At 64.8% G+C, this 115,343-nt stretch carries 95 protein-coding genes (2 of these 95 running past the window's edge); 47 read left to right on the top strand and 48 right to left on the bottom strand.

Translation table 11 applies throughout. From position 1 onward, the window contains the following. The 4 genes from ACEN9T_RS08410 to xylF form a co-directional block, all read right to left on the bottom strand. Positions 1–679, bottom strand: partial view of an SDR family NAD(P)-dependent oxidoreductase gene (locus tag ACEN9T_RS08410; protein ID WP_092972155.1) — the 5' portion only. The gene continues 89 nt to the left of window position 1, outside the view; 679 of the gene's 768 nt are visible here — the first part of the coding sequence; the start codon lies at positions 677–679; its stop codon lies beyond the left edge, outside the window. Between the two features lie 46 nt (positions 680–725). Next, a complete protein-coding gene (locus ACEN9T_RS08405) occupies positions 726–1,928 on the bottom strand; it encodes a sugar ABC transporter permease (RefSeq protein WP_413706089.1) in 1,203 nt (400 codons plus the stop codon). Continuing rightward, positions 1,925–3,484 (bottom strand): D-xylose ABC transporter ATP-binding protein, encoded by a 1,560-nt coding sequence (gene xylG, locus ACEN9T_RS08400; RefSeq protein WP_413706088.1) that lies wholly within the window; start codon positions 3,482–3,484, stop codon positions 1,925–1,927. Before xylG ends, ACEN9T_RS08405 begins: the two co-directional genes overlap by 4 nt. Before the next feature lie 81 nt (positions 3,485–3,565). Further along, complete coding sequence (xylF, locus tag ACEN9T_RS08395) at positions 3,566–4,597, bottom strand: D-xylose ABC transporter substrate-binding protein (protein ID WP_092972158.1); 1,032 nt, start codon at positions 4,595–4,597, stop codon at positions 3,566–3,568. Positions 4,598–4,876: 279 nt separating this feature from the next. On the opposite strand from xylF, the gene ACEN9T_RS08390 reads away from it, so the two are divergent. Then, positions 4,877–6,100 carry a XylR family transcriptional regulator gene (locus ACEN9T_RS08390; protein WP_413706087.1) on the top strand — a complete coding sequence of 408 codons (1,224 nt, stop codon included), beginning with the start codon at positions 4,877–4,879 and terminating at the stop codon, positions 6,098–6,100. Continuing rightward, positions 6,097–7,179: an aldose epimerase family protein gene (locus tag ACEN9T_RS08385; protein ID WP_413706086.1), complete on the top strand. Its 1,083-nt coding sequence runs from the start codon at positions 6,097–6,099 to the stop codon at positions 7,177–7,179. The genes ACEN9T_RS08390 and ACEN9T_RS08385 overlap by 4 nt, the downstream gene beginning before the upstream one ends. 27 nt (positions 7,180–7,206) lie before the next feature. Here ACEN9T_RS08385 and ACEN9T_RS08380 read toward each other — a convergent pair whose 3' ends face one another. Continuing rightward, the gene (locus tag ACEN9T_RS08380) at positions 7,207–8,634 is read right to left on the bottom strand and encodes a nucleobase:cation symporter-2 family protein (protein ID WP_413706085.1); all 1,428 of its coding nucleotides are present in this window, start codon (positions 8,632–8,634) and stop codon (positions 7,207–7,209) included. A 322-nt stretch (positions 8,635–8,956) separates the two neighbouring features. On the opposite strand from ACEN9T_RS08380, the gene ACEN9T_RS08375 reads away from it, so the two are divergent. Together ACEN9T_RS08375 and ACEN9T_RS08370 are read left to right on the top strand one after the other, a co-directional pair. Next, a complete protein-coding gene (locus ACEN9T_RS08375; protein WP_092972162.1) occupies positions 8,957–9,508 on the top strand; it encodes a hypothetical protein in 552 nt (183 codons plus the stop codon). 212 nt (positions 9,509–9,720) lie between these two features. Continuing rightward, the gene (locus tag ACEN9T_RS08370; protein WP_413706084.1) at positions 9,721–10,788 is read left to right on the top strand and encodes a hypothetical protein; all 1,068 of its coding nucleotides are present in this window, start codon (positions 9,721–9,723) and stop codon (positions 10,786–10,788) included. Between the two features lie 111 nt (positions 10,789–10,899). On the opposite strand, the gene ACEN9T_RS08365 is transcribed toward ACEN9T_RS08370, so the two are convergent. After that, positions 10,900–19,065 carry a hypothetical protein gene (locus ACEN9T_RS08365; RefSeq protein WP_413706083.1) on the bottom strand — a complete coding sequence of 2,722 codons (8,166 nt, stop codon included), beginning with the start codon at positions 19,063–19,065 and terminating at the stop codon, positions 10,900–10,902. Positions 19,066–19,086: 21 nt separating this feature from the next. Here ACEN9T_RS08365 and ACEN9T_RS08360 point away from each other — a divergent pair, with 21 nt between their 5' ends. The 3 genes from ACEN9T_RS08360 to ACEN9T_RS08350 are packed head-to-tail and all read left to right on the top strand — an operon-like array spanning position 19,087 to position 21,805. Continuing rightward, positions 19,087–20,877 carry a hypothetical protein gene (locus tag ACEN9T_RS08360; RefSeq protein ID WP_413706082.1) on the top strand — a complete coding sequence of 597 codons (1,791 nt, stop codon included), beginning with the start codon at positions 19,087–19,089 and terminating at the stop codon, positions 20,875–20,877. Continuing rightward, positions 20,805–21,296: an Ivy family c-type lysozyme inhibitor gene (locus tag ACEN9T_RS08355; RefSeq protein WP_092972165.1), complete on the top strand. Its 492-nt coding sequence runs from the start codon at positions 20,805–20,807 to the stop codon at positions 21,294–21,296. The genes ACEN9T_RS08360 and ACEN9T_RS08355 overlap by 73 nt, the downstream gene beginning before the upstream one ends. Continuing rightward, entirely contained in the window at positions 21,293–21,805 is a 513-nt protein-coding gene (locus ACEN9T_RS08350; RefSeq protein ID WP_413706081.1) for a CC0125/CC1285 family lipoprotein, read from the top strand. The genes ACEN9T_RS08355 and ACEN9T_RS08350 overlap by 4 nt, the downstream gene beginning before the upstream one ends. Here the strand turns inward: ACEN9T_RS08350 and ACEN9T_RS08345 are convergent. Then, positions 21,799–22,359, bottom strand: coding sequence for a hypothetical protein (locus ACEN9T_RS08345; RefSeq protein WP_092972167.1), 561 nt, complete (start codon positions 22,357–22,359; stop codon positions 21,799–21,801). The two genes, ACEN9T_RS08350 and ACEN9T_RS08345, sit on opposite strands and share 7 nt — an antisense overlap. 281 nt (positions 22,360–22,640) lie before the next feature. Here ACEN9T_RS08345 and ACEN9T_RS08340 point away from each other — a divergent pair, with 281 nt between their 5' ends. From ACEN9T_RS08340 to ACEN9T_RS08330, 3 genes are read left to right on the top strand one after another with little or no spacing between them, the layout of a single operon-like run. Next, positions 22,641–23,603, top strand: coding sequence for a formyltetrahydrofolate deformylase (locus tag ACEN9T_RS08340; RefSeq protein ID WP_413706080.1), 963 nt, complete (start codon positions 22,641–22,643; stop codon positions 23,601–23,603). Then, the gene (locus ACEN9T_RS08335) at positions 23,600–23,875 is read left to right on the top strand and encodes a hypothetical protein (protein ID WP_413706079.1); all 276 of its coding nucleotides are present in this window, start codon (positions 23,600–23,602) and stop codon (positions 23,873–23,875) included. The genes ACEN9T_RS08340 and ACEN9T_RS08335 overlap by 4 nt, the downstream gene beginning before the upstream one ends. Positions 23,876–23,884: 9 nt before the next feature. After that, complete coding sequence (locus tag ACEN9T_RS08330) at positions 23,885–24,298, top strand: hypothetical protein (RefSeq protein WP_413706078.1); 414 nt, start codon at positions 23,885–23,887, stop codon at positions 24,296–24,298. Between the two features lie 19 nt (positions 24,299–24,317). Here ACEN9T_RS08330 and ACEN9T_RS08325 read toward each other — a convergent pair whose 3' ends face one another. Further along, positions 24,318–25,799 carry a hypothetical protein gene (locus tag ACEN9T_RS08325; protein WP_413706077.1) on the bottom strand — a complete coding sequence of 494 codons (1,482 nt, stop codon included), beginning with the start codon at positions 25,797–25,799 and terminating at the stop codon, positions 24,318–24,320. 438 nt (positions 25,800–26,237) lie between these two features. Here ACEN9T_RS08325 and ACEN9T_RS08320 point away from each other — a divergent pair, with 438 nt between their 5' ends. Next, positions 26,238–27,335 (top strand): LysR family transcriptional regulator, encoded by a 1,098-nt coding sequence (locus ACEN9T_RS08320; protein ID WP_413706076.1) that lies wholly within the window; start codon positions 26,238–26,240, stop codon positions 27,333–27,335. 9 nt (positions 27,336–27,344) lie between these two features. Here ACEN9T_RS08320 and ACEN9T_RS08315 read toward each other — a convergent pair whose 3' ends face one another. From ACEN9T_RS08315 to ACEN9T_RS08300, 4 genes are all read right to left on the bottom strand, one after another. Further along, positions 27,345–28,232 carry a helix-turn-helix transcriptional regulator gene (locus tag ACEN9T_RS08315; RefSeq protein ID WP_175537128.1) on the bottom strand — a complete coding sequence of 296 codons (888 nt, stop codon included), beginning with the start codon at positions 28,230–28,232 and terminating at the stop codon, positions 27,345–27,347. Positions 28,233–28,342: 110 nt separating this feature from the next. After that, complete coding sequence (locus tag ACEN9T_RS08310) at positions 28,343–29,095, bottom strand: lytic transglycosylase domain-containing protein (RefSeq protein ID WP_413706075.1); 753 nt, start codon at positions 29,093–29,095, stop codon at positions 28,343–28,345. Positions 29,096–29,119: 24 nt separating this feature from the next. Continuing rightward, on the bottom strand, positions 29,120–29,779 hold the full coding sequence (gene sctR / locus ACEN9T_RS08305) for a type III secretion system export apparatus subunit SctR (protein ID WP_065854284.1): 660 nt from the start codon (positions 29,777–29,779) through the stop codon (positions 29,120–29,122). After that, the gene (locus ACEN9T_RS08300; protein ID WP_413706074.1) at positions 29,772–30,926 is read right to left on the bottom strand and encodes a FliM/FliN family flagellar motor switch protein; all 1,155 of its coding nucleotides are present in this window, start codon (positions 30,924–30,926) and stop codon (positions 29,772–29,774) included. The genes sctR and ACEN9T_RS08300 overlap by 8 nt, the downstream gene beginning before the upstream one ends. Before the next feature lie 256 nt (positions 30,927–31,182). On the opposite strand from ACEN9T_RS08300, the gene sctV reads away from it, so the two are divergent. The 16 genes from sctV (at position 31,183) to ACEN9T_RS08220 (ending at position 55,985) form a co-directional block, all read left to right on the top strand. Continuing rightward, on the top strand, positions 31,183–33,378 hold the full coding sequence (sctV, locus tag ACEN9T_RS08295) for a type III secretion system export apparatus subunit SctV (protein ID WP_413706073.1): 2,196 nt from the start codon (positions 31,183–31,185) through the stop codon (positions 33,376–33,378). Further along, complete coding sequence (locus ACEN9T_RS08290; protein WP_027679288.1) at positions 33,378–33,656, top strand: EscS/YscS/HrcS family type III secretion system export apparatus protein; 279 nt, start codon at positions 33,378–33,380, stop codon at positions 33,654–33,656. Before sctV ends, ACEN9T_RS08290 begins: the two co-directional genes overlap by 1 nt. Positions 33,657–33,694: 38 nt before the next feature. Beyond that, entirely contained in the window at positions 33,695–35,566 is a 1,872-nt protein-coding gene (gene sctC / locus ACEN9T_RS08285; RefSeq protein WP_413706072.1) for a type III secretion system outer membrane ring subunit SctC, read from the top strand. Then, a complete protein-coding gene (locus tag ACEN9T_RS08280; protein WP_413706071.1) occupies positions 35,541–36,800 on the top strand; it encodes an FHA domain-containing protein in 1,260 nt (419 codons plus the stop codon). The genes sctC and ACEN9T_RS08280 overlap by 26 nt, the downstream gene beginning before the upstream one ends. Before the next feature lie 125 nt (positions 36,801–36,925). Beyond that, positions 36,926–37,150 carry a hypothetical protein gene (locus ACEN9T_RS08275; RefSeq protein WP_413706070.1) on the top strand — a complete coding sequence of 75 codons (225 nt, stop codon included), beginning with the start codon at positions 36,926–36,928 and terminating at the stop codon, positions 37,148–37,150. A gap of 91 nt (positions 37,151–37,241) precedes the next feature. After that, on the top strand, positions 37,242–37,700 hold the full coding sequence (locus ACEN9T_RS08270; protein WP_413706069.1) for a hypothetical protein: 459 nt from the start codon (positions 37,242–37,244) through the stop codon (positions 37,698–37,700). Between the two features lie 6 nt (positions 37,701–37,706). Further along, complete coding sequence (sctJ, locus tag ACEN9T_RS08265) at positions 37,707–38,525, top strand: type III secretion system inner membrane ring lipoprotein SctJ (protein WP_413706068.1); 819 nt, start codon at positions 37,707–37,709, stop codon at positions 38,523–38,525. 8 nt (positions 38,526–38,533) lie between these two features. After that, positions 38,534–39,208, top strand: coding sequence for a bcscK (locus tag ACEN9T_RS08260; RefSeq protein WP_413706067.1), 675 nt, complete (start codon positions 38,534–38,536; stop codon positions 39,206–39,208). Continuing rightward, positions 39,190–39,804 carry a type III secretion system stator protein SctL gene (sctL, locus tag ACEN9T_RS08255; RefSeq protein ID WP_092972183.1) on the top strand — a complete coding sequence of 205 codons (615 nt, stop codon included), beginning with the start codon at positions 39,190–39,192 and terminating at the stop codon, positions 39,802–39,804. The genes ACEN9T_RS08260 and sctL overlap by 19 nt, the downstream gene beginning before the upstream one ends. Beyond that, the gene (sctN, locus tag ACEN9T_RS08250; protein ID WP_092972184.1) at positions 39,801–41,213 is read left to right on the top strand and encodes a type III secretion system ATPase SctN; all 1,413 of its coding nucleotides are present in this window, start codon (positions 39,801–39,803) and stop codon (positions 41,211–41,213) included. The genes sctL and sctN overlap by 4 nt, the downstream gene beginning before the upstream one ends. Further along, the gene (locus ACEN9T_RS08245) at positions 41,176–41,688 is read left to right on the top strand and encodes a hypothetical protein (protein ID WP_092972185.1); all 513 of its coding nucleotides are present in this window, start codon (positions 41,176–41,178) and stop codon (positions 41,686–41,688) included. Before sctN ends, ACEN9T_RS08245 begins: the two co-directional genes overlap by 38 nt. Next, a complete protein-coding gene (gene sctT / locus ACEN9T_RS08240; protein WP_413706066.1) occupies positions 41,685–42,485 on the top strand; it encodes a type III secretion system export apparatus subunit SctT in 801 nt (266 codons plus the stop codon). The genes ACEN9T_RS08245 and sctT overlap by 4 nt, the downstream gene beginning before the upstream one ends. Further along, on the top strand, positions 42,482–43,525 hold the full coding sequence (locus tag ACEN9T_RS08235; protein ID WP_092972187.1) for an EscU/YscU/HrcU family type III secretion system export apparatus switch protein: 1,044 nt from the start codon (positions 42,482–42,484) through the stop codon (positions 43,523–43,525). The genes sctT and ACEN9T_RS08235 overlap by 4 nt, the downstream gene beginning before the upstream one ends. Positions 43,526–43,823: 298 nt before the next feature. Then, positions 43,824–44,726 carry a helix-turn-helix transcriptional regulator gene (locus ACEN9T_RS08230; RefSeq protein ID WP_175537130.1) on the top strand — a complete coding sequence of 301 codons (903 nt, stop codon included), beginning with the start codon at positions 43,824–43,826 and terminating at the stop codon, positions 44,724–44,726. A gap of 211 nt (positions 44,727–44,937) precedes the next feature. Beyond that, positions 44,938–55,368 carry a LysM peptidoglycan-binding domain-containing protein gene (locus ACEN9T_RS08225; RefSeq protein WP_413706065.1) on the top strand — a complete coding sequence of 3,477 codons (10,431 nt, stop codon included), beginning with the start codon at positions 44,938–44,940 and terminating at the stop codon, positions 55,366–55,368. A gap of 101 nt (positions 55,369–55,469) precedes the next feature. After that, on the top strand, positions 55,470–55,985 hold the full coding sequence (locus ACEN9T_RS08220; protein ID WP_092972190.1) for a VirK family protein: 516 nt from the start codon (positions 55,470–55,472) through the stop codon (positions 55,983–55,985). A gap of 21 nt (positions 55,986–56,006) precedes the next feature. Here ACEN9T_RS08220 and ACEN9T_RS08215 read toward each other — a convergent pair whose 3' ends face one another. After that, positions 56,007–56,738 carry a Crp/Fnr family transcriptional regulator gene (locus ACEN9T_RS08215; protein WP_413706064.1) on the bottom strand — a complete coding sequence of 244 codons (732 nt, stop codon included), beginning with the start codon at positions 56,736–56,738 and terminating at the stop codon, positions 56,007–56,009. Positions 56,739–56,977: 239 nt separating this feature from the next. Between ACEN9T_RS08215 and ACEN9T_RS08210 the strand changes: the two genes are divergently transcribed. Further along, on the top strand, positions 56,978–58,060 hold the full coding sequence (locus tag ACEN9T_RS08210; RefSeq protein ID WP_413706063.1) for an MBL fold metallo-hydrolase: 1,083 nt from the start codon (positions 56,978–56,980) through the stop codon (positions 58,058–58,060). A 68-nt stretch (positions 58,061–58,128) separates the two neighbouring features. Here ACEN9T_RS08210 and ACEN9T_RS08205 read toward each other — a convergent pair whose 3' ends face one another. From ACEN9T_RS08205 to flhA, 4 genes are read right to left on the bottom strand one after another with little or no spacing between them, the layout of a single operon-like run. After that, entirely contained in the window at positions 58,129–58,890 is a 762-nt protein-coding gene (locus ACEN9T_RS08205) for an RNA polymerase sigma factor FliA (protein ID WP_045201919.1), read from the bottom strand. Positions 58,891–58,898: 8 nt separating this feature from the next. Beyond that, positions 58,899–59,687 (bottom strand): MinD/ParA family protein, encoded by a 789-nt coding sequence (locus ACEN9T_RS08200; protein WP_092972322.1) that lies wholly within the window; start codon positions 59,685–59,687, stop codon positions 58,899–58,901. Positions 59,688–59,700: 13 nt separating this feature from the next. Next, positions 59,701–61,620, bottom strand: coding sequence for a flagellar biosynthesis protein FlhF (flhF, locus tag ACEN9T_RS08195; protein WP_413706062.1), 1,920 nt, complete (start codon positions 61,618–61,620; stop codon positions 59,701–59,703). Further along, positions 61,617–63,725 carry a flagellar biosynthesis protein FlhA gene (gene flhA, locus ACEN9T_RS08190; RefSeq protein WP_252694455.1) on the bottom strand — a complete coding sequence of 703 codons (2,109 nt, stop codon included), beginning with the start codon at positions 63,723–63,725 and terminating at the stop codon, positions 61,617–61,619. Before flhA ends, flhF begins: the two co-directional genes overlap by 4 nt. A gap of 588 nt (positions 63,726–64,313) precedes the next feature. Here flhA and ACEN9T_RS08185 point away from each other — a divergent pair. Continuing rightward, entirely contained in the window at positions 64,314–64,877 is a 564-nt protein-coding gene (locus tag ACEN9T_RS08185; RefSeq protein ID WP_413706061.1) for a YitT family protein, read from the top strand. Positions 64,878–64,935: 58 nt separating this feature from the next. Here the strand turns inward: ACEN9T_RS08185 and flhB are convergent, their stop codons facing one another. Beyond that, on the bottom strand, positions 64,936–66,111 hold the full coding sequence (flhB, locus tag ACEN9T_RS08180) for a flagellar biosynthesis protein FlhB (protein ID WP_092972195.1): 1,176 nt from the start codon (positions 66,109–66,111) through the stop codon (positions 64,936–64,938). A 369-nt stretch (positions 66,112–66,480) separates the two neighbouring features. On the opposite strand from flhB, the gene ACEN9T_RS08175 reads away from it, so the two are divergent. Beyond that, positions 66,481–68,406, top strand: a complete 1,926-nt coding sequence (locus ACEN9T_RS08175) for an arylsulfatase (RefSeq protein WP_413706609.1) — start codon at positions 66,481–66,483, stop codon at positions 68,404–68,406. Beyond that, positions 68,406–69,509: a formylglycine-generating enzyme family protein gene (locus tag ACEN9T_RS08170; protein ID WP_413706060.1), complete on the top strand. Its 1,104-nt coding sequence runs from the start codon at positions 68,406–68,408 to the stop codon at positions 69,507–69,509. The genes ACEN9T_RS08175 and ACEN9T_RS08170 overlap by 1 nt, the downstream gene beginning before the upstream one ends. 116 nt (positions 69,510–69,625) lie before the next feature. On the opposite strand, the gene cheZ is transcribed toward ACEN9T_RS08170, so the two are convergent. From cheZ to ACEN9T_RS08065, 21 genes are all read right to left on the bottom strand, one after another. Continuing rightward, the gene (gene cheZ / locus ACEN9T_RS08165; RefSeq protein WP_092972198.1) at positions 69,626–70,294 is read right to left on the bottom strand and encodes a protein phosphatase CheZ; all 669 of its coding nucleotides are present in this window, start codon (positions 70,292–70,294) and stop codon (positions 69,626–69,628) included. Continuing rightward, on the bottom strand, positions 70,294–70,695 hold the full coding sequence (cheY, locus tag ACEN9T_RS08160) for a chemotaxis response regulator CheY (protein WP_004627759.1): 402 nt from the start codon (positions 70,693–70,695) through the stop codon (positions 70,294–70,296). Before cheY ends, cheZ begins: the two co-directional genes overlap by 1 nt. A gap of 149 nt (positions 70,696–70,844) precedes the next feature. Continuing rightward, complete coding sequence (locus ACEN9T_RS08155) at positions 70,845–71,978, bottom strand: protein-glutamate methylesterase/protein-glutamine glutaminase (protein WP_092972199.1); 1,134 nt, start codon at positions 71,976–71,978, stop codon at positions 70,845–70,847. Between the two features lie 139 nt (positions 71,979–72,117). Continuing rightward, positions 72,118–72,735: a chemoreceptor glutamine deamidase CheD gene (gene cheD, locus ACEN9T_RS08150; RefSeq protein WP_175537135.1), complete on the bottom strand. Its 618-nt coding sequence runs from the start codon at positions 72,733–72,735 to the stop codon at positions 72,118–72,120. 89 nt (positions 72,736–72,824) lie between these two features. Further along, positions 72,825–73,706: a CheR family methyltransferase gene (locus tag ACEN9T_RS08145; protein WP_413706059.1), complete on the bottom strand. Its 882-nt coding sequence runs from the start codon at positions 73,704–73,706 to the stop codon at positions 72,825–72,827. Positions 73,707–73,809: 103 nt separating this feature from the next. Continuing rightward, complete coding sequence (locus ACEN9T_RS08140) at positions 73,810–75,708, bottom strand: methyl-accepting chemotaxis protein (RefSeq protein ID WP_092972201.1); 1,899 nt, start codon at positions 75,706–75,708, stop codon at positions 73,810–73,812. Between the two features lie 225 nt (positions 75,709–75,933). Continuing rightward, positions 75,934–77,778, bottom strand: a complete 1,845-nt coding sequence (locus ACEN9T_RS08135) for a methyl-accepting chemotaxis protein (RefSeq protein WP_413706058.1) — start codon at positions 77,776–77,778, stop codon at positions 75,934–75,936. A gap of 123 nt (positions 77,779–77,901) precedes the next feature. Continuing rightward, on the bottom strand, positions 77,902–78,393 hold the full coding sequence (locus ACEN9T_RS08130; RefSeq protein WP_092972203.1) for a chemotaxis protein CheW: 492 nt from the start codon (positions 78,391–78,393) through the stop codon (positions 77,902–77,904). A 78-nt stretch (positions 78,394–78,471) separates the two neighbouring features. Then, complete coding sequence (gene cheA, locus ACEN9T_RS08125) at positions 78,472–80,658, bottom strand: chemotaxis protein CheA (RefSeq protein ID WP_413706057.1); 2,187 nt, start codon at positions 80,656–80,658, stop codon at positions 78,472–78,474. Positions 80,659–80,676: 18 nt separating this feature from the next. Beyond that, positions 80,677–81,090, bottom strand: coding sequence for a response regulator (locus ACEN9T_RS08120; protein ID WP_413706056.1), 414 nt, complete (start codon positions 81,088–81,090; stop codon positions 80,677–80,679). 25 nt (positions 81,091–81,115) lie between these two features. Continuing rightward, on the bottom strand, positions 81,116–82,063 hold the full coding sequence (gene motB / locus ACEN9T_RS08115; protein ID WP_413706055.1) for a flagellar motor protein MotB: 948 nt from the start codon (positions 82,061–82,063) through the stop codon (positions 81,116–81,118). 79 nt (positions 82,064–82,142) lie between these two features. Next, positions 82,143–83,003 carry a flagellar motor stator protein MotA gene (gene motA, locus ACEN9T_RS08110; protein WP_021192846.1) on the bottom strand — a complete coding sequence of 287 codons (861 nt, stop codon included), beginning with the start codon at positions 83,001–83,003 and terminating at the stop codon, positions 82,143–82,145. 546 nt (positions 83,004–83,549) lie between these two features. After that, positions 83,550–84,110 carry a flagellar transcriptional regulator FlhC gene (flhC, locus tag ACEN9T_RS08105; protein ID WP_092972206.1) on the bottom strand — a complete coding sequence of 187 codons (561 nt, stop codon included), beginning with the start codon at positions 84,108–84,110 and terminating at the stop codon, positions 83,550–83,552. Positions 84,111–84,186: 76 nt separating this feature from the next. Continuing rightward, positions 84,187–84,504 (bottom strand): flagellar transcriptional regulator FlhD, encoded by a 318-nt coding sequence (gene flhD / locus ACEN9T_RS08100; protein ID WP_004627783.1) that lies wholly within the window; start codon positions 84,502–84,504, stop codon positions 84,187–84,189. 861 nt (positions 84,505–85,365) lie between these two features. Further along, positions 85,366–86,262 carry an SMP-30/gluconolactonase/LRE family protein gene (locus ACEN9T_RS08095; protein ID WP_413706054.1) on the bottom strand — a complete coding sequence of 299 codons (897 nt, stop codon included), beginning with the start codon at positions 86,260–86,262 and terminating at the stop codon, positions 85,366–85,368. Continuing rightward, a complete protein-coding gene (locus ACEN9T_RS08090) occupies positions 86,259–87,125 on the bottom strand; it encodes a citryl-CoA lyase (RefSeq protein ID WP_413706053.1) in 867 nt (288 codons plus the stop codon). Before ACEN9T_RS08090 ends, ACEN9T_RS08095 begins: the two co-directional genes overlap by 4 nt. 2 nt (positions 87,126–87,127) lie before the next feature. Next, positions 87,128–88,315, bottom strand: a complete 1,188-nt coding sequence (locus tag ACEN9T_RS08085; RefSeq protein WP_413706052.1) for a CaiB/BaiF CoA transferase family protein — start codon at positions 88,313–88,315, stop codon at positions 87,128–87,130. A gap of 71 nt (positions 88,316–88,386) precedes the next feature. Next, on the bottom strand, positions 88,387–89,181 hold the full coding sequence (locus ACEN9T_RS08080) for an IclR family transcriptional regulator (RefSeq protein ID WP_009240454.1): 795 nt from the start codon (positions 89,179–89,181) through the stop codon (positions 88,387–88,389). Between the two features lie 20 nt (positions 89,182–89,201). Continuing rightward, entirely contained in the window at positions 89,202–90,206 is a 1,005-nt protein-coding gene (locus ACEN9T_RS08075; RefSeq protein WP_413706051.1) for an ABC transporter substrate-binding protein, read from the bottom strand. A gap of 34 nt (positions 90,207–90,240) precedes the next feature. Then, positions 90,241–91,071, bottom strand: a complete 831-nt coding sequence (locus ACEN9T_RS08070; RefSeq protein ID WP_413706050.1) for an ABC transporter permease — start codon at positions 91,069–91,071, stop codon at positions 90,241–90,243. Further along, the gene (locus tag ACEN9T_RS08065) at positions 91,055–91,876 is read right to left on the bottom strand and encodes an ABC transporter ATP-binding protein (protein WP_413706049.1); all 822 of its coding nucleotides are present in this window, start codon (positions 91,874–91,876) and stop codon (positions 91,055–91,057) included. Before ACEN9T_RS08065 ends, ACEN9T_RS08070 begins: the two co-directional genes overlap by 17 nt. Positions 91,877–92,136: 260 nt before the next feature. Here ACEN9T_RS08065 and ACEN9T_RS08060 point away from each other — a divergent pair, with 260 nt between their 5' ends. Both ACEN9T_RS08060 and ACEN9T_RS08055 read left to right on the top strand, forming a co-directional pair. Continuing rightward, positions 92,137–92,649, top strand: a complete 513-nt coding sequence (locus ACEN9T_RS08060) for a FlxA-like family protein (RefSeq protein WP_092972213.1) — start codon at positions 92,137–92,139, stop codon at positions 92,647–92,649. 157 nt (positions 92,650–92,806) lie between these two features. Next, entirely contained in the window at positions 92,807–94,420 is a 1,614-nt protein-coding gene (locus tag ACEN9T_RS08055) for a hypothetical protein (protein ID WP_092972214.1), read from the top strand. 21 nt (positions 94,421–94,441) lie between these two features. On the opposite strand, the gene ACEN9T_RS08050 is transcribed toward ACEN9T_RS08055, so the two are convergent. Continuing rightward, the gene (locus ACEN9T_RS08050) at positions 94,442–95,149 is read right to left on the bottom strand and encodes a GNAT family N-acetyltransferase (RefSeq protein ID WP_413706048.1); all 708 of its coding nucleotides are present in this window, start codon (positions 95,147–95,149) and stop codon (positions 94,442–94,444) included. Positions 95,150–95,437: 288 nt separating this feature from the next. Between ACEN9T_RS08050 and ACEN9T_RS08045 the strand changes: the two genes are divergently transcribed. Continuing rightward, entirely contained in the window at positions 95,438–96,121 is a 684-nt protein-coding gene (locus ACEN9T_RS08045) for a hypothetical protein (protein ID WP_092972216.1), read from the top strand. A gap of 419 nt (positions 96,122–96,540) precedes the next feature. Here the strand turns inward: ACEN9T_RS08045 and ACEN9T_RS08040 are convergent, their stop codons facing one another. Together ACEN9T_RS08040 and ACEN9T_RS08035 are read right to left on the bottom strand one after the other, a co-directional pair. Further along, complete coding sequence (locus tag ACEN9T_RS08040; RefSeq protein WP_413706047.1) at positions 96,541–97,095, bottom strand: NADPH-dependent FMN reductase; 555 nt, start codon at positions 97,093–97,095, stop codon at positions 96,541–96,543. A 43-nt stretch (positions 97,096–97,138) separates the two neighbouring features. Further along, positions 97,139–98,356, bottom strand: coding sequence for a cation:proton antiporter (locus ACEN9T_RS08035; protein WP_081785357.1), 1,218 nt, complete (start codon positions 98,354–98,356; stop codon positions 97,139–97,141). A gap of 244 nt (positions 98,357–98,600) precedes the next feature. Between ACEN9T_RS08035 and ACEN9T_RS08030 the strand changes: the two genes are divergently transcribed. The 11 genes from ACEN9T_RS08030 (at position 98,601) to ACEN9T_RS07980 (ending at position 108,476) form a co-directional block, all read left to right on the top strand. Beyond that, on the top strand, positions 98,601–99,362 hold the full coding sequence (locus ACEN9T_RS08030) for a CoA transferase subunit A (RefSeq protein WP_413706046.1): 762 nt from the start codon (positions 98,601–98,603) through the stop codon (positions 99,360–99,362). 28 nt (positions 99,363–99,390) lie between these two features. Further along, on the top strand, positions 99,391–100,065 hold the full coding sequence (locus ACEN9T_RS08025) for a 3-oxoacid CoA-transferase subunit B (protein ID WP_413706045.1): 675 nt from the start codon (positions 99,391–99,393) through the stop codon (positions 100,063–100,065). A 9-nt stretch (positions 100,066–100,074) separates the two neighbouring features. Continuing rightward, complete coding sequence (locus tag ACEN9T_RS08020; RefSeq protein WP_413706044.1) at positions 100,075–100,710, top strand: 2-hydroxychromene-2-carboxylate isomerase; 636 nt, start codon at positions 100,075–100,077, stop codon at positions 100,708–100,710. Next, positions 100,703–101,407: a Crp/Fnr family transcriptional regulator gene (locus ACEN9T_RS08015; RefSeq protein ID WP_413706043.1), complete on the top strand. Its 705-nt coding sequence runs from the start codon at positions 100,703–100,705 to the stop codon at positions 101,405–101,407. Before ACEN9T_RS08020 ends, ACEN9T_RS08015 begins: the two co-directional genes overlap by 8 nt. A gap of 147 nt (positions 101,408–101,554) precedes the next feature. Continuing rightward, complete coding sequence (locus ACEN9T_RS08010) at positions 101,555–102,553, top strand: 3-oxoacyl-[acyl-carrier-protein] synthase III C-terminal domain-containing protein (protein ID WP_413706042.1); 999 nt, start codon at positions 101,555–101,557, stop codon at positions 102,551–102,553. Next, entirely contained in the window at positions 102,550–103,563 is a 1,014-nt protein-coding gene (locus ACEN9T_RS08005) for an NAD-dependent epimerase/dehydratase family protein (RefSeq protein ID WP_413706041.1), read from the top strand. Before ACEN9T_RS08010 ends, ACEN9T_RS08005 begins: the two co-directional genes overlap by 4 nt. After that, positions 103,541–104,347, top strand: coding sequence for an MBL fold metallo-hydrolase (locus ACEN9T_RS08000; RefSeq protein WP_413706040.1), 807 nt, complete (start codon positions 103,541–103,543; stop codon positions 104,345–104,347). Before ACEN9T_RS08005 ends, ACEN9T_RS08000 begins: the two co-directional genes overlap by 23 nt. Then, on the top strand, positions 104,344–105,654 hold the full coding sequence (locus ACEN9T_RS07995) for a F390 synthetase-related protein (protein ID WP_413706039.1): 1,311 nt from the start codon (positions 104,344–104,346) through the stop codon (positions 105,652–105,654). Before ACEN9T_RS08000 ends, ACEN9T_RS07995 begins: the two co-directional genes overlap by 4 nt. Then, positions 105,651–106,274 carry a phosphatase PAP2 family protein gene (locus tag ACEN9T_RS07990; RefSeq protein WP_413706038.1) on the top strand — a complete coding sequence of 208 codons (624 nt, stop codon included), beginning with the start codon at positions 105,651–105,653 and terminating at the stop codon, positions 106,272–106,274. The genes ACEN9T_RS07995 and ACEN9T_RS07990 overlap by 4 nt, the downstream gene beginning before the upstream one ends. Further along, positions 106,271–107,401 carry a sterol desaturase family protein gene (locus ACEN9T_RS07985; protein ID WP_413706037.1) on the top strand — a complete coding sequence of 377 codons (1,131 nt, stop codon included), beginning with the start codon at positions 106,271–106,273 and terminating at the stop codon, positions 107,399–107,401. Before ACEN9T_RS07990 ends, ACEN9T_RS07985 begins: the two co-directional genes overlap by 4 nt. Then, positions 107,385–108,476, top strand: coding sequence for an acyl-CoA desaturase (locus ACEN9T_RS07980; protein ID WP_413706036.1), 1,092 nt, complete (start codon positions 107,385–107,387; stop codon positions 108,474–108,476). The genes ACEN9T_RS07985 and ACEN9T_RS07980 overlap by 17 nt, the downstream gene beginning before the upstream one ends. 22 nt (positions 108,477–108,498) lie before the next feature. Here the strand turns inward: ACEN9T_RS07980 and ACEN9T_RS07975 are convergent, their stop codons facing one another. Then, a complete protein-coding gene (locus ACEN9T_RS07975) occupies positions 108,499–109,281 on the bottom strand; it encodes an alpha/beta fold hydrolase (RefSeq protein ID WP_413706035.1) in 783 nt (260 codons plus the stop codon). 59 nt (positions 109,282–109,340) lie between these two features. Then, on the bottom strand, positions 109,341–109,592 hold the full coding sequence (locus ACEN9T_RS07970) for a hypothetical protein (protein ID WP_413706034.1): 252 nt from the start codon (positions 109,590–109,592) through the stop codon (positions 109,341–109,343). 329 nt (positions 109,593–109,921) lie between these two features. Here ACEN9T_RS07970 and ACEN9T_RS07965 point away from each other — a divergent pair, with 329 nt between their 5' ends. Together ACEN9T_RS07965 and ACEN9T_RS07960 are read left to right on the top strand one after the other, a co-directional pair. Further along, positions 109,922–110,320, top strand: coding sequence for a cupin domain-containing protein (locus tag ACEN9T_RS07965; RefSeq protein WP_092972230.1), 399 nt, complete (start codon positions 109,922–109,924; stop codon positions 110,318–110,320). Between the two features lie 35 nt (positions 110,321–110,355). Continuing rightward, complete coding sequence (locus ACEN9T_RS07960; RefSeq protein ID WP_413706033.1) at positions 110,356–111,402, top strand: alpha/beta fold hydrolase; 1,047 nt, start codon at positions 110,356–110,358, stop codon at positions 111,400–111,402. A gap of 29 nt (positions 111,403–111,431) precedes the next feature. Here ACEN9T_RS07960 and ACEN9T_RS07955 read toward each other — a convergent pair whose 3' ends face one another. The 4 genes from ACEN9T_RS07955 to hydA all read right to left on the bottom strand — a co-directional run. Further along, entirely contained in the window at positions 111,432–112,385 is a 954-nt protein-coding gene (locus ACEN9T_RS07955; protein WP_413706032.1) for an AEC family transporter, read from the bottom strand. Positions 112,386–112,531: 146 nt separating this feature from the next. Next, a complete protein-coding gene (locus ACEN9T_RS07950; RefSeq protein WP_232039964.1) occupies positions 112,532–113,416 on the bottom strand; it encodes a LysR family transcriptional regulator in 885 nt (294 codons plus the stop codon). 88 nt (positions 113,417–113,504) lie between these two features. After that, entirely contained in the window at positions 113,505–114,242 is a 738-nt protein-coding gene (locus tag ACEN9T_RS07945; RefSeq protein WP_413706031.1) for an aspartate/glutamate racemase family protein, read from the bottom strand. 30 nt (positions 114,243–114,272) lie between these two features. Beyond that, positions 114,273–115,343, bottom strand: partial view of a dihydropyrimidinase gene (gene hydA, locus ACEN9T_RS07940; RefSeq protein ID WP_092972235.1) — the 3' portion only. The gene runs 345 nt beyond the window's last position; only the last 1,071 of its 1,416 coding nucleotides appear in the window; the start codon falls outside the window, past its right edge — the gene reads right to left on this strand; it ends in the stop codon at positions 114,273–114,275.

The raw sequence follows: 115,343 nt of genomic DNA, 5'->3' as shown, positions 1-115,343 counted from the left end.
CTACGTGTTCCGGCTCGACACGCTCATGCAGGCATTGCTCCGCCAGCAGCTTGGCTTCGCTCTCGGGCGATTGCCAGAGCGCCATCTGCCGCGGCGTGCGCACCGCGCCGGGCACGATGCAATTGACGCGAATGCCGAATCCGCCGAGGTCGCGCGCCAAGCCGCGAGTCAGGCCTTCAATGCCGGCCTTGGCCGTCATGTAGATGGCGAGGTCCGCTTGGGCAAGATGCCACGAGATGGACCCAAGGTTCAGGATCACACCGCGCCCCAGCTTCTTCATGCTGGGCAGCGCGGCTTGCGCGCAGAAGAACTGATGGCGCAGGTTCACCTCGATGCGGTTGTCCCAATAGGTTTGCGTCACCGTTCCGATCTGATGGCGGTCATCATTCGCAGCGTTGTTGATCAGGACCTCGATGGGGCCCGTGTCGGCCTCAATGTCCGAGAACGTGGTGTTCAGCGCGTCGATGTCGCGCAGGTCGCAATAACGGAAGATCGGCGGATGCACGCACTCGCCCAGCGACGCTGCCAGCGCTTCTGCGTCCGCACGCGCAATATCCAGAAACGTAACGCGCGCCCCCTGTTTGGCAAAGCCTTCGACGATGGCAGCACCAATACCGCTACCGCCGCCGGTAATCACAACGTTCTTGTTAACAAGGCTCGGATAAATTGCATAAGACATAAGAGATTCCAGTTACAGCAAAAGAGATAAAGCCCGCAGCGGTGGTTCAGCGACGGCCGGAGCGCGAGATGACATCCACCCAGACGGCGAGAACGAGGATGCCGCCCTTGACGATCATCTGCCAGTAGGCGTCAACGTCGAGCATGGACATGCCGTTGTCGAGGCTGGCCATGACGAGCGCGCCGACCAGCGCACCGTAGACCGTGCCCGCGCCGCCGCGCATTGACGTGCCGCCGATGAAGCAGGCCGCAATGGCATCCAGCTCGCCCATGGTTCCGGCGGAGGGCGAGCCCGCAGCAAGCCGCGCCGTATTGACGATGCCGGCAAACGCACACATCAGGCCCATCAGCCCGAAGATGGCGAGCTTCACGCGATCGGTGTTGATGCCCGACAGGCGCGTGGCCTCCAGGTTTGAACCCACGGAGTAGATACGGCGTCCGAACACGGTCTGGCTGGAGATCCACGAAAAAATACCCAGCAGTGCCAGAACAAGGAGAACCGGCACCGGGATACCGCCATAGCTGTTGAGCGTGGCGACAAACGCAACAATGACCGCGCCCGCTGCAATCAACTTGGCGACGTCCTGCCAGAGCGGTGCGACGTCGAGCTCATAGCGGCTGTGCTCACGGCGCTGCCGGATCACCACGAAGATCAACAGGCAGAAGATCAGCACTGCCATGAGGTCACCCACCCGGCGCGGCAGATAGCCCTGGCCGATCAACACGAAGCTGTCCGACACCGGCGCAATCGTCGAGCCATGTGTGAGGCCGAGCAGAATGCCGCGATACGCGAGCATGCCGCCCAGGCCAACGATGAAGGACGGAAAGCCCCGGTAGGTTGACCACCATCCGTTGAACAGACCCATGGCCACGCCGAGCAGCAGCACCACAGGCACCGTCGCGACAATGGGCCAACCCAGTCCTTGATCCAGGATGGCAGCCACGCCGCCAAGCAAGCCCAACAGCGAACCGACGGAGAGATCGATCTCGCCCGCGATGATGACGAACACCATCCCGCAGGCCAGCATCCCCGTAATGGACATCTGCCGCAGCAGATTGGAGAGATTGCGAGGCGACGTAAACGCGCCGTCGGTCAGCATTGAAAAGAACAGCCAGATCGCGGCCACGGCGATCAGCAACGCCAGGATCTTGTAGCGTGCGAAGAGTTGCCTCAGGCGCTGGGTTGCCTTGAGCGTGCTACGCGAAGGGTCCACCCCGCCGGCGGCTTGTGGGCTCGTCTGAGAAGTCATGCGTGGCCTACCTGATGAAAAGTGGATGCGTGCCGCACCGGTTGAATGGCTGCGGTCAGAATGTGTTCCTGCGTCAGCCCATCGTTCACGAAATCGCCACGCAGCTCGCCCTCGCCGATCACCAGCACGCGATCCGAAATACCGAGCACTTCGGGCAGCTCTGATGAAATGACGATGATGGCCATACCGCGTTTGGCCAGGTCGCCGATCAGCTTGTAGATCTCGTACTTGGCGCCGACATCCACACCACGGGTCGGCTCATCCAGAATCAGGACGCGCGGCTCGGTAAGCAGCATGCGAGTGAGGACTGCCTTTTGCTGATTGCCACCCGACAGGCTGGCAATGGGCAGCATCGGATGCGCGGCACGCACGGCAAGCCGCCGCATCTCCTTGCGGATCGCATCGAGTTCGGCCGCGCCATCGATGCGCCCGAGACGCGAAAAACGCTGGAGCACGGCAAGCGTGATGTTGTGCCCGACGCTCATCAGCGAGACGATGCCGTGACGTTTGCGGTCTTCCGGCACCATCGCGATGCCCGCACGAATGGCGTCAAGCGGCGCGCGGACTTTCAACGGTTTCCCGTCAAGTACAAGCTCCACCTCGCTTGCGCCTTCATACGCGCCAAAAACCGCCTGCATCAGCTCGGTTCGCCCTGCGCCGACCAGCCCGGCCACGCCAAGAATTTCGCCCCGACGCACCGAGAAGGACACATCGTCGACCCGCTTGCGAGTCGGGTTGTTCGCGTCGTAGCACGTCACATTGCGCGCCTCGAAGACAACCTCCCCGATGGGATGGGGTTCGCGCGGGAACAGTTGCGTGATCTCGCGCCCGACCATCTGCGCGATGATGCGGTCGGTGGTCAGATCGTGCATGGGTGCGGTCGACACATGGCGGCCGTCACGGATGACGGTGACCGTGTCGCACACCGCTTCCACCTCGTCGAGCTTGTGCGAGATGTAGACACACGCAATGCCGCGCGCCTTCAGATCGCGCACGATATCGAGCAGGATGCGCGTTTCAGCCGCCGTAAGCGACGACGATGGCTCGTCCAGAATCAGCAGCCTGGCGCGCTTGTTGAGCGCCTTTGCGATTTCAATCAGTTGCTGATGGCCGCCGCCGTAGTGCATCACGGGCAACGCGACGTTGATGCCCTGGATGTTCAGGTCGCGCAGAAGCTTGTCCGCGCCCTGGTACATGGCCGCGTAGTTCATGCGGCCGCCGGGCAGCGTGATCTCGTTGCCAAGATAGATGTTCTCAGCCACCGACAATTCCGGCACCAGCATCAGTTCCTGATGGATGATGACGATGCCCGCCCGCTCGGTGTCGCGAATACCGCTCGCGTGGAGCGGCTGCCCCTCCCAGAGGATTTCGCCATCCCAGGTGCCGCTCGGGTACACACCCGAAAGCACCTTCATGAGCGTCGATTTTCCGGCGCCGTTTTCGCCGCACAGGCCAACACACTCGCCCGGCCTCACGACCAGGTTGATACCGTCGAGCGCCTTCACACCGTCAAACGTCTTGACGATGCCGCGCATCTGCAACAGAGGTTCAGACATGCCTCGTCCTTGAGGTACGAACGCGGCCGGCGACAAAGCGTTGGCTCGTCGCCGGCACGAAGTGGCCCTGGCTGCGCGACCTTACTGGCCGCCGCCGATCTGAGCCTGCGTGTAGAAGCCGTCTTTCACCACCAGGTTGACGTTGTCCTTCGTGAGTTGGGTGGGTTGCAGCAACACCGTGTCGACCTTCTTCTTGCCGTTGTCGTACTGCGCGTTGTACTTGGGCTTATCACCCTTGGCGAGTGCCACCGAAAGCTGCGCGGCTTCAGTGGCAATCAGCTTGAGCGGCTTGTAGACCGTCATCGTCTGCGTGCCGGCAATCACGCGCTTGACGGCGGCAAGGTCGGCATCCTGCCCCGACACCGGCACCTTGCCGGCCAGCTTCTGCGCAGCCAGCGCCTGGATCGCACCACCGGCCGTGCCGTCGTTGGAGGCAACCACGGCATCGATCTTGTTGTTGTTCGCTGTCAGCGCATTTTCAACAATACCCAGCGCAGCAGACGCGCTCCACTCGGGCACCCATTGCGAGCCGACGACCTTGATGTCACCGCGGTCGATGGCCGGCTGCAGCACCTTCATCTGGCCCTGCCGCAGCATCTTCGCGTTGTTGTCGGTGGGGGCGCCACCCAGCAGGAAGTAGTTGCCCTTGGGGCGGACGTTGTAGACGCCCTGCGCTTGCAGTTCGCCCACCTTCTCGTTGTCGAAGGAGATATAGGCATCGACGTCGGCATCGAGAATCAGGCGGTCATACGACACCACCTTGATGCCGGCCTTCTTGGCTTCCGCCACCACATTGGTCAGCGCCTTGGAGTTGAACGGCACGATGACGATCACGTCGACGCCGCGCGAGATCAGGTTCTCGATCTGCGAGATCTGACGTTGCTCGCTGGCATCCGCCGATTGCACCGACACTTTTGCGCCAAGCTTTTCTGCGGCAGCGACAAAGTAATCGCGGTCGCGCGACCAGCGCTCCACGCGCAGGTCGTCAATACAAAAGCCAATCTCCGGATGCGCCTTGCTGGCGTGCGCCAGGGGCGCCGCAATCGACAGGCTGGCGAGCATTGCGCCGCAAAAGGCGGCCCTCAGAACACTACGGCGTTGGTTCGATTTCATGTCTCACTCCATCTTCTATTGTTGGTGGATACCCTTAGGCCGACGGTGCGCGTGGTGCGCCGCAATAGTGATCTCGCCCGGCTCGACGGCCATCGCATGGTGATGCGGCCGCTCGGCACGGGCAATTACGAAATTGCCCAACCGCCCTAACATTTCTTGCCACCCAGCTGCGATCGTCTGACAGCGCCCCATGTAGCCAATAGAATGTGCAAGCGAGCAGCACGCCCCAGCGCTGCAGCCGTTTGGCAACCCCTGCCACCGCGAGCGGCCCGAGCCACCATGCACCGTCAACCGTCCGATCCATCGCAGCACGCGCGCATTCATCGCATTGCGCTGCTGTTCAATGCCAACAAGGTGTATGACCGCGAGATCATCGCGGGCATTGGCGACTACATGCGCTCCACGCGCGTGACGTGGGACCTGTTTCTCGAAGAGGATTTCCGCTGCCGGCTGCCCGGCATCGAGCGCTTTGATGGCGATGGCATCATTGCGGATTTCGACGACCCCGCTGTCGCTGAGGCGCTGTGCGGTTGCCCGCTGCCGGTCGTGGCCGTCGGTTCATCGTATGAAGATGCAGCGCAATACCCGGCAAAGGAGCCCTATGTCGCAACGGACAACGGCAAGCTGGTCTCACTGGCATACCGGCACCTGATCGAAGCCGGCCTGCAGCACTTTGCGTTGTACAGCCTGCCCCAGGCACCGGAGAACCGCTGGGCACAGCAGCGCGAACTGGCCTTTACCCGCTTGCGCCGGCAGGACAATCCCACCGCCCCGATTGAGCAGGAGATTTACCGGGGCCTCTCGACCAGTGCGCCGACCTGGCATCAGGCGATCGGTCAGTTGATTGAATGGCTGCGGGGCTTGCCCAAGCCCATCGGCATCATTGCCGTCACCGATGCACGGGCCCGGCACCTGCTTCAGGCTTGCATGACGGCAGGGTTGGCCGTGCCCGAGGAAGTCGCCATCATCGGCATCGACAACGATCCGCTCACACGCACCTTGAGCCGCATCCCGTTGTCATCGGTCATTCAGGGCACGGTGGAGATGGGGCGCACCGCGGCACATCTGCTGCATCAGATGCTGGGCGGCGCGCGCCTGGCAGGTCGGCAGATTCTCGTGCCACCCGTGGGCATCAATGTGCTGGCGTCGTCCCGCCATCAGCCGCTTGCCAGCCCGTATGTCATGCGGGCGCGGCACTTCATTCGGCAATACGCCTGCCAAGGGATCAAGACCGAGCAGGTCGCGGACTACGTCGGTATTTCGCGCTCATCGCTCGAAGAACACTTTCGTCGTGAATTGCATTGCACCGTGCATCAGGAAATCCTTCGCCATAAGCTCGACGCGGCCAAGCACATGCTGGCCAGCCGTGATGTCGCCACCGCCGAGGTGGCGGTGCGCTGCGGCTTTACCTCCCCGCAATACATGCATGCCGTATTCCGCCGTGAGCTGGATTGCACGCCGCGCGAATACCAGGAACGCGCCATCGCAGAGGGCCAATCATGAGCATCGCGCACGCGCTGTCCGCGCATACGCCGCTCGACGGCGCCATCTCATCGGCAACGTGGGGGCACTTGCCGGACGGTGAACCGGTTCGGCTCTTCACGCTGCGCAATGCCTCAGGCATGCGCGTTTCCATCAGCGATCTGGGGGCGACGCTCGTCTCCTGGCAGGCGCCGGATCGCAGCGGGCGCCTGGGCGAGATTCTTCTCAACCACGCGACGCCTGCCGCCTACCTGGAATCGCCGGGCTATCTGGGCGGCTTGATCGGACGTTGGGCCAACCGGATTGCCGGCGCGCGCTTTACGCTCGACGGCATCGACTACGCGCTCGACCGCAACGAGGGCGGCAACCTGCTGCACGGCGGCGCGAGCGGTTTTCATCGGGCACTATGGGACGCCGAGGATCAAGACGGCGCTCTGGTCATGCGGCTCACGTCTCCGGAAGGCGATGCCGGATTCCCCGGCAATGTCGCCGTGCGGGTTCGCTATGCGCTAGACGACGATGGCACGCTGTCGATCGACTACGAAGCCCGCACCGATGCGCCCACGCCAATCAACCTGACCAGCCATGGGTATTTCAACCTGAGCGGCAGACCCGGCACCGACATCCGGGGCCACATCCTGTCGATCGATGCCGACGCCTTTCTGGAAGTCGATGCCAAGCTGATCCCGACGCGAGCAATGAACGTCGCGGGCACGGCATTCGACTTTCGGCAGGGGGCGCCCATTGGCGCGCGGCTGGACTGGCCCAACGCGCAGTTGGCGCAGGCCGGCGGGTTCGACCACTGCTTCGTCCTGCGCAATACGGCACCGGACGATCGCCCGCATGTGCGTCCGGTCGCGCGGCTGTATGAACCCGGCAGCGGCCGCGAATTGACCGTGCTCACCGATCAGCGCGGGCTTCAGTTCTATTCGGGCCACATGCTGGCAGGCACGCACGCGCAACGCAGCGGCTTGTGTCTGGAAGCGAGCGCGTTTCCGAACCAGGTCAACATGCCCGATGCGGAAGCGGTCATGCTGCGCCCGGGCCAGGTCTACCGGCAGCACACCGCATACCGCGTCTCGGTTGCCGGAGAAACCTGAGCCGCGTTGAAGCGCGGCGTTGGATGTTCAATGCGCGGCTGCGGCCGCACCGTGCATGACTTCATGCGAGCCGCGGATGCCGTTGAACCAGGCGTTCAGCACCACGGCCACCAGCGTGCCCATCACGATGCCGCTGTGGGTGATGGGGCGCGTCCAGTCCGGGAAGTGATGGAAGAAGGCCGGCGCCAGCGTCGGCATCATGCCAAAGCCGACCGACACCGCGATGATCAGGAGGTTATGGCGCTGCTGCTGGAAATCCACCATGCCCAACATGCGGATACCGGCTGCGGCCACCATGCCGAACATCACGATGCCCGCCCCGCCCAGCACGTATTGCGGCACCGATGCCACCACGTACGACAGCTTCGGAAACAGCCCCAGCACGATCAGCAGCACCCCGCCGGACGCCGCCACATAGCGCGAGCGCACGCCCGTGATCGACACCAGCCCGATGTTCTGCGAGAACGACGTATGCGGGAACGTGTTGAACACCCCCGCCACCACCGTCGCCAGACCGTCGGCACGCAGGCCGTTGGTCAGTTCGTTGCGCGAGATCGGCTTGCCCACCACGTGCGCCAGCGCGAGGAACATGCCGGTTGATTCCACCAGCGTGATCACGATCACGATGCACATCGAGATGATGGCCGACAGCTCGAACTTCGGCATGCCGAAGTGGAACGGTGTCACCAGCGTCATCAGCGGCGCCGCGCTCGCATCCGCCAGCGACACCTTGCCGAACGCCGCCGCCACCAGCGTGCCCGTCACGATGCCCAGCAGCACCGCGATATTGCACAGCAGTGCGTTACCGAACTTGGTCAGCAGCAGAATCGTCACCAGCACCAGCGCTGCAATGGCCAGGCCGAACGGATCGCCAAACGCCGGGTTCGGCACCATGTGGCGCGCGCCGTCGACCACCTGCGGAATCATCTGCTGACCGCCCGCGGCCCAGTTGATGCCCACGCTCAGCAGCGAAAACCCGATCAGCATGATGACCGTGCCCGTCACCACGCGCGGGAACAGGCCGAGCAGCCGGCCCATGAGCGGCGCAATGGCAATGCCGAACACACCTGAAACGATGGACGCCCCGAAAATGCCGGGCAGCCCCATGCCGGGCTCCACGCCGATGGCGATCATGGGCGCAACCGCGGCAAACGTGACACCCATCATCACCGGCAGGCGAATGCCGAAGATCAGGAAGCCGAGCGATTGAATCAGCGTGCCGATACCGGCCGCAAACAGGTCGCAATTGACGAGATACGAGAGATCGCTCTTCGGCAGGCCCAGCGCATTGCCGACAATCAGCGGCACGGCAATCGCACCGGCGTACATCACCAGCAGGTGCTGCAGGCCAAGCGCGAACAGGCGGGGCAGCGGCAGAAACTCGTTGACGGGATCGGCAACGGCGTGAGCCATTGTCGACGAAGAAGGCGAGGGTTGGCCGGGGGATTGGCGCATTGTCTGTCTCCTGGGGCCGCCCCCGTGTCAATGCCGGGAGCGTGCTTTAGGCGGATGGGGCGCGTTCCATTCGCCAGCATTCATGTGGCGTGATGCCGCGTATTTGCCGGAATCTTGGAGGGGCGCCATTTTTCTGTCAACAATCCCACGCGTTTTTTGTGTACATATTTTGCGTTCTGAAACGTATGTGCGCTTGGAGCATCGTCGTGGCTGGATGCAAACCCGGGACGAGTGGCCGTCGAAGCGATTCCGCCGTTTTCCGTAGTCGTGAACGGCCATTGCCATCACTAGACTGCGGCCATCCCCCAACTGAGGAATTGCAATGCTGACAGCCCGTTTTCCCGACGCCGATCGCTCGCCCACCCTGGCCCGCCAACCTGCACTGGATGAGCTGGTCCAAGGCGTCAATGCCGACCTGCAGCTCAAGGCCGCCGCCGCACAGCGCGCACCATCGGACAACCAGGCCACGGCGTCCTATCAGGACGCGCTCGGCGCGGCAAAAGCGCAGCTGCTCGATGCGATGTACGCCTCGCAATGCGCCACAACGCAAAAATCCGGCAGCCCCGAATCGCCGCTTCAGCAGGGCATGGATGCGCTCGCGCAGACACTGCGTGCCGATGATCCAAACTGGCTCCTGGAGCAATTGCGGCAGCCCGACATTGCGGCTGGCTGCCGGCCGCACCTTCCCGTCGCGGAATCGGCGGGCGGTGCATACATTCAGGAACGGAGGATGCCGATTGCACCGACACGGTCGACCGCACCTCACACTCCCATCGAGGAACACGCACCCGGCGGTCTTTCCATGCGTATCAGCCGCCGCGAAGAGCCGCATACCGAGACGGCGACGCGGGCGCACCCCGCCCCGAGCTATTGAAGCGCGTCGCTTGTGCTCGCGATGAGCGGGACATCGGGCGCCGAAAAATCTCGCGTACGAGGGATCGAAACGTGCCGACCGCATCGCCAGGCCACTCCGATACCTTGTAGCCAGTGGAGGGCAGCAGGCCGCACAGCCTCGGAATGTTCGTAGGCCTGCTGCCGCCCGAGCGTGACTAGACTGGGTCGGTCATTTTTCTACACGAGCCCATCATGACGATGATCGACGGAGCCAGCATCGGCTACTGGAAAGCGCACGCCCCGGCGCCGGAAACCACGGCCGCGCTGAACACGCTGAGGACCTTCAACGCCTCGCATCCGCTGAACGGCGGGCCATCGCAAGTGCTCACGACTGCAAACCTGCTCGCCACGAAGACGTCCGAGCCCGGTGCCAGCGCGGCCATGGAGGCCGTCAATCGTGAGCGCGAGCAGGTCAGCGCGGCAGAGGATGCGTGCCGCACGCTGGTCGCCCAGGCGCGTGCCGGAAAGCTCGATACCGACATGCTGCGCGAGGTCCACTCGCAGACGCAGCAGTTTCAGGACGTGGTCAGCGCAGAGGCCAACAGCGGCAGCGAAGCCATCAAGGCGAGGGTCCGGAACTACATGGCGGACGGCAAGCCGGCAGACTTTCTGGCCGACTTCCAAGTCGAAACCCAACGCGCGGACGACGTCAGGAACATTGTCGGCGCACAGAACAGCAGCCCCTACACCGTGATGGACACCGACAGCTATGCGCACAACACAGTCGCACCGCTGCTGGACCAGACCCGACAGGACATGCAGGCAGTCGCGCAATACCTGCCCGGCACCCCGGAAAAAAAGGCAGCGTTGGTCAACCTGACGCGTGACCTGGACGAGCTGAAGACCACCCGGCAAACGCTCGAGCAGGATGGCACTGCCGCCGGCAACATGCAAAACCTCGGCGGTGCCCTGCAAACGCAGGCCACGCAGCACATGACGTGGGGATTCAACCAGTTGAATCAACTGGAGCCGCTCATGCGGGACGCTACTCAAGTGCAGCGCCAGGGCGTGATCGACGTGGCGATCACGCATACGCCCAATCTGGCGGGCCTGCGTGACAACGCTCTAGCCGCCGTCAATGACGTCGAGTCGGCACCCAAGAGCGTGATGGACCCATCGAATCCGGTCACCTCGGTCCAGCAGGCCTTGGGAGACGTGATCGACCCGACCACCGGCAAGGCGATGCTGCAAGCGGATCTTTACTCAAGCGGTGGACTGGAAGCGCTTATCAGCGACCCTTCGTTGAGGTGGTCGCGCTGATAGGCCCCCCGATATGAGAAGCACGGTCGCGCAGGCGGGCGGGAACGCCGCAAGCTTGCGCGACCGGCGTTTTCCCGAAGCCCTCTCCTACCGCTGCGCTCCAACATTCCCCTACTGAGTCCCCCCGGTTCCGTCGGTACTCTCCACAAGCGCTGAGCGCAGCCGCTCTTCGCAATGCCGCATCTCCCCCAGCAGTGCGCTCAGCGGGGCATCCAGTGCTTCGATGTCCTGCAGTGAATCGATCTTCATAAGATGGTCGTGCATGAACTGGACCATCCGTTTGTAGGTGGCGACCAGATCCTGCGTGACGGTCGACTCCTTGTTAATGACGACGACATCTTGGTCGCCATCCTTCTCGAAAGCCGAGCGCGATTCCTCGAGACCGCTCGCGCTGGAGGCATCGGCATAGCCCTTGATCGTCTTGCCAAATTCGGCCGTGGCTTCCTCCATCCGCGCCGCCGCGCGCCTGAGCAGTTTGTGGATGGCCGAATCCGACATACCACTCGCATCGGCGTTGAATACTGTCTCAAGTTCCTCGATCATTTGCCCGAGTTTTTCCCAGGCGTTTTCGATGTGGCTGATCACGTCTTCGATGGAATGCGGCTTATCAGATAGGGGTTGGGAAGCCCCCTCGGCAGGCTTGGAGCCGTCGCGTGCATATACCCGCTGAAGCAACGCCAACCTGGAAGACTCCTGATCAGCGCGCTGCGCAAGTTCCTTGCTATACGTTTGTACGGCGGCCGCCAGCTCGTTGCGCGCGCCCTCATAGGCTGCCCGCGCACGTTCGTCTGCCACGCCATCACGGGTTCTAAGCCAGCGGGACAACTGCTTGGCGCGCTGCGCAAGATCACCAAAGCGCAGTTGCTCCTTTGCAGGCAGCGTGGTCAAACTCGGCTCCGAATAGATCTTCAAGGCCGACTGGTCCAGGACTAACTGCGTTGCACTCCGCTGCTCTTCACGGCTGGAGTAAGGCTGAACGTGCTCAAGCCTTTTCTGCACAACGTTGAGCAGATTGCGGGCGGTGTTCGTCTGCGCAAGCGATCGCGCCAGCGACAAATGGGGCGGCAGCGCACACGGCTTACCGGCCGACAGCACGGCACGCTGCAGATAGCCGCTATAAGCATCCAGATATTTGCGTGCGACATCGAGGTCGCGCGTCAGCCTTGCATACCGCTCGTGCGTGTTTTCTCCAGCTTTGTTGGTCAGCGCGGAAGGGGACGCCAGTGCCCGGAGGTCCTGGAGGATCCCCTCCACGAATGCGCGATCCTGCTGTGCGAGCCCGGCAAGGCGACCTCGCCATTGCGCATCGGGCGAAGCAAGCCGCCTCGATAGCGCATCGACAACGCCCGCCGCCCGCTTGATCTGTGCTTTGCTGATCAGTTCCGAGGGCATACGCCGATGCTCAATTCCGGCTCGGATGAAGGTCACCACGGCACGTGCCAGATCACGCTGCTCGGCTTGGCGGTCTTCGGCTTGGGGCGGATTGGCGTCGGGCGCACCGACCCCATCATCGTCAGGACTAGGTTTGCTTGTGAGGTGATCGTCATTGACGCCTGTCGCTGGTGCCGACGGGGCTTCCAATTCAGGCGTACCGGCGCCACCGCCAGGCCCGTTCATTGGTTTGGGATCCGGATCTGTACCGGTGGGGCGGATGCCTGTGGGCGGGTCCGGCGGTTCAGGGTCATCGCCGGATTTGGGACTTCCCGGCGGCACGTCGGGCCCTGCATGCGTGGTCGTCTCGGGTGCGTGATCGGCCGCATACCGCTGCGCCTCGGTCAGTACCGCCGGGATAGAAAAGCCTGGATCCTCTTTCACGCGCGTACCAAGAACCAGCAACTCGTCGCCCATCCGCATCTGCCATTGCGTATCACCTAACACCCACAGGTCAGGATGACGATGATTTCGATAAAAGCCGCTGGACCCGATGAGCGTATCTGCAAAGTCCTCGCGCAGCGTACTGGCGTCGCCATTCATGCGCGTAGTCGGAAAATCGCCATGTTCCTGGATCAGTTCCAGTGCCTGCGCCATGGACGTCACAACCAATGGCGGTGCCTCGGCAGGAAGCTCGCGATTGAGATGTTCGATCAACTGAGCCAAGGGCCGGTCGAAACCAGCGCTTCTGCGGCTGAGGTTTTCCACGCTGTTTGCGATGGATGTAGTCAGCCCGGTGTCGCGCCGTAATGAGGCGAGATCCGTGCCGTGAAACAGCTTCTGCACATGCAGGTGACGCCCGCCCGGCACGATCAGCTGGCCACGCGTCGCTTCATCGAACGTGGTCGACATGATCCCCTCATAAACCGTCTCGAGAAACACGGGATCTGTGTGGCCAGCGGCCTCCAGTTGCCGCACGACCATATCGGCGGATACCCGTTCATCGTGCCCCTCCGGATTCGTCGCCATGCGGCCATGACCGAGTTGCCCATCGTGGCCGGCGTAACCGACGGCGGTGGCAACCCGGTCGTCGGCGGAAAACAGCGGCGGCAACCCCTCACGCACACGGCGGCCGTCGAGCATGTCGATATTGGCCTGCGCATCTCTTACGCCCAGTCCGCTATGGGCCCAGCCGTGTGCGGCGGCGAGCGCGTTGATCTCCGCGCTGCCGCTATAGAACAGAAATTCCTCTTCACCCCTGCCAAACAAGGCATTCACCACATAGAGATTTCTGGCTGCAACCAGCAGTTCGGGGCGTTGACGAAGCTCCGGTTGCATGCACGCTCGAACAAAGTTCAGCTGGGCTGCCAGCAACTCCGGCGGCAACGCTGCCGTGCCATATAGATGCTGTCGAATCAGTTCGAGATCGCGTGCATCGCCAGGCGCCTGCCGCCTGAGCATCTGCGCGTAGGCGAGACCTGGGTCCGCCACGCGAACACCTTGATCCCAATAACCGCTGCCAGCAGCATGAATGTCTGGCAACGCCTGCCCGGCCCAAGATGTGGTTACGTGGAAACCCGGCGCGGTCAAAATGCGGGAACCATCCGGGCGTGCTTGCTCTGTCCAGCCTTCTCCTTCTCGCAGGGCTCGATAGCGTTCCTCGGACACCAGCAGGTGGGTCGGCTCGGCAGGGCGATCCGCCTGATACCCGAGCATGTCGACAACCGAATTGCCCACAACAGCGACATCGCGCTGGGGCAGCCCCAGAGAACGGACGGATCGATGGATGTCTCGGTCGCGATCGAAGGCGGCGGTGAGTGATGACGCAACACCTCTCAGCTCCCGACCGCCTTCACCGCCTTCATCGTCCGGCAAGCTCAATGGAGAGGAATCACTGGGCGGGATCACTGGCGGTGGCATATCGTGAGCGGCTCCTGGCTCGGCCGGCCCTCCCTCGCTGGGCCCATTTGTGTCACCCGTCGCGTCCCGGCTCTCGCTGCCAGCCCCCTCGCCAGCCTGATCGATTGCCACCAGATCCATGCGCAGCGCTTGGTTATCGGCCAAGACAGATTGCTGCTCTTCGCGTCTGGTGTTGAGCCGTTGGATCAGCATGGCATACGTTGCCAGAGCCTCATCATCCAAAAGCCCTGTGACTTCACGGATGTCGAGCAGATTGTCCGTGATGGACTCCGGCACACCACTTTCGGCGAGGTGAGTGCGCAACGCGCCCGCCGCAAGGATGACCGCACGCTCGCTTTCGGCCAACTTCTGATCGTGCATCGCGGTAAGAAAGCGCGAGCGCAGTTCGTCGGAAACGATACCCTCTGCGCGTATCAGCTCCAGTTGGACCTCTCTGAGGCACTTATCGGCATGGTCGAGCAGATCGAGGTTGACGTTGTTGAATGCTGCGTGATCGCGCAGCAACTGCGCGGTCGGAATCTCTTCGGAAAGGATGGTGAAGCGACTGGGGGCAGGAGTCTTTGCCTGACTGACATCTTCTAACGGGACGAAAGCGCCCGCGTCCCGCTGTTGCGCATACGACTCGACAATTTGCAGGAAGGCCTCGCTCAGCACCTGGATGCCGCGCACTGGGCATCCCTGCCCAGTCATTGGCTTATTTGTGTAGGCGTAGTCGTCTGTCAGCGCATTGTTCTGCTGACGGATAGCCGACTTGAGTTTTGGATTCACCACAGGCTTTCCGTCAGTCCAGACAATCAGATCGGTGTATGCGCGTCCCTGCAGCAGCGTTGGCCCAAGCGCTCCGAAACCGAATCGCAAGGCGAGTTCATCGGGAATCTTGTGCTCGATGATCAGGCGCAACGCCTGAATCGGGTCGTCTGGCCCGCCGTTCTTCCTGGCCAGCGATTGAATGGCTGCATTGGCCACCGAGTCGATTCCATCCAGGAAAACGCCCATCGCGGTTCCCAAGTCGGTGTGAGCAATCAGCTCTCCGTCCTTTGTCTGCATTTGCAAAACCTCATGCGCCAGAAGCCGGCGGGCGGCATTCTTCATGACGACTGAGGCTCGCATGATGTCGGCGGAAAGCTGCTCTCCGTATTCCCCGACCGGGATCGCGAGGTTATCGTTGATGGACGCCTGGTGGTCACCGTCCGGGATGGGCAGGAGTGCTTCCTGAAAAGGCATGCTTGCCAACATGTCCTGCTTACCGACGGGCGCCATGGAGGCAAAGCGGCCCCGCAAGGTATCGACGTAACGCATCGCCTGCAACAGGCTGAAGCCCGTGACGCCGTCTGGGAGGACATTGCGAGGAAGCTGATTTTTGTCAAACAGCACATCGGACAGCGGCATCCTCACCATCTTCTGCATATCAAGCGGCGCGAATGGGTTGGCTTGCGAGGCGTTCTCTGCGTGGAAGACCGCGAGCTTCTCGGCCAGAGAAAAGCACAAGGCGGTGAACCCTTTGCCCAGTCGTTTGGCCTGTGCCTTTTTTATCTCTTTGGTTTCAGCCTCCGGCTGGCGCGGCTCGTCATAGCCGCTCCCCGCTTCAAACCAGGCTCGCCGAATACCTTCGGGCAACAGCTTGCCTTCTGCGCGTGTGGCGGCATCCGCCGCATCTGACAGCGCTTTCGAGAACACGTCGTCGTGAGCAAGCCGCCCAGTCCAATCCGGGTCATCGAATCCGACTTCCCGAGCAATGAACGCCAGCGCACGAATGCGCGCCAACCGCATTGCCGTGCGTTCATTGACGCTGAGATTGTCCGAATAGCGAGGCCCATACAGCGCCGTACGGCGAGCGTGGCGCTGCGCATGGACGATCTCTTCACACAACCCAGTGAGTCTCTGCTCAAACGGCGCATCCAGTGCTGCGGCATCCATCTCGATGATCCGCTCTCCCTCGTCCGTCACGTAGAACGCCATCCTTGCGGTATTACCGATCACTTTGCCTCGCTGGCCGGGGCGATGGATCAGGTGTACAGCATCAACGCAGTCACTCAATGCGCCGCCTGACATCGAAGCCTGCGTCGCTTGCCCGATCAACTCGCGCAATGCAGGCTCCCTGTCACGGAGCGAAGCCGGCACATCGATGTCGATGCCGTCTGCACGCAGCGCGCCCGTTCTTCCTGCTTCCAAATGTGGATGAAAAACAGCGAGATCGATCTCCGTATCCGCGCGCCCAGAGGCATCCGCACTGCTTACCGCCTCCTCCGCTTGCATGCTGGCCAGCATGTCCGGCGGCACGTGGATGTTGCTCTCACCGAGTTGCGCATAATCGCCATGGCCCGGCACGGTGCGAACAGCGTCGGTATCGGCCCGCCCCGCATTGACTGCAACACGCCGCTCCCGCACCGCACGCATACCACCCACCAGCGGCGCCATCCCAACCATGACGGCAAAGTTCATCACCTGCATGAACAGCGCGTGATCGCGTTGCTCGGGGTCGTCCCACACGGCAGCCAGTTGCTGCAGCCCCTGCGCCGCCTGCAGCCCGCCGGCCACGCCTGACACCGCGCGCAGCCGTTGAGCGGCCCGTGCAAGAGCAGGACGCGCATCGGCGGTTGTCACGGCTTCGGCCACCCCGTCGACTGCGCCTGCCGCGCGCACACCGGACGCTTCCGACGAAATCACTTCCGCCGCGCTACGCCCGACGGCCAACGAGTTCGCGGCCGCTTCCGACACTTCGGCACCGGAGCGCGCCGCCGCGGGCAGGCTTGCACCCCAGTCGAGCGTGCGCGCGACGGCTGCGCCTCCAGCAGCGGCCACCATCAGCCCTGCGCCAATGGCCTCGCCCGAGGTAAGCGAGCGGTCATGCCCAGCCATGTTCGCAAGATTGGCCAACCCCAGCGTGGCGGTAGGCAGCGCGATCAACAATTCCGCCGCCAAACCCACAGGCCCTGTCGACAGCGCAGCCACCACGCCCAGGGCCACGCCACCGATCAGCATCGGAATGCCCGTCGTGTCGTTGATGTCATCCAGCGTCGAGTTGATGTGGCCGGCCACCGTCTCCATGGCAATCGCGCCATTGGCACCGCTGCGCGCAACGTTGCCACCTTTCGGCATGACCAGGCAGTCCTTGGTCGTCAATGCGGTCTGCGTGCGGAAGTCGTCCAGGCTGCTGGATTTGGCCGTTGGGTCGTCGGCGCTGCCGCCACGGCTGCCGACGTAGAACGTAGTACCCCGGTCGCCCTGCACGCGCACGAGCGCCATCTGCGTCTGCCCGGACTGCTCGCCATAAGCGCGCATGGGCATGACGGTGAGCGACCAATGCTCTCGAGGTGTGCGGTTTCTGAACGCCGTGGCGTCGGCCGCCTGGATGCCATTTGCAATCGCCGTGTCGAACGCACCGATGACGTTGCCCGCGTCTGCCAAGCGGTCGCCGGTAAACCACTCCGTGGCCGCGTCGATCGGCGCTCCTGGCGTGTTGAGCCATTGCTCGACGCGGTTGGCGCGCGCCTGGGCATCGGTCGACGTACCGATGTTCGTCATGCCGAGCGACAAGCCCAGCGCATTGTGGAAAGCGGTCGACCCGGGCGTATAAGGCGTCTCGCTGATACGTCCCACCAGCGTTTGCAATTGCCCTTCCGCAGCATGGTCGGGAAGCGCTTGGTAAGCGGCCCATTGCGTCTTCGCATACGACGTCCGGTCGTCACGGGTCAGGTAGCCTTTGCCCGCAACGAAGGATTGCAACCCGCCCTGGTAATAGTCATCCAGACGCTGTGCCGCCTCGGGGTCGACCGGCTTGAGCGCGGCACGCAGGGCCTCGGGAAGCTGCTGATCGCCGTTGGCTCCCATCTGCTGGGCGCTGGCGAGCAAGGTATCGCGCGTGGTGTTTTCGGAACGCGCCAGCGTCGATTGCGGGCCGGTCAGCCACGTTGCAAACTCGGCGCCGCGATTTTTCTCCGGCAACGCTGCCTGTACAAGCGCGGCAACGCCCTCGTACCAAGATCCCGCATCGGACAGTGCTTCCGGGTTGTTGTCGAACCAGTCTTCCTTGTAGTTCGCCTTGATCCAATCGAGCGCGCGGCTCGCATCTGCGCCAGACATATAGGGCGCCAACTGCTTCATGAACTGGCCGACACGCACCAGCCCAATCGTCTGCAGGCCGGTGTCACGCTCAGAAGGTTTGAGCAGTTGCCCAATCTGATCGGTCCAAAACGCGGGCCCGAACGTTGACGCCGTCATCTGATCGATGACGCCAGCGGCTGCGGGTGTGAGCGCGTTGTTTCGGTTGATGGCTGCGATCTGCATGGCGGTCTGCACGGCACCAATGTGCGACGGATCGCGTGGGTCGCCCGCCGGCGCCTGCGCATTGCAGTGTTCCTGCACCCACAGCACACGGGCATCGTCGGCGGCTGCCACCCAACGGCCCATGATCTGCTTCTGCTCGGGCGTGGCGTGCTGCGCTGCCCACGGAAATGGATCGCGCTGCACGGCCGGGTCGTTCCAGTCGAGCGTCACGCCGGCCAGCTTCAGGATGGCGAGCTGCTGCAGCCGGCCGGCAACCTGCCCGGTGCGACGCGGGTCGGTAAACGCGGCGTCTGCGCTGGAGAGCGAGCCGAGTAACCACACGCGCTCCGCTGCAGGCAATGTCTGCACCTGGGTCAGATCAAACTGGCTTGTGCGCACCAGACCGAGCGTGACGGTGTCGCACCCGGCAAGGGTCTGCTCGAATGCCGTCAGGCCGGGGGTGCTGCGCGTGAGAGGCGCCGCCGCGCCGTCCACCTGCCCGCTCAGCGATGCGCGCGCAATGGCCTCGTCCAAGCCTTGTCCGGCATGGGCGCGCTGGGCAGCGGCAACGCCCTGGTCCCACTCCGCTTGGGGCAGCTGAACGGGCTTGTTTACCGCAGCGGCGTTCTGTTGCGCTTGGGCATCGCGCGCGGTGCGCTGCGCATCGCGAAGGCTGCCGAGGTTGTCCTGCTCTTCCGCCCGGCGCAGGCTTGCAGGCACGGCGTGCGACGCTGAGGCCGCGTGCTGTGCAGCCTGCAGCGTGGCCTGTGCATCATTCGCGTAAGCCTGTGTCGCGTCCTGCGCCACCTCGTTGCCCAGCGCCCGCTTGAAATCGGCCAATGCCCCGCTCGTCGCGCGCTGCAGGTCGGCCAGCGATGCCGCGTAGCCGGAGAGTTCCGGCGTCTTGGCTGGCAAGACGACATCCTTGCCCGCCGCCGCGGCCTGCTGCTGCGCCTGAGCGTCGGCCACCTCGGTATTCGCCTGGGTCAGTTGGTGTTGTGCCTGGTTGAATGCCGCGTTGTTGGAAGGTGCCTCGGCGCGACGCAGGCTGGCGGGCAGGTTGCGATTGCTGTCCAGCACGGCTTGCGCAGAATCCACGCAGGCCTGCGCAGCTTGCTGATGCTTCTGCGCCAATGCGACATAGGCGTCGGCAGCGCTGGCGCTGACATCCGCGGCGGCGCTCTGGTCCGCTCCCAGCAGATAAAGCGCCATGGTGGAGTGACGCGTGGCAGGCGCCTCCGCCAGCACCGCCTGCATGGCTTGATGGCAGGTGTCGCTCAACTGTTGACGCAACTCCGGTGTGGCCGCTGCCACGCATGCCCGACCGAACGCATCGACCAGGCCCGCAGCTGCGGTGCCATCGGGCGCGTTATCGGCAACGCACCGCATGCCGTTGATCATGGCGCGCTGCAGGCGCGTCAACGCAGCGTTGGCGCGCGTCAGCTTGCTGTCTTGCTCGTCGACGGGTGCCCCATTGCCTTCGGCGGCGCGGTAATCGGCAACGGCCTGATTGCAATCCTGTGTGCTGGCGGCAACGTCGGCTTGGGAAAACGCCAGCGTGAGCGTGGCTGCCGGAAAGGCCGCACCCAGGTCGCGCATCGCCAGCGGCAGCGCGTTGGCCACCGCGCCACCATGCTCTGCGGTACCGGCCATGAGCGCGGCCACCGCCAGGTCCAGATCGGTATCCGGCTGTTGCATCGCCTGCTCTGCGCGCAGCACATTGACGGCTTCCGTCGGCGTGGCGCCCGCCTGCATCTGCGCACGCATGCGATCGACCAGCGCTGCATCGGGTGCATGCAGCCGCGTGAGGTCGGGCTTACCGGTTGCCGACTGAACAGGACGCTTCAGCAACTGGCCCGCCTGATCGACCACTTTCGCGTCCAGCACATGCGCGTCGGCAACCTGCCTGGTGGCACGATCGATGAGATCGGTGGGTTGCTTCGTCTTCGTATTTGCGCGGGCGGATTGCTGTGCCTGCTGAGCCGCTTGCGCCGCAATGGCAGCCATCGCCATCTGTTCAGCCGTTGCCAGCGGATTGCTCGCCTGCGTGGCATGCACGGCGTCTTGCAGGCTACTGCCTTGGGCCATTCGGCCTTGCACCTGGGCAGTCAGGGAAGCGGGAGGAGGAGGCGCCGGTTCTGGCGCACGCGGCACGACAAGGCCGTCGGGGCGATAGGGAAACATGGGGACACAAGGCAACGAAAATGGCCACGGCGCGAGACGCATCCCTGGCCCGAAGCATTGTCACAAGCACGGGCACGCAGCTCGCCTACAGCCCTCCGTAAGTTCGGCGTGCGCCGCGCATGCCAGCCCAGAAAACCAGTTGGACGATCCCACTCTTTCGCTGCATGGCGTGCGGCACACGCCTTACGAATCCATGTAGTGCCAACCGGGTGTTCCGACAGCTACGCTAGGCCGTCCTGTCTGACTGCCCGCGCGCTGTGCGATGGGCTACGCCTATGCGCCGCATCGTCGAATTCCTCATCCTGGCCATCGCCATCGTGGCCATTGCACTGGCGGTGCCGACGCTGATCCACGCAAGCGAGTACGGCATCTTCCTGGAGTTGACGCACAAGCCCGGTTTCCAACCCGCGTGGGACGCCATGCTGCGTGGCGAGCCTGCCCTGCCCGCCTGGCTGCGCGGTGGTCAGGGAACGAGCAGCGAGTACACCGCGCGCGCAACTGACGGCCAGACCTACATCACGGGTGACATGTGCAAACCGCATGACTGCCCAGCGCAGCAGCTCTTCGGTGCCTTCCGCATGGATACGTCAGAACACGCCAACGCCGCCTGGGCGGTTCTGGTGGAGGTTCATTACCCGCATCCGATAGACCGGCCGGCCTCCACCTATGCAAAGCTGCGCTGGCTCGGCCATCCGGACGAGCACATCAAGGCATTGCTGATGAAGAACGTTCGCCGCGCCAACCCCGACTGGGACCACGCATCATGATCCGCTGGCCAATTGCTTCGCTCGCTTCTCTCAGCTCAGTCGCGCGATACCTCGTCGTTGCCGCGCCGCTGTGCCTGGCTGCCTGTCAGACGCCGTACCAGCCTGACCTTGGCTACGGCGGCTTCTCTGAACAGCAGATTGGTCCGCGCACGTGGGAAGTGCGCTTCCGCGGCAACGATACAACGACCACGTCGACGGTCTACAACGGCCTGGTGCTGCGTTGCGCCCAGATTGCGGCGGCGCACGGCTACCGCTATTTCATGCTTGAAGGCAATGCCGATGCCAGCGAGTTCCACCCGTTCTACACGCCCGACAAGGTTTATGTTGGGCGGCACGGCCGCGTGGTGGGCTACGAGCCAGGGCAAGACCTGAGCACGGTGGCACCGGGCCAGATCTATCGCATCACGCTTACCAACACGCTCACGAAGCGCAAGCCGATGGGGGATGCACGCGCCATCCTGGCAGCGCATCCCGAATTGGCCGCCGGCCCGGCACGCATCGACTACTGACGACCTGACAACGCTGCGGTGCTCTCATCGGCCTTTTTGCGCGGCCACATCCGGTACACCCAGTTCGACATGAAATAGCACAGCAGGCCGCCAATGAACACGCCCATGGGCGTCGTGCGGCCCAGCCAGAACAAGCCGATCGTCACTGCCGCGAGCATGAACGTGCTGATGGCCGTCACGACCGCCGGCAGCACGGTGGTGATTTCGACATCGGCCTCGCCGGTAGCCTCAACGCCCTGCCCTTGAACGATCAGCCTGTCCCGCGCCAACGCAGGGTCGTATCCGCTGATCACGACATGCCCGCGCCGCGCATCCAGCCGTGCCGCACGCACCCGTGCGCCGAGCATCGTCAGCGCCATTGACAGCGTCATGGTCAGCACCGCCCACCCCATGCCGACAACCGCCATCAGCGGAGTGGATGCGCGTACCTGCGTGCGCAGGATATGCAGTGCAATCGCCCAGCAGATGACGACCCCCACCAGAAAGGCACCGCCAACCACGATCAATGCGATGTACGCCTTCCGGCGCGGCTTGCTCGAATCGTCACGTTGCATGACGGGCTCCTGCACAGTCAGAAAAGAGATCCGCCGATTCTGGCAGCGGCCCGCCCGCACGGTGCCTCCGAGAAATCGTGTCCGCCAGGGCCGAAGCGGCACGCTACGACAATCGCAGCGTAATCCGTCGCCACATGCGCAAGCTTGCGCAAGGCCGTAGTGCCTTCGATTGAACCCGCTCGCTACTCTCGCCTTAAGCGCCATTACATGCGCGATTGCGTAAAAACAGAACGCCCCATTCGCATGCCATGCGAAGCGCGGCGAGAGAGGAAACCCACGGCATGACATCGACCCATCTTGGCCTGGAAGCGGAACACACGCTGCATTCCCACATGCGCGTGCCCGGCACGCGCGCAATCGTGACCGCGCTGCATACGCTGCCGACTGCACATACGCGGCACATCTACGGCTTTGTGCGGGACCACCTGGACGCCGACGCCCGCATCGAGCACTTCAGCGCCCGCGGCATGACGATCGTGCGTGCCGAATGCCATACACCGTCTGAGGCAATGCGCCTGCACCCCGACGTGCTGGCACAGGACTATCGGCTCTATCAACGGTGGGCAACCGCTTCGGCACCGAGCAACGATGTCACCTGGCACAGCGCCGCGGGCCGGCGCATGAGCGTAGCCATCCTGGTCTCACGCACGGAGCACTGCCTGCAGGCGCTGCTGCAAGCGCACGCGGCACTCGCGCTGCCTTGCGACATCGCGTTCGTTGCCGGCAACCACGCTGAACGGGCCACCCTGTGCAGGCAGCATGGCGTGCCCTTCATTCACGTCGACCATCGGCACGGTCAGGAAGCGGCAGAGGCCGAGCTGGACGCCTTGCTCCAGCTTCACCATGTCGACCTGATCGTGCTCGCACGCTACATGCGCGTGCTCACGCCGGGCTTCGTCGCACGACACGCCGGCCGCATCATCAACATCCACCACTCGCTGCTGCCAGCCTTTTCTGGCGCGGACCCGTACCGCCGGGCCTACGCCAGGGGCGTGCGCTACATCGGCGCGACGGCGCACTACGTGACGGCCGACCTGGACGAAGGGCCGATCATCGAGCAAGCCATGTCGCGCATTGCCTCGGACGACGGCCCCGACGCGCTGATCGCCCAGGGCGCAGCGCTTGAGTGCCAAGCGCTGGTCAACGCCACGCGCTGGCATCTGGAGCACCGCGTGGTCACCGTCGGCGCGGCCACCGTGGTGATACCCCCAACAACGATCGCCAATACGGAGGCTGTGTCATGAGCGCACGCCATCTTCCGCCGTCCACGCCCGGGCGTGTGGCGGCACGCATTGTCATTGCGGGTGCGGCCGTGGCGTTCACGGTCTGGATGTTTGCGAGCGGCCCCGTGCACATGGCGGGCGCAAGTGCCGGCGTTGCGCATGACGCGCCCCGCGAGCCGGCAGCATCAACGCACGCCGCGGCCGCAGTCTCCCGCTATTTCGGCGACGAATACGCCGACGCCGAAGCACGTCTGCAGTCGCAGCCGCAAAGCCCGCAGCCATCGACATTCTGAAGGCGTGCCATGGCTTGCGTCCCCGCCCTTGCCCCGTTCGATGCGGATTTCGGCGCCGCACCGCCGGCGCTCTTCGTGCGCTACGCGCGGCTGTACCTGCGGCTGGTCCGGCTGTTGTCGCACGCTGCAGCGGCGGTCGACGAGCCCGTGGTCATCATTGCGCTGAGCATGATCCAGCGCCGTGCGCGGGCCCGCATTGGCGCCTGCCCTGACTACGCACGCCTGCTGACCCGCCTGGTGCTCGTCTTCGGCGATGTGCTCCAACGTGCCGATGCACTGCCGGGGCTCCCCGCAGGGGATGCGCCGCCCTTGCCGCAGGCCTGGCTGTATGCGTGGGCCGTCGCGCCCATCACCGTCTGCCCGCAAACATGCTGCGCTTCATTCGCGTGCGAACTGACGGAGCATGCGGCGGCGCTGGCTTGACGCAACCAGCCGCCCATCGTCAAGGGCACACCGCTGCGGCCGCCCCGGCCCGGTACGCCACCCACATGGCATCGGCAAACCGGCTGCTGTAATAACCGTCGTTGCGGCTGGTGCCGTGCAGCGCCGGGTAACGGCCTGTTCCATCGGAAGGGTCGGTATCCAGCGCGCCATTGCCGTGCGGTGCGTAGGGGTCAGGCTGCGTCCACGCCCCGAAGTTGACCCAGCGATCGGCATAGGCGATCAAGTCGGGGTTGTTCCAAAGACACTGCAGGTGTGGCATCAGATGCAGGATCAATGCAGTCGCCACCAGCGGCTTGGTGGTGCAGCAGAACTGGTATTCGCCGCCCGGTGTCTGGCCGCCGTCGATACGGTCGTACGGGTCACGGCAATCGCGCGAGCCCCGCGTGGTGTTCTGGTTGAACCAGTAGTCTTCGGTTGAACACGGCGCGCCCCATAGCACCTGGTTAGCCACAGGGCTGAAATGCAGGTCGCCGTCTTCCTGGTACGTGTTGTAAGGCGCGTCGTGCACGAGGGCGGCGATGTCCGCGTCATCCAGCAGCTCCGCCGCAAACGCAAGCACCACCTTGCGCCCGATACGGTGGCCACCATTGGCGGCAAACTGCAGCCCGCCGTGCCGTGCGGCCGCAAGGTCGATGCCGTATTGCAAATAGCCGATCAACGCGGGCATCTTGGCCTGCAGACTGTCGGCAAGCATCAGGCGCAAGCCTGCGTCCGCCGTATCTTCGGCAACCTGCGCGCCATAGTCGGGCAGGTTCTGCACAGGGTGGATGTCGGCGCCCGTCCAGTCGTTCATGTGGTCGAGCTGTACGCGGGCGAAGCGGCTCGCGATGTCGTCCAGCGAGGGCGCGTAGTCCACCGGCGCCAGTTTCGGCAGCCGCTGGGTGTGAACACGTGTGAGCGGGATCAGCGGCTTGTCGGCGCCGAAGTACGGCGGTCGGAACAAGTTCGCCCCGCCCTCGGGGGGAATGGCGCCAAGCACCGTCAGCACAGCCGCGCTATCAAGAAAGGTGCGCCCCGCAGGTGAATCGACCAGCGAAGTGCTTTTCACCACCGATTCCCCACCGCGTGCGGCATACGGCAACGCGGGCACAAGCGTAGGGTCGAATCCCTCCGATCGGCTGTCAAAGCCTTGCCTGTCAACGTGCGCAGGGTTGACCTCAAAGCCGTTGCGCGTGCCGGTATAGGCGGGGCTGATGGCGGTGATGATGACCACGCCACCCGTAGCATCAGGCGCGACCCAGTGGTCACCGTTGGCAAAGGTGCCGCACGCATAGGCGTGATCGAACGTGAAGGTGATGCCGTACTGAGCTACCTCGCTGCACCTGGCAGTCGATTGCGGCGGCTGGCTTGGCGTGCCTGCCACAGGCGGCGCGTCGGTTCCCTGCTGGCCTGGCACCGCGCTATCGCCTCCACCGCCGCACGACACCAGCGCAAGCAGCACCGCTGCGCTGCTCGCAAGCCGCCCCCATCGAATGCTCATGATCCCGCTCCATCGTCTGCTAACGCGCACATGCCTGCCACTGTATGGACGATCGGGGGCGTCCCGCCCTACGGTCAACCGTAGGCAGACCGGGATATCAAGGCGCACGGGTGTCCTGGCCTGAGGCCTGCGCTGTGCACTTTCATGGCGCGGGAGACGCCCGAAGGCAGGGCTGGGACGGGAAATCCATGCCTTTTCAGCATAAGCACTGCGGTTTTGGCTATTGCACCCAAAACCTTTGCCCACGCTTTTGCGACGCCCAATGGCAGGAACCCGACAATCGTCGCAAGAAAGCGCGCACGCCCCTCAAGCCAACGCGCTATCGTTTTCGCAGGCCCTTGTGCAGCCGTGTCTTACGAAAAGCCGGACAACTGCCCAAGTCTTGAAGACATACCCTAGCGTGGCGAATGACCGCCCTGTTTCACGATGTGTACGCGCATGGATCTGCGACAGCTTCGCTATTTCGTCACGGTTGCCACGACCGAGAACATTGCCCAAGCGTCTGAACGCCTGCATATTTCGGCGTCGCCGCTAAGCCGGCAGATCATCCGGCTGGAAGAAGCGCTGGGCGTGGTGCTGTTCGAGCGCGAGCGCAAGCGCCTCAAGCTCACCGAGGCTGGGCGCAGGCTGCTCACCGAAGCGCGGGCCCTGCTCCAGCAGGCCGATACGCTGGCCCGGCGCATCGTCCAGCCCGAACCCAGCACCGCTCAGAATGACGCACACGCCGAAACCCGCACGGCGCTGACATTCGCCTATACGCAATCGTCGCTCATGCCCGGCATGCCGGCAGCACTGCAGCGCGTGGTGACGGCCCTGTCAACGAGCGCGCCCGGCATGCGTGCCGACATGTTGGTGATGGCACCGGAACGTATCGTCGCCAACGTCATGCGTGGCGTGTTGCACGCCGGCCTGATCGCGGGCTACGTCCCCCTGCACGACGGTCTGGATCAGGTATCGGTCGCCTACGAGCGCGTGACGCTGGTGGTCTCGGTCGACCATTGGCTGGCCCGCCAGAACGTGGTGGATGCCTGGCAGTTGGACAACGTGCCCGTGGCGCTGGACGCCGCCTTGCACGATGGCTTGTTCGGCGCACTGACCCACTGGTGCGGCCGACATGGCGCCACGCCGGGGCCGCTGCTGATCACGCCCGACGCCACCAGCGCGAGCGACCTTGCAGCCAGCGGCATCGCCGTCACCCTGCAGGTGGGTCAGGCACATACCGCCTTGCCGCCTGACCTGGTGCGGGTGCAACTGGCGTGGGACGCCCCGCAGATCAACACCGCACTCGTGTACCCGAAGGCGGATTGCCATCCGGTCGTGAGCGCCGTGGTGTCAGCGCTGAGCGGCGAACGGTGCAGCAGCGCGCCGGCACCACAGCCCAAGCTCCTGTCTGTGCCCGGCCTGGGTGTATTGACGGACAAGGGCACGCCCGTTACACCGGTACCTGCCCACATCGAGCTTCCGTCCACCGCTCCATGCGGAAGCACCGTGCTGGTCGACGATCACCTCGGCTTCCTGAACTCCATGCTGGCCTGACACGGCACGTTATCCGTAGCAGGCCGCCTTCACCAACTGCACGCGCGTGGTCACGCCAAAGAGTGCACGCAGGCGGCGCAGGTGGTAGTCGACGTTGTGCGTGGTGAGTTCCAGCAGTTGGGCGATCTCGCGATCGGTCATCCCCTTGATCAGGCAGTCCAGGATGCGCTGTTGCACTTGCGACAGATTCGGATCGCCGGGCAGCGGGCGGCTCGGCACCAGATCGTAAGCACTCAGATATTCATGCACTGCCATGCCGAGTGCCAACGCCTGCCCAATCACGGCGTCAGAGATCCAGCGCCGATTGCGGTTGCTGGAATGAAAACGCACCACCACCCGCGCACGCCCTTCTGAAGCCGGCCAGCAGTACGTCACGCCGCTGGAAACGCCGAACGCCTCACAGTCGAGCAGATACGCCTGCATGCGCGCGAGGCCCGGCGTGCGCTCGGTCCAGGCGGCCAGGTCATCTGCGTCCCAGACCAGCGGTGTGCCGCTGGCCAGGCACCGTTTGAGGCACGGATCGATCTCGTGATAGCGCTGCGAGAAATAGCGATGAATCCAGTCGGCCTTGCCGTACGTCGTCAGGCTGGAAAGCACCTCCACCGTGCCGGACATCATGCGCGCCACGCTGTACTCGAAGCTGTCGAAGCCGATGCTGGTCAGCACCTCCTGCACTTTCTGGCGGCGCTGATACGGCTGCATGCTGGCGGCGAGCTGCGTGGCGAGCTGCGGCGCATGCACGGCCAGCGTGTGCGGCGGCTGGCGCGTGATGATCTTCTGGTCATCGAACAGTAGAACGCCGCCCAGCGTGCGCATGTGCACGGCATCATGCAGCCCGGCGGTAGCCGCCTGGGGCGTGAAATACGAGGCTCCGGCGTTGTCGCTGGCACTCTTCATGGTCGGTTCCCGGAAAAGCCGCAATGGCTGTACGTAGTCTTATGGCTGCATATGCTGCTGTCCATTGCCGAATGGGAACGAGATCGGACGTGCCAAGTCCGATGTCCCGCTCAATGCCCGAGACAGCGCACGCAGGTGCCCCGGCCGCAATTGACCAGCATGACCTGTCGCCCCGCGGTGCAACCTGCAGACGATGTAATCGGGCGTGTGGACAACGGCGACGGCGTGGGCGATGGCATGGGCGCCGCAGCGGCCTGTACGCGCCGCGACGGCTCCGCCAGCGGGATCGGTTGCGCGCGTGCCGGGGCCACGTCGATCTGTGGCACGCTCGCTTGCGCATTGGCCACCACGCGGCTCACGTAGCCCTCTCGATACCCCACGCTGAAGCCCCCCGAGTAATAGCAGGACAGCGCGTGCCGCAAAGCTTGCTGCTCGATAGCGGTGCTGCGCGTGGCCCGTGTGAAGCATTCGCGCAGGATGCGCTGACTGGCTGCCAGATTGCGGCACGGGTCGAGCACCGTGGTGGTGGTCTCCCCCAGACGGGCGAGGTTGCGCCGGTTGATCTGTGCCAAGCCGAGGCTGAAGTCGTAGCCGCGTTGCTCGAGCATCTGAATGGTCGCCTGCGCTTCTTCCATCGATGCCGGCTGCCGTGCCAGCCGCGCGCCCACCACACCTATGGCGTACGGGTTGTAGCCAGACTCGGTGCGCACGAGCGCTGCCAACGTCATCACATCCACACGCGGCGCGCACTGCTGCGCCACCTGTGCGAACTCCGCGCTCGAAAGCGTGGGCCCCGCATGGGCCAGCCCGGCCGCAAACGCCAGCACACCGGTCAGCAAGCCGCAGAAGACACGAAACCGCATGGCCGCCTCTTCAGTGTTGAGGGTTCAGTGGTAAGAGAGCACTAGCCCATGGATCAGCACTGCCCAGCCGTCCAGCATGACGAACAGCAGCAGCTTGAAAGGCACCGAGATCGTCGTCGGCGAGATCATCTGCATGCCCAGCGCCAGCAGCACGTTGGCCACAAGCAGATCGACGATGACGAAGACGATGTAGACGACAAAGCCGATCTGGAATGCCTTGGTCAGCTCGGTGAGCGTAAAGCTCGGCACCAGCACCGTCAGATCATCGGCCTGCAGGTTCTGGGCGCGTCCGCTGGGCCAGATGTTGGTGGCGGATTTCAGGAAGAAATTGCGCTCGCGCTCCTGCGTGTGCTTCTGCAGGAAAGCCTTGATGGGCGGCACGCCGGCGTCCACGATGGCCATGACGTCGTCCACGCTGAACTGCGCGCCGGAATTGAAGTTGCGGCCCTTGAGGTTGTTGACCATGTCGCCGCCCACGGGCGCCATGATGAACAGCGTCAGGATCAGCGCAATGCCGTTGAGCACCAGGTTGGGCGGCACCTGCTGGATGCCCAGCGCATTGCGCGTGAGCCCGAAGACGATCACCAGCTTGGTGTAGCACGTCACCATGAGCGCCGCGAACGGGATCAGCCCGATCGCGACGATCATCGCGATCATCGGTACGGGATTCGGCAGGCTAGGCATGGTCGGGCGTGTCGTGCACGAAGGCGGAGACGCGCACGGCAAGCCGGTTGCCGACGGCCACCAGTTGGCCGCTGCCCACCAGGCTGCCGTTGGCGCGGATCTGCACGGTCGTGTGGTTCAGCGGCTGCTCAAGCTCGATCACCTGCCCTGGCGCCAGATTGCGCAGCACGTGCAGCGGCAGCGCCTGCTCGGCCAGCTCAAACGTGGTCAGCACTTCGATGTCATCAAAGGACGCCACCGGGGCGCCTGCTGTGGCCGCACCCGGCAAGCCCTTGGCCTGCACCGGTTTGGCGGAGTTCCTTTCGTCGGGCATGTCGCGCTCCGTGTGGCGGACGGCGTCCACCATGATTTGTTTGCCGAGGGCATGCGCGGCGATGCCCAGCGTGGGAATGCCCGGCACCGTGCCGACGCACTCCAGCGCCGCACCGCGCGAAGTCCATTTCTCGATGGCGATGATGTCGCCCTTGGCCACGCCACGCAGTTCGGAGGCACGCAGTTGTGTCTGGCCGATCATGAAACGCACGCCGATCGCGAGGCGCTCCATCCATTGCGGGGTCGGCATTGCACGGGCGGCGCGGGGTGTATCTGCGTCTGGCGCTTCTTCCAGCGCCTGTTGCCAACGCTGCCAGCCGGCAAGATCGTCCATTGCGATGGCACCGCTGCCGCGCGCCGCGCCCTCATCGGTGCAGACAGAAAAACTCACGGCGTTCTGCGCAAGCCATACCGCCGTCGGCTGCATGCTGAGCTCGGGCTGCCAGCGCACAGGTTGACGCAGCTGCGCCTCCACTGCGCGTGACACGTTGCCCAGCGTATCTGCCGCCAGCGCGCAGAAGATGGCATGCGGCACGTCCGGTTGCACACCGTCATCGGCCAGGCAGGTAGCCAGCGCTGCGTCTGCCAGCAGCCAGCCTTCGTGCTTGCCCACGGCAAAACGCAACGCGTGCCATCCCGGCAGCGGTACTGCCTGGTGGGATGCGGCATCCGCGCCAAGCGGCGTCCAGCGCAAACGCCATCGCTCTGCGCCCACCTGAACCGGCGGCAACAACACGTCGCCATGCGCCTGCACGTACGCCCACGACTGGGCCCGCGCGACGCCGCTGTCCAGGTGCAGGAGTCCTTCGGCCTGCGCGAGGTCAGTGACCGACACGGGCATCTCTCGCTTCACGTTCTTTCGCGGCTCGTTGGGGGTGGCTGGAAAACGGAGCCACTGTAGTGCCGATGCCCCCCCACGCCCGCTACTCGTTCTCGTAACCACGGCAAACGCGTCCGGCTGCCGTTACGTGAGTTCGGACGCGGCGCCGCGAAGGGCCGCTCTTACACTGGGCTCGCCCTGCAGCACGCCCTGCAACGCATGTGCAGGACAACGTTCTTCAGGGCGCCGCTGCCCCCAGATAAGGAAGGTCATGCCGAGCATCCCCACCGCGCAGGAAGCCCTCGCCAAACTGCGGTCCGACCCCGGCCATGCCGCGTTTGCCAGCGGCCTGCTGCGCTATGACCTGCTCATCGCGCTGTTCATCGGGTCGGTGGTGGCGCTGTTCGTGCTGCCGCTGCCCACGGTCGTGCTCGATGGGCTGATCTCGCTCAACCTGGCGGCGAGCGTGATCCTGCTGACGATCTCGATCTACCTGCCGTCTGCGCTGTCGTTCTCATCGTTTCCCTCGCTGCTGCTGTTTACGACGCTGTTCCGGCTCTCGCTGAACATCGCCTCGTGCAAGCTGATCCTGCTGCAGGCCAACGCCGGCCACGTGATTGACACCTTCGGCAAGCTGGTGGTGGGCGGCAACGTTGTGGTGGGCGGCGTGGTGTTTACCGTCATCGCCATCGTGCAGTTCGTGGTCATTGCCAAGGGTTCGGAACGTGTGGCGGAGGTGGGCGCGCGCTTCACGCTCGATGCCATGCCCGGCAAGCAGATGAGCATCGACGCCGACCTGCGCGCCGGCATCATCACGTCGGACCAGGCCAAGCACCGCCGCGAACTGCTCGAACAGGAATCGCAATTGCACGGCGCCATGGACGGCGCAATGAAGTTCGTCAAGGGCGATGCCATTGCCGGCATCCTCATCGCCGTCATCAATATCCTGGCCGGCATTGCGGTGGGCGCGCTCATGCATGACATGTCGGTGGCCGATGCGCTGCACCGCTATGCCGTGCTCACCGTGGGTGACGGCATGGCCTCGCAGATTCCCTCGCTGATGGTGTCGATCGCGGCGGGGGTGGTGACCACGCGGGTATCGTCGCGCGAGATGAACGACCGCCACCTCGGGCAGTTGATTGGCGCACAGATCGCCGCGCACCCTCGCGGCTTGCTGATGGGCGCCCTCGTGCTGTTTGCGTTTGTGCTGGTGCCGGGCATGCCGAAATGGGCATTCCTGTCGCTGGCCCTGCTCGCGGGCGGGAGCGCGATCCACTTCCTGCGCGAGCGCCAGGCGCCACCCATCCTCAACCTCCTATCGGTCGGCGCCGAAGGCACCGGCGCGCAGCCGGGTCGCCCGGAAGAAGTCTCTGCAGCGGCGGGCATTGCCGCGCCGGTTGCCGTGCGCCTTGCCGAGAACCTGCGCAAGGACATCAAGCTGGTGCCGCTGCAGAACGCGCTGGCACGCTCCAAGGCTGCCGTGGAAGACGACATCGGCCTGGTGTTTCCGCGCGTGCACCTGACCTACAGCGCGCAGACGCTCCCCAATCACTACCGCATCTACGTGCAGGACGTGTTTGCTTCAGAGGGCACGCTGCAGGTCGCACATCGCCTCTGGACAGAGGCCGCGCCGCCTGCCGGCGTGGACGCAGAAAGCACCGCGGCGTTCGGTCCATTCACCCACGCGTGGTGGATGACGATGCCGGCATCGCAGGCCGACGAGACCGCCAAGGCTGCGTGGGGCCAGGCGCTTGAGCCCGAGCAGGTCGTGGCGCGGCACGTGGAGGCCGTGATCCGCCGCCACGCCGCGCAGATGGTCGGCATTCAGGAAGTGCAGAACATGCTGCAGCTCGTGCGCCGCGACCGCGCTGAGTTGGTCGGCGAACTGACGCGCCTCGTGCCGCTGCAGCGCGTGACCGACGTCCTGCGCCGCCTGCTGGACGAAGGCATTCCCATCCGCAACCTGAACACGATCCTCGAAAGCCTCATCGCCCGCTCGCCGCACGAGCCCGACGACGTGACGATGCTGGTGGAACTCGTGCGCATGGATTTGCGCCGGCAGATCACCGATCACTTCTGCGGGCCCGACCGCTCGCTGAACGTCGTGCTGTTCGAGCAGAGCCTGCAGGAGCGCATTGAAGATGCGGTGGTGCGCACCAAACAGGGCAACCTGCTCGGGCTCTCGCGCGAGGTGCGCACCAACATCGCCGAGCAGGTCCAGAACGTGACCGAAGCCGCGCGCCACGCCGAGGCAACGGCCGGCCAGCCGCGCACCGCCATCATGGTGGCCATGACGTGCCGCGCCTATGTGCGCCGCCTGATCGAAGCGACCCTGCCTGACCTGCCCGTCGTCTCTCTGCAAGAGATTGAAGCCGACGTGCAGCTGCACACCGTCGGCTGGGTGCGCAACCCGCCGGAGGATCGCCCCAAGGCCGACCCTGCGGCCGCCGCCGGAGCCACCGCATGATGAACGCCGCCACCGTGATCGAGATCACGCGCCATGCGCTCACGCTGGTGCTGGTGCTGTCGCTGCCGGTAATTCTGGTGGCCGGCATCTCGGCGTTGCTGATCGCCGTGCTGCAGGCCGTCACGCAAATCCAGGACCAGAGCATCGGCCTGACGGTGCGGATGATCGCCGTGATGGTGACCGTGCTGCTCATGGCCGGATGGGCCGGCCAGGAACTGCTGCGCTACGCCGGCGGTGCATTGGAACTCGTTTTAACGGGCCGACCCGGCCTGCTTTGAGCACGCAGTCTTCCTCCACCTTTCTTGAGCACCTTTTCGTGAACCCGCACCGTCTCCTGTGCCTCGCCGCACTGCTGGCCTGCTGTACCGTCGACTTGTCCTCCTCGGCTGCCGCGGCCGAGCTGCACTGGCGCAATCGCCCTTACCAGATCGTGGCCGAGAACAAGCGGCTGACGGACTTCCTGCGCGAGCTTGCAGCGGCACAGGGCGTCACCGCCGTGGTCGACAGCAAGATCGACGCGACCATCAGCGGACGCTTCTCGGGCTCGCCCGCCAGCACGCTCAATACGGTGTGCGCCACCTACGGGCTGACGTGGTACTACGACGGCTCGTTCCTCTACATCGACCGCGCAGAAGAGGCACAGACGCAGGTCTTTCCCATCCCGAAGGGCAGCGCCGAGCAGGTCGGCCAGGTGCTGCAGTCCATGCAGATCACCGACAAACGTTTTCCGCTGCTGGTGAGCGACAAGGACAGCACGGTGTATGTGTCCGGCCCGCGCCGCTATGTCGAACTGGTCAAACAGTCGATCTCCAGCGTAGGGGACGGCGCGCATTCCGGCGAGCGTGCGGAGATTCGCGCCTTCCCGCTCAAATATGCGTGGGCGACCGACTTCCAGGTCAACCGCTCGGGCCGCTCCGTAACCGTGCCCGGCATTGCGACCATCCTGCGGCGCCTCTATGGGCAAGGCTCAAGCACGTCGAGCACCAGCGCGGCGCCGCGCCTGGGCAGTGCCACACGGCAGGTCAAGCTCGGCCAGGGCGCCATGCTGAGCATCCCGCGCATCGACACCAGCAACTACACAGAGCCGCCGGCAGATTCCGGCCCGCCGCTGCTGGCGTCGAACGGCCCCGGGCCGGACCTGCCGCGCATCGAGCCAGACCCGGGCATCAACTCGGTGGTGATCCGCGATTTGCCCGAGCGGCTGGCGCAGTATCAGAAGGTGATCTCTTCGCTGGACATCCGCCCGCGCCTGGTGGAAATCAGCCTGACCATCATCGACATCAGCGCCGATTCGCTCGACAGCCTGGGCGTGGATTGGCGCCTGCACACCACGCACGGCGACTTCCAATCGGGCAATGGGCAGAACCCGCCGCTCACCTTCAGCGTGGGCAGCACCGAGCAGGGCTCGACCGGGCCGAGCACGCCAAACGGCATTGCGCTGACCGCTTCCATTGGCGGCAGCCTTCGCAACTACCTACTGGCGCGCATCAACGCCCTGACACAGAACGGCAACGCCCAGACGCAGGCTAAACCGAAGGTGCTGGCGCTCGACAACACCGAGGCCATCCTGGAAAACCTCACGCAGTTCTACATCCCGGTCAGCGGCTTTCAGGATTCGTCGCTCTATACGGTGCAGGCCGGCACCAGCGTGAAGGTCACGCCGCTGGTGGTGGATGAAAACGGCAACAAGAGCGTGATGCTCAGTATCAGCATCGACGACGGCAACGTCACGCAAGACACCGTGCAGAACCTGCCCGTGATCCAGCAGCGCGCCATCGTCACGCAGGCCATGGTGGAGGAAGGCAAGAGCCTGCTGATTGCCGGCTTCAACGCAGACGAACAGCGCTTTACGAAGAGCGGCGTGCCCCTGCTGTCGGACATCCCCATCCTGGGCAACCTGTTCAAGTACACGACCAAGTCGGGCAAGCACATGGAGCGCTTCTATCTGCTGACGCCGCGACTGGCCACCACGCCATTCGCGGAGGCGGATGTGCCCGCCTTCCCGCAACCGATGGAAGGCCCGAATGCGCCCCGCCCGCTACCGGTGCCGAGCAGTGACGCACCACCCGCCCCACCGGCGCCGCCGGTGCCCACACCGCCGGCGGCAGACCAACCCGCCGCGCAGGCGCCGCGCCCCGTCGCCACTCTGCTGAAGACGCCGTATGCAACCGACCGCCTCGCTGCCTAAATCGCCGTGGAGCCTGCGCTTCCTGAGCGGGCCGCTGTATGGGCGGTCGATGCCGCTCAAGCGCGGGCAGAACTGGGTCGGCTCGTCGGCCGATTGCGATGTGATCCTGCCGGACCGCGCCGTGGCAGGCCGCCACCTGTGCCTGGAAGTGGGCGACATTGCCGTGGCCGTGCGCAACGTGGCAGACACGCCCGCCGGCGCGGAGGCCACGCCCGTGCAACTGGGCGGCACACCGCTGCCGCAGGGCGTGCGGCGCACGCTATCACCCAGCGATGCGGTGGACCTGGGGCCAATCCGCTTTGGTGTCGAGCGCATCGGCGGCCCCGCGGTGGCAGCACAGGAGCCGCCCGCGCCTGCGCGCGAACGCGGCGTGCGCTGGCTCATCGACATGGCGGGCGTCGGACGTTTTCTGCGCGGGCGTGGATCCCGCGCCGCGCCCGCGCTGGTGGCGCTGTGGTGTGTCCTGGCCATGATCACGCTGCTGGCAGCGGTGCTGGCCATTCGCGGTGAGTTCCGCTTTCGCAGCGGATCCACCACCGAGCGCATCGCGCAGATTCAACAGGCGCTGGGCAATCCACGTGAAATCGTAGTGGCCCCGATGAGCGATGGCACGTATCAAGCAAGTGGGTACGTCGAAACGCAGGCCGACCGCAAGACGATCGGGGAGCGTGCCGCGCGTATCCCCAAGCTAACGCTGGGCGAGATCTATGTGGTGGGCGATCTGCTCGCCACCGCGCAGCAGTTCGTGAGCGATGGGCACCTGAAAGTGGAATACGCCGGACACGGCCGCGTGATCGTGTCCGGCGAGACAAACGATTACCGGGTGCGCGACCACCTGCGCGTATTTGCGCGGGACGCGCGCCCCGCCATCGAGGTGGTGGACAACGTGCAGTACAAGGACGGCGGCCCCGTCGAGGTGGGCCAGAACGCGGACATTGCCAAGAGCAGCATCGTGGGCGTGTATGCCGATGAAGACGGCATGCGCTTTGTCACCACGCGCGACGGGCAGCATTACTTCGAGGGGTCCCGCATGCCCGACGGCGACGTGATCCGGCAGATCTCGACCACGGGCGTGACGTTCGACCACGGCGGGACGGCGTTTGTGCGGCCGATCCAGGGTGGGGGTGTGGATTTGCAGGTGGCGAGCGGCAGCGCTGCATCTACAGCCTCGGGGACTGCAGACACCCCGTCGGCCTCAGCGAGCGCGGCACCTGCGGGAGCCCAGTCACCGTGAAGACAAGCTGTGGCATGGCCAAGACCAAACCCGTTCTTACCAGGCGCGCCCTACATGGGCGGGCTGGGTGAAACCTGCCTCAATCCGAGGCGCTTCTTTCTCAACAAAACCGACAGGAGTCAACTATGAGTGGACAGAACTCATCAGGCTTAACACCCATTGGCGGCAATTCCGGCATTCCTTCTTCACCGGACGATGCGGCCGCTGCCATCAACCAATCGATGCAAAGCCAGGCGATGTTTGCCGCGCTCAATGCAAAGTCCACAGCCAACACGGGCTACTGCGAGCTGATTCAAAACACCTCGAAGCAGCAGGAGCAGCTCTTGCGGGATGGCTCGGCGCCGCGTTGACGTCCGAACCGGAGAAGGATGGCTCCGTCATCTTTCTCCCTTTCCTCCGCTTAACCGGGAACGCGCTGTCACACAGCGCAGGAGCCACGTCATGGACACCATTGCCCTATCTGCTTTGCAGGCCGCCGGCGCGTCTCTGCAGGCAACGCCCACGGCGGGCCTCGGCGCCGCCCCTGCGGCAACGCAGAGCCAGCAGGCAGCCGCACAGGAATTTCATAGCCACATGATCGGTACTGTCAACGGACCCATTCAGTCCAGTCCTTTGGTCAATGGCGCGACCCACACCACTTCAGCGCAACGGCCCGCCTGGGTGGAAGACCTCTTCCGACAGGGAAAAAGCGTGTCCTCGCGTTTCGAGAACCTCGACAAGACCATTGCAAGGGCAAACCAGACCATGGCGGAAAGCGACGATCTGCGCGAAATCTACGCCGCAAGCAATAGCGCGTCATACGCAATTGCCATGGCCCTGTCTGAAGAGCAGATGAACTTCGGACTGGCGACAGGCGCCACGAACACGCTCAAGTCGATGCTGCACAACTCGGACCAGTAATCACGCATGGAAACCGGAACCGCAATACGGCGGCGCGTCTGCAGCATCGTGCTCGCATGCGCCGCCGCCCTGCTCCTCTGCAGCTGCGACAAGGAACTCGTCTCCAACCTCGGCGAGCCGCAGGCCAACGAAGTGCTGTCCGCACTCAGCAATGCCGGCATCGGCGCGCGCAAGGAAGCCGTGGACGAGCGCGGCTGGCAAGTGCTGGTCGATGACTCCGACATGGGGCCGGCGCTTGACGTGCTGCGCGCGCAAGGTCTGCCGCGCGAGCCGCTCGCGCGCCTAGGCGAGATCTTCCGCAAGCAGGGCCTGGTCGCGACCCCGGCGGAAGAGCGCGTGCGCTATCTCTACGGCATGTCGGAAGAGCTGTCGCGCACGTTGCAGGCCATGGACGGCGTGGTCACCGCGCGCGTGCACGTGGTGATTCCCGAGAACGATCCGCTGTCCGACAAGGTGCGGCCATCCTCTGCCGCGGTCTACATCAAGTACCGCGAGGGCGTGAACCTGCGCGCCATGACACCCATGGTTAAAGACCTCGTCGCGCACAGCATCGAGGGGCTGAATTACGACAACGTCTCGCTCGTGCTGCAGGGCACCGATCTGGGTGCCAACGAACGCCGCGCCCGCGCGGCCACGTCGCCGTACCTGCTGATCAATGCACGCAATCCGCTGGTCTGGCTGGTGGGTGTGCTGATTGTGCTGGGCGTGCTGGCGGTACTCGCCACGGCATTGCGCCGCGGCTGGGAGCCTCGCTGGCCCGGATCACGTGGCCTGGGTGGGCGACGTGCAGGGCAGTTTGCCAATGACGGCGACCAGGCCGGCTGAGCACGGCGATGACGGCCTCCGGCATGCTCACGCCCGACAGCGCCCGCCTGGCACGTCTGCTGTGCGCATGGAATCTGCACTTTGACCGCGTGCTGCACCCGAGCTGGCTGCCCGCGGAATGGCCGGCGCGCTTTCGCAACTGGGATCGCTTTGGCCCGCAAGGCCGGCGCGTGCTGATGCAGGAATTGCGCCGACACGAGCCCGCCCTGGATGGCTTCATCGAGTGCGTCGACTCGCGCGAGGCGCGGCTGTGCCTGCTGCCGCGTCAGGCGCTGGCGCAACTGTCCACCGCCTGCGGCATCGTCCTGCACCGGGCGTGGATTGAAGACACGGCGGGCAAGCGCCTCACGCGCGTGCTTCACCTGGCGCTGGGCAGGCCGCTGATGGAATCGGCCCTGCAGCATGCGGCCGCCTTCGATGCGGTGGCGGAAAGCCTGTCGGCCTATGCCAACGCGCCGCGCCAGGTCATCGATGTCTTGCAGGAGCGTGGAGCCCGCCTGCTGATCGACCTGACGATGCGCGCGGCACCCGAGCACGGCCAGCGCCTGGCACTGACGTTCGCGCGCGCAGCGTTCGAGCGCGCGCCTTACACGCTGAACGCGCAACAGTGGCAGCAAGTGGCCGACCTCGTTTTCCTTTGCTTCATTCCTGAACAGCTACCGGCATGGGACTGGCTTTTCTGATCAGCAGCGAACATCTGCAAATCCTCAGCGAGCGCAAGGTGCTCAAAGAGCGCGAGTACACCGCGCTGGTCGACGCCGAAGCGCTGCTAGGCGCTGCACAGGCCGACCGCAAGCGCCACGAGGCCGAAGCCAAGCGGCAGTACGCCGAACAGCGTCAGCTCGGCTACGACGATGGCTTCCAGGCTGGGCGTACCGAGGCCGCGCAATCCACCTACGCCACGGTGCTGCAGGCCGCCGCCATGCTGCAGGCTACGCGCGGCAAGATGGCAGAACTGGTGGTGCGCGCCGTCTCCGAGATCGTGGCCGACGCCGACCCACGCGCCATCATGCTGAGCGCCGCCAAGCGCATCGCGCAGTATCTGCAGGACGAGACGTATCTGCACATCCGCGTGCACCCGGGGCGCGTGCACATGATGCAAGAGATCCTTGCGGCGCTGCCGGGCGACCACCTGGAGCGGCGCACCATCCGCGTGACGGGCGATCCGGCCCTGCGCTACGGCGACTGCTCCGTGCAGACACCCTCGGGCACCATCGATGCGGGCGTCGACAGCCAGCTCGCCGCGCTGCGTAAAGCGCTGACGGGAGACGGCCGATGACCTCGCCTGACTCGCAGGGCGCGTTGCCGGACTGGAGCCGCGCATTGGGTGGAGTATTTGATGCGCAAGCGCTGGAGGCCGAACTCTCGCAGGCGCTTGATCGCTTTGCGCCGATCCAGACGCAAGGCCGCGTCACACGTGCCGTTGGGCTGCTGCTCAGCGCCTCCGGCCTGCAAGCGCGGCTGGGCGAAATTTGCGAGCTGCGCACGCCCGGCACGCCAGACACGCTGGCCGAGGTGGTGGGCTTTTCGCGCTCGGGCACCTTGCTCACACCGCTTGGCGAAACCAGCGGCCTCTCGGCTGCCACGGCCGTCATTCCCACGGGGCGCGATCACAGTTTCCCGGTCGGCCCGGCGCTGCTCGGCCGCGTGCTCGACGGCTTCGGCCAGCCGCTGGACAGCGCTGGGCCCGTAGCAGCAGTCACACGGGCCAGCGCGTACGGCGCGCCACCTAACCCGCTCGACCGTCAACTGGTCGACAGGCCGCTTGCCACTGGCGTACGCGCCATCGATGCACTGCTTACCGTGGGCGTGGGCCAGCGCGTGGGCATTCTGGCGCCTGCCGGTGTGGGCAAGAGCACGCTGCTCGGCATGATCGCGCGCGGCGCCAGTGCCGATGTGAACGTGGTCGCCCTGATTGGCGAACGCGGACGCGAGGTGCGCGAGTTCATCGAGCACCATCTGCCCAAACAGGCGCGCGCGCGCACGGTGCTGGTGGTGTCCACCTCCGACCGCCCCGCCATGGAGCGCGTCAAGTCTGCATTTGTCGCCACCGCCATCGCCGAGTATTTCCGCGACCAGGGGCAAAGCGTGCTGCTGCTCATGGATTCGCTCACGCGTTTTGCCCGTGCGCAACGCGAGGTCGGCCTTGCCAGCGGCGAGCCACCCGCACGGCGCAGCTTTCCGCCTTCCACCTTTGCCATGCTGCCGCGCCTGCTGGAACGTGCTGGCCCCGGCGCCAAAGGCTCCATCACCGCGTTCTACACGGTGCTGGTGGAGGGCGAGGAAGAGTCCGATCCGATTGCCGAAGAAGTGCGCTCCATCGTCGACGGTCACATCGTGCTCACGCGCAAGCTGGCCACCGAGGGGCAATATCCGCCAATCGACCTGCTGACAAGCATCAGCCGCGTCATGCCCAACGTGGCCGACGCCGAGCACATGGATACCGCCAGCCAGCTCAGACGATGGCTCGCCCGCTATCAGGAGATCGAACTGCTGTTGCAGATTGGCGAATACAAGCCGGGCAGCGATCCGGATGTCGACCGCGCCGTTGCCGCCCGCGACGCCCTGCGCAAGTTCTTTGCCCAGCGCACCGACGAGCGCGTTGGCTTTGACGACGTGCTGGCCCAAGCCCGCCAATTGGTAGAACGCTATGGACACGACACTGGCCATCCTGCGCCGCGTGCGTGACATCCGCCGCCGCAAGGCACTGGCGCGCACGCTGCAGGCAGCCCACGTCGTGCGCGATGCGGAGGCGACCGTCAATGCGTCGCTGCAATCCATCCGCACACAGACCGACTTCCGCCACCAGCGCGCCAGGCTGCTCGATGCGGCACCGCAAGACCAAGCCTTGTCTGTGGACATGCTGGCGATTGCGCATTACGAGCAGGCCAGGCTCCGGCACATCGTGGCCAACGTGCAGACGACGCTACAAGAGCAACGCCAATCGCTGCAAAGCGGCCAGACGAAGTTGCAGGAAGCACGCACCGCCTTCGGCCGCGCGGAAGCCGCACGCAGCCGCATCCAGCACCTGGCCGAGCGCGCCAGCGCCCGGAGCGCCGCCCGCGCCGAACTGCGCGCTGAAGACCAGCTCGACGACCACAACGCCCTGGCCTACGCACGCGCACTCAGCCTTGCCGATGCCGAGGAGCCGCCCGCAACATGACTCCGTCCTTTAGTGGCTGGATGGAAACGGGGCACAGCGTCACGCTGGTGCTGCCGCGCCTGTTGCCGATGTTCTTCGTCTTGCCCGTGTTTGGCGAGCGCATGCTCACGGGCCTGGTGCGCAACGGCCTGATTGCCGTGGTGGCGATGTTCATTTCGCCGCTGGTGCCGCTGAGCGTGCTGGGCGAGCAGACGCCGGTCATCTGGATGCTGCTGTTGATCAAGGAAGCAGCGCTGGGGCTGCTGCTCGCCATGGGCGCCTCGGCCATGCTGTGGGCCGTGCAGAACGTTGGTTACCTGATCGACTTCCAGACCGGCACGGGCAACGCCACGTTCTTCGATCCGCTGTCGGGGCAGGAGAGCGGCCCGACCGCCAGCTTCCTGGGCTTTCTCGCCATCACGCTGTTCCTGACAGGCGGCGGCCTGCACGTCGTGCTCGGTGCGCTGTTCGAGTCTTACCGCGTGTGGCCCGTGCAGGCGCTGCTGCCCGATGTGCATGTGGCGCTGGATCAGTTCGCCATCCGAGAAGCCGATTCCATTATGACGTGGACGGTCAAGCTGGCCGCGCCCATCGTGCTGCTGTTGCTCGTGGTGGAGATTGGCCTGAGCGCGATCAGCCGGTCGGTGCCGCAGTTGAACATCTTCATGTTTTCGCAGCCCATCAAGAGCGGTCTGGCGATGCTGATGATGGTGCTGTTCCTGCAGTTCCTGTATGACGCCCTGCGTCAGTTCATCGACACCGACAGCGGCATGCGCGGCCTGTTGCAGCTGCTCGGCTTTCCGGCTGCCGGACCATGAGCGACAAGCCGCACCAGCCCACACGCAAGCGCCTGGAAGACCGCCGCAAACGCGGCGAAGTGGTGCGCAGTCAGGAGGTGGTGTCCGCGCTCGTCTTTACATGCATGGTGGGCGCGCTGTCGCTTACGCCCGCGCTGTGGATGGACAGCATCCGCGCAGGCCTTGCGGCCCTGGGCCGCGTGCTGGCAGCGCCCGAGCCGGGCAAGCTCATCGGCCCGCTCGTGACTGACATGGTGCTGCATGCGGCAGGGCTGGCCATCGGCATCATTGCGTTGAGCGGCGTAATCGCAGCCTTCACGGCATTCGCACAAGTTGGCGCGCTAATGAGTCTGGCAAAAGTGTCACCCGATCTCTCTCGGCTCAACCCGGCCAATGGCCTGACACGCATGTTTTCGATGCGCAATCTGGCGGGGCTCGGGCTGATGGTGCTGAAAGTGCTCTGCCTGCTCGGCATCCTGTTTGTCGTGGGCGCGGGTGCCATCGATGCGTTGCTCTCGGCCGGACGGCAGTCGCCTGCGCAGATCCTGCACGTGGGAGCGCACGTGGTGCTCGTGCTGCTGTCTTGCGTGGCCATCATGCTGCTGGTGCTGGCCGCTGCCGATTACATGGTGGTGCGCGCGCAATACCTGAAGGAAGCGCGCATGACGACCGAAGAAATCCGCCGCGAGTACCGCGAGAACGAAGGCGACCCGCACCTGCGTGCCCGGCGGCGCCAGCTTGCCCGCGAGGCGCAGTGGAGCGCCCTGCCCGACCGCATCCAGCTGGCCGTGGTGGTCGTGTACTCGCCGCAATACGCCGTAGCGCTGTGGTACGGCGGCCAGGGCACGCTGCCCGTGGTGGTGGCACGCGGAGAAGGCGAGATGGCAGAGCGCATCCGCAAGCTGGCCGAAGCGCGGCTCATTCAGACGCACGGCAACCCGGGGCTCGCAAGCAAGCTCTACGAGCACGTTCAGCTCGACGCCGCCATTGACCGAACGCTCTTCCGCGAAGTTGCCGAGACACTGCGCTGGGCTACCGGTGCGAGCCAGACCGGCGGCTGATCCGCGCACCGTCTATCCCTTCACGCTGCACATCGGACCGCAGCGGTCCGTTCTGTGTCCCAAGCGGACGTGGACGGCACATGGGCGGCCAAGTTTCAATGTACGCATTGTCGTCGCCGCCCCGCCGAAACGCGCCCCAGAACTGCGTTTTCCCGGACTGGGCGGTCGGTCAAAAGACCATGGCAATGCGCAGCAGCATCGGTTGTCGGGACCCGCGCATCGCATATCACGAACGGCAGCCCGCAAGGGCATCGTTGGGGGATCGTTTGCACAATCAAAACATCCGCCGGAGCCACGCATGGACCTCTTGCATACGCAAGACCTGGACCGCACGTCCACCCTTCGGTTCGATTCCGCCCTACCGGATTTCGAACTGGCCACCGAACAACCGCCCATCCAATCCCACGTCCGCTTCTTTACCGAAGAAGAGTTGACCGTCTGGCGCCCCGACGAGCCACCACGTGGCACCGTCAACCTGCTGGTTGAACTGCTTTCCTGCACAAGCGCCGCCGAACGCAAGATGCTCGTGCGCCATCTGCTGTTCGACATGGGCTTCGACTCGATGGTCTATGCCACTGCGCGCGCACTCAACGCCCGCTCGACGGCCCGCACCTGCCTGGTGAGCTACACGGATGAAGACTGGGCCCGCCGCTACTTTGAAGAACGTTTCTTTGAAGTGGACCCGCGTCGCGAATGGGTGACGCGCAGCGGCATGCCGATGATCTGGGAGGCCGATGACCTGCGTCGCGCCGCCCACGCCGAGCAGGACGCCGAACGCAAGCGCGCGTTCATCGAGATGTCGCTGGAATCCGGCGTCAGCAGCGGTGTGTTCATCGCACTGCCCGGCGCACAGCACGGCACACGTGCCGTGATCAGTCTGACATCAAGCGTGCCGGGCCGGCGCTGGATGTCGGATGCGGTCACCGGTCGGGCGCTGGTGCTGGCACTTGGCATCCACCAGTTCATCTCTGACTACACGAGCATGTCGCGCACGCTGCTCGGCATGGGCCGGAGCATTTCGCAAACACAGAAGCGCGTGCTGGAGTGCCTGGCCCGAGGCATGCGCGACAAGGAGATCGCCAGCCAGCTCGACATCCCCGTGCACAACGTCGATTACCACCTGCGGCGCCTGCGTGGGGTGTTTGGCGTGCGCAACCGCGTGCAACTGATCGAAGCGGCGCTGGAGCAACTGGCGTTCTAGCAGGCGGCGTTCAAGCGCGCACGCAAGCGGACACTCGAGCGGCGCGGCACGCATATGGCACCGTATTCCAGGGCGGCTTTGTGCCAACAGCGCAGGCGCCCTTACGGAAAGTCGGCGTTGTGTGGCATGCGGCGCGGCCCCAGCATGAACCGGTGTGGCGTGCGTTGCAGATGCTCCGAGCGCACCCACTGTTCATCTAGGAACGGCGTGCATGGGACCGAACTGGCCAGACGGCATCAAACCCCCGGATAGCGTTCTCGAGGCGCAACGCGAAGCGCAGGCCGCCTATGCCCGCGCCCAGGAACAGGCAGCTGCCGCGCAACGGCAAAAGGCGGCCGAAGACGCGCACAAGGCCACGATCGACCAGCTCGGCAAGCTGAAGCAGGCCGGCAACCCGACTGCGCTGAACCAGGCCGTGAGCGCCGAAATGGCCGCGCTCTATACGCAGGCGCACAACACGCCGTACAACAGCGCCGACTCCAAGCAGTTTGCCGAAGCGCTGGCACTGCTGCAGAGCGCGCACGATAAAACCAACGCCGACACGCTGTTCGCCTCGGCCTGCGCAGATGCCGCCATCGACCGCGCAAACAAGGCCACCAATGGACCGAAGCAGGACTACGCGGCCGCCATGCGCTCGCTCGCCGGCGACCTGGACGTCAACCACGCCACGCCGGACGTCCTCAACTTCACACTCGGCGACACGCGCACGCGTGACATCGCCAACCACGCGCGCGGCAGCTCCGCCGACGATCTGAAGAACATCGCCCAGGCCATCACGCGGCCCGATGCAAACGCGCCGGAACTGCTCGCCATGCTGGTCGACCAGCAGCCGCTGGAGACACTCACGAACCAGTCAGTCCGCGGTTCGGACCCTGCTGCAAAACACGACGCGCTGCTCAATGACCTGATGTTCATCAGCCAGCGCCTGCAGGGGGCGCGCAAGACCAGCTACTCGCCCAGCGGGCAGGAGTTGAACGATCGGCTGGCGCAATCGCTCGCGCATCGGCTGGAGAACGACCCGCTGCTCGACTACACCGGCAACCATCTGGACACTGCGGGTGAAACGTTTGGCATCAAGCAACTCGTCGACAAAGGTGCTGATCCGACCCTGATGTTCAAGGTGGCGGACCAGATCGGCCGCGACGGCCAGGCGGGCAAGCTCAATAGCCGGGTGGAAGGCCTGTTCGAAGGTGGCACCCGCAACATCCTGCTCAAGGAACTGGCCGGCAAGGCGCCCGACAAGCCCGCACAGGTGCCCGTTCCTGCATCGATCAATCCAACGCAGATCCAGCAGATCACCGGCAAGATGCTCAGCAACCTGCCGGGCAATGGCAGCACGCTGGCACCGGGCGTGGACCCGCTGCAATACGCGGCCATCCTCACGCGGCTGCAGGCCGGCGCGCACGTCGACCCGACGGCATTCCAGACCGCAGCAACAGCGGCGCAAGAACAGCTCAAGCCCGAAGACCCGCATATCGATGCAAACCAGCGCACCGACGATGCCATCGGGCAGGTCAGCAACCTGCACCTGTTTGCGGACACACCGGCACCGGCCATCCATCAGATGCTGGACGCCACGCCGGTGCAGGAGGATTCCCCAGCACTGCAGGCCGATCGACACCAGACCGACCAGGCGTGGAACGACCTCACGCAAGCGCAGATCCGGCAGAAGCAAGCCGCCGATAGCCATGGCGACGTGACGAGCGCCAACCAGGCACTGGCCACCGCCACCACTGCTTACAACAAGGCCATCGCTCAGGAACTCAAGGACACGTATCCGCAGATTCCCGGCGACGATCTGCTGCGTTATGGCCTGAACGGCGTCTACCAGAACGATCTGCAGGCCGCCGTGCAACAGCTCTACCAGCATCACGATGCGCAGGTCCCGCAGTTGTCAGGCACCTACCTGCAGGCGGCCATCGTGACGGAGCTGGTGGACAACACCATGCGCAGCACGCCGCCGGGCCAGGGCGCGGAGGCCCCCGAATACAAGGGGCTGGAAGCGCTCAAGCAATACACGGCAGCCATGGGCAACGCGCCGGGCGGCAATACCGTACGCGACGCCATCCTCGGCGACAGCCGCATCCAGCACATGCGGCAGAACGTGGTGAACACCGTCATCGACCCCATGCGTGGCGAGCCGCAAAACCGCATCAAGGCGCTGGACCAGATGAGCCACATGCTGTCGTCGTATCTGCCGGTGGATTTCGACCACGCCATCCAGAACGCCGTGGAGAACGACCCGACCGTGCAGCACATGGTGGACGAAACCGCTCGGCTCACCACCACGCTGCCGCCGGCCGACGGCATCGCGCGCACCGCAGACCTGCTCGACAGCCTGGCCACCACGCCCAACCTGATGGCGCGGCTCTATGCGGTTATCGATCCGCCCGGCGGCAAGCCGCCCTCGGCGATGATGAACTGGATCGCAAACCACCCTCGCGACCAGAAGGCCGTGGATTACTACCGCAACCTCGCGCGCATCGGCAATCGGCTGTTCAACGGCGGACTTATCTTGGGCAATGGCGAGAATGCACTCGTGGATGGCTACGGCCGCCTTGTCCACGCATTCCAGCAGCGCCTGACCGGCGACAAGCCCGTGCTGTCGGATTACGGCGGCACCCAGGCCGGCATGCTGAGCGTGGACATGAACCTGATGCCGACCATCAGCAAGGCGCTGGAAGCCGGGGCACCGCCCAAACTGTTCCTCTCTGCGCTCAACGGTTACAGCTACCGCGACAAGGCCGGCGCCATGACGCAAGCGGCCGCTGGCATTGCGCCGACCGACCGCGTGGTCGATCCGATGAACATGGCGCTCCAGGATGCCAAGGGCGAAGCCGCATCGGACGACAGCCCCGCCGCCAAGGTCAACCAGTCCTTCTCGTCCGAATTCCAGCAACTGGCCAAGGCCAGCGGCCTGGCACCGCGCAGCTTCGCCACGTTTTCCGATTTCAGCGACTACGTCGGCCAGCAGGCCGGCATCAGTGCGCGCACGCCCGTCACCGCGGCCGACTGGCAGGCCGTGCATGACGGCACATTCCGCTACTACGACCCCAACCAGCTCGTCTACCGCAACCAGGACGGCAGCGGCACCACGCTCGACGACCTCGCCCGTGCAGCGTGGCAGGCCGGCGGCGGCGACACCGGCCCCGTCACCGTCACCGGGCTCACCTTTGTGCTGGCCGAAGGCAGCAACGACCCGCAGCAATCCGTGCTGCTCGACGTGCGCCGCGACGGCCACGACCGCTACGTCAGCGCCAGCACCGACAAGGCCCACAAGACCCGCGTGTACGACAGCTGGAGCGACTGGGTCAGCAACAACGATTTCGGCATCGGGCAGGTGTCGTATCTCGTGGGCGGGCAGGCAACCTTTGACGACCAGGGCAACGCCATGGCGCTGGTGGCCACGCACGAGACCGGCCACGAGCCGTGGCTCACGCCCGAGACAGCGATCATGATCAGCGCGGCCGTGGTGTCGATGGTGGCGGCACCCTTTGCCGCGCCCGAGATGGTGCTGCTGGCGATGGCCGCGCGCGGCACGATGTTCGCCATCGGTGCCATGCAAACGAGCGAAGCCGCCGTCCGCGTGCTGGAACACCCCGACAACGCCGCGGCCTGGGCCGATGCCGGCTTTGCCCTGCTCATGACCGCCACCGATGGCATCGGCACGCTTGGCAAGATCGGCCGGGTGGGCATGATCGGCCGCACCGCCGACGACGCCCGCGCGCTCGAACGCTGGATGGCCGCACGCCCCGTCAAGGGCTTTGCGGACGAGGTCAACACCTTTGCAGAAGACGTGGGCCGCACGCCGCTGTTCAAGGTCGCCAAATACGGATCGATGGCCGGCATGGGCTGGAACATGATCCAGACCGGCGCGCAATGGAACCAGATGACGCACCAGCAGCGCGCCGTCGCCATCGGCCAGACCTTCGGCTTCCTGGCCGCAGGCATGATCGAACAGCCGGGCGAGGCGCTCATGCTGCGCAAGGTCGCGCGGCGCAACGGCAACGCGGTCGGCACAACGTACGCGCCGATGAACGCGGAGCAGGCGGCCGTCGCCGACAAGTGGCTCGATCAGCTCGACGCATTGACGCCCAAGTCGGGAGAGGCTCTGCACCCGATCGTCGAAAAACTCGGCGTAGATGCCTTGGATCATCTGCGGGAGGCGCTCATCCGCCGCCTGTTTGACGCGCCGGCAGTAGAGACTTTCGGCCAGCTAGCCGTCATGCACGATGAGGCTGCCGTGCTCGCCAACACCGCGGTACCCGTCGCGGCCTTGAGCGGCAACGTGATCCAGCTCGATGGCAACCAGCACGACAAGGCTGCCCATACCGAACCGGAGGTGCTTCCCAGCGATCGCTCGCGGCGTTATGGCACGCCCGGGCTGCATTTCGAGGACCTGGCCGACGCACGTGTTCCGGCTGGGGAGCGTGCTGCCATCCTCGACGACCTGCACGAGGAGATCAACCGGCTGTATCTGTACGGCGGTGAACCGCACACGGGCATGGGGATGGTCGTCTCCCGCGCCACGCCCGAAGAAGTGCAGCAGCATGGCCTGGATGCGCGGCAGATCCATCGCAACGTAACGGCCTTCGGCTTGCTGATGCACATGGAGCCGGACGAGTATCTCTACCTGCTCCCGCTGGGCAACTTGCGCGTGTCGGACGAGCCCGTGGCCGGGCGGCGCACAGAGAACGGCAGGCCCGTCGCCGACGGCCTACCAGTGGCAAGCGTGCAGCCCGCCAGCAAAGTACTTGGCTATATTCCCTCTGCAACCGCCGGCCAGGGGGGGCCAAGGATCGAGCTGAACTACAACCCCGACGGCCCCATGCAACCGTACGACGGCAGCCTCGCATTCCTGCCGAACGTCTACCGTGCCGCCAGTGCCGACACGCCCCATATCAACCTGATCGATCCGGAGTTTCCGGACTCCGCGCCGTTCCTGCTGCACTTCCCGCAGCGCCGCGCCAACCTGAGCGGCGTACCCACCGACGTGCCGATTCCGTATGGCAGCCCGGCACCGGGCAAGAGCGGTATTACGTCGGCCTATGTGATCGCCGGCGAGGTGCAACACCACGGCATCTGGCTCGATGTGGAATCGGCCTACGGGGCCATCGCGAACATCCCCGCCGGCTTGCCAATGCGACAGTCCGATCACGGGCTACAGGTGCGACTGGACGGTGTCGCGCTGGCCGAACGCGTGTGGGACGACCCAACCTTCAGCATGGAGACGACCAGCAACATCGTCGTGCTCGGCTGCGATGCCTATTCGGGGACGGTGCCCCCGTTGCTGGTCACTCTGTCGAACGAACTGGGTAACCGCATCCGTCAGTACCGCAGCGCCGCCGGTCTTGAGGCCGATACTGGCCCCGGTATCCGCGTGCACGGCCAGGACGGGATCGATTGGCTACAACGTTCCGACAGCGCAGAAGGCGGCCGCCGGCGAGTCATCAACGCCCATTTCGATGGCCAGACGCACGGGGTCATTGCGCTACCCATCGTTTCTCGTACCGATACGCTCTACGAACAGGTGAGGCAGCGCCTGGGCATGGTGCGTGACGGCGATGAGCCGCTTTTTCCAGACGGCCATTCAACAATGGCGCTGCTCAAGGGCGCCCACGACCAGATCAGGGCTGCCAACAATCTTGCACAACATGGCACACCCTCGGGGGCCTACAGAACAGTCGACGATCCGTTAGAACGCCGAGTGCCCTCGCCCATATCGCATGTGACGGATGCAGCCAATGAGCGACTGTTTGCACACGCGTGCAACGAGATTCTTTCACTGCTCAACGCGGAGCTGCCGGCTTCTGTGCTGGAGACTCGTGTTGCCGCTGCGCTGCGCAATGTTGTCGCCCATCCGAAGCCGCGCTACAGCGGGCATGTTCCTGCCATGCCCGCGCTCGGCAAACCTCGCTCCGTTTCACTGACCCTCCATGCCAAAGGCACGCCGGATCCCGCTACGCCCTCGGTCCTCGTCAACGGGCGGCCCGCCTACGACTGCACCGCTTGGGACGACTTGCCCGCGCAACCCCTGCTCATCAACGCGAGCACGGTCTTCCACGACAACATGCACTTTCCGAAGGGCATGGTTGGCGCTGCGTTCGACGGGCACGGCCCCATCGTCAACAGCGCGGACAATGCCCTCCTCACGCCGTTCGACATTGCTCGCGCGCTGATCGACACACCGTTTGATCGGATCCGTTTTGAAGGCACGACGCATACGCCCGACGCTGACGGCCCCAATGCGCAACTCACGCTGCGGCGCGTGCTGGAGATGAATCCCGAGATGGAGGCCCCCGGGTTCTTCGTTGCGCTCCAGCATGGCGGTGCGGTCATGCCGGAAGTGGCACGCTGGCTCGCCTTTCTGCTCAAGCGTGACAACGTGCGCGTGTTTGGCTTGGATGGGCAGCGCGCGCCGCTGTTTGGCGGCATGGTGAAAGACCCGGAGACCGGCAAGGCGGTCAGCGAACGTATACGCACGGTGCATGAAGACTTTAGCGAGGGCCGCATCGTCCTCTACACCGCAAAGGATGGTGCCGACGCGCCGGTGCCTCCGAAGATGATCACACCACGCGTGGCCGACATCGGCGCGCCAGCAAGCGGCGGCGCGCGATACGCCTTGCCGGACGATGTGCTGATCATCGAGGGCAAGCTGTTCGATGGCGATTCAAACGCCATCTGGCTTGACGGCGTTCATGATCAGCGCGGGGAGACCCAGCCATCGATCTTTTCCGCGAAGGAGTTGACGGATCTGATCCAGGAGCGCCTGTCGGAAAAGAGGTTCGAGCGTCCGGAAACCGTCCCGGTCGTGCTGATGGTCGACAAGGGTCTGCCGCTGGGCCAGCGCCTTTCCGAAGCGATGCCGAATCCGGTGTTCTCGACGGAACACGCCATCGACCGCTCGCAAATCCATAACCCGGATTGCCGCGTGGTGCCCAAACGGTCGGATGACCCGGCGTTTTCCGCTTCGCGCCGACCGGGTTGGACGCTGGAACCGAATGGCCGTGCGTGGCCGCCTTCCGAAGAAACGCCTTACGTAGCGCCTACCGAGGTGTCATCCGAGCCACGAACACTACAGGCAACCCGAGAAACACCGCCCGACGAAATGCCGGGCGATCCGGACGTCATCGCGCTCGACAGTGGCGGCGGTCCGTCTGCATCGCAACCGGCGTCGTCCTCCGGCGAGGCCAGCCCAAGCCCGGCCACCCATCCGGTGCCACCGGATAAACCGCTCAGCAAGTTCAAGCGCGTCTCGCGGCATTTGGCAGACCTGCCCGCCCGCGCCGCCGTCAGCGCCATTGCAGGCCCACGCCGCATACTCGCCCGCATACCGATGCGCACGGCCGCAGAGCGCGTGGCAAGAGGGCGCGCGCTGCATGTCTCGGGCGAGAACTTCCATCTGCTCGCCATGGCACACCGTCATGGCGCGCTGGATAGCACACAGCAATTCACCTACGCGTTCACGCGCGAAAAAGACGGTGAGCCCGTACTGCGCGGGCAGGTTGTGTTTGACGAAAAAGGTGTGCCGTCGTGGCGCGCGCTGGATGCGGACAAGGGCGAATTTGTTACCGATCCGCAACCCATGACCGACAACACGTCGTACACCCCTGACAGATTGTTCGTGGTCAGTCAGCGCAAGCCTGCTGATGTGGCGAAGTGCCCAACCGTCCAGGACCTTGGCTCGAAACGCACCTATCGCGGCCTACCGCTCGCCGCATCGGATAAGGCATCGGTGCGACCGGAGTTCAGTTCCATCGTGGGTACCGCAGGCAAAGAGGGCAGCAAGATCACAGAGCGCGGAATCCGTGACGCCGACGCCCGGGGGTTCGCCGCCATCACGAAACGCTCCCGCCAGAACAGCAAGATTTCGTGGGGTTCGCGCGTCCGGCGCACCTTCAAGGAATCGTTGTTCGTGATGCGCGACTACCCCACCGTGGGTCTGCTGCGCGAGCAGACAGCGCTCAAGCTGCTGGAGAACGCATTCCGCAAGCTGCGTCATGCAGACCAGAGCAACCCTGCCCAAAACTCCGGCGTGACCGGCGAGATCAATCGCCGGCCTGTACGCGCCCGCCGAAGCCTCGCCCAACACTTCAGCGTGGCCAGTACGGCCGATCGTCGGGCCGCACGTGCGTACCTCAACCTGCCACATGAGGAACAGGACTGGATCACGCTGGCCGCGCGCACCATCTCCCCCTCGAATATCAAAACCGATGGCGAGGCGTTGCTCTGCAAAAACATCGGCGTGATCACCGCGATCCGGGTGGTGGCAGCAGAAAGCATGTTGTCGGCTGCCGGCCTAGGGCGTCCGCTGCCGCACGTGCGTCGCCTGTGGCAGGAGGCAACGCGCACACACGGCGATCTCTCATTCAATGAGAACGTCGGCGGGCTGGTCAACAAGGACGGTGTGATGGTCGTTGCGCTGGACTGGTTGAACCAGGACTCCGTCAACAAGATGCTGGACTTCTCTGCCAAGACGGGCGCGCAGGTTACGCTGTGGATGGACCCAGCCAACATGCGTGTCGGCACCGATGGGCGCCCGGTACCGGGCCCCAACCGCCCCATCAATATGGTGCGCTTTGGCAAAGCCTATGAAGCGTGGATGCACAAAAACCCCGGAAAGCATCCCTCGGTCAATGTCTTCGGAACCGGTAATGACAACGTGCTGGATCCGGTCGAAGGTATTGCCTCGCTCAAGGTGGCACGCACGCTCCTGGAAAGTGCTTACATGAGGGACGTTCACATCGCGCTGGACGGCACTGCGGATTACACACGTTCGCCGGAACTGACGCGGGCCACGGCCGAGTTGGTCCTCGAGAACGAGAACTGGAAGCGCATTCACCTCGATGCTGCACTCGGGCGGCCACTGAACCGTTTGACCAAGCAGGACATGGCCATCGTCTACGAACCACTGATGGAAGCGATACACGGCCTGATCAAGGAACGCAACCTGTCCCCCACACTCGAACAGGTGCGCTACGCGCTGTTCGCGGGCAACACGACGCACCGCGTCGAACAAGCCAAGTACAGCACGATCCAATGGGTGCGAGCGAACCGGGACAAAATCGGCGTGCAGTCCAACCCGCGTGCAGAAGCACACGCCCAACGCTGGCTGGATGCTTATGGCAAAGACGTGCGGAATCGCTATGAGCCGCCAATAGAGCCAGGGCGCCACGCCCAGCCAACCGACTGGGACAGCCTGATGACCGACCCGGAACTGGATCCTGCGCGCTATCAGGATCCAGGTGGCCTGCCGCCTATCCCGTTGGCCACGGACCGGGCCGACGCCATGCTGCGTGCCCTGGGCTACGGCCCAATGCACGCTCCGCCCAAGCTGTTCAAGCGCACCGATACGCCGTCTTCCGATGGGGCGCTCAACCAGCGGGCACTGCTGCAGATCGGCAAGGCTGTCGCCGCCGGCGTAGGGGGCGCGGCCCTCTCCGCCCTGCTCGTCAGCCTCGGCAAAATCGACTTGCGGGACTCGGCCTCGTTGGCCCGCGCGCTGCCCGCCTTCGGACGTACCGCACAGGACTGGCGGACCATCCTGAGCGCGAGCATCAAGCGTGGTGATACCGCGATGATCGAGAACAAGCTCATCGCGTACTACGCAGGCATTGAGCGCTACGCCAAGGCGCGAGACGTTTCACCCGAGCGCCTGCCCCACATTCGCGCGGTGATGGAAGAGACGCTCGCCGCGATCGGCATGCTGCGCGACCGGGCCAAAGCCGGTGCAAAGCCCCGGCTCAGCGAGGAAGAGCGCGATATCCACATCGCGCGCGTCACTTCCACCTGCCTGGAACTCGTGGACGGCTACCTCGGCCTGCCCGCATCCCAGATGCATTTCATGCACTCTGGCGTGCGCTTGGGCCAGCTGGGGCGTCTGGCATCCACGGTGGGCGGCGTGGTGAGCATCGGCGCGTGGGGCGGCATGATGCTGGAGGGCTTTGCACCGCCGGCGCTGGCCATCACCATGATGGCCGGCAGCACGCTCAACGCGTTCTACCACGGGCTGCTGCGCTACAGCTTCCGCCGTGGTTTCGACTACGGCAACAGCGATGTTGTCCGCTCGCTGGTTCATGGTTCGTACACGCTGTCGTCCGTTGGAACGATCGCCTCTGCGCTGACGCATGCGCCTAGCGTGGCGGGGGCCGTATCGGTGGGCGGTTCGGCGATCTACCTGATGTCGACGCTCAAGGAGGTCGCACCGAATTTCATGCCAGGGGTGCTTCGTGCCGGCGCGGGGCTCACTGTGCTGGCGGAGACGACCGCGCTGATCTCGGCCTGGGTCAACTCGGTGCAAGGAGCACAACCCACGCAGCCGAATCAACCGCCGCAGCAGACCGGCCCTGCACAGCCACCGCCGCACACGCCGGTGGTGCCGCCCCCGCCCCCCGTGCCGCCCGCACCGCTGACGCACCTTGTGCCCGCAGTCACGCACGATGTGCTGGCCGGAGAATCGCTCTCGCGCATCCTGCGCAACGAGGCGGACCGAGGCACGATCGTGGTCGGCCCGACGTATCGGGAATTGCAGGTCGTGATCGACGAGGTTGCGCGACTGAACCAGATTGCCAATCCCAATCTGATTCACATCGGGCAGAACCTCATCATCGTGCCGGCGCATCAGGCGCCGGGCCCCGGCTGAGCGCAGGCCCGGCGTGTTGTCCCGTCTACGCACCCGCGTAGTCGCGCACGCGCACGGGCCACCCTACGCTGCACATTCCCCTTCCCTCCGGAGCACGCTTCATGTCGAACCACCACGCATTCCGTTCCACCCTACCCGCCCTGCGCGTCGCCTTGATGTGCGCAGCCTTGACGGCACTGACGACGGCGCCTCAGCTCGCACAGGCACAAGTTGCACCGCGCCTGGCGGTGTCGCATTACGACGTCTTGCGTACAGAGTTGTTCTCGGGCATTCCGGTCACGGCGGTCTTCTCGCCATCGCAATGTCCCAATGGACAAGGCGCCGGCGCCAAGGCAGCCGCTCCGGTGGTGCATGGCGGTTTTGCGGTGCGCGACTTCATGGAAATCGAAGGCAGCAACATCGGCTTCTCTAACCAGCATCTGACGCTGCGCCCTGACGGCACACCGGTGCTGGAACTCGCGCAGTACCGCGTAACGCCAGACGACAAGGCCACGGTAACCGTGTCGTTCCTTTCGCCGCTGACGTACCAGGCTGTGTCCGCGCCGCAGACGTTCCAGTGCGCGATCGGCGCGGGCCTGGACTTTTCGATTGGGCTGGCAGGCCTGTTGCGGCGGTAATCGGATGCGGCCTGCGCGGGCTCACCCCTTGGCGATATCGCGCAGGCCAGGCAGGTCGAGCAATTCGATCTCGCCATAGGCGACCCTGAGAATGCCGCGCGCCTGAAAATCCTTGAGCACGAGATTGACCGTCTGGCGTGACAGCGCGAGCAGCAAGGCAAGCTGCTCCTGCGGCACGCGAAGCACGCGGCGGGTGCCGAGGCGCAAATCGCCGTAGCCGGCCGCCATCAGCAGCAGGCGCCGCGCCACGCGCACGGATGCCGGCAGCAGCGCCGTTTCTTCAAGCACGGAAAAAGCCAGACGCAGCTTGTGCGTCAGGAGCAACGCAAAAGCGTGCGTGTGCTGCGGCGCACGTTCGAGCAAATCCATCAGCGCGGTTTGCGGCATGTGCAGCAACACCGTATCGCCCTCGCCCCGCGCATCATGTGTGCGCGCCTGATTGTCGAACACGCCGATCTCGCCAAACCAGTTCACAGGTTCCAGCACGGCCAGCAGCGCCTCGCGGCCGTCGGCCGTGGTGGCGCGCACGCGAATGCCGCCTTCCACCACGCAATACAGCCCGTCGGGCGGATCGCCGCGGCGAAACAGCACCTCCCCATCGGCCAGCCGGCGCACGATCGCCATGTCGATGAGGAGTTCTTGCAGGGGCTTGCCCAGCCCGCCAAACCAATTGCTGGCGTGCAGGCGGTCTCGGTACAGCACGGCTGAGAGCGGGCCGGACGGTGGATTGCTTCGGGCGGGGGCGGAATCCATGGGCGCGGGGCAGTGGAATGTGGCGGATGCGACAGGCTCGAGGTTCAAGGCTCGAGGCGCGAATGCGTTGTCTGCGCCACCATCCGGCACGCGACGACACGCTCAGCGCATGGCACTGTCTACGACTGGACGATGATAACGACGGCACCGCGCGGACGTCCACGCCGTACTTGCGTAAGCTATGCGCCACCAGGCATGACTTCAGACAGTCCGCCCCGCCACCCCGGAACACTTCGCCCATGAAGAATCCCGATTACAACCCTGCCAAGCCGCACCACACGCCGGACGGATTCCGCAATCGCTATCCGCACCCGCGCCCCGACGCCGATTTCTGGCAATGGCAACGCGAGCGCCGCCGCCTGAAGCTGCCCAAGCCGCCCACGCAAGACCTCTCCTGCATCGCACCCAACCTCGGCGCCATCCACCAACCGCCCGCGCTGCCGCAACTCACCTGGATCGGCCACGAAACGCTGCTGCTGCAGATCGACGGGCTGAACGTGCTGACCGACCCGGTGTTCTCCAAGCGTGCCTCGCCGCTGCCGTTTGCCGGGCCGCGCCGCCATCAGCCGCCGGGGCTGTCGCTCAAGCAGTTGCCACATATCGACCTGGTGCTGCTCTCGCACAACCACTACGACCATCTGGACCGCGCCAGCGTGCGCGCGCTGATGCGCCAGCCGGGCGGCGCACCCATGTTCTTCGTGCCGCTGGGCATCGACCGCTGGTTTGCGCGCAACGTGCGCGGCACGCGCCTGGGCGGCGACAACCCCAACGTGCGCGCGTTCGACTGGGACGACGAAGCCCGATTCGGCCCCTTCACCGCGCACTTCTGCGCCGTGCAGCACTGGTCCGCACGCGGCCTGTACGACCGCAACCACACGCTGTGGGGCAGCTGGGCGCTGCTGCATCCGCGCCTGCGTTTCTGGTTCTCGGGTGATCTGGGCTATTCGCAAGATACACGCGACATTGGTACGCGCTTCGGCTACTTCGATGTGGCCGCCATTGCCGTGGGCGCCTACGAGCCGCGCTGGTTCATGAAGGCACAGCACATCGACCCGACCGAAGCCGTGCAGGTCATGCAAGACATCGGTGCACGGCAGGCAGTGGGCATCCACTGGGGCACGTTCGAGCTGACGGACGAAGCGCTGGACCAGCCCATCACAGACCTTGCCAATGCGCTGAAAGCGGCCGACGTGCCTGCCGAGCGTTTCGTGCTCTTCAAGCATGGCGAGACCCGAGTGTGGGATTCCGCCGTCTCACGCCTTGTGACCGACGCCCCAAAAGAAAAAGCGCGGCCGCGAAATGACTCGCTGGCCGCGCAGTAAGAAACTGGCAGGTCAAGCACAGACCAAGCGTCGCGGGCTAAAGGCGGCGGCGCTCGGTTGACATCAGATCAGGTTGGCGTCGGCAGCCATGCGCGATCACGCAGGCGCGAGCGGATGCGGGCGATGGCCTGGCTGTGGATCTGGCACACGCGCGATTCCGACACGCCCATCACGGCGCCGATTTCACGCAGGTTCAGATCCTGCTCGTAGTACAGGCTCATCATGAGTTTTTCGCGCTCGGGCAGCGCCTCGATGGCAGCAACAACCGATTCGCGCAGGTCGTGGTCCAGCAGTTGGTCCAGCGGCGTGGCGTCGTTCTCGGGCGCGCGGTTCTCGATGAAGGCGTCAGCGTCTTCGCGGTCGAAATCTTCGTAATACAGCAGCTGGCTGCCTTGCAGGTCGACCAGTTGCTTCTGGTATTCGGCCAGCGACATGCCCAGTGCGGCGGCAATCTCGGTTTCGGTGGGCGCGCGGCCCTTCTGCTGCTGCAGCTTCTGGATCGCCTGCTCGATCGTCCGTGCGTTGCGGCGCAGGCCGCGCGGCAGCCAGTCGGAGCCACGCAGTTCATCCAGGATCGCGCCGCGAATACGCTGGGCTGCGTAGAACTCGAACTGCACACCCTGCGTTTCCTCATAGCGCGACAGCGCGTCGAGCAAGCCCATCATGCCGGCCTGGATCAGGTCGTCCAGCTCAACGCTGGCGGGCAGCTTGACCATCATCTGGTTGGCAATGCGACGCACCAGCGGTGCGTACATGGCCATCTCGTCGGACTTGGTCTTGCGACCGGTTGCGGTGTACATATTCATGCCTGCCTTTGACGCTTCGTTCATGCTGCGCCTCAATAAACCAATTCGGCCGCGCGTGCGGTGGCGCGGGGCGTCGCAGTCGAAGTCGATGCCGACATTGACGTTGCTTGCGCCGATTCATCTGCCGGCTCCTCAGCCGGTGCCCGCGCCGACATGACCACCCGCGACGGCGCACTGCCATCACCGGCTTGGGCCTCGGCGCTGGCCCAGCTCAACATTTCTTCGGCAAGCTGGCGGAAAGCCATGGCCGAAGGCGATGCGGGAAACGCGCTCGCTACGGGCTTGCCGAGCGAGAGCGCAAGTTCTACGTGCCGGTCCTCAGGGAGGTAGCCGGCGAAATCGATACGGGTGTTCAGGTACTGGCCCACGGTATTGGCCAGGTTGCCGAACACGCGCACGGCGGAATCCACCGAATGCGCGCCGCACACCACGGTGCGGATGCCAGCGCTGCCTTGCAGCACGGCGGTTTTCTTGAGCAGCGTGTACGCGCTCTTGATGCCTTCCGGGCCATCGGAGAAGGTCAGCAGCACGTCGTCGCAGGCTTCGGCTGCGGTGCTCAACGCACGCGTTCCGAAATGCGCCGCCACGAGCGTCACATCCGCCGTCTCGTCGTGCTGCTCGAGCACCCCGGCCATGGCCAGCATGGTCTGGGCGTTCACCACGGCCGTGTCGCGGCCCATGGCGGACAGCGCGATGCGCAGGTTGTCGACAAAGTCATCGACCTGCTCTTCCGCACCGATCACCAGCACACGGCGGGCAGCGGCATGACCGAGCATGCGCCGCAGCCCTGCGGCTTGATCCTTGGCGAATGGCGTCGTCATGGTCGCCCCCTTGTCAGGCGAAATCGAAAGCGGCCAGGCCAGGTTCGCGGTTACGCGCAGCGCCTTGCGCCACGAGCAACGATTCATCCGAATCCAGCGTGAACGACGACTGCTCCGCACCAGCCCGGAACGAGCGATGGATCAGCAGCTTCTTGTTCGGCACCGCAATGTCCTCCGGCACACGCTGGCCGTACGACACGTAGTGCAGCGGCAGGCGGCGGCGGATCATCACGTCCATCGCGTGGCCCACGGAGGCAGCCTCGTCGATCTTGGTCAGGATGCAGCCGGCCAGGTTGGCGTCGCGGTAGGCACCCACGACTTCGTCGAGCGTCTTGCCGTTGCTTGCAGCGTTCAGCAGCAGCAGGCGCTTGATCGAAGGACCCACGGCATGCAGCATCGCCATCTGCTCCGACACGGCGCGGTCGCGCTGGCTCATGCCGATGGTATCGATCAGCACCACGTGCTTCTCGCGCAGATCGTTCAGCGCCAAGCTCAGGTCTTGCGCGTCTTTCACGGCATGCACCGAGACGCCCAGGATCTTGCCGTAGATGCGCAGTTGTTCATGGCCGCCGATCCGGTAGCTGTCGGTCGAGAGCAGTGCCACACGCGATGCGCCATGGCGCAGCACGAAGCGCGCGGCCAGCTTGGCGGTCGTGGTGGTCTTGCCCACGCCGGTCGGGCCCATCAGGGCAAACACGCCGCCCTGGTCGAGCAGGCTGTTTTCATCCGACACGGTGGTCAGGTTCTTTTCAATCGCGCGCTGCACGAAATCCAGCGCGCCTTCATACGAGTCGTGCTGCGGCATGTTCTCCAGCACGTAGCGCGTGAGCTGTGCCGAGAAGCCTGCGTTGAGCATGGTCTGGAACAGGCGCGTACGCACCGGGTCGCCCAGCTTGACGCCCAGCGAGGCCAGGCTCGACATGGCGTCGTTCAGCGTGCTCTTGAGCGTTTCGATCTCGCCGACCATGCGGCGGGTCATCACGTCGGTCTCGGCGCGGATGCTTTCCTTCACGTCGGCCTGGATGGCCGAGCGCTGCAGGCTCACGTCGTCACGCGGGGCTTCGGGCTTGGCCATCGTGTCCTCCACGCGGACGAAAATGTCGGACGACTTGGGGGCGTCAGTGCGGGCGTCGGCTTGCGCCTCGCTGCGCCCGTTCACGGGGGCTTCGGCCTTCTGTTGTTCTGCACGGAGGTTGCGGGCCTGGGCTTCCACGCGCTCGGCAAAGCTGCGCAGCGAAACCGGGCGGTCATCCTGCTCGCGTGCCTGTTCACGCGCTTGTTCGCGACGGGCGGCAAAGCGGGCGGTCGATTCCATCTCCGGCTCGTCGTCTTCCACAGCGGTGCGGCGGGCGATGAACTGGGCGGTGCTGGCCAGGGCCTGCGCCGCAGATTGGGCAACCTCTGCATTGGCACGGTCCAGCGACAGGCCGGCCAGCATGCGAGTGGATGCTGCCAGCGCATCTTCTTCACCGAAGGCCACGTCGTCATCCACGCGCGTTTGCAGCGTGCGGCCGGCCGGCTTGGCTGCTTGACTGACTGGAGCCACCGGAGCTGCCGGTGCTTCTTCCTGTGCGGGGGCGCGACGCGAAGCAATGAAGCGGTTGCGCAGACGGGCCAGCGCGTTGGGCGCCGGGGCCTCGGCCTGCGGGGCCGCTTCAGCAGGTGCCTGAGCGGCAACGACGGCTGCGGTTGCAGCGGCAATCGGCGCGGGCTCGGGAATCGGGGCCGGTGCCATCGGACGGCGCTGTGCCGTCTTGGGCGCCGACGACTGCGTGTCGACCAGCGCATCCACGTGCGAGTCGCATGCCGCGATGATCTCGATACCACCCGGAATGGCGCGGTTCGACAGGATCAGAGCGCCATCGCCCAGTTGGTCGCGGACTTTGCGCAGGACGTCACGCGACGTCAGTCCGGTGAATCGATGCATTTTCATGCGCGGCCTCCAAGCATGGCGACAACCTTAATCGTTCGGTGATCTGGAATTTCTGCGTGCGACAGCACGCGCAGGCTCGGTGCGGCACGCTTGAACAGGCGGGCAAGCATCGGGCGCAGTGCGGGCGGTACGAGCAGGACGCCCGTCTGACCCATCTGTTCGTGCTGCCGCGACGAGTCCGCTGCTGCTTGCATGAGCGAGTCAGCCAGTTGCGGTTCGATCGGGCCGGCGTTAGAGCCAACGACGCTTTGCAGCAAGATGTTCTCCAGATTCGGGTCAAGCGTGACGACCTGCATTTCGGTCTTGTTCGGGAAGAGCTGCTGGGCAATCGCCCGGCCCAGCGCCACACGCACGGCGGCGGTGAGTTCGGCGGGGTCTTGCGTCCTGCCTCCGTGTTCCGCCAGCGTCTCGACGATGGTGCGGATGTCGCGGATATGCAGGCCTTCGTCCAGCAGGTTCTGCAGCACCTTCTGCACGGTCGCGACGGGCAACAGCTTCGGCACAACGTCTTCGACCAGCTTCGGTGCTTCCTTGCCCAAATGATCGAGCAATTGCTGGACTTCCAAACGGCCGAGAAGCTCGGTGCTATGGGTGTAAATCAACTGATTGACGTGCGTGGCGATGACCGTGCTGCAATCCACCACGGTATAGCCCTCGGCCTGCGCACGATCGCGCACATCGGCGTTGATCCACATGGCCGGCAGGCCAAAGGTCGGGTCCACGGTGGGCGTGCCGGGCAGCTGCGTGCCCAAGCGACCGCCATGACCGCCCAGGCCATCCTGGCCACCCGGGTTGATGGCGAGGAACTTGCCCTGCTGCACTTCGCCGTGGCCGATTTCCACGCCCTTGAGCGTGATGCGGTACGACGACGGGCCCAGCTCCAGGTTGTCGCGGATATGCACCACCGGCGCCAGGAAACCCATGTCCTGCGTGAACTTCTTGCGGATGCCCTTGATCCGGCGCAGCAGCTCGCCGTCCTGGCTCTTGTCGACCAGCGGGATCAGGCGGTAACCGATTTCCAGGCCCAGCACATCGACCCACGACACATCGTCCCAGCTCGCCTCGGGCGTATCCACCGGGGCAATGGCCTGCAGCACGGGCTCGACCTCGGGCACTTCGCGCTTCTTCTTGAGATACCAGCCCAGATAACCCAGACCGCCGCCAAACAGCACGAACGGGATGTGCGGCATGCCCGGCACCAGGCCCAGCAGGCCCAGCACGCCGGCGGTCGTCATCAGCACCATCGGCATGGCAAACAGCTCGCTCGACAGTTGCTGGCCGACATCCTTGTCGGTGGAGACGCGGCTCACCATGATGCCCGCCGCGGTGGAGATCACCAGCGCGGGAATCTGCGCGACCAGGCCGTCGCCGATGGTCAGCAGCGTGTAGTTGGTGGCGGCGTGGCCCACGTCCATGCCGTGCTGGAGCACGCCCACGGCCAGCCCGCCGACGATGTTGATCAGCAGGATGGCGATACCCGCCACCGAATCCCCGCGCACGAACTTGCTGGCACCGTCCATGGAGCCGAAGAATTCAGCTTCCTGGGCGATCTCCGTGCGGCGCCTGCGGGCTTCGTCTTCGCGGATCAGGCCGGCGTTCAGGTCAGCGTCAATCGCCATCTGCTTGCCGGGCATCGCATCGAGCGTGAAGCGCGCGCTGACCTCGGCGATGCGGCCCGCGCCCTTGCTGATCACCATGAAGTTGATGATCACGAGGATGACGAACAGCACGATGCCGACGGTGTAGTTGCCGCCCACCAGGAAGTGGCCGAATGCCTCGATCACCTTGCCGGCAGCGTCGGGGCCGGTGTGACCTTCCATCAGCACCACGCGCGTGGACGCCACGTTCAGCGACAGCCGCATCAGCGTGGTGATCAGCAGGATGCTCGGGAACGACGAGAAATCCAGCGGCTTGAGCGTGTGCATGCTGATCAGCAGCACGATGATCGACAGCGCGATGTTGAACGTGAACAGCAGATCGAGGATGAACGGCGGCAATGGCAGCACCATCATCGCCAGGATCAGGATGATGAGCACCGGGCCCGCGGCGGAGCGGTAGTCGCCCTTGCGCAGGATGTCGGTGACTCGGAGCAGTGCGGCGTTCATTGGAGGGCGTGCAGCGGGGGGCTTTTCGATGGATGCCATCTTGCCGGGGGCACCGCCAAATCGAAGACGTGAGAAAGCCGCCCAAAAGGCGGCTTTTCTTTGAAATACCCTCCCACCGGGGGGTGCGCTTCTACCCCTTCACGCCGTCAAGGCAGCCGGCGGGGTGCGTCGTACCAGACTTTCATACAGAATCGCGTACTCAAATGAGCTGGGCCCATCCTGCTCCTCAACCGCACCCCTTCGCCCCCTCGCGCTGCAACAGCGGCCTGGTCGTATGCGCCATGCCGCCAAGGGCGCTGGGTATGGGACTTGCAAATCATCCTGAAACGCCGCCCACCAGACCCGGATCCAGGCAACACCGCACGAAGGTGGTGCAGTGTCCGGTGCGTGGATGCACCAACCCGATCATAGGCAACGTTCAATGAAGCGCCCCACCTCTGGATTACCGGACATACACGGTTGTTTGCCGGACCGGCCGTTCATCCGATGAGCGGCACCATGGACCATCAGCTTCATCACGCAAGCAGCACCGTTGCAGCAAGCAGTCCCCATGCAGCCCGACACACGATGCTTGAGGACATCTACGGCATGGCCGTCGGCATGATGTTTATCGTGACGGGGGTGGTGCTGCTCAGCGCGGCCGGACTCGTGACCGGTGGCATTGCGGGGATCGCGTTGCTCGTGTCGTATGTCGCGCCGCTGCCGGTCGGCACCATTTTCACGTTGGTCAACGTGCCGTTTTTCGTGTTCGCCTATTTCGTGATGGGCCCTCGTTTTGCCATCAAGTCGACGCTGGCCAGTTGTGGCATCACCCTCCTGCTTGCGGTGACGCGGCAGGCCTTACACATCGATTTTGAGAGCCCGCTGTTTGCAGCCGTGGTGGGCGGAACGCTCAACGGCATGGGGGTGTTGGCGCTCGCCCGGCATGGCTCCGGCGTGGGCGGCACGGGCGTTCTGACGCTCTGGCTGCAGCGCACGCGGGGGATCAATGCGGGGATCGTGCAGGTGGCCATCGATTCGATGATTCTGCTGACATCTCTCCTGGTGATCCCGACTGGCCGCGTGGGGTGGTCGGCACTGAGCGCAGTCGCCATGAGCGCGATGGTGATCGCATGGCACCGCCCGGGTCGATATAACGTCGTGGTGCGGTAGCGCCTTTCGGGGCCTCACCGGCGAAAGCGTCAGCATCAACGTTGGGATTGCCGATCCCTCAGGCGTTGCTGGTGACGTCCTCATCGGCATCGTCCGGGCCGGGTTGCGGCCCCGGGTCCATATCGGCAGGCACCGGCAGGTCGGTCGGGCGCACCGGGGCACGGCCGCCCACCTGATGCAGGCGGCGCAGCTGGTAGACATAGGCGAGCACTTCGGCCACGGCGGCGTAGAGCGCTTCGGGAATCTGGTGGCCGATCTCGGTATGGCGGTACAGCGCACGCGCCAGCGGGGGCGCTTCCAGAATGGGAATCTTGTGCTCCGTCCCCAGCTCGCGAATCTTGGCGGCCACCATGTCGGCGCCCTTGGCCAGTACGCGCGGCGCGCCGCCTTCCTTCTCGGAATAGCGCAGCGCCACGGCGTAGTGCGTCGGGTTGGTGACGATCACGTCGGCCTTGGGCACGTCGGCCATCATGCGGCGCTGGGCCGCCTGGCGCTGCAGGTTGCGGATGCGGCCCTTGACGTGCGGATCGCCTTCGGACTCGCGGTGCTCCTTGCGCACTTCTTCCTTGGTCATGCGGTGCTTGCGCGCGTATTGCCACAACGACAGCGGCACATCCACGGCCGCCACCAGCATCATCACCGCCGCCATGCAGAGGAAGGCCACGCCAGCCACGTGCAGGGTATCGCGCATGGCCACGCCCAGGTCCTGCTGCGGGAGTTCGATCAGGTCACCCCGGTAATACCGGACCAGCAACCAGCCCACACCGGCAATCAAAAACAGCTTGATCAGCAGGCGGGGCAGCTCCATCAGCCCCTCCAGCGAGAACATGCGCGTCAGGCCCTGTAGCTTGAACAGGCGCGAAATATCGGGGGCCAGCGGCTTGAACGAAATGGCCCCGCGCGTGAGCGCCAGCGGCGACAGCGCGGCAATCACCAGCATCAGCATCAGCCCCCCCAGCGCCATGGCCAGCGGCATAAACTGGCCCGTGACGTAGTTCCACTGGTCCTGCCCGCTGGTGTAGTTGTAGCGGTGGAACTCCAGGCAGCGCGCCAGAAACGACGACGCAGCCCGCACAATCGAGTCACCCATCACCCACAAACCGCCCGCGGACACTGCCGTCAGGGCGAACGAAGCCAGTTCCCGTGATCTGGGAACGTCGCCTTCCTCGCGCGCCTGCTCGAGGCGCCTCGGAGAGGCTGGTTCGGTTTTTTCGAGATCGCTGTCGTCGGACATGCCGGGATGCGAGGGGTGTAGGGGGTGGAATGAACAGCATCGGCCCCATGGCCGACCCCTGCATTATTCCGGCACCCCCGTCTGGTCGAAGCGTGGAAAAAGCCGCCCCGGAGCGGGTTTTTCGATGAAATGGCGCTGGCTGCGGCGCAAACGCCGTCCATTCAGAGCTGACGTGGGGTTCGCAATGGCGCGGCAACGGCCTGCCGACCGGGAAGACGCCTGTCCGTCATATCGACCTGCGGAAAACTTCGTCGCCTTATGCAGGGGGCGTCCATAGCATGACCCCTTCTCCAAACCAGAATGCAGAACGGACCAACCGTCATGTCACCCGATCGAGCCAACTCCCCTGCCTTGCCCTTGCGCCAGCGCATGCTGGCGGCCCTGCTCGCCACCGCCCTTGCCACACTCGGTGCGTGCGGCAGCGATTCGCCGCCCGGCACGTCCACGGCCGGTACCGACAACAGCACACCGGACACACCGGCCCGCAAGCCGAACATCCTGTACATCATGGCCGACGACCTCGGCTATTCCGACATCCACGCCATGGGCGGCGAGATCGACACGCCCAACCTCGACGCGCTGGTGCAGTCGGGCCGGCTGCTGACCAACCACCACGCGGGCACCGTCTGCGCCATCACGCGCGCGATGCTCATCTCGGGCACCGACCACCACCTGGTGGGCGAAGGCACCATGGGCGCGCCCAACGATGAGCGTGCCGGCCTGCCAGGCTACGAGGGCTATCTGAACGACCGGTCGCTGTCGGTCGCGCAACTGCTCAAGGACGGCGGTTATCACACCTACATGGCCGGCAAATGGCATCTGGGCAACGGCATTGCGGGCAGCGCCGCCAACCTCGGCAAGACGCCGGACCAGTGGGGTTTCGAGCGCTCGTATGCGCTGCTGCCGGGTGCGGCCAGCAACCACTTCGGCCATGAAAACGCCAACGCCAAGAACTACACGGAAGACGGCGCCTATGTGCAACCGGGCCAGCCGGGGCAACCGGGCGGCGCGGGCGGCAGCCCGGCGGTGTTCTATTCGACGGATTTCTACACGCAGAAGCTGATCAGCTACATCGACTCGCACAAGGGCGACGGCAAGCCGTTCTTTGCCTATGCGGCCTACACGTCGCCGCACTGGCCGCTGCAGGTGCCGGACCCGTGGCTGCACAAATATGCCGGCCGCTATGACGCGGGCTACGACGTCATCCGCGATGCGCGCATCGCGCGTCAGAAGGCGCTGGGCATCATTCCGGCCGATTTCACGCCGTTTGCCGGGCTGCCCGGCACGACCACGCGTTCGGCCGCATCGCCCAACAACGGCACCGCCAATGCGCGCTACATCAACGCCAACCACGGCCCTGCGCAGGGCTATACCGACTACGGCCCCGGCTACGTCAACAAGAAGTGGAGCGACCTCACGCCGCTGGAGCGCAAGGCGCAGGCGCGCTACATGGAGATCTACGCCGGCATGGTCGAAAACCTCGACTACAACATCGGCCTGTTGATCCAGCACCTGAAAGACATTGGCGAGTACGACAACACATTCATCATGTTCCAGTCGGACAACGGCGCTGAAGGCTGGCCGATCGACTCCGGCGCCGACCCGAAGGCCACCGATGAAGCCAACGCCACCGACCCGGTCTACTCCAGGCTCGGCACCGATAACGGCCTAGCCAACGCGCAGCGCCTGCAATACGGCCTGCGCTGGGCCGAGGTGAGCGCCACGCCGTTCAACCTTGTCAAGGGCCATGCGGCCGAAGGCGGTGTCTCGGTGCCAGCCATCGTGCGCCTGCCGGGCCAGACCCAGGCGCTGCCGCCCATCACGCGCTTCACGCATGTGACCGACAACACCGCCACCTTCCTGGCCGTGGCCGGCATTGCGCCACCCAGCACACCCGCGCAGCCGGCCGTGGACGGCAACGGTGTCGACCAGAACAAGGGCAAGGTGCAATACGGAGGCCGCGCGGTGTATCCGGTGACGGGCGTGTCGCTGCTGGCGTCGATCCGGCAACCTGCCGACGCAGGGCCCATCCACACGCAGCCCTTTGGCGACGAGTCGTACGGCCGCGCCTACCTGCGCAGCGCCGACGGCCGCTGGAAGGCGCTGTGGACCGAACCGCCGCTGGGTGCGGCCGACGGCCACTGGCAGCTCTTCGACATTGCCAGCGACCGTGGCGAGACCAACGATGTCTCTGCGCAGCACCCTGACGTGGCCGCCACGCTGTACCAGCAATGGCAGGACTACATGCGCAGCGTTGGCGGTGTGGAGCCGCTGCGCCCGCGCGGGTTCTACTGATGGGCGCCGTGGTACAGCAGCGCAGGTACCGGCGCGTGCGCTGGGTGTTGGCAGGTGCGGCGCTGGCCGCGGTGGCGACCGTGGCGTTGCACCCGGCCGGCGGCAACATGGCGGCCCGCGCTGCGAACGTGGTCACCGCGCACAGCGCCCCACGCCTGCCGCTGGGCACCACCGACGCCTGCGCACGCTACGCCGGGTTGCCGCCCGGCTGGCGGCAGGACACGCGGGCCGGCATGGTGCACGTGAGCAGCGGCAGCTTCACCTTTGGCACCACGCTCGGCTACCCGGACGAACGCCCCGCGCAGCGTGGTGGCACCGCCGCCCAGACGCGCGTGCGCGGCTTCTGGATCGACCAGACGGAGGTGAGCAACGCGCAGTTTGCCGCCTTCGTGGCCGCCACCGGCTATGTGACCGACGCCGAGCGCCAGGGCGGCGCGGTGGTGTTTCACGTGCCGGATTCGGCAGAGATGCAGACACGCCCCTATGCATGGTGGCGCTGGGTCAAGGGCGCGGACTGGCGCCACCCGACAGGCGCCGACAGCAAGCTTGCCGATGCCGACAACCAGCCCGTGACACGCGTCACCCAGGCCGATGCACTGGCCTACGCCCGCTGGCTGGGCCACGACCTGCCGACGGAAGCGGAGTGGGAATACGCCGGCAAGGCCGGCCGAGACGGAGCCGATCTTGAGAAAGCCCCGCGCGATGGCAGCGGCAAACCCGGCGCCAATTACTGGCAGGGCATTTTTCCCGTGCTGGACACCGCAGAGGACGGCCGCGCCGGCATCGGCCCGGTCGGCTGCTATGCCGCCAACGACTTTGCGCTGTACGACATGATCGGCAACGTATGGGAATGGACGCGCGACGCCTATACCGGCCCGCACCAGTCGCACGCCAATGGCGACACGAGCGCCGTGGCAGCGCTCGACCAACCGCAACGCCTTGGTCAGAACAACAGCCAGCCGAATCGGCCGGTGGTGATCAAGGGCGGCTCGTTCCTGTGCTCGCCGGATTTTTGCGTGCGCTACCGGGCCTCTGCACGCGAGGCGCAGGAAGCCGATCTGCCAGCCGCGCACATCGGGTTCCGGACCATCCTGCGGGATTGAAGGCAGCGGTATTTGCGGGATTTGCGGGATTTGCCGTATTCAGCGGGTAAAACAAAGACAAAACGGGCGTTGCGCACATCGTCGCAACGCCCGTTTTGTTGTGTCCAGCGCGGGGTTCAGAACCCGAGGCTTTCCAACAGGTCGTCGACCTGTTCCTGGTTCGCAACCACATCCGGATGGTCCGGATTGATCTGCGGGCCGTTGAGCAGCGTCGTCGCAACTTGCGCGGCTTCCACGCGCAGGTGTTCCGGCGCGTTGTCGAGCAGGATGCCCACGAGCTGGCTTTCGATCAGCTGAACCACGTCCAGCACCTTCTTGATCACCTGGCCGGTCAAGTCCTGGAAGTCCTGCGCCATCAGGATTTCCATGAGCTGCTGGTTCGTGTCGCGCGTCTTTTCAGGAACGCTGCGCAGGAAACCGTTGGTCTGGCCGACGAGTGCACGAATCTCTTCGTCGCCCAGTTGGCGGTCCATCCACGACTGCCAGCGATTGACCAGCGCCTCGGCGTCGGACTCCAGTGCATCTTGCACGGGGCGCGCCGCGTCAATGGCGTTGAGCACGCGGGTGGCCGCCTGCTCGGTCATGTTGGCGATGTAGTTCAGGCGGTCGCGTGCGTCGGGAATGGCCGAGGCGGCCTTCTCGACGCCTTTGTCCAGGCCCAGCTCGCGCATGCTTTCGCGCAGCATGCGAGTGAGGTGGCCGATGCGCTGGAGCATTTCCGGCATGTCACCGTGGTCTGCGCCTTCTGCGGCAGGAGCCTGGGCGCCATCGTGCATCTCGCTCATTACGCCCCCTTTTCGAGCTTCTCGAAAATCTTGCCCAGCTTTTCGTCCAACGTGGCAGCCGTGAAGGGCTTGACCACGTAGCCGTTAGCACCTGCCTGGGCAGCGGCGATGATGTTTTCCTTCTTGGCCTCGGCCGTCACCATCAGCACCGGCAGCTTGCTGATGGCGGTGTTGGCGTCCGCACGGATGCTCTGCAGCATCTGCAGGCCATCCATGTTGGGCATGTTCCAGTCCGAGATCACGAAATCGAACCGGCCTTCCTTGACCTTGGCCAGGCCGGCGGCGCCGTCTTCGGCCTCGTCGACGTTGGCAAAACCGAGTTCCTTGAGCAGGTTACGCACGATCCGGCGCATCGTCGGGAAATCGTCGACGACGAGGAATCGGTACTGGCTCTTGTCCATGGACACAATCTCCGCAAACTAACTGAATTGGGGGGTTTCGGGCTTCCTTGGCAATCTTATCGGCGCCTGGGGCCGATTCTTGAGCGCTGGAATAGTTTGGGGCGCCTGACTGCTGCGCCCCGCAACCAATGTACCCGCAAAGTGCAGCGTTAAACCCGCGTCACGCGGCCATGGGCCGACAGCTTGGCCAGCACATGCGGGCCGATCTGCGACAGCGGCAGAACTTCGTGCACGCCGCCGTGGGCAACCGCCTCTTTCGGCATGCCGTAGACCACGCACGACGCCTCGTCCTGGGCGACGTTGTAGGCACCCGCGTTGCGCATTTCCAGCATGCCGACCGCGCCGTCCTTGCCCATGCCGGTGAGGATGACGCCCAGGGCGTTGGCCCCGGCGTTGCGCGCGGCGGAGCGGAACAGCACATCCACCGCCGGGCGATGGCGGTTGACCGGCGGGCCCTGATCCAGCTCGGTGACGTAGTTGGCGCCGCTGCGGCCCAGCGACAGGTGCATGTCGCCCGGGGCAATGTAGGCGTGGCCGGGCAGCACACGCTCGCCGTGCACGGCTTCTTTCACGCGGATGCGGCACAGGCCGTCCAGCCGCTTGGCGAACGACGTGGTGAAACCCGCCGGCATGTGCTGCACGATCAGGATGCCGGGGCAATCGGGCGGCATTTCCAGCAGGAAATCCTTGATGGCCTCGGTGCCGCCGGTGGAAGCGCCCACGATGATGAGCTTTTCCGTCGACGAGAAATGGGTACGCGCGGGTGCCGGCGCAGCGGCTGCGTGCTCCGCGCGAACGTGTGCGCCGGGTGCCGATGCCGATGCCGATACCGAGCCGGCCGCTGCAACCGGTGCGGCAGCGCGCGGACGCAGCTTTGCCCGGGCCGCCGCGCGGATCTTGTCGGCAATCTGGTCTGCGTATTCGTTCATGCCGTCGCGCATGCCCAGCTTGGGCTTGGCGACAAAATCCACCGCGCCCAGCTCCAGCGCGCGCAGCGTGGCTTCAGAACCGCGCTCAGTCAGCGAAGAGATCATGACCACCGGCGTCGGGCGCAGGCGCATGAGCTTTTCCAGGAAGTCGAGGCCGTCCATCTTCGGCATTTCGACGTCCAGCGTGAGCACGTCCGGATTGGTCTGCTTGATGAGGTCGCGCGCGATGATCGGATCGGGCGCCACACCCACCACTTCCATGTCCGGCTGGCTGTTGATGATCTCCTTCAGGATGCTGCGGATCAGTGCGGAATCGTCGATGCACAGCACCTGAATCTTGCGTTTGTCGTTCATGTTCGGGAGCAAGTCTTCTGAATGTTGAGACCGTTGCAAAACGAAGCGAAGCGGTTCTGATGGATCAGCGCCGGCGCAGACAGTACAAGTCGTACGGCAAGGCGGCGCTGGGCCGTCAGAATCGTTTTTCAGCGGTCTCCTAAGTGAATAGTTGCAGGCGCGAGGCTGGCTTCGTCGTGATGGACTTCGACAGCTTGCTGGCGTATTGCGCCTCGCTGTCCAGCTCGGCCGCCGAGTTCTGGGAGCGCAGCTTGCGCACCATGATCTGGCCGGTGGACGGTACGAAATACACCTTGCGCGGGTGTACGTCAAAGAGGTCTTTTGCGGCCACCGTCAGGCCTTCGTTGCGCAGGAATTCGAGGACGAACTTGCCGTTGCGCTCGCCCACGTCAAGCGTGCTCATGCCGGCCAGCACGGCCGCACCGCCAAATACCTTGATCTCAAGGCGCTCGCGCTTGGCACCTGCCTTGTAGAGCTGGTTGAGCAGCACTTCCATGGCGTGCGTGCCGTAGCGCATGGAGGGCGAGAGGATCGACTCCCCCTCGTTGCGCGAGGGCAGCATGAAGTGGTTCATGCCGCCAATACCGAGGGTCTTGTCGCGCACGCAAGCGGAGACGCACGAGCCGAGCACCGTGACCAGCATCAGGTCTTCGGTGGTGACGGAATACTCGCCGGGCAGCACTTTCATGGCGCGGCGGCCGAAGGTGGTGTCGTAGTACGCGTGGGTGCTGGCGGCCGATTGCGCGAGCGTGGCCATGGCGCCAGCGCTCATGCCGCTGCTCATACCGCTATCGCTGCGCACGGTGTCCGTGGCCGATTGCGGCGTCGCGCGTTTGCCGAATTCGATCATCGTGCCCCCATCTTGGCCCGCAGTTCGGGCGCGATTTCGTACACGGTCTTGCCGCGCAGCGACCACGCCTTGGTGACCTGCAGGAAGCTCTCCGAATGGCCGGCAAACAGCAGGCCATCGGGTTTCATCACGTCGATGAAATGCTCAAGAATCTTGGCCTGCGTGGGCTTGTCGAAGTAGATCATCACGTTGCGGCAGAAGATCACGTCGAACTTCTGCTGCAGCGGCCAATCGCGGTCGAGCAGGTTGATCTGGCGGAAATCAATCATGGCCTGCAGCGCGGGCCGCACGCGGGCGTAGCCCTCCTGCTTGCCGGTGCCGCGCAGGAAATACTTCTTCAGGCGCTCGGGCGACAGGGCCGCGACACGCTCCATCGGGTAGATGCCGGCACGGGCACGGGCCAGCGCGTTGGTATCCACATCAGAGGCAACCACGCTCACCTGGCTCGGCGACATCGAACCAAAGGCTTCGGCCAGCGTGATGGCGATCGAGTACGGCTCTTCGCCCGTCGACGATGCCGAGCACCACACGGTGAACGGCGTGCGTTTGGCCTTGGCGTGCTCGTGCAGGATGGGGAAGTGATGCTGCTCGCGGAAGAACGCGGTCAGGTTGGTGGTCAGTGCGTTGGTAAAGGCTTCCCACTCATCAGGCAGGTGGCCTTTTTCCAGCGCATCCAGGTAATCGCGGAACGAGCCGAGGTTGACCACGCGCAGGCGGCGGGCCAAGCGGCTGTAGACCATTTCACTCTTGCGATCGGACAGCGAAATACCGACGCGGCGGTAGATCAGGTCGCGGATGCGGCCGAAATCTTCGGCGGTGAATGAAAACTCGCGCGACGCGAGCGTCGGCGAAACTGGCGCCAAGTTTTGTGCTGCCATGGATAACTAACCCCGTGTTTGGCGAGTCTTGATGCCCGCTTTCAGTCGTTGGCGGGCACCGTTACCGCAGGCCGCGCCAAGTTTGCTGTTGGCGAGGCTGGCGTCAGAAGGTGCTCCAATCATCTTCATCGGCAGAACCCGAGGCCAGCTTGAGGGTCGGGGCGGCGACGGCCTCGGAAACGGCTGCCGCAGCCACGGCGGCAGCCAGCGGTGCAACCGCCGCATGTGCATCCAGAGGCGCTTTTTCTGCTTGCGCAGCGGCGGGAGCCTGCTCCGGGGCAGCCTCGGGCATCGCTGCGGGCTTGGCCGCTTTGCGCGACGCCAAGGCGCGCGCCACGGAAGGCACCACTTCGGTCTTTTCCGGGCGGGCCTCGCTGCGGACGGCCGGTGCCGAAACAGCAGTCGGCGCCGCCACGGCCAGCTCGGCCGAAGCATCGGTGCGGAACGTCGCCACGGCATTGCGCAGCAGTTGCGCCTGCTCTTCCAGCGACAGGGCGGCAGCGGCGGCTTGCTCCACCAGCGCGGCGTTCTGCTGCGTGACCTCGTCCATCTGGTTCACGGCCTGGTTGACCTGCTCGATGCCAGAGCTTTGCTCGTCCGACGCGGCGGAAATCTCGCCCATGATGTCGGTCACCCGGCGCACGGCCACCACCACTTCTTCGATCACCGAGCCAGCTTCAGCCACCAGGGCCGATCCGTTGCGCACACGGCCAACCGAATCGCCGATCAGCTCCTTGATCTCCTTGGCCGCCGTGGCCGAGCGTTGCGCCAGGCTGCGCACCTCGCCCGCCACGACCGCAAAGCCACGGCCCTGCTCGCCCGCGCGCGCGGCTTCCACCGCGGCATTCAGGGCGAGGATATTGGTCTGGAAGGCAATGCCCTCGATCACGCCGATGATGTCCGCAATTTTCTTGCTGCTGGCGTTGATGCCGGCCATCGTTTCCACCACGCGGCCCACCACTTCACCGCCCTTGACGGCGATGTCCGACGCGCTGCCCGCCAGTTGGCTGGCCTGGCGTGCGTTGTCGGCGTTCTGCTTCACGATGCTGGTGAGTTCTTCCATGCTGGAGGCAGTCTCCTCCAGCGACGATGCCTGCTCTTCCGTGCGCTGTGACAGATCGGCATTGCCGGCAGCGATCTGCTTGGTGGCGCTGGCGATGGAGTCAGCCGAGCTCTTGATATTGGTGATCGTGCCGGTCAGTTGCTGCTGCATCTGCGCCATGGCGAAAAGCATGCTGTGTTGGTCGCCGGGGCGGGTCTGCACGTGCACGGCCAGGTCGCCGGCGGCAATGCGGCGGGCAATCTCGGCCGCGTACGAGGGCTCGCCACCCAACTGGCGCGACAGCCGGCGGGCAATGACCAGCCCCAGCACGATGCCGAGCAGCGCACCCGCGCAGGCCATCACCATCATCACAAGACGCGAGCGGTGTGCGTCGTCGCGGGCTTTGACGGTGGATGCGGCGGAGACTTCCTCCACACGCTTGACCATCTTGTCGAGCGTTTTCTCAAACGCCGCGGTGTCGTCCAGCAGGCCGACGTTTTCAGCCGTGACGCGGCTGTCGAACTGGGTCGGGTCCAGGCCCTGCTTGTCCATCAACGCCACGAAGTCGGTCATGCGCTTGCCCCAGACGGGGTAGATCGCATCGACTTCGCGGATCATCTTCTTGCCTTCGTCCGACGTGAACAGCGGGCGCACGTTCTCCACACCGTCTTTCAGGTGCTGCATGCTGTCGGCAATCTGCGTACTGAGCGTCTTGCGCTCAGTGAGCGTGGTGGCAATCAGCAGCGCCGTCTGCGCACGGCTGGCATGTGCCAGGCTGTTGGCCGCGCTGCCCATCTGCGTGATGGCGCGCATCTGCTTTTGCGCCAGCTCTTCGCTCGCTTTGGTCAACTGCGTGATCGTGTAGATGCCCAACCCGCCAATGGCCGCACCCATGGCAGCCACGATCAGGAAACCACCGGTGAGTACCGTGGACACCGGCAAACGCTTGATCCAACCCATGTTGTCTACCTCTTCCTGTTTTTATATGCCCCCTAACCGCTATCGGCCTGCGGGGGACGGCTCTTTAGAACCGCCATGGGGTCATGCCACTTCAGAGGGGGGTCACCCCGGCTTCAGCAGGCACTAGCCCAGGCAAAAAAAAAACCTGCCCCGGAGGGCAGGCTGCACACCACAAACACACACGAGAGAGCTTTCGCGAGCAGCGAAGATCCCGTGCATACATGGTCAAAAGGTCTCCCAGTCGCTATCGTCGCCGCCTGCGGCAACGAGCTTGGGTACGGGCAACTTGGGCGCTGACGCAGCCGCTTTGGTCACGGCAGCGGCGGCGGTGCGCTCGCGTTGTTGTTCTTTGGCGGAGGCCGGGGCTGCGGTTGCAGCGGCGGTCTTCGCGGTGGGTTCAGGGGTGGTGCGTGCTGCAGCCTTCGGCTTGGCTGCACGGTGCGGCAGGGCCTTGGCTTTGGGCGCCGGCCTGGCAGGCACACGTGCGGCCACCGGCGCCGTAGGCACTGCGTTTACCTGTGCAGCGCCTGGCGTCCGGAACGCCGCCACAGCCTGGCGCAGCCCGCCGGCCTGCTCCTGCAGGGACATGGCGGCGGCAGCGGCTTGCTCCACCAGCGCGGCGTTCTGCTGCGTGCCTTCGTCCATCTGCGTGACGGCCTGGTTGATCTGTTCGATGCCCGCGCTTTGTTCGTCCGACGCCGAGCTGATTTCGCCCATGATGTCAGTCACGCGCTTCACGGCAATGACCACCTCGTCGATCACGCTCCCCGCTTCCGCCACCAGCGTGGAGCCGTTTTCAACGCGGCCAACCGAATCGCTGATGAGTTCCTTGATCTCCTTGGCCGCCGTGGCCGAGCGTTGCGCCAGGCTGCGCACCTCGCCCGCCACCACGGCAAAGCCGCGGCCCTGCTCGCCTGCGCGAGCAGCTTCCACTGCGGCATTCAGGGCGAGGATGTTGGTCTGGAAGGCAATGCCTTCGATCACGCCGATGATGTCGGCGATCTTCTTACTGCTGTCGTTGATGCCGGCCATGGTGTCCACCACGCGGCCCACCACTTCACCACCCTTGACGGCGATGTCCGAGGCGTTGCCCGCCAGCGTGCTGGCCTGACGCGCGTTGTCGGCGTTCTGGCGCACGATGCTCGTCAGCTCTTCCACGCTCGACGCGGTTTCTTCCAGCGCGGAAGCCTGCTGCTCCGTGCGTTGCGAAAGGTCGGCATTGCCGGCGGCAATCTGCTGCGTCGCGCTGGCAATCGAGTCGGAGCCCGAGCGCACCTGCCCCACCATCTTCTGCAGGCTTTCCTGCATGCGTTGCAGTGCCTGCAGGAGGCGGCCGGTTTCGTCGGCGCGGTCCACCAGAATGGTGTGCGTGAGGTCGCCCTGCGTGATGTGCTCGGCTTGTTCGATGGCGCGCATCAGCGGCACTGTGATCGAGCGGCGCAGTGCCCACGTCAGGAGCCCGCCCACCAGAATGCCGCCCAGCAGCAGGCCGGCGGTGAGCGCGGTGAGATTGTGGTGCTCGGCCTGGCTGGCTTCGTAGCTGGCTTTGGCCGCGTCCATCTGCAGGCGGTTGAGTGCCGTGACCTTGTCGCCCAGGGGGCGATACAGCGCGGGCATGACGTCCATGACCGTCTTGTTGATGCGCGCTTCGTCGTGCGCTTGCACGGCTTGCATCAACACCTGCGCGCCGTCACGCACGAAGATGTCGCGCAGGCCCTGGGCCTCGTCGGCCAGCTTGCGTTCATCTGCCGTGGTGGGCAGCGCGCGGTAGCGCTTCCAGGCGGCGTCGGACTTGTCGAGGAACATCTTGGCGCGCTCGATCGTCTTTTCCATGCCGGGCGCGTTGGGCGCCATGGCTGCGCGATCAAGCACGATGCGAAAGCTCAGGAGATTGGAATCGGATTCGGCCAATGCCACGGTACCCGCCAGTTGCACGGCATAGCCGTCCTGCACGCGGGTGTTGGCGTGTCGCATGCCGATCAGGCCCGTCACGCCCACGATAACGGCGAGCACACCAATGCCCGCCATCATCAGCCCCAAACGGAGCCGGATGGTCATTTTGCTGAACATGCTTCCCTCCCCTAACGGCGCCGCACCAATTGTTACGGTGTCTTGTCGCCCGCCGGGCCCCTTCGGCCCGGCCTCAACTGCTGTGGACACGTACGCCGTGCCCCAGCCGGATTCATGTCGCGATCAGGCGGCTTCCGCTTCGTCGCACAGCGCCATGTCGGCCGACATCAGCAGGCGCTCGATGTCCACCAGGATCAGCATGCGCTCGTCGATCGAACCCAAGCCACGGATGTATTCCGTGTCCAGCGCGCCCGAGAACTCCGGCGCCGGCTTGATCTGCTGGCTTTGCAGCGTCAGCACGTCCGACACGCCATCCACCACGATGCCGACCACGCGGTCCATCAGGTTCAGAATGATGACGACGGTGTACTGGTTGTACTCGACGCGATCGAGCTGGAACTTGATGCGCAGATCAACGATCGGCACGATGATGCCGCGCAGGTTGATCACGCCCTTGATGAAATCGGGTGCATTGGCAATGCGCGTGACGGTCTCGTAGCCGCGGATCTCCTGCACCTTCAGGATGTCGATGCCGTACTCTTCTTGACCCAGCGTGAAGGCCAGGTACTCCTCCCCGCCGGTGTCTTCGCCGATCGCGTGTTCCTTGACTTCCATTGCGGCTCCCCTCGGCCCGTTGGGCCACTAGATTGAATTCGTTGTGGTGGTGGATCCCACCCTGCCAGGCGTGAACGCTTATGCCGCGGCCATCGCCTCGGTCGAGAAACGACCACCCTGTGCTGCGCCCACCTCGTGCTTTTCGGCTGTAACGGCACGCATCCCGTTTTCTGAATGGCCCGCGCGCGTCTCGCGCATCAGTGCCGATACGTCGACGATCAGTGCCACGCTGCCGTCACCCAGGATGGTCGCGCCCGAAATGCCGGGCACGCGGCGGTAGTTGGTCTCGAGGTTCTTGACCACCACCTGTTGCTGACCGACCAGCTCGTCGATCTGCAGCGCAATCTTCTTGCCTTCCGAATCCAGGATCACGACGATGCCTTCCGACGGATCGGGCAGCGACGGCGTGATGCGGAAGCGTTCGTACATCGGCACCAGCGTCAGGTATTCGTTGCGCACCTTGAGCAGGCGACCGCCGCCCGGCACAGCCTTGATGTCTTCCGGACGCGGTTGCAGCGATTCAGCCACGCACGACAGCGGGAGGATGAACACTTCTTCACCGGTCTTGACCGACATGCCGTCAAGAATCGCCAGCGTGAGCGGCAGCACGATGCGGATCGTGGTCCCCTTGCCCTTCTGCGACTGGATTTCGACGTAGCCACCCATCGACTGGATGTTCTGCTTGACCACGTCCATGCCAACGCCGCGGCCGGACACGTCCGTCACCTGGTCGGCCGTGGAGAAGCCCGGCGCGAAGATGAGCTGGTTGATCTCGTCGTCGGTCATGTTGTCCGACACGGGCAGGCCGCGCTCGCGCGCCTTCTTGAGAATCTTGTCGCGGTTCAGGCCCTGACCGTCGTCGCTCACTTCGATAACGATGTTGCCGCCCTGGTGGGCAGCAGACAGCAGCAGCTGGCCGGTGGCGTCCTTGCCCGCGGCCACGCGGGCTTCGGGCAGTTCGATGCCATGGTCCAGGCTGTTGCGCACCAGGTGCGTGAGCGGATCAATGATCCGTTCGATCAGGCCCTTGTCCAGTTCGGTCGACTTGCCGAACGTCGACAGCTCGACCTGCTTACCCAGCTTGTGCGCCAGGTCGCGCACCAGGCGCGGGAAGCGGTTGAACACGTAGTCCATCGGCATCATGCGGATGGACATGGCGGCCTCTTGCAGGTCGCGCGCATTACGCGTGAGCTGCGACAGGCCAGCAAACAGGCGCTCGTTGAGTACCGGGTCGAAGGCCTGCGCGGTTTGCGCCAGCATGGCCTGCGTGATGACGAGTTCGCCTACCAGGTTGATGAGCTGGTCGACCTTTTCCACGCCCACGCGGATCGACGTTTCTGCGGCCACGGCGGGCTTGTGATCGGCAGCGGCCGGGCGGGTCGGCGCCGGGGCGGCGGCAGCGGAAACCGCCTGCGCCGGCGCGGCTTCGTTGGCAGCCGGGGCGTGCACTTCCGTCTGTGCAGCGGCGGGCGTCGGTGCGGCGGAAACGGCCTGAGCCGGCGCAGCGGCTTCAGCCACGACCGGCGCAGAGCCACCCACATGCGGCGTGATGACGATCTGGTCCGCATCGATGATGAAGCAGCTCACCGCGATGATGTCGTCGGCGGTGCAAGTGCTCTGCAGCACGATGTCGCTGTTGCGGCCGGTGCGCGTGTGGCGCAGCACGGTCCCCAGGTGCTTGAGTTCGGTGACGATCAGCTCGCAGTCTTCGTTCGAGACGTCGATGAGCTTGATGTCGAGGCCGCCGTCGATGTCGCCCACGGCTTCAGCCGCAGGCGCTTCGACCACCACAGGCTCGGGCTGGGGCGCGGCCACCGGTTCGGGTGTCGCGGCCGCGGGCGCCGCGGCTGCCGGTGCGGCTGCTGCAGGGGCGCCATCCTCGGCAGTCAGGCTGTTGAGCTTGGCCACCATGTATTCGAGCGTGGCCGTATCGATAGGGTGCTCTTGCCGGTAGGCATCAAGTTGGCTTTTCAACACGTCTTTCGTTTCCAGGAAGGCATCCACCATGTTTTCGCGCAGCTGCAAGGTACCGGTGCGAGCGCGGTCCAGAATCGATTCGGCCACATGCGTGAGTTCCGTCATGTGTGTGAAACCGAAGGTCGCAGCACCACCCTTGATGGAGTGCGCGCAGCGGAAGATGGCGTTCAGATCATCAGAAGAAGGGTTGGCGACATCGAGGTTGAGCAGCAGCCGCTCCATGTCGACGAGCAGCTCTTCCGCCTCTTCGAAGAAGGCGCCGAAAAACTGGCTAAGGTCGAGGTTCATATCTGTCGTCTCGGTCGTTTAATGCGTCGATGCAGACCCGTGGGTCTGCGCATGCCATTCGAGCAACTGCATCACCGAATCCGTCAGCCCATCCGGGTCGAACGGCTTGGGCAGAAAGCCCGTCGCACCGGCAGCACGTGCCTGGTCGCGAATCGTGCTGTCAGCCTCGGTGGTCAGCATGAGGATCGGGGTGTCGGCGTAGGCCGGCAGCGTGCGCAGCGCACGAATGAGGGTCAGGCCGTCCATCGACGGCATCACCTGGTCGGTGATCACAAGGTGGTGGCTGCCCTGGGCCAGCGTGCGCGCGGCTTCCAGCGCGGCGGTGCCGTCGCCGGCTTCCGTCACGGAAAAACCGCACTCGCGCAGGCACGCGGCAATCATGCGGCGGATCGATGTTGAGTCGTCCACCACCAGGATGTGTTTCTCGCTCATTGACTGTTTCTCCCCTCGGCGCTCTTTATGGCTTGGCCGCAGTCACCGCGTCTGCCACGCCCGTGGCACGTGCGGCGGCGTCGGTCAGCGTGTCTTTGCCGTCATTGCGCAGGTCGGCCACCGGCTCGACCCCACCCGAGCGCACGGCTTCAGCAGCGCGTGCGTTGAGCACGACGATGCTGATGCGGCGGTTGATCGGGTTGTAGATGTTGGCCTTGTCCAGCGGCACCGATGCCTCCAGACCCACCACGCGGCTGACCTTTTCGGGCTTCATGCCGCCGGCCACCAGCTCGCGCCGCGATGCGTTGGCGCGGTCGGCCGACAGTTCCCAGTTGCTGTAGCCGTGCTGCGTGGCGTATTGCGTGGCGTCGGTGTGGCCGGACAGGCTGATCGGGTTGGGCACGTCGTTCAGCGCTGAGCCCAGCTCGCGCAGGATGGTGCGCATGTACGGCTGCACCTCGGCGCTGGCGTTGGCAAACATCGGGCGGTTCTGCTGGTCAACGATCTGGATGCGCAGGCCTTCGGTGGTCATGTCGATCAGCAACTGGTGCTTGAACTGGCTCATCACCGGGTTCGTCTCGACCATCTCGGCAATCTTCTGCTTGAGCTTGTTCAGCGCCGCATCGTCCGACTCATCGCGGATATTGCGCTGGCGCTGCACGGTCGGGCTCGGGCTCGGATTCGGCTGCGGCACGTTCTGCTTGAGGGAAGGGCTGCCCTGCAGGATGCTCGACTGGTCGCCCGAACCGGCACCGCCAAACAGCGCCACCTTCAGCGGCGTGCGGAAATACGTTTCGACCGACGACAACTCGGCCTTGGTCACCGAGCTGAGCAGCCACATCAGCAGGAAGAACGCCATCATGGCGGTCACGAAATCGGCGTAGGCGATCTTCCACGCGCCACCGTGGTGGCCGTGTCCGCCTTTCTTGTTGCGCCGAATGACAATGAAGGTCGGCGTGCTGGACTTGCTCATGGTCCGTTCCCGTCGGTGTGTGCTGCGTCGTTAATGGCTTGGCTCGTTGGCCGCGCTCTGTGTCATATGGGGTTCAGCGCTACGCTGTCTTGGCGCCACGGACGTGGTCTTCCAGCTCGGCAAAGGACGGGCGCTCGGTCGAGAACAGCACCTTGCGGCCGAACTCCACGGCAATCGCCGGGGCGTAGCCGTTCATGCTGGCCAGCAGCGTCACCTTGATGCACTGGAACAACTTGGTCGATTCTTCAGCGCGCTGCTCCAGCAGCGAACCCAGGGGCCCGATGAAGCCGTACGCCAGCAAAATGCCGAGGAACGTACCGACCAGCGCGGACGCGATCAGCTTGCCCAGCTCTGCCGGCGGCAGGCCGACCGAGCCCATGGTGTGCACCACGCCCATCACAGCGGCCACGATGCCGAAGGCCGGCATGGCGTCGCCAACTTTGGTGATGATGCGAGCGGGTTGTTCGGCTTCGTGGTGGTGGGTGTCGATTTCCTGATCCATCAGCGCTTCGATCTGGAACGGATTCAGGTTGCCGCCCACCATCAGGCGCAGGTAATCGCAGATGAAATCCAGCGCGTGGTGATCTGCCTGGATGGCGGGGTAATTGGCGAACAGCGCGCTTTCGTGCGGGGATTCGATGTCGGCTTCAATCGACATCATCCCTTCGCGGCGGATCTTGGACAGCACCACGTACAGCAGCGCCATCACTTCCATATAGAGGGCCTTGGTGTACTTAGAGCCCTTGAACAGGCCGGGCAACGCCTTGACGGTGGCGTTGATGGCCTTTTTGTCGTTGCCGACCACGAAGGCGCCAATGCCGGCGCCGAAGATGATCAGCAGTTCGGTCGGCTGAAACAAGGGCCCGAGGTGTCCTCCGGCCAGCATGTAGCCGCCGAACACCGACGCGAGAATCACGATGTAACCGATGGCAACTAACACGGGGCGAACTCCTGAATGGGCGATCCTTCGATCAATACAAGAGGGAATAACGGCATCCCCCCGGTTAACTGAAGGCTTGAGCGCCTGGTTTTGCTGCTGCGCGGCGCTTGGAAAACCCTGCCGCCGCGCCCTTCTCCACCAAGAACGGCAACAAAACGGGCGGCTTGAGCACCACCTGGCCCAAAGAGGGCTTCCCCCTAGGCCGATCCAAAGAAAAAGGGACGGAAATCGCTTTCCGCCCCTACTTTTCGCCCTTCTTCCTTCTTCTTTTTACGCGCGGCGGCAAAAAAAATGCCGGTCCGCAGTTGCCTGCGACCGGCCTACCCCCTTCCCCTTTTGTCCTGCCTGAGCCCCTGTGCTTTTCCTGCTCTGTGTTCCTTGCTCTTTTGTTCTTTGTATTGTTATGTGCCGATCTGGCCGGCTATTCGGCTATTCCCGTATTTCCCGTACTGCTACCCGTATTTCCCGTCCGCCCTTTTTTGACCATCCCCCGGCGGTTCTGCAAGTCCCGTGTTCCCGTATTCCCGCGTTCCTGCAATGCCGTTATCAGGCGTCGACCGTCTTTTCTGCGATCGCATCAACCGGAGCAGCGACGCGCTTTTTCTTTCCTGCGCGTGACGGCGGCTGGCACACACCGCACACAAAATCATGGTGCAGGTCGTCTGCGTGGGCCACGAAATGGCCGGTGCAGCGCTTGCACTTCACGGTGTGCAGCATCTTCCCCTCGAAGAACTTGAGCATCATCCACGCGCGGGTGATCGAGAGCACCTCTTCCTGTTCGTGGACGTGAATATGTTCCTGGTACAGCTTGTAGGCCGAGATCAGGCGGCGCACACCAGTGCTGCGGCTGTTCTCGCCCAGAAAACGGTAGATGTTCAGGAAGATCGACGAATGGATGTTCGGCGACCACGTCAGGAACCAATCTGCCGAGAAGGGCAGCATGCCCTTGGGCGGCGATTCCCCACGAATTTCCTTGTACAGCTTGACCAGACGCTCACGGCTGAGCGTGGTTTCTTGTTCCAGCAATTGCAGACGCGCACCGAGCGAAATCAATTCCGCTGCGAGGTGGATCTGCTGAACTTCGTTCATGACGCTGGTGTGACGCATGGCACTGCTCCCGCTACGCTTGCTACTCATCCAAAGTGCAATCTCTGAACCCGGCGGAAAACCCGCCGCAAATGGCTCAGCTGATCTGCTCAACCGCCTGACGTGCCAGCAGGATCGACATTTGCGATTGCTGCAGGCCCTTGTCACGGTGCGGCTGGGTCACCAGACCCAGGATGGCGTGATCGTCGAAGCGGAAGCGGCACAGCATCATGTTCGTGCTGGCCAGCTTGACGATCTGCGCGGGCGACATCGTCAGCAGGATGTCAGCCAGTTCTTCAGAGATGCCGAGGCGAAACAGTGCGGCATCCCGGTCCTTGGCCAGCATCTGCTGGGCAAGCATCAAGTAGGTGAGATTCAGCTCGCTGATCTCGGAAACAATGTCTTGCGTGTCCATGTATGTCCCGTCGTGTGCAGTAAAAGTACAACCTGCATCCGATCTCGCATGGTGATGTCCGGTTGGCGCTATTTTTTTGCGCCTACCCTCGCCGGGCTGTTCACCAATCCCCACAGATCGGATGTTCCTGCAGTCGGCGCCGTTGCCGGCACTTCCTGCTCCTTCTTACTCACGTCGCTAAAGACATGGCGAAGTTGTTTTCTGTTGAACACATTGTGGGTTTACGTCCGGGGTAAGTAAAGAAGGGGGGACCCCTACGTCGGAGGGGTGAGGTAGTCCGTTCTCTTGTAGGCAATCTTCTTACAAATCTGTTAATAAACGTTGCAAATGAAGCCTTTGCCGACGCAACAGCCCTGGGTGGACGATGCGCTAAAGCGGGTGTTTGACACGTATTTACCCCAATGAATGGCGAAAGATAGCAATTAAATTGCCTAAAGTTGTCAGAAATCGACAAGGAAGACGTCGCACTTCTGCGACTGTGAGCATCGGATGCCGGGTTAACCGCTTGTAGGACACTTCTGACCCACTCCTACACGCCGTGTAGGACAGTTCCGACTGGCTTTCGACCGATTTTGTAGGAGCACTCCTACAGTCGAAAGGCGATTTTGTAGGACAGCTCCTACCCGTTTGTTTATCTAAAGCAGACACGTCTTCTTAATCGATACAAAAATGGAGAGGAAGACCCACTTGCCTGGGTGGGAGAGGACGGACCACGCACTTCGTTTGGTGCGGCGCCACAAAAAGTGCCGCATGGTCGTCTGCAGAAAGAAAAAACGGGGGAATTTTGATGATCTGGCAGCCGCCGCTCTTGTAGGACAGCTGTAGGACAACGTGAGCTGCGCCAACAGCCCACGCGCGTCGTCAGTCGTGGTGCGGCGGGGTCCAGCGGGCGCGCAATACGGTGCCCGTGGCGGATTCGGTGATGACGAGCGATTGTCCGTCGGGTGTGAGTGCAACGTTGGTGGTGGTGCGCCCCCGGCACGACGCGATACGCGCCAGTGGTTCGCCATGCGGCGAAACGACAAATACCGCGCCCAGCGAGGCATGCGCGACGAACAGGTGGCCGGTGGCGTCCATCGCCATGCCGTCGGGGCCGCTGGTGCCGTAAAACTGCGCGAAGCGGCCAACCTTGCTCGTGCTGCCGTCACCGAGCAGCGGCAGACGCCAGACGGCGTTGTCGCGCGTCATGGCGACGAACAGCGCGGATTCGTCTGGTGTCAGCACCAGACCGTTCGGGCTCGGACCATTGGCGAGCAGGCAATCGAGGCGGCCATCCGAGCGCAGGCGATACACGCGGCCGGTCGGGTCGTGCAGGCCGGTCTGGCCTTGGTCGGTGAAATACACATCGCCGTTGCGGGCGACGATCAGGTCGTTGGGGCCTTTGAAGCGCTCGCTGTTGCGACGAGTCAGGAACGGCGTGACCACGCCCGTCGCGGGGTCCAGCGACAGCAACCCATTCTTATAGTCCGCAATCAGCAGCGTGCCGTCGTGGCGCAGCGCCAGGCCGTTCGGTTCGCCGTCGTATTCCGCCACCACATCCCAATCGCCCTGCGCTGAGACACGCAGGATGCGGCCATGCGGAATATCCACCAGCCACAGATTGCCGTGCGCATCCCAGCACGGGCCTTCCAGAAAGCAATCGACCGGCGCGCCGCCTTTGTTTGCGCGGGACCATTCGGTCGGCACCGCGCGACGCAACGCGCCCGGCATCTCCGCAAAGACGGTGGTTTCGATGATCGGCCAGTTGAAATACGTCATGGCGCGGCGGCCGATTCAGGCTGAGTCAGATGCCGCGTGGCGTGGCCGGTATAGCGGTACGGCAATTGGCGCGGCATCGGGCCCTTGTTGCGCTCGCTGCGGCCGCTTTGCTCCCAGGCGTGCGCCAGGATGCCGACGGCACGCGACAGGCAGAACACGCCGCGCGCCAGCGGCGCCGCAAAACCCAGTTCCGCATAGATCACGGCCGTGGCGCCGTCGATGTTCATCGGAATCGGCTTGCCCTTGCGGCCGGAGAGCAGTGCTTCGATGGCGCGGCCGATGGCGGCATACCGCCCGCCGACCACACCGTCCTGCGCAGCCTCGTCCACCAGCGCGAGCAGGCGCCCTGCGCGTGGATCGACCGGGTGGAAGCGATGCCCGAAGCCCGGTAGGTACTTGCCATGCGCAGCGATAAACGCGTCGACGCCAGCCGCCGTGGCAGCCTCGAGTGAGGCGCCGTCAAACATGCGCGCCTCGATATCGAGGAACAGCTCGACGGCCTGCTGCCCCGCCCCGCCGTGCACGTCGTCCAGCGCGTTCAACGCAGACGCCATCGCGCCATTGAGCGGCAAGCCACAGCTCGTCGCCATCTTGGCAATCGCAATGGATGGCGCATGCGGGCCGTGGTCGACCGACGCCACCAGCGCCGCTTCCAGCAAGGCCGCCTGCCGCTTGGCCGGCAATTCGCCGCGCAGCATCAGCCAGATCATTTCGGCAAAGCCGATCTGGCCGATCAGCTCCTGGATCGGGTAGCCGCGTACGTGGATGCGGCCGGGTTCGATGTCGATGATGTCGGTGCGCCAGTAATCGGCAGCGAGGCCGGCGGCAGAATCGATTGCGTTGGGGGCAGATGCGGTCGTCATGATCAGATGGCGCCTTCAGCGCGCAAGGCTTCGATTTGGTCGTGGCGGTAACCGAGCCTGGCAAGCCAGTCGTCGGTATGGGCGGAGAGCGATGGCGCCGGTGTCTGCGGGCACGGATCTTCGCCCGAGAGGCGGAAGCCCCCGCGCGTCACGTGCTGCCCGGCCTCCGGGAACGAGGTGACGAAGCCGCGGCCCGTCACCTGTTCGTGCGCCAGCACGCCAGGCACGTCGAGCACCAGCCCGGCCGGCACGCCGGCTTCGATCAGCAGAGGCTCCCATTCGGCGGCCGGGCGCGCGGCCAATGCCGCTTCCAGCGCGTCGTTGAGTTGCTGGCGATGTTCCTTGCGTGCATGGCGCTCGGCAAAGCGCGGGTCGGTGGCCAGTTCCGGATGCCCCACCACGCGGCACAGCGCGGCAAACTGCTTGTCTTCGTTGGCGGCGATGTTGATCAGCCCATCGCCCGTGGTGAATGTGCCCGACGGTGCGGCGGTGAAATTCTGGTTGCCCATCGGCTGTGGCGTGACGCCGGCGTTCAGATAGTTGGAGACAACCCAGCCCATGGTGGCGAGCGTCGATTCCAGCATCGACACGTCCACCATGCAGCCCTGCCCCGTGCGCTGCGCGCCGAGCAGGCATGCGGTGACGGCCAGCGCCGCCGTGATGCCGCCCACCGTGTCGCTGATCGGGTAACCGACGCGCAGCGGCGCGGATGCGTCGTCGCCGGTGACGCTCATCACGCCGGAAATGCCCTGGATGATCTGGTCGTATGCGGGTCTGCCGCTGAGCGGGCCGTCCTTGCCGAAGCCCGAGATGGCGCAGTAGACGAGACGCGGATTGACCTCGCGCAGCACGTCGTAGCCGAGTTCCAGGCGGTCCATCACGCCGGGGCGGTAGTTCTCGATCAGCGCGTCGGCCTGCGCCACCAGCTTGAGCAGGATCGCGCGCCCCTCGGGGTGCTTCAGGTTGACGGTGACGGACTGCTTGCCCGCATTGACGGCGACGAACGAGGCGCCCATCTTGCGGCGCGCCTGCTCAGGATCGGCGCCCAGACGGCGGGCGAGATCGCCATTGCCCGGCACCTCGATCTTGATGACTTCAGCGCCCAGCAAACCCAGCTGATAGCCGCAGAACGGCCCGGCCAGCACGTTCGACAAGTCGAGCACGCGCAAACCCGCGAGAGGCAAAGCCATGAAAACAACTCCTGCTACACAGTCGGCTCCGCCCCTCGCCCCGCTCAGGAGGTTGGGCGTCTTGGCGGAGCCTAGGTTTTAGAGATCAATTGGGCAGCGAGACGCAGCGGCGCGGGGTCGCCACCCAGCGTGGACGTGATTTGCGCGGCGTGCTCCAGCACCGGCACGCGCCACGATTGCAGCAGCGCCCCGTCGATGCGCGAGGCCGGACCGGCAAGGCACAGCGCACCTCGCAGCGCCTGCTGCACACCAAACACCGGCACCGACAGACCCACCGTTTCCCGGTCGCGTTCGCCAATCGACACGTAATAGTGATCGCGCCGGATCGCGTCGTACGTGGCGCCTTGCATGCCAGAGAACGCGCACAGCACGCGCCCGCCCGAACCGCGCTCCAGCGGCAGCACGTCGCCCTCGCGCACGTGATCGCGGATCGAATGGTTCGAATCCACGCGGTGCAGGCACACACGCACATCGCGCTCGCGGATGTAGAGCGACACCGCCTCGCCCGTGGCTTCAGCCAGCGCGCGCATGTGCGGCAGTACCACGTCGCCCAGACGCATGCTGCGCTGGTAGAGCGCGCCGAGCATCAACGGCGCGGCACCAATCTGGTAGCGGCCGTCTTCCAGGCGAAACAGCATGCGGTGCTGGATGAGCGAGCCGGCCAGCCGCAGGATCGTGCTTTTGTAGAGCCCCGTGCGCGCGGCCAGCTCGGCCAGCGTCAGCGCGTAATCGCCGGGGCGGAACGCAAACAGGATCGAAAACGCGCGGTCCAGCGCGGCCACACCCGACTGCCCCGGCGTGGCGGCATCGCCCTCATTGGCGGCGGGCGTGATCTCGTTCTGGGTGGTTTGGCGCTCTGCGGTCATGGCGGGTTGGGCGAGACGGTTCACTTGACCGTCTTCAATGCTTGGTCGACGAAGCGGTTAGTGTACGTTTTACTCAGGTCGATCTTGGCGTTGCGGATCTGTTCGTCGTAGCTGGAAAGCACCGTCAACGCCACCTTGGCATCGGCATCCGTCATCAGGCCGTCCTTGGAGAAGATCGGCTTGGAGTGGCGCAGCGCATCGACAAACACGTCGCGCCCACCCACCTGCTGCTCCTTGGGCATCTTGTCGGCAATGGCCTCGGGCGTACTGGCGTCGATCCATTTGAGCGTGCGGATGAAGGCGTTCACCAGCCGCTGCACGGTCTCGGGATTCTTCGTCATGAAGTCGCGCGTCACGTAGAGCGTGGCCGTCGGGTAGCGGCCGCCGAACACCGCGCTGGAGCCGGCATCGGTGCGCGTATCCACCAGGAACTTGGCGGCGCGGCGCTTCTCCAGCAGGCTCGCCACGGGGTCGAAGTTGACGAGCGCGTCGATCTCCTTGCGATCGAGCGCCACCATGCCCGGCGCGCCCGACCCCACGGCGATGTACGACACATCGTTGACTTGCAGACCGTTCTTGATGGCGTAGTAACGCGCAAACAGGTCGGTGGACGAACCCGGCGCGGTGATGCCGATCTTCTTGCCCTTCAGATCCTTGCCGCTCTTGATATCCAGGTCGGGCCGCACCGCCAGCACAATGCCGGGCGTGGTGTTGAGCAACGCCACCGACACAATGTCCTTGCCCTGCGCTTGGATATGGATGGTGTGGTCATAGAAGCCCACCACCGCATCGGTCGAACCGGCAATCAGGGCCTGCAGGGCCTTGCTGCCGCCAGCCTGGAAGTTCTCCACCTTCACGTTGAGCCCTTCCTTCTGGAAGTTGCCCAGCGACTGCGTGAGCGGCACCGGCATGTAGTTCAGGATCATCGAGCCGACCGACAGACTCACATCCTTCTTCTCCGGCTCGGCGGCGTTGCCTGCGGTACAGACGGCCGCACACAACAGGGCCGAAATCCATCGCTTCATGGTTGTCTCCATCATCGTTATTGGTATCCGGGGGTCAGGCGCCGGTCTCGGGATCAACCTTCGGACGCCACACCAGCAACTTGCCCTCAAGCGCATCGACGCTGCGGTCCAGCGCAATCACGAAGGCCGACAGCACGACGATCCCCGAGAACACGCCGGTGGCATCGAACACGCCTTCGGCCTGCGCAATCAGGTGGCCCAGGCCGGCCGACGAACCGAGGTACTCAGCCACGATTGCGCCCATCACGGCCATGCCGACGGAAGCGCGCAGGCTGGAGAGAATCCAGCTCGTGGCAGATGGCACATACACATGGCGCAGCAGGCTGATGCGGCTGGCCTTGAGCAGGCGCGCGTTGGCCAGGATGACGGGGTTCACCTCGCGCACGCCCTGGTACGTATTGAAGAACGTGATGAACAGCACCATCGTCGCGCCCAGCGCCACCTTGGAGGTCAGCCCCAGCCCGAACCACATCACGAAGATGGGCGCGAGCAGAATGCGCGGGATCGCGTTGAAGACCTTGATGAACGGGTCGAGCACCTCCGCCGCGAGCCTGGACAAGCCAAGCCACAACCCCAGACTGATGCCGAGCAGCGTGCCGATGCCGAACGAGAGAATCGTCTCGACCAGCGTGATGGCAAGGTGCGTATAGATATCGCCGCCGGTGAACCATTCCCAGATGCGCGCGACGATGGACGAGGGCATCGAGAAATAGAATGGGTCCACCACGCCTGCGCGGCCCAGGCCTTCCCACGAGCCGAACATCAACGCCACCACGGCCAGCTGAAACAGGCGGATCTTGGTCTTGTGCGCGAGACCGGCGCGCGGCGTGCCCACGGCGGGCATCGTATTAGTGCTGGACGGCATGGCTCTTCTCCACTTCGGTGCCGAGGATCGACCAGATCTCGCGATACAGGCGGATGAACGCGTCGGACATGTTGATTTCAGACACGTTGCGCGGGCGCGGCAGCGTGATTTCCACATCGCCAACCGGATGGCTGGCAGGCCCGGCGGACATGACGACCACGCGGTCGGCCAGGGCAATGGCCTCTTCCAGGTCGTGCGTGATGAACAGCAGCGATTTGCGGTCTTCCTGCCAGAGGCGCAGCAACTCGCTCTGCATGAGATGGCGCGTGTGCACGTCCAGCGCCGAGAACGGCTCGTCCATCAGCACGATCTTGGGCGAGAGGATCAGCGTCTGCGCCATGCTGATGCGCTTCTTCTGCCCGCCCGAGAGCTGATGCGGATACCGCGACTCGAAGCCGGCCAGGCCGACCTTCTTCATCCACGGACGGGCGCGCTCGCGGGCCTCGTCCACCGGCACGCCCTGGAACACCAACCCCAGAGCGACGTTGTCCAGCGCCGTCTTCCAGGGCAGCAGCGAGTCCTGCTGCATCATGAAACCGGCACTGCCGTTCAGCCCGGTCAGCGGTTCACCAAACACAGTGACGGTGCCTCCAGCCGGCTTGAGCAGCCCGGTCACGGCGTTGAGCAACGTGCTCTTGCCGCAACCCGTCGGGCCCACCACAGCCACGAATTCGCCTTCCCCAATCGACAGGTCAACGCCTTGCACCGCCGTGAAGCTGCCGAACCGCACCGAAACCTGATTGAGCTGAACCGCCGGCAACCCGGCGTGGAGTCGGCCACTGGCGGCCGGAAGGGAAGAAAGCATGGGCGTCTCCTTGAACGCGCCTGATTCGATGCGTTCTGTTTGATGGAATTTAGTTCTATTTTATAGACCATCAACATCGGAGTTAACGGGCGTAAACCCGTAAACAGTGGGGCACCGTCCGAAATTGCTCACCATCATGCCAGGACAACACCTCAATTTGTTCTTTCTGAAGAAATTACGTTCTTATAGACAGAACTATAAGAAACGTACATTTGGGAGAATTGTTGGTACGAACGCTAAAGTTTTCCGCCTGCCATCCGATGAAGGGCGTACTGATCAGCGAGATGGCCATGCAACTTTCCTCCCCTTCCGTTTCTACTGCGACCGCCGGCGCATCAGGCAGCGGAAGCAGTTCGTCCAGTGACATCGAGCGCCTGCAGCGCCAGCTCAAGAACCTGCAGAAGTCGATGCAGGATCTGCCCGCGCAGAATCTGCCGCCGGATCAGGCACGCGAGCAGGCACAGTTGCTCAGCCAGCAGATTCAGATCGTGCAGGCGCAGATCGCCCGCCTTCAGGCGCAGAACGGCCTGGAGCAAGCAGAAACCCGGTTGGAAAACCGGCACAACGCATCTAAAAGCGCTTCCGGCACAGGCAATACCGACGCGGCCGCCAAGGCCCGCACGACGGACAAGGTGACCGGCTCGTCCACGGCGAGCGATGCCCGTCTGCACGCCCGCGAAGCTACGCAGGCACAGTCCGCGCAGTCAGCCCATCCCGCCAGCGCTGAGGCCATCACGCCGGCCAAGCCACCGCTGGTTTCGGTCAGGGCCTGAGCGGCAGCAACGCGGCGGCCGCTTTACCTTGATGGCGCCCACCGCCGATGCCTGACCACCTCCTTCCTCACCCCCTCCCATCGGGGGGACGCCAGCGTGCGGTGCCGACAGCGACAATCGCCGCGCCGCCTTCCTGTGTGCGGCATCGAGAACACGCATGACCTCCGCCGCCAGCGACGCCCTGCCCCCGACCGCCCCCGCCGATCCGCATCCGGCGCGCACGCCTTCGCGCAATTTCTTTGCACGCCACTGGCGCGGTGATTACAGCCTCGCCCGCTCGTATTGGTTGCATACCGCGCTGATGCAATTTGGCGTGGTGGCGCTCAGCGCCGGTGTCACGCATGCGCTGGCACATAACGCACCGGCGCGCGCGGCATCAGCGGCGCTGCTCGTGATTTACGTGATGGGATTGGCCCTGTGGATCTGGGCGGTGGTGGGCACCTGGCGCTCCGCCGACCGCGAGCAAGCGCGCAATCGGCTTACCGGCATGTCAAACCTGTGGCCGCTGATCGCCAAGGTGATGATCGTGCTGGGCGCTGTCGGCACCAGCTCGCGCGTGATCAACGATGGGCCGCGCCTGGGCGCGCATCTGCGCACCGCGCTGGGTGAGCAAGCGGCGTCGCCGTTTACGGTGATGCCGCAACGCGATGGGCGCGCCATCCTCTTCAATGGCGGTATGAACGACGGCGCCGCCGATGCGCTGGAAGCCGCGCTGCGCAAGGCGCCAAACGCCGTAGCCGTGGTGCTGCGCTCCGAAGGCGGGTGGCTGCGCGAAGGGACGCTGGTGGCAGATGTCATCCGCCGCCACCATCTGCGCACATATGTTGAGCGCACCTGCGCATCAGCTTGCACGATCGCCTTCCTCGCAGGCGCTGACCGCGCCGCCGCACCGGCTGCACGCATCGGCTTCCACCGCCCGCGCGCGGTTGGCGCCGATCACGACCAGACCCCCGGCGCCACCGACAGCGAACTCTGGCGTGCATATGCAGACGCGGGCCTGCCCGATGCCTTCGTGCGCCGCGTGCAGGACACACCGTTCGACCAGATGTGGTTTCCCACCGCGCAAGAGCTGCTGACGGGCCACGTCGTCACGCGCGCATCGCCCGGTGGCGAATACGCAACCATGGCCACGCAGTTGAATACCCGCGAAGCTTTGGCGGCCGAACTGCGCAGCGCCCCGCTGTATGCAACGCTGGAACGCAAGTACCCCGCGCACTTCAGCCGCCTGATCGACACGCTGTGGCCAGAACTGCAGCGCAACGTTACGGATGCGCGGGCGGTGACGCTGCTGCGCGAGCAGACGGGCAAGCTGTACCGCGCGCTGATCCCGACTGCACCCAACGCGCTGCTCTTTGCCAACGCGCAACTCACGCTTGAACAGGCCCAGGCACTGCAGCGCATGAGCCCGGAAGCCTGCGTGGCCTATCTGGACGGCACGTCCGGGGCAAGCGCCGCGGCCGCACGATTGCCGCGCACGCTCGTCACCCGCGAACAGGCCCTGTTCTCAGACCTGATGCAGGCGGCCGACCCAGACCACGCGCCGGTTGTCACACGCGCACAAACCCTGCCGGTGCTGCAATTGGCCGTGGCCGCCCTTCCGCTCAATGAACAGCGCGTGCTGACCGTGCCCGCACTACGCCACTCCGCGCCGCCCGCCGAACGGTGCCAGGCGCTGATCGGCTTCTCCCGCTCGATCCTGGCCCTGCCGGAAACCGAACGCGCGCTGGCGTTGCGCGGCATGTATGCCGATACGTCCGCGCCCGATTCGTAGCAAGACGCTTCAGGCTGAACTTCAGGCTGACCGCAACGCGGCCAGCGACGCCCGCTGGCGCCCCTCTTCATCAAAGTTGTCCGGCGACAGCCATTGCTCGAATGCGGCTCTCACCTGCGGCCAATCCGCATCGATGATGGAGAACCACGCGGTATCGCGGCTGCGGCCCTTGTAGACCACCGCCTGGCGAAAAATGCCTTCGAACTGGAAGCCCAACCGTTGCGCAGTCTGCCGCGATGGCGCGTTCAGGCTGTCGCACTTCCACTCGTAGCGCCGGTAGCCGAGGTCTTCAAAGACGTGCTTCATCAGCAGGAATTGCGCTTCGGTCGATGCCGGTGTCCGTTGCAGCAACGGCGAGAACGTCACCGCCCCAACTTCCACCACGCCGTGATCAGGCGTGATGCGCATCAGCGCCAACGTGCCGACCGGGCGATCGGTGCGCGCATCGATCACCGCGTATTGCAGCGGATCGCGCTTCGCCGCAATGCGCTCGATATAGGCGCGGTGTGCCGCCATATCGGCGAACGGGCCTTCCACCATGTACGTCCAGACGCGGTCGTCCTGCGCCTGGCTGAACGCTTCGAACAGCGCGTCGGCGTGGCGCGCAGCGTCAAGCGGCTCCAGCCGGCAGTAGCGCCCGGCGAGCGGCGCGTGCGGCGGCAGCGGCCGGGCCGTCCAGCCGGACAGCGGCGCACCAATGGGTTGCTGATAAGCGTTGAGCGTGGGCATGCGTGAAATCTGAGTCGAGAACAGCAAGGAGCCTTCACCCTACAGAACTTCGTGGCTCCATGAAAAGAGCCACGGAAGCACACATGGATAGAGCCACATCAACACCCTACGCCCGGATTAAACCGTTCGATGCCCCGCCACACGCCGATAGCGCAGGTGCGCGCAAATCGATATGTTGGCGGCGGGGGGAGACGGCGCCACGAATAGGCGCGGGCATAGGCATTGCTGTGCAGGGGTATGCACGCGTCCTCGGAATCGTCCGCCATCTTTTCTGCCAGGAGCCCGCGAGTGGCGCCGTTCATTACAGAGTGGTATTGCCGCTGGGGCCGCTGCGTCCAATACGCATGCGCGGCCGCATGGATCGCCTTTGTCGGCATGGCGCCATGGAGCCCGGCCCGGGCGGCGCCCAGGTTCGCCTACCCCATCACGCAGCGCATTGACGCCGGCGCGAGTCTCGCCCTTCCGCGCACGTGGGGCCCATTGCGGCTGAACACCGATACGCCCATCCCTTCCGTTGCGGCGACCATCAACTCGCCCTTTGGCCCATCGCGGCTGGTATTTGCGCAGCAGACCGTCGCGCCGGAGAGCTTCGCGCTGGTGACGGTACGCAAATCCGATTTCGACAAAGGCACGCCCGATTACCTGGAAAGCCTGCGCTCGCGCGATCTGGCAATTCTGCTCAACCACATGGAATCGCGCGTGCATGGCGATCGCCCAGCCTGGGCTGCCCGCCTCTTGCGCGGCAAGGCACCCACGCAGCAGGTGCTGGCCGGGCGCCGGGTAATTTACTGGGAAGGCGAATGGAGCACTTCAACGGCGCGAACGGTCGTCGTTCGCGGGTATGCGTTCTTCGGCAACGGCGCGGTCTACCTGCTTCGCATATTCGGCACCGCCGGGCACAACAGCCCCGCTGAGTTTGCCGAAGAGGCACGTTTTGCCGATTTGGTCGCTGCGACCTTTCGCGCAAAGTAGCCGTTGGAGTCGTCGACGGGCAGATTGTTGCGGCGCAACAACACGCGTGGCGCGCGTGCCGGCCCTGGCACGCAAGCGCCGGCCTGTCCACGCAAGCTCTGAAATTTGTTGTTACTCTTGGAACAGTCTGTTCACTCGTACTTGTATTGTTCTTCCGCATTGCAACACCTACACTTCGTGACAGTTGTTCAGACATCGATTGCCTGGACAAGCAATGCAAGTGTTGTAAGGAGAACAATGATGAAATGGTTGGATATTGGCGCCGTCATGGCCGCCTGGATTGCGAGCTGCGTTGCAGCCGGCTGGCTCATCAGCGCCGCCGCCTTCCTGGCTTAACGCCCTCAATTGCCCTAAAAGGCAAAACGGCCGAGCGGGACCCCCTCCCCGCCCGGCCATGAATACCCCAGTTGATCGATCCGTCAGGCTCGTTTCTGACCTGCCCACTGAACGAATCGGTCGACAAACCCCTGCAAGAACTGGCGCGTCCGCGCATCCGTCACCCCGCCCTGGGCATCAAAGGGCTCCCCCGCAAAGTGGAAGAACACCTCCGGCAACGGCAAGACCTTCACGCCGACCGCCGCGAGCACATTGCGCAATTGCGCTTGCGACAGCGCCGTGCCGATCGCGCCCGGCGATGCGCCCGCAATGCCCGCCGGTTTGCCGCCCCACACGCTTTGGCCGTACGGCCTCGAACCCCAGTCAATCGCATTCTTCAGCACGCCCGGTATGCCGCGGTTGTATTCCGGCGTGACGAATAACAGGGCATCCGCGCCCGCCACCGCCGCCTTGAAGCGCTGTACCGGCTCGGGCAGGCTCGCGTCCAGATCCTGGTTGTAGAGCGGCAGCTCGCCAATTTCGATGAACTGCGCCGTCGCCCCCGACGGCAGCAAGCCCGCCAGCGCCTGCGCCAGCTGGCGGTTGAACGACGCCTTGCGCAGGCTGCCGACGATCACTCCGATAGTCAGATTGCTCATGAATGCTCCTTGCGTGCACAACAGTTCGGGATGGCGCTGACGCTCAATCGGCCGTCGCCGGCTCCGGGGCCACCTCGCGTTTGAGGCGGTTGATCAGGGCAAACATCAGCGGGTTCAGCAGAATCGACAAGATCGCCGCCGACAACAACAGCCCCCGCGCGCGGTCGGGCAGGATTTCCAGGCTGATCCCCAGCCCGATCAGGATGAACGAAAACTCGCCGATCTGCGCGAGGCTGGCGGAAATCGTGAGCGCCGTGCGGTTACCGTGGCCAAACGCGCGCACCACCGCAAACGCCGCCAGCGACTTGCCCACCACCACGATCAGCACCGTGCCCAGCACAGCCCAGGGGTCTTCGATCAGCACCCTCGGGTCGAACAACATGCCCACCGACACGAAGAACAGCACCGCAAACGCGTCGCGCAGCGGCAGCGATTCTTCCGCCGCGCGCTGGCTGAATTCGGACTCGGCCAGCACCATCCCCGCAAAGAACGCGCCGAGCGCGAACGACACGCCAAACAGCACCGTCGCGCCATAGGCGACGCCCAGCGCCGTGGCGAGCACACCGAGGCGGAACAGCTCGCGGCTGCCCGTCATGACGATGCGCTCGAGCATCCACGGGATCACGCGGCGGCCCACCACCAGCATCAGCGCGGCAAACGCCACCACCTTCGAAAGCGTGACGGCCAGCACCTTGACGATGTCCCACGTGCTGACCGCCGTGCTGCCAGCACCGCCCAGCGCCCCCGCCAAGGCCGGCAGCAGCACGAGGGTCACCACCATCACGAGGTCTTCCACGATCAGCCAGCCGACGGCGATGTGGCCTTCGTGCGAGTTGTCGATACCGCGATCTTCCAGCGCCTTGAGCAGCACCACTGTGCTCGCCACCGATAGCGCCAGGCCGAATACCAGCCCCGGCCCCCAATCCCACCCGAGCAGCCACGCCAGCCCCATGCCCATGAGCGTGGCGAGCGCAATCTGGCCGATGGCACCCGGAATGGCGATGGCCTTCACCGCCAGCAGCTCCTTCATCGAGAAGTGCAGCCCCACGCCGAACATCAGGAGGATCACGCCCAGCTCGGCCAGTTGCGGCGCAAGGCTTTGATCGGCCACGAAACCGGGCGTGAACGGCCCGGCCACCACGCCCGCCATGAGATAGCCGACCAGCGGCGGCAGACGCAGGCGCTGCGCGATGGTGCCGAAGATGAAGGCCAGCACGATGCCACCGATGATGGTGGAGATAAGCGGAGTGTCTACGTGCATGCGGTCCTGGAATTGGAATGGGGCCGGTTCAAAGACGGAGGGGCGGAAAAGCTAGGCGGGGGCCGGGCACGGCCCTTGTGCGACAACCGCGGCGCGGATTTGTTCACGTTGCGTCACAACTATAAGGATTGCCCTTTGCGAAACCTTACGAAGCAAATGTCATGCAGAAGACATCGCGCCAAAAACACCGCTCCTACACTGCGCCGCAGACCGCTCGCTCAGGGCGGCCCCAAGGAGACGACACATGCGCTACGCCAACAAAGTCCTTTCCGTGGACGAGGCCATCGCCCACGTCCGCAACGGCAGCCGCCTGATGCTGGGCGAATTCGTGGGCGCCGGCGAGCCGGCCTGCTGCATCGAGGCGCTGCTCGCCAGCAGCGTCGGGCAACTCACGCTCATCACCAACACGCCGGGGCTGCGTGGCGGCTTTCTCAAGGCACGGTTGTTCAGCTCCGGCCAACTGGTCGAGTTCATCGGCACGCACGTCGGCACGACGGACGAATCGACGCAGGCTTACCTGACCGACGCTGTGCGCGTGGCCGAGTTCTTCCCGATGGGCACCTGGGCCGAAAAAGTGCGCGCGGGTGCGCTGGGCCTGGGCGGCGCGCTCGTGCCGGTGGGCGTGGGCATCCTTGACCAGCCCGGAATGTTTCCCAAGCGGGGGGCGCCCAAGCCGACGCTCACCGTAGACGGCATGACGTGCTTCGTCGAGCCGCCCCTGCGCGCCGACGTGTCGATCATCAAGGGCTGGCGCGCCGATACCTTCGGCAACGTGGAGTTTCGCGGCACGGCACTGCAGAACCAGCGCGACATCGCCATGGCCGGCGACTACACCATCGTCGAGGTGAACGAGATCGTGGAGGTGGGCACGATCCCGCCCGAGCGCGTCGGTTGCCCCGGCGTGTTCGTCAACGCGGTGGTGCAAGGGCTGTCGCTGGACGACCAGCACGCGCTGTACAGGCACCACTGGACGAAGCTCGGCCGCCTGCCCGCTGCCGAAGCGTGATCGCCCGACCCACAACGAGGAGACCGCCATGCAAGCCCTGCCCGAAACGCCCAAGCAACGCATTGCCGCCCGCTGCGCGCTGGAACTGCGCGCCGGCGAAGTCGTCAACCTTGGCCTGGGCATCCCCACGCTCACGGCCAACTACCTGGACGCCAATGCCGGCGTCATCTTCCATACCGAAAACGGCGCCTTCGGCTTTGGCGGACGCCCGCCGCTGGACGCCCTCGACAGCGACTTCACCAACGCCGGTTGCGAACCCATCACCCTGCTGCCGGGCGCAGCGCTCATGGACCTCGCCACGTCGCTGGGTGCAATGCGCAACGGCTACATCGACGTGACGATCCTCGGCGCGTTGCAAGTGGATGCGCTGGGCAACCTCGCCAACTGGGCGTGCGATCGCAACGGCAAATGGTGGCCCGGCATCGGCGGGGCGATGGACCTCTGCTACGGCACGCGCAAGGTGATTGCCGCGCTGGCGCACACCGACAAACACGGCAACTCCAAGATCCTGCCGCGCTGCACGCTGCCGCTCACAGGCCAAGGCTGCGTGAAAGTCATCGTCACCGAGCACGCCGTCTTCGACGTGACCGACGCGGGGCTCGTGCTGCGTGAAATCCTCTCGCATGCGACACTCGACGACATTCGCGCCATGACGGCAGCGCCCTTCACGCTGGCGCCGCTGCTACAGATGCGCGCCGCCTGAGGAGACTGCATGCCCGCCACCGTCGATTGGTTCTTCGATGTCATCTCGCCGTTTGCCTACCTTCAGCTCGAGCAGTTCGATGCGCTGCAGGAGGCCAACGACATCGTCATCCGCCCGCGCCCGCTCGTGCTGGGCGCGATCCTGCACCACTGGGGACAGAAGGGCCCGGCCGAGATCAGCACCAAGCGCGTGTTTACGTACCGTCACGCGCTGTTTCGCGCGCAGCAGCTCGGCATTCCGTTTCGCATGCCACCCGCCCACCCGTTCAACCCGATCAAGGCATTGCGGCTGACGATTGCGATGGGCGGCTCGCTCGATGCCGTGCGTGCGGTGTTCCGGCATATCTGGCGCGACGGCAATGATGTGGCATCGCCCGAGGGCTTTGCCGCGCTGTGCGAGGCGGTGGGCTTTGCAGAGGGCGCAGCGGCTGTCGACCAGCCCGCCGTGAAAGATGCGCTGCGTGCGCACACCGACGCGGCTATCGCGCTCGGCGTGTTTGGGGTGCCGACGCTGGTGCACAACGGCGATCTGTTCTGGGGTGAGGACGCCACCGAGATGTTTCTGCGAAGCCTGCACGCCGGCTGGCTCTCCACGCCCGAAGTGCAACGCGTGAGCATGTTGCCCGTGGGCATTCAACGTGGCTGAACACGACACAAACTCGCGCCCCGGCATCAGCCGCGCACGTCTGGCCCATATTGCGGCGTGGTCGATTGAGCTGCCACCGGATGAAGCGGACCGCGCGTGCGCCGGCATCGTCGAGAAAACCTATGCGCGCGGCGCCTGCATCTGCCCGAAGAACACGTTGCTGGAAAGCTGGACAGGCGTGGTCACGGGTCTCATCAAGATCGGCACGGTGTCGCCCGAGGGGCGCAGCGTCACATTTACGGGCGTGCCGGCCGGCGGTTGGTTTGGCGAGGGCACGGTCCTCAAAAATGAGCCGCGCCGCTACGACATCGTTGCGCTGCGCGATACGCGCATGGCTTTCATGGACCGCACCACCTTCATGTGGCTGGTGGAAAACAGCGTGGCGTTCAACCGCTTCCTGGTGAAGCAGCTCAACGAACGGCTCGGGCATTTCATGGCGCTGCTCGAATATGACCGGTTGCTTGATGTCACGCCGCGCCTGGCGCGTTGCATTGCGTCGCTGTTCAACCCGGTGCTCTACCCCGGTGCAGGCGACCACCTTGAGATCACACAGGAGGAGCTCGGCTTGCTGTCGGGCATGACACGGCAGGTGGCCAACCAATCGCTCAAGGCCCTGGAGAAGGACGGCGTGGTGCGGTTGGAATACGGCGGCGTGACGGTCGTCGACCTCGATCGGCTGCGCAGTTACGGCGCCTGAAGACGCCGTCTTTATTAACGAATCTTCATCCGGCGCAGCGGGCTGCACCCGCTAGAATCGCGGCACAACAAGACAAGATCGTTACGCTGCGGCATGCGCCCCACGCGGCCGCAGCCGGAAGAGGGAACAGGGCAACGCACACCGTGCGTGCCTGCATCTATGCTGCCGATTCATCTGCTTTCCACCGGCAAGGCATTGCCGGAACACCAAGTCACGTCCGCCGAGCTGGATGCCCGCCTGGGCCATCGGGCGGGGTACGTGCGCAAGAAGTCCGGTATCGACGTTCGCCACCATGCCACGCTTGCGGAGCACCAATCGGAGCTTGCCGGCGCTGCCGTGCGCGATGCGCTGCGCCGCGCAAACGTTCCCCCCACCTCCATCGACCTGTTGATTTCCGCCTCGGGCGTGCAGGAGCAGGCGCTGCCCAACACGGCCACGCGCATCCTGGAGCCCGCAGGGTTGCCGGCGGGCACGCCCGCGTTTGACGTCAACGCCAGTTGCCTGAGCTTCCTGACGGCGCTGCACGTGGCAAGCAGCCTGCTGACCACTGGCGCCTACAAACGCATTGCCGTGGTGGCGTCCGACCTGGCCTCGCGCGGCATCGACTGGGACGATGCCGAGACCGCGTTGATCTTCGGCGATGGGGCGGCGGCGGTCATCGTTGAGGCGGCATCTGCGGTGTCCAGCAAAGGCATCCACGCGTACCGCATGGAGACCTACCCCGCCGGCAAGGCCTATTGCGAAATCCCTGCGGGCGGCACGCGTCGCAACCCGCGCACCGGCGCGCAACCCACCGATTACCTCTTCCACATGGACGGCAAGCGCGTGTTCAAGCTCGCCTCGCAACTGATGGACGGCTTCCTCGATCGTCTGTTCGCGGGCAGCAATTACACGCTGCGCGACATGCACGTCGTCGTGCCGCACCAGGCGAGCCACCTTGGCATGCAGCATTTGCGCAAGCGGCTGGGCGTGCCAGAAGCCAGCGTGATCGACATCTACGCGCAGCACGGCAACCAAGTGGCCGCATCGATTCCCACCGCGCTGCATGAAGCGGTGACGCGCCAACGCATTGAGCCTGGCAAGCCGTTTTTGCTGGTTGGCACGGCCGCCGGCCTCACGCTGGGCGGCATGGTGCTGACGCTATGACCACGCTTGTAACGGGCGCCACGGGCGGGCTCGGCCGCAACGCGGTCGATGCACTGCTGGCACAAGGCGCCAGCGCACGCGCGACAGGGCGCGATGCCGCACAGCGCGAGGCCTTTATCGCACGCGGTGCGGACTATGTACCGGCCGACCTCGCACGCCTGATGCCGGCCACGCTCGATGCGCTGCTCGATGGAGTCGACACGGTGTGGCATTGCGCGGCGTTGTCATCCCCTTGGGGTGCGTACGACGACTTCTACGCGGCCAATGTGCGCGCAACGGCCGCTCTGGCCGAAGGCGCCGTCAAGCGTGGTGTCCGCCGCTTCGTGCATATCTCCACGCCGTCGATCTACTTCGACTACCAGCATCACGCCGATCTGCCCGAGAGCTATCGCCCTGCCCGCTTCGCCAATCACTACGCGGCGACCAAGATGCTGGCAGAAACGGCCATCCAGCAGCAGGTGTCCACGCAGAACCGCACGCACTTCGTCATCCTGCGGCCACGTGGGCTGTTCGGCCCGCATGACCGCGTGGTGCTGCCGCGCATCCTGCATCTGCTGAAACTGCGCGGCGGCGTGCTGCCGCTGCCCCGTGGCGGCGCGGCACGTATGGATCTGACCTATCTGGAAAACGTGGTCCACGCCATGCAGTGCGCCACGACGGCGGACGTGCCTTCGGGCGCCGCCTACAACATCACCAACCACGCACCGGCCACGCTGCGCGGTCTGCTCGATCAACTGCTGGGGCAACAGCTCGGCCTGCGCTACCGCATCCGCGCCGTGCCCTATCCGGCCATGGCATTGGCCGCACGCGCCATGGAATCGGCCAGTGCCATCACGCACCGCGAGCCGCTGCTCACGCGCTACAGCGCCGCTGCCCTGCACTACGACATGACGCTCGCCAACGACCGCGCGCGCATCGAACTCGGCTACGTGCCCCCCATCGACATGGCCGAAGGCATCCGCCGCACGGCCCACTGGCTACGCGAACATGGCAACGTTGACCGTTTTTGAAGCCGGTTACTGCACGCACACCGCGTGCGTGGCACTGCGCGGCGCGGGCCTGCGCACATGCGCCTTCCCAGCACGCGCATGGCTGATCGAAGCGGCAGGTCGCCGTTGGCTATGGGACACCGGCTATGCCTCGCATTTCCATGACCACACGCGCAGCGGCCTATTTGCGATCTATCGCAAGGTCACGCCGGTGTATTTCGATACATCGGAATCCATGGCAGCACAGCTCGCACAACAGGGCATACGCCCCGCTGACCTGGATGGATTGATCGTCTCGCACTTCCACGGTGACCACGTTGCCGGCCTGCGCGACTTTCCGGGCGTGCCGGTCATCTGCTCTGGCGAGGGATGGACGCACTTGCGTGCGCTGCGAGGCGTTTCCGCGTTGCGGCGCGCTTTCGTGCCCGGGCTGATTCCCGAAGATTTTGAAACGCGCACGCGCTTTGTCGAACAGTTCGAGCCCGTTGCGCTGCCGCCAGAGCTGGCGCCATTCACATCTGCCTGGGCCCTGCCCGAGAGCAACGGCGACGTGCTGCTCGTGCCGCTACCCGGCCACGCCGCCGGGCACCTCGGCGCCTTTGTGCGCACGCAGGAAGGCTGGGTGCTGCTGGCCGCCGACGCCGCCTGGTCACCGCTGAGCTATCGCGAACTGCGTGGGCCGTCGGTGCTAGCGTATTCCATCATGGAAGACCGCCACGCCTACTTCGATACTCTGCGCAAGCTGCACGCGCTCGATGCCGGCGGCCACGTGCGCATCCTGCTCACGCACGAGGGTGCATTGTGACGACGTTGCATCGCCTGCTGTGGTCTTACTGGCAAACGCGCCGGCTGCGGCTGCCTGATTGCGCAGCGCTGCAAGCGCATCAGCAGCGTCAGATCGCACGTTTCACGCAACGCGTGCTGGCTCGCAGCCCGTACTTCCGCCCGTTTGCATCGAAGCCGATGCATGAATGGCCGTTGATGGACAAGGCCACGATGATGGCCAATTTTGACGCCATGAACACGGCCGGCCTGCGTTTGGCCGACGTGCTGGCCTGCGCGCAACAGGCCGAGCAGTCACGCGATTTCCGGCCGACGGTCGGGGCGTATTCGGTGGGCTTGTCATCCGGCACGTCGGGCGGACGCGGCGTATTCGTCGTCAGCCCGACCGAGCGCGCGCAGTGGGCCGGCATCCTGCTCGCCAAGCTGCTGCCGCGCGGGCTGTTCCGTGGCGAGCGCGTCGCGCTGTTCCTGCGCGCCAACAGCAATCTGTACACGGCCGTACGCAACCCGTGGCTGACGTTCTCGTTCTTCGATCTGTTTGCGCCGTTCGATTCGCACCGCGCGCCGCTGGAGGCATTGCAGCCAACCATCATCGTGGGGCCGGCGCAGGTGCTGCGTGCGCTTGCCATGGAGAAGTTGGCCGGCCGGCTCGACATTGCACCGGTGCAGGTGCTGTCCGGTGCCGAAGTGCTGGAGCCGATGGACCGGGCACTGCTTGCGCAGGCCTTCGGCAACGTCGGCGAGGTCTATCAGGCAACCGAAGGTTTCCTGGGTGCGACCTGCCCGCACGGCACGCTGCATCTGAACGAAGCGCACGTGCACATCGAGCCGCAATGGCGGGACGCGCGCCGCTTCGTTCCCGTCATTACGGATTTCACGCGCAGCACGCAGCCCATCGTGCGCTACCGGCTGGATGACATCCTCATCCGCCGCGACCCGGCGCTTGGGGCCTGCCCGTGCGGCAATCCGGCCATGGCCATTGAGCGCATCGAAGGCCGCTGCGACGACACACTCGTCCTGCCCGCGCTGGGCGGCGGCTCCGTCACGCTGTTTGCGGACGTCTGTTCACGGGCGCTGGCCCAGGCGCTGCCGCTGCATGCCGATTACCGCCTGGTGCAAACCGATGCGTGCACGCTGGCGTTGTCCATCCACCCCGCTGACGCCGACATTGCCCGCGCAAGCCAGGCGCATCTGGCGGATATCTTCGCCTGCCAGGGCGTCGATACATCGCGCGTGACATGGCACGCCACGCCCGAGCGCATCGCCACCGATTTCACCACCAAGCGCCGCCGCATCGTTCGGCTCGCGGCGTCGGGAGCGGCACGATGAGCCCGTTTGCCACGCGCCTGCGTCATATGGCCCTGGGCTGGTGTTCGGTCGGCCTCGTCTATGGCCTGTGCGGTGTGCTGCAAGGCGTGGGCACGGTCGTGCCGGAAACCGCGTTGGACCGCGCGATTCCGTTCAGCACGTCGGGCATCTGGCTGTACGTTTCGTTTTTCATGCTGATTCCGCTGGCGTATCTGCTGGCCGACATGTCTCGCCTGCCCTGGCTGGAACGCGCCATGCAGATGAGCGCGCTGGTGAGCGGCGCGGTGTTCCTGCTGTGGCCGACCACGCTGCACTACCCGCCGATGGCGGATGCATCGCTGCCGGCCAGCGTGCAACGCATGCTGATCGCCGTGGATTCGAGCCAAAACTGCCTTCCCTCGCTGCACGGGGCGCTGACGCTGCTCTCCGTGTGGGCGCTGGCAGACGCGCGCAAGCCGATTCGCACGGTGCTTGTAGCGGCCTGGGGGCTCGGCATCCTGTACGCCACGATCCAGACGCGCCGGCACGTCGCACTGGATCTATCGGCGGGCGTGGCCGTGGGCGTGCTGTGCGGCGCGGCTGTCCGTCTATGGTTGGCGCGGCGCGCGTCAACGCTCTCAATTGAACCGGTGTCGACATGAATGCCTTTGCTCTGCCGCTTGCATTGATGCTCGGCTGCGTGCTGCTGGAACTGGCTGCGCTGAAGTGGTGGCGCGGCCAACCGGTGCCGTGGCGCGACGTCATCCTCAATCTGAACTCGGGCCACGTGCTGATGTGGCTGTGCCGCGGGGTGGAGGTAGCGGGCTTCACGTGGCTGTATGCCCATGCCAGCCTGCATTGGGTGGATGGCTGGTATCCGATTGCAGGCTGGGCCTTCGCCTTTATTGCATGGGATCTGGGCTTCTACTGGCTGCACCGCATGCACCACAAGCTGGGCTTTCTGTGGGCGATCCATGCGGTGCATCACGAGGGCGAGCATTTCAACCTGTCGCTGGGCGTGCGTAACGCATGGCTGTCGTCGCTGACATCGCTGCCGTTTTTCGTGCCGCTGGCGCTGCTGGGTGTCACGCCGGAGATGTTCGTGGCGGTGTCGGGCCTGCATTACTCGGTGCAGTTCTACAACCACTGCGGCCTGGTGGGCCGCTCCGGCGTGCTGGACCACTTCATGGTCACGCCCGCCAACCATCGCGTGCATCACGGCTGCAACCCGGAATACATCGACCGCAACTTCGGCGGCACGCTGCTCCTTTGGGACAAGCTGTTCGGCACGTATCAGCGCGCGCTGCCCGACGTGCCGATCCGCTACGGCGTGCACAAGCCCACCCACAGCGACAACCCGTTCTGGGCCAACGTGGTGCCCGCATTGCAATGGCTGGGGCTGCGTACGCCGCAGTTGCAACGCGATACGCGCGCCACGCCCGCCGGCTGGATTGCCACCGGCGGTGTGCTGCTGTTTGGCGTGGTGATCGACTACGTGCGCACCGATGGCCTGTGGCCCGGGCATTGGCAAGCGGTTTGGTTCGCGCTCATCCTGCTGCTCACGCTGGCGCTGGGCGGCTTGTCGGACGGGCGCGCCTGGGGCCGCTGGCTTTGGCCGCAGCTGGCGCTTGTACTGCCCGTGTTGATGATCGGCATATGCGGTGCGGGCGATGCGTTGTCCGACACGTTGGCCGTTGCACTGGGGTTGCATGGCCTGGTCTGTGGGCTGTGGCACGTGCTGCGTGCCGAATCGCCGCTTTCTTCGTCGCCGCATGCCGAATCTCGTTAAGCTTCGTTACGCCTCACCGCGCTCGTCGTCGCTGGCGGAGGATTTGCGCCAGGCCGCGCACGATCACCTGCAAGCAAACGGCGACCATCGATTTGCCGATGCGAGGCTCATTGCCAAGGGCGCCTTCCTAGTCTTAGTTTCCGCACTGCTGTATGGGGCGATGGTGACAACCAAGAGCACGATGATTTTCGTGCTCGCCTATGTGGCCTTTCCGTTCATCGCGATGCTGCTGGCGATGAACGTGCTGCACGACGGCGCGCATCGTGCGCTGTCTCCCTGGCCATGGCTGGACCGCCTCATGACACGCGTGACCGCCATCCCGCTCGGCATCGAACCGGCCTATTGGGCGGTGCGCCATGTGCACTATCACCACGCACATGCCAACGTGGAGCACTACGACCTGGACACCGCCGCCAACCGCTTCCTGCGGCAGACGCCTTTTCAGCCGTGGTATCCGCAGTTTCGCTACCAGCATCGCTACTGGCCGCTGATTGCCGCGCTGTCGTTGCCGTACATCAACTGGATCTACGACTGGTCGGACCGCCTCGGCCTCACGCCGCTGACCACAGACCGCGTGTTACCCGGCTTGCGTGGCTGGGCGACGTTCCTGTCTGCCAAGACCTTGCACTTGCTCATTGCCGTGGCGGTGCCGGCCTGGGTGGCACATCAACTTGGCCTGGGTTGGGGTTGGGTGGCGTTCAGCTACTTCGCGGGGCAGATGCTGGCCTCGTGCGTGCTGGTCGCGCTGATCCTGGGCACGCACTGGGCGGACGTGACGTTCTATCTGCCGCCGGCGTCGGGCCAGTTGCCGCACACGTGGCACGAGCATGCATTCCACACCGCCTGCGACTGGCAACCGCAACCGGCGTGGATCGGCTACTGGCTCGGCGGCTTGAACTGGCACCTGACGCATCACCTCTTCCCGACGTACAGCCACCGGCACTATCCGGCATTGGCTGCACGCGTGGCCAAGGTGGCGCGCAGCCATGCGCTCGACTACCGCGCGCTCACCTACCGGGAGTTGCTGGCCGCGCAGCAGATGTTCCTGCGCGCCATGGGCAAACGCCCCGACTGACGCGCAAGCAACACGCCCCGCCTCAGTTGCGCGCCTCAACCGCGTGCACCGCATCGAGAATCACCTTTGCCACATCCTGCGGCCGCGACTGCTGCGGCACGTGGCTCGTCGGCAGCGTCGTCACCTTGGCGCCAATCTTCCTGGCCATGGCCCGCTCCAGGTCGGGCTGGATCATCCGGTCGTGCGCGCTGACGATGAACCACGAAGGCTTGCTCTGCCATGCCGCCACCGTCGTGCGCTCGCCAAATGCCGTCGCCTTGATGGGCCCTTGCGTGGCGGCCATCACGCGCGCCTGGGCAGCGGGCACATCCTGCGCAAAGTCGCTGGCCAGCGCTGCTGGGGGCAGTGACAGATAGCCGTTGGGATCGGCCACCAGCTTGCCGATACCGGGCGCGGGCGCGTAGTCCTTGCCCACCTCTTCCGTCGACTGGCCGGCATCCGGCGCGAAGGCGGCCACGTACACCAGCCCGGCAACCTTGCTGTCCGCACCGGCTTCGGTGATGACTGTACCGCCCCACGAATGCCCCACCAGCACGACCTTGCCGGCCTGATTGCCAATGGCGCGGCGCGTTGCAGCCACATCGTCGGCCAGCGAGTTCAGTCCGTTCTGCACCGCCTGCACCTTCACGCCCTTGGCCTGCAGCAGCGGGATCACCTTGGCCCAGTCGGACCCATCGGCAAAGGCGCCGTGCACGATCACGACGGAAGGTTGATTGGCATCGGCCGCCGTAGCGGCAAAGAGGGGCGCACTGGCGGCCATGCCAAGTGCCAGCGCTGCGATGGAGACGGCTTTGCAGTTGAACATGTTGGGTCCTTGCTATCTGTTCGGTTCTCAGGGGGATGGGGGGGTGCGAGGCTGCCGCTTCAGGCGCGTGCACCGTCGTAGTACGGGTTCGCGCTGCGGGCACCATCGGTATAGACGTCGGTGGCGCGGGCACCGTCTGTATAGATATCCGACGAACGCGCGCCCTCCGTGTAGGCGTCCACCGCGCTTTGCACCGCGCGGGCGCCTTCGGTGTACGGGTCGCGTGCACCGACGGATGAAGCAGCTTGCGCGCCGGCGGCGGCCACAGCGAGAGCAACAACAGCGAGGGTCTTGGCGAGATTGCGGGTCATGATCGTTTTCCTTTGAACGGTTGGTTTGGGATTGCGCGGCCTGCCGGTGCTTTGCGTTGCGTTGGCCCGGCGTCTTGGCCACGGAATGCATTTAAGTCGCCTGACGTATCCGGCACGTAGCGATGTGTTGCCCGTTTTGTCTGGGCATGTACCGGAGCTGCCGCCGGATACAAACGCATACAAAACGCCGTCCATCGGTGCCCGTTGCTACAAAGCAATACAAATCGGCGGCATCGTGAAACCGACCGGATACATCGCAGGCGCCCAATGCTGGAAACGAGGTGAGCAAGACCCGGCCTCGTCATCCATCCTTGATCACTGGAGCCCTCATGCAACCGACCCGATTGACCGCAACGTTGCTCGTACTGGCAGGCGCCCTGGGCGCGCACAACGCGTTTGCGCAAGCCGCAGGCCTGCATCGGACCGACCTCGTCCACCACGACCTGAGCGTGCCAGGCCGCGAAACCCTGCAAGTGCGCGTGGATTTCGATGAGCGTGCATTCGCCCCCGCGCATGTCCACCCCGGCGAGGAAATCGCCCACGTCCTGCAAGGCACGATCGAATACCGGCTGGATGGCCAGCCCCCCGTGACGCTGCAGACCGGCGATTCGCTGTTCATTCCGGCCGGCGTTGCGCACTCAGCAAGAAACGTTGGCAGCGGTAAGGCATCGGAACTGGCCACGTATGTCGTGAAGTCCGGTGAGCCGCTGGTCAAGCTCGTTCACTAATCCCCTGCCCCATCCACCCAAAAGAGAGAACTCCCATGTCGAACCCCGTCAACCTTCGCCGTCGCCGCCTTCTGGGCACCACCATCGCCAGCATTGGCGTGCTCGATCTCGGGCTGGCCGAACTTGTGCATGCGCAACCGGCACCGTCCCCCAATGCAAGCGCGCTGCTGGCTGGCCAAGCCAACCCGTTCGGCACGCTGCAACAGATCGATGCCGGCGTGCTCAACATCGGCTACGCAGACCTTGGACCGAAGGACGGCCCCGTGATGATCCTGCTGCACGGCTGGCCGTATGACATCTACAGCTATGCAGAGGTGGCGCCCTCGCTGGCGGCGGCAGGCTATCGCGTGCTGGTGCCGTATCTGCGCGGCTATGGCTCGACGCGCATCCGCTCGGCGGACACGCCGCGCAACGGCCAGCAGGCCGCGCTGGCCGTCGACATCATCGCGTTCATGGACGCATTGAAGATCAAGCAGGCGCACTTTGGCGGATACGACTGGGGCGCGCGCACGGCAGACATCATCGCGGCGCTGTGGCCGGAACGCTGCAAGACGCTGGTGTCCGTTAGCGGCTACCTGATCGGCAGCCAGGAGGCGAACCGCAAGCCGTTGCCGCCGGCCGCGGAATTTGCGTGGTGGTACCAGTTCTATTTCACGACGGAGCGTGGCGCGCAGGGTTACGCCGCCAACTGCAAGGAGTTCAACCGGCTGATCTGGAAGCTCGCTTCGCCCACGTGGAAGTTTGACGACGTCACGTACGACCGCAGCGCCGCCGCATTCGACAACCCCGATCACGTCGCCGTCGTCATCCACAACTACCGCTGGCGCCTGGGCCTGGCGCAGGGCGAATCGAGGTACGACGCGCTGGAGCAGCGCCTGGCCACCGCGCCGGCCATCACGGTGCCCACCATCACCATGGAGGGCGATGCCAACGGCGCACCGCACCCGGAGCCGTCAGCCTATGCGAAGAAGTTCACGGGCAAGTACCAGCACCGGAACATCGGTGGCGGCATCGGGCACAACTTGCCCCAGGAAGCGCCGAAGGCGTTTGTGCAAGCGATGCTGGATGTCGTGAGCCTGTAGCGCATCGAGGCGACCGACGCATGTGGGGCTCACAGCGCCGAGAGCAACCCTTGAGGCAATCCACGTGTGAGCGCCAGCAGCGTCATCACGGCCGGCATGGCCGCTGCGGCCATCACTGTCTGCGCGGCGGTGATGCCGGCCATGAGCGGCGCGTCACCGCCCAGTTGACGCGCCATGATGTACGACGAGGATGCCGTGGGCAGCGCCTGGAACAGCAGCGCCACGATCAACGCAGCATCGGTCAGGCCGAGCGCGTGGCCAAGGGCGAGCGTCAACACGGGCATGGCCAGGAACTTGATGACCGACGACACCAGCACCGGCTGCGCCCACGAACGCACGCCGCTGAAGTTGAGCGCAGCGCCCACGCACAGCAGACCCAGCGGCATGGATGCCACCCCGAGCGCACGCACCGCCGGCTCAATCGCCGCAGGCATCTGCAACCCCAGCGCCTGCATGGCAATGCCCAGCGAGCAAGCCACCACCGGCGGATTCGTCACGATCTGACGCACGAGCGCACGCCCACTCAAGCGCACCGAGCCATAGCGGGCGAAGACCAGCACGCACAACAGATTGACTGTTGGCACAATCGCCGCGTTGCAAACGGCCGCCAGCGCAATCCCCTTGGCACCGAAGATGCCTGTAGCCAGCGACACGCCTACGTAGTTGTTGAACCGCACCGCCCCCTGAAACACCGAGGTAAATGCGGCACCGTCCAGTTGCATCCACGGCCGGGCCAGCATTAGCGCAACTGCCACCAGCAATGTCGCGCCAATCAACGTCAGCACCAGCGGCAACACGGGCAAAGACTGCATGTGCGCCGTGGCCAGCCCATGCATGAACAACGCCGGTAACAGGACGTAGTAGCAGAGCCGCTCAGCCTGCGGCCAGAAGGTTTCGGCGAGGAAAGCGGAGCGCTTGAGCCAATGGCCGAGCGCCACCAGAAGCGCAACCGGCGCGAGAGCGAGCAGGATTGCGGCGGTCATGGCCGTGCTCCTGCATCGTGGCGTGCCCGCAATGCGGGCGAGAGGCAGAGGAACGCGCGGAACGGCATGAGGTGCTCGGCGAAAAACAGGAACACCGCCAAGCTATCACGCAGTCACAGCAGCAATAATTGTTATTTATCTAGCGATCAATGAGAAATTCTCATTGCAGAAGCGACCACGGCATCGGTCAATGCCTGGGTAAAGCGCTGTGCAGTCCGCGATTGGTGTTCAAGCAGCACCACCGCGCGGTGCAATTGCGGTTGGCCAAACGCCAGCCGGGCGATGGGCGGCAATTGCGTCAGCTCGGAGTCGGATATCGCCACCACGGCGGCGCCCAATCCGCTTGCCACCATGCGCACGATCGTGTCCTTGTTGTCGAGCACCATCTCTTCGCGCACCCGCACGCCCAGGCGCCGCAGTTCCGAAGCGATCATGCGGCCGGCCCAGGCCTGCGCATCAAAGCGGATAAACGGCAACTCGGTCAGCAGCGCACGCGCATCACGCTCGGCGTATTGCGCGGGAGCGAGCAGCCAGAAGCGGTCTTCATAGAGCGTCGACCACACCAGTTCCGCCGGATGCGGCCGCACGGGGTGCGACGTGATTGCGGCGTCCAGTTCGCCGTCGGCTACACGCTGTGCAAGCTCGGCCGACATGCCGGCGGCCACGTGCACGCGCAGGCCCGGATGCGCCGTCCGCAGGGCCAGCAGCGCGTTGGGCAGCGGCCCCGATAGCGCGGTCTGGATGGCGCCGATGCGCAACCGCCCGACCAGCGCCCTCTCATCGCTCAGCGCATCGGGAATGCGGTCATAAAGCGCGAGGATCTGTTCGGCCTGGGCGAGCACGATGCGGCCTGCCTCTGTCAGCGCGGGCTCGCGCCGTGAGCGGTCGAACAGGCGGACGTTGAACTCCTCTTCCAGCGATTTGACCTGCAGGCTGACAGCCGACTGCGTGAGCCCGATGGCCTCGCCGGCACGCGCAAACGTGCGGTGGCGGGCGATAGCAACGAGCGTTCTCAAGGCGCGGAGAGACATGGCGGATACGAAGTTCGATCAGGTGCAGATAGCGCATCGTACCCTCTGGCCACATCGGCCCGCCCTCCAGGGCAGCGAGACAACCCGCCTACGCCAGCATGGCAGCCAGCGCAGGAGGCAACCCGCGGTTTGGCTTGTGCGGCGGACGCGCAAAGCTGCCTTCCGCGGCGCCGTTCGGGGCAAGCGCAATCAGACTCTCGCAATGGCGGATGGCGCTGGACACGCCGTCCACCACCGGCACGGGAATGCGGTCCTTGAGTGTCCGGGCCAGGCCGGCAAGCGGTGCGCCAGCCACGATGATCACGTCAGCTCCGTCTTCACGCACTGCCTGCAGGCTGAGTTCCTCCAGCCGTGCCGCATGGTCCTCCTGCACGCTGCCGATGTCGCGCAGCGGCTGCTGCAACGAGCGCACGCTTGCCAGCCGCGACGACAGCCCATTGGCGGCTACGCACTCGCGGTACCACGCCTGGATACGGTTCGAAATGGCGATGATCGAAAAGCGCTGGCCGAGCAGACAGGCGCTGGCCAGCGCCGCTTCGGTCATGCCGACCACCGGCACGTTGCACAGCTCCTTGATGCCAGCGAGGCCGGGGTCTCCAAACGCCGCGACAACCACGCCGTCGAATTGACCATCATGTTCGGCGACGACGCACGCAGTGGCATAGCCGCCCACGAGTGCTTCGAAGCGCGTTTCGATATAGGCCACACCAAATGGCGCCGTCGCCATCGTGAGCGTGGTGCCGGGTGACACGGAGCGACGCGCCTCGGCATGGATCAACTCCGTCACGCTCTCGGAGATATTGGGATTGACGACCAGAATACGCATGATGAAATTTTGAGAACCCAACCAGAAACGTCAAACCAGCGACGGCGCGCCCGCCGGCAGGAATTGCCCGCGCCCCGGTGCCGGTTCGAGGTACTTGCCGTTTTCGACCAGCATCTCGCCGCGCGAAAAGCAATGCACCGGCCAGCCAGTCACTTCAATGCCTTCATAAGGCGTGTAGTCGACCGCGTGATGCAGCGCATCGTTGGTGATGCGCACGCGGCGCTCCGGATCCCACAGCGTGATGTCGGCATCGGCCCCCACGGCGATCGTGCCCTTGCGGGGGTACAAGCCGTACAACCGTGCCGGGCGATACGACGTCAGCTCCACAAACTGATGCAGCGACAGCTTGCCGCGCGCAATGCCATCAAACAGCAGCGGCAACCGCGTCTCGATACCGGGTACGCCGTTGGGAATATGGTCGAACGGTTGCGCCTGACCGCCAAGCTTCTTGCCTTCCGGGTCGTCATAGTTGAACGGCGCATGGTCGGAAGAGAACACGCTGAACACGCCCCCTGCAAGCGCGCGCCATACGGCTGCCTGGTTCTCCGGATCGCGCGGTGGCGGGCTGCAGACGCACTTGGCACCTTCGTAGCCATCGTCACCTTGCAGGCCCATGTCTTCGGCGGTCAGATAGAGGTACTGCGGACAAGTCTCGGCCAGGATCTGCAAGCCACGGCTTTGCGCCCAGCGAATCTGCTCGATGGCTTCCTTACCGGAGACATGCACGATCAGGATCGGCACGTCCACCAGCTCGGCAAATGTGATGGCACGGTGCGTGGCTTCACGCTCCACGGCAGCCGGGCGTGACAGGCCATGGAAGCGCGGCGAGATGCGGCCCTCGCCGACCAGTTTCTCCGTCAGCCAGGAAATGCAGTCTGCGTTTTCCGCATGCACCATCACCAGGGCGTTGTTCTGCTTGGCCACGTCCAGCACGTCCAGCATTTCGCGGTCGGACAGCTTCAGGTCGTCATAGGTCATGTAGACCTTGAACGAGGTGTAGCCCTGGCGAATCAACTCCGGCAGTTCGTGCTTCAGCACGTCGGGCGTGGGGTCGGCCACGATCAGATGAAAGCCATAATCGGCCACCGCGCGGCCCTCGGC

This window comes from Ralstonia sp. Ralssp110 (assembly GCF_047325135.1).
In the GTDB taxonomy this organism is placed as follows: domain Bacteria; phylum Pseudomonadota; class Gammaproteobacteria; order Burkholderiales; family Burkholderiaceae; genus Ralstonia; species Ralstonia mojiangensis.
This window is presented reverse-complemented; position numbering and strand designations above follow the sequence as displayed.

Coding starts and splice junctions, on each gene's coding strand:
- ACEN9T_RS08375 (WP_092972162.1), top strand. CDS start 8,957: ATGCTGACAGCCCGTTTTCCCGACGCCGATCGCTCGCCCACCCTGGCC.
- ACEN9T_RS08050 (WP_413706048.1), bottom strand. CDS start 95,149: ATGCCCACGCTCAACGCTTATCAGCAACCCATTGGTGCGCCGCTGTCC.
- cheY (WP_004627759.1), bottom strand. CDS start 70,695: ATGGACAAGAGCCAGTACCGATTCCTCGTCGTCGACGATTTCCCGACG.
- ACEN9T_RS08040 (WP_413706047.1), bottom strand. CDS start 97,095: ATGAGCAATCTGACTATCGGAGTGATCGTCGGCAGCCTGCGCAAGGCG.
- ACEN9T_RS08270 (WP_413706069.1), top strand. CDS start 37,242: ATGGACACCATTGCCCTATCTGCTTTGCAGGCCGCCGGCGCGTCTCTG.
- ACEN9T_RS08315 (WP_175537128.1), bottom strand. CDS start 28,232: ATGAAGAGTGCCAGCGACAACGCCGGAGCCTCGTATTTCACGCCCCAG.
- ACEN9T_RS08235 (WP_092972187.1), top strand. CDS start 42,482: ATGAGCGACAAGCCGCACCAGCCCACACGCAAGCGCCTGGAAGACCGC.
- flhC (WP_092972206.1), bottom strand. CDS start 84,110: ATGCGTCACACCAGCGTCATGAACGAAGTTCAGCAGATCCACCTCGCA.
- ACEN9T_RS07985 (WP_413706037.1), top strand. CDS start 106,271: ATGAATGCCTTTGCTCTGCCGCTTGCATTGATGCTCGGCTGCGTGCTG.
- ACEN9T_RS08280 (WP_413706071.1), top strand. CDS start 35,541: ATGCAACCGACCGCCTCGCTGCCTAAATCGCCGTGGAGCCTGCGCTTC.
- motB (WP_413706055.1), bottom strand. CDS start 82,063: ATGAGCAAGTCCAGCACGCCGACCTTCATTGTCATTCGGCGCAACAAG.
- ACEN9T_RS08210 (WP_413706063.1), top strand. CDS start 56,978: ATGAAGAATCCCGATTACAACCCTGCCAAGCCGCACCACACGCCGGAC.
- ACEN9T_RS07960 (WP_413706033.1), top strand. CDS start 110,356: ATGTCGAACCCCGTCAACCTTCGCCGTCGCCGCCTTCTGGGCACCACC.
- ACEN9T_RS08085 (WP_413706052.1), bottom strand. CDS start 88,315: ATGGCTTTGCCTCTCGCGGGTTTGCGCGTGCTCGACTTGTCGAACGTG.
- sctT (WP_413706066.1), top strand. CDS start 41,685: ATGACTCCGTCCTTTAGTGGCTGGATGGAAACGGGGCACAGCGTCACG.
- ACEN9T_RS08130 (WP_092972203.1), bottom strand. CDS start 78,393: ATGGAAGTCAAGGAACACGCGATCGGCGAAGACACCGGCGGGGAGGAG.
- ACEN9T_RS08340 (WP_413706080.1), top strand. CDS start 22,641: ATGACATCGACCCATCTTGGCCTGGAAGCGGAACACACGCTGCATTCC.
- ACEN9T_RS08215 (WP_413706064.1), bottom strand. CDS start 56,738: ATGGATTCCGCCCCCGCCCGAAGCAATCCACCGTCCGGCCCGCTCTCA.
- ACEN9T_RS07950 (WP_232039964.1), bottom strand. CDS start 113,416: ATGTCTCTCCGCGCCTTGAGAACGCTCGTTGCTATCGCCCGCCACCGC.
- sctL (WP_092972183.1), top strand. CDS start 39,190: ATGGGACTGGCTTTTCTGATCAGCAGCGAACATCTGCAAATCCTCAGC.
- ACEN9T_RS08175 (WP_413706609.1), top strand. CDS start 66,481: ATGCTGGCGGCCCTGCTCGCCACCGCCCTTGCCACACTCGGTGCGTGC.
- ACEN9T_RS07980 (WP_413706036.1), top strand. CDS start 107,385: ATGCCGAATCTCGTTAAGCTTCGTTACGCCTCACCGCGCTCGTCGTCG.
- ACEN9T_RS07965 (WP_092972230.1), top strand. CDS start 109,922: ATGCAACCGACCCGATTGACCGCAACGTTGCTCGTACTGGCAGGCGCC.
- ACEN9T_RS08030 (WP_413706046.1), top strand. CDS start 98,601: ATGCGCTACGCCAACAAAGTCCTTTCCGTGGACGAGGCCATCGCCCAC.
- ACEN9T_RS08070 (WP_413706050.1), bottom strand. CDS start 91,071: ATGCCGTCCAGCACTAATACGATGCCCGCCGTGGGCACGCCGCGCGCC.
- ACEN9T_RS08405 (WP_413706089.1), bottom strand. CDS start 1,928: ATGACTTCTCAGACGAGCCCACAAGCCGCCGGCGGGGTGGACCCTTCG.
- ACEN9T_RS08095 (WP_413706054.1), bottom strand. CDS start 86,262: ATGACGTATTTCAACTGGCCGATCATCGAAACCACCGTCTTTGCGGAG.
- ACEN9T_RS08060 (WP_092972213.1), top strand. CDS start 92,137: ATGAAGGGCGTACTGATCAGCGAGATGGCCATGCAACTTTCCTCCCCT.
- ACEN9T_RS08065 (WP_413706049.1), bottom strand. CDS start 91,876: ATGCTTTCTTCCCTTCCGGCCGCCAGTGGCCGACTCCACGCCGGGTTG.
- xylF (WP_092972158.1), bottom strand. CDS start 4,597: ATGAAATCGAACCAACGCCGTAGTGTTCTGAGGGCCGCCTTTTGCGGC.
- sctV (WP_413706073.1), top strand. CDS start 31,183: ATGCCGAGCATCCCCACCGCGCAGGAAGCCCTCGCCAAACTGCGGTCC.
- ACEN9T_RS08075 (WP_413706051.1), bottom strand. CDS start 90,206: ATGAAGCGATGGATTTCGGCCCTGTTGTGTGCGGCCGTCTGTACCGCA.
- ACEN9T_RS08220 (WP_092972190.1), top strand. CDS start 55,470: ATGTCGAACCACCACGCATTCCGTTCCACCCTACCCGCCCTGCGCGTC.
- ACEN9T_RS07955 (WP_413706032.1), bottom strand. CDS start 112,385: ATGACCGCCGCAATCCTGCTCGCTCTCGCGCCGGTTGCGCTTCTGGTG.
- ACEN9T_RS08055 (WP_092972214.1), top strand. CDS start 92,807: ATGACCTCCGCCGCCAGCGACGCCCTGCCCCCGACCGCCCCCGCCGAT.
- ACEN9T_RS08385 (WP_413706086.1), top strand. CDS start 6,097: ATGAGCATCGCGCACGCGCTGTCCGCGCATACGCCGCTCGACGGCGCC.
- ACEN9T_RS07945 (WP_413706031.1), bottom strand. CDS start 114,242: ATGCGTATTCTGGTCGTCAATCCCAATATCTCCGAGAGCGTGACGGAG.
- ACEN9T_RS08225 (WP_413706065.1), top strand. CDS start 44,938: ATGGGACCGAACTGGCCAGACGGCATCAAACCCCCGGATAGCGTTCTC.
- flhF (WP_413706062.1), bottom strand. CDS start 61,620: ATGAAAATGCATCGATTCACCGGACTGACGTCGCGTGACGTCCTGCGC.
- ACEN9T_RS08350 (WP_413706081.1), top strand. CDS start 21,293: ATGATCCGCTGGCCAATTGCTTCGCTCGCTTCTCTCAGCTCAGTCGCG.
- sctR (WP_065854284.1), bottom strand. CDS start 29,779: ATGCCTAGCCTGCCGAATCCCGTACCGATGATCGCGATGATCGTCGCG.
- ACEN9T_RS08325 (WP_413706077.1), bottom strand. CDS start 25,799: ATGAGCATTCGATGGGGGCGGCTTGCGAGCAGCGCAGCGGTGCTGCTT.
- ACEN9T_RS08290 (WP_027679288.1), top strand. CDS start 33,378: ATGAACGCCGCCACCGTGATCGAGATCACGCGCCATGCGCTCACGCTG.
- ACEN9T_RS07975 (WP_413706035.1), bottom strand. CDS start 109,281: ATGTTCAACTGCAAAGCCGTCTCCATCGCAGCGCTGGCACTTGGCATG.
- ACEN9T_RS08390 (WP_413706087.1), top strand. CDS start 4,877: ATGCACCGTCAACCGTCCGATCCATCGCAGCACGCGCGCATTCATCGC.
- ACEN9T_RS08080 (WP_009240454.1), bottom strand. CDS start 89,181: ATGACCGCAGAGCGCCAAACCACCCAGAACGAGATCACGCCCGCCGCC.
- ACEN9T_RS08000 (WP_413706040.1), top strand. CDS start 103,541: ATGGCAACGTTGACCGTTTTTGAAGCCGGTTACTGCACGCACACCGCG.
- flhB (WP_092972195.1), bottom strand. CDS start 66,111: ATGTCCGACGACAGCGATCTCGAAAAAACCGAACCAGCCTCTCCGAGG.
- ACEN9T_RS08355 (WP_092972165.1), top strand. CDS start 20,805: ATGCGCCGCATCGTCGAATTCCTCATCCTGGCCATCGCCATCGTGGCC.
- ACEN9T_RS08200 (WP_092972322.1), bottom strand. CDS start 59,687: ATGACGACGCCATTCGCCAAGGATCAAGCCGCAGGGCTGCGGCGCATG.
- sctJ (WP_413706068.1), top strand. CDS start 37,707: ATGGAAACCGGAACCGCAATACGGCGGCGCGTCTGCAGCATCGTGCTC.
- ACEN9T_RS08120 (WP_413706056.1), bottom strand. CDS start 81,090: ATGAGCGAGAAACACATCCTGGTGGTGGACGACTCAACATCGATCCGC.
- ACEN9T_RS08025 (WP_413706045.1), top strand. CDS start 99,391: ATGCAAGCCCTGCCCGAAACGCCCAAGCAACGCATTGCCGCCCGCTGC.
- ACEN9T_RS08370 (WP_413706084.1), top strand. CDS start 9,721: ATGACGATGATCGACGGAGCCAGCATCGGCTACTGGAAAGCGCACGCC.
- flhD (WP_004627783.1), bottom strand. CDS start 84,504: ATGGACACGCAAGACATTGTTTCCGAGATCAGCGAGCTGAATCTCACC.
- ACEN9T_RS08170 (WP_413706060.1), top strand. CDS start 68,406: ATGGGCGCCGTGGTACAGCAGCGCAGGTACCGGCGCGTGCGCTGGGTG.
- ACEN9T_RS08380 (WP_413706085.1), bottom strand. CDS start 8,634: ATGCGCCAATCCCCCGGCCAACCCTCGCCTTCTTCGTCGACAATGGCT.
- ACEN9T_RS08140 (WP_092972201.1), bottom strand. CDS start 75,708: ATGGGTTGGATCAAGCGTTTGCCGGTGTCCACGGTACTCACCGGTGGT.
- ACEN9T_RS08335 (WP_413706079.1), top strand. CDS start 23,600: ATGAGCGCACGCCATCTTCCGCCGTCCACGCCCGGGCGTGTGGCGGCA.
- ACEN9T_RS08320 (WP_413706076.1), top strand. CDS start 26,238: ATGGATCTGCGACAGCTTCGCTATTTCGTCACGGTTGCCACGACCGAG.
- ACEN9T_RS08135 (WP_413706058.1), bottom strand. CDS start 77,778: ATGTTCAGCAAAATGACCATCCGGCTCCGTTTGGGGCTGATGATGGCG.
- ACEN9T_RS08230 (WP_175537130.1), top strand. CDS start 43,824: ATGGACCTCTTGCATACGCAAGACCTGGACCGCACGTCCACCCTTCGG.
- ACEN9T_RS08185 (WP_413706061.1), top strand. CDS start 64,314: ATGGCCGTCGGCATGATGTTTATCGTGACGGGGGTGGTGCTGCTCAGC.
- ACEN9T_RS08345 (WP_092972167.1), bottom strand. CDS start 22,359: ATGCAACGTGACGATTCGAGCAAGCCGCGCCGGAAGGCGTACATCGCA.
- ACEN9T_RS08245 (WP_092972185.1), top strand. CDS start 41,176: ATGGACACGACACTGGCCATCCTGCGCCGCGTGCGTGACATCCGCCGC.
- xylG (WP_413706088.1), bottom strand. CDS start 3,484: ATGTCTGAACCTCTGTTGCAGATGCGCGGCATCGTCAAGACGTTTGAC.
- cheA (WP_413706057.1), bottom strand. CDS start 80,658: ATGAACCTCGACCTTAGCCAGTTTTTCGGCGCCTTCTTCGAAGAGGCG.
- ACEN9T_RS08205 (WP_045201919.1), bottom strand. CDS start 58,890: ATGAACGAAGCGTCAAAGGCAGGCATGAATATGTACACCGCAACCGGT.
- ACEN9T_RS08260 (WP_413706067.1), top strand. CDS start 38,534: ATGACGGCCTCCGGCATGCTCACGCCCGACAGCGCCCGCCTGGCACGT.
- ACEN9T_RS08145 (WP_413706059.1), bottom strand. CDS start 73,706: ATGGCAGCACAAAACTTGGCGCCAGTTTCGCCGACGCTCGCGTCGCGC.
- ACEN9T_RS08005 (WP_413706041.1), top strand. CDS start 102,550: ATGACCACGCTTGTAACGGGCGCCACGGGCGGGCTCGGCCGCAACGCG.
- cheZ (WP_092972198.1), bottom strand. CDS start 70,294: ATGAGCGAGATGCACGATGGCGCCCAGGCTCCTGCCGCAGAAGGCGCA.
- ACEN9T_RS07990 (WP_413706038.1), top strand. CDS start 105,651: ATGAGCCCGTTTGCCACGCGCCTGCGTCATATGGCCCTGGGCTGGTGT.
- cheD (WP_175537135.1), bottom strand. CDS start 72,735: ATGGCCACGCTCGCGCAATCGGCCGCCAGCACCCACGCGTACTACGAC.
- ACEN9T_RS08090 (WP_413706053.1), bottom strand. CDS start 87,125: ATGACGACCGCATCTGCCCCCAACGCAATCGATTCTGCCGCCGGCCTC.
- ACEN9T_RS08035 (WP_081785357.1), bottom strand. CDS start 98,356: ATGCACGTAGACACTCCGCTTATCTCCACCATCATCGGTGGCATCGTG.
- ACEN9T_RS08330 (WP_413706078.1), top strand. CDS start 23,885: ATGGCTTGCGTCCCCGCCCTTGCCCCGTTCGATGCGGATTTCGGCGCC.
- ACEN9T_RS07970 (WP_413706034.1), bottom strand. CDS start 109,592: ATGACCCGCAATCTCGCCAAGACCCTCGCTGTTGTTGCTCTCGCTGTG.
- sctN (WP_092972184.1), top strand. CDS start 39,801: ATGACCTCGCCTGACTCGCAGGGCGCGTTGCCGGACTGGAGCCGCGCA.
- ACEN9T_RS08275 (WP_413706070.1), top strand. CDS start 36,926: ATGAGTGGACAGAACTCATCAGGCTTAACACCCATTGGCGGCAATTCC.
- ACEN9T_RS08155 (WP_092972199.1), bottom strand. CDS start 71,978: ATGAACGACAAACGCAAGATTCAGGTGCTGTGCATCGACGATTCCGCA.
- ACEN9T_RS08310 (WP_413706075.1), bottom strand. CDS start 29,095: ATGCGGTTTCGTGTCTTCTGCGGCTTGCTGACCGGTGTGCTGGCGTTT.
- flhA (WP_252694455.1), bottom strand. CDS start 63,725: ATGAACGCCGCACTGCTCCGAGTCACCGACATCCTGCGCAAGGGCGAC.
- ACEN9T_RS08020 (WP_413706044.1), top strand. CDS start 100,075: ATGCCCGCCACCGTCGATTGGTTCTTCGATGTCATCTCGCCGTTTGCC.